This window comes from Acinetobacter schindleri CIP 107287, from assembly GCF_000368625.1.
GTDB classification, from domain to species: domain Bacteria; phylum Pseudomonadota; class Gammaproteobacteria; order Pseudomonadales; family Moraxellaceae; genus Acinetobacter; species Acinetobacter schindleri.
Genome location: NZ_KB849575.1, coordinates 768,902 through 884,244, shown reverse-complemented (window position 1 = coordinate 884,244; position 115,343 = coordinate 768,902). Strand labels below are relative to the sequence as shown.

Here is a 115,343-nt window from a genome sequence, read left to right as displayed (position 1 = left end):
GCTTCATACTTTATCCCGGTTTTTTCTTCTGTGGTTTCAGCATTGATTTTGAGCACACAATTAACCTTCAGCTTCTGGAAAGGTGCATTGATGGTGTGTTTTGGTTCACTGCTTTGCTGGATGGCGACTAAAGCAAAATCATAGACCCGAAAAAACCAACCAATGTAAAGCCTAACTTTTAATCAAATAAAAATGCCATTTTTAAAGCGTCTTTATAGCCTTTGTGAACCGTATAGGTAGAATTCACCTCCTACCGTTTTAGGCACTCCATTTCATAAGTAATACCCAAATCAATGAAGGACTGATTAAAGCTTGTATCCAATGAACGAATAAATTGCAGTTCATCCTTAGCTCCAGCCAGATGCAGATTTTGTTCGGAAAACTGCTTAAGCTGTTTTAGATCTCTAGAATATTCACATGCTTTAGCAATCATAATTGTTGGATGCTCGCGACGATCCACCGACACATTGAGTGCAGCCTGTTTTAACTCTAATGCATCATAATGCTGCTTAACTTGAGATTTAAATTCCGCTGAACTCAATGGCTTTGCCGATACAGTTGCTGACAATCCCATAAGTCCAATCACCAACATTAATTTCTTCATCTCGACCCCAATATTGTAAATATAGTTATTTATCTAAGTTATTGAATATTTATAACATAAAATCTCAAGCAATAAAAAAGCCAGAATAAATCTGGCTTTTTCTTTTCTTCTATTATTTAGCGATGGGTATGGATTGACATCACAATACCCATACCGGCGAGCAAAGAAATCACAGCGGTTCCGCCATAACTCATCAGTGGTAATGGATCGCCTGTCACTGGAAGGATACCACTCACCATGCCTGAGTTCAGGAATACGAAAAAGAAAAAGGTTAGACCTGTAGCACCCGCATATAGACGGCCAAAGTTATGAAAGCTGTTCATTCCGATCATCAAGCAACGAATAATAATAGCGGTAAACAGACTAAATAATAAAAATACACCGATAAAACCAAATTCTTCGGCATAAGTCGACATAATAAAGTCAGTATGATGCTCTGGCAGATAACCCAGATGTGACTGTGTCCCTTGCGAATAACCTTTGCCAGTCATTCCTCCAGAACCAATGGCGATTTTAGACTGGATAATATTCCAGCCTGCACCGAGTGCATCTGATTCAGGATCAAATAGCGTCAGGACACGTTTTTTCTGATATTCCTGTAACAGGAACATCCACATTAATGGTGCGACCACAGCTAATGCTGCCATTGCACCGCCAATCAAGCGCCAGGACATACCACTCAGAAATAAAACAAAGATCCCCGGAATCACCAGCCCGATATTCAAGTCAGGCTGCAATGCCACAAGCACAAATGGAATACCCAACAAAATTAAGGCACCGATGATATGCATAAACTTGGGTGGAAATGGCTTACGCGCGAAGTACCAGGCCATCATCAGTGGCATGGCAAATTTCATCACTTCACTCGGCTGCATACTTCCCACGCCCGGCAAAGTAATCCAGCGTGTTGCTCCAAGTCGTCTTTCACCAATCACAAAGACCAGCAATAGCATAAAAATCCCGAAGGCATAAAAATACGGGCTTGCGGCTTGATACACTTTTGGCGGAACCTGCGCACAGATAAACATCACCACAAAACCGACACCAAAACTGATCGCCTGACGGATCACCATGCCTGAGTTTTCAGAGGTCGCACTATAAACTACCATCAACCCCAAGGCAGCATTCAGTAAAAGGAAGCATAGCAACCACGGGTCCAGATGTAGCTTGGTCCATCTTGAGGAATCGTGTTTTATACTCAATCCATCACGTGCGGATTGTCGTAAAAAACGATACTGCTGTGAAGGTATCATTGTGACAAAAGGTTCAAAACTAACAATGGCGAAATTATAAGTGAAAGCAGCGGAGAATTGATCGCCAGTGCTCTATTTATTATGTATTTCTTCAAATAAATTTAGGCTTGTGCTGCCAGAATCAGACGAGCCAGTTCCAGGTCATCCGGATAGGTAATTTTGAGATTATCAGATCGCCCCTGAACTACACGTACGGTTTCACCTACATGCTCAAGTGCACTAGCTTCATCGGTAATATTGGCACCATCTTGTAATGCCTGTTCAATGGCATGTTTTAACCGGCCTAGTTTGGCCATTTGTGGTGTTTGAGCCTGCCAGAGAGTCGAACGGTCTACTGTAGTTTCGATATCCTGACCTTGTACGACGCGCTTTAAGGTATCGCGGACTGGAATTGCCAAAATAGCAGCTTGATCAGTTTCAGTCGCCGTATTGACCAGATCAATCAATGCATTTTGACTGACACATGGACGTGCCGCATCATGTACCAATACCCAATCTTCTTCTGAAGTGATTTCAGTTAGGTAAGCTAAGGCATTGAGGACAGAATTGACCCGCTCTGTACCGCCGGCACAAAAATGGGCTTTATCCTGATTGGAAAATGGCAAGGTTATAGCAACATTATCCTGACTACCGATCGCCAGCACATAACCGGTCAGTGGAAGTTGATTCAGACGTGCAACCGTATGTTCAAGAACAGTACGCTTCTGAATCATTTGATATTGCTTTAGTTCTGTTTTAGAGAATCTGCTACCCGAACCTGCAGCTGGAATGATAGCCCATAATTTATGGTGTGCTTGAATTTTCAGCTGACTCATTGGTACGCAGGTCTACTTTAGAATTTTGATCGAGATAAATCGGTTTATATTGAGTACTGATGGTACTCATCTGCACAAAAGTTTCATGCGGCTTAATTAAGCCCAGATCCAGACGTGCATGTTCTTCAATGGCTTGATCACCATTTTTCAGATCATAAACTTCAGCTGCCAGCACACGGTTGCGCTCTTTCAGCTCTTCATTCAGTTCTACTTGTTGTTGTATTTTCTGTGTCAGTGCCTGATGGTCTTGATAACCACCCTCACCAAACCAGTATAAATATTGAAACCCTGCGATCACAAGGATCGCAAGGCCCAACAGTACTTTACTCATCAAAGAGTCGAATACATTTAACATCAACGATAATCGCTTAGTTCAAACCTTTGAATTCAGCTTTACCGCGATATGCAGCATTAGTCAATTCTTCGATACGAAGTAATTGATTATATTTCGCTACACGGTCAGAACGGCAAAGTGAACCAGTCTTGATTTGACCTGCTGCTGTACCTACTGCAAGATCCGCAATAGTTGAATCTTCAGTTTCACCTGAACGGTGAGAAATTACAGTAGAGTAACCGTTTGCTTTTGCAAGGTAGATTGCATCTAAAGTTTCAGTCAAAGTACCGATCTGGTTGTACTTGATTAGAATAGAGTTACCTACTTTCTCATTGATACCACGTTGCAGAATCTTAGGATTCGTAACGAACAGGTCATCACCAACCAGCTGGATCTTGTCACCCAGAATCGAAGTCAGGTAAGACCAGCCTTCCCAGTCAGATTCATCCAGACCATCTTCAATCGAGATAATCGGGTACTGATTTACCAGACCTGCAAGGTAGTCAGAGAACTGGTTGCTTGTGAATGCTTTATTACCTTCACCTGCAAGAATGTACTGACCATCTTTGTAGAATTCTGAAGACGCACAGTCAAGCGCAAGCATGATGTCAGAACCCGCTTTGTAGCCAGTTTTTTCAATTGCTTCAAGAATAACAGTGATCGCTTCTTCGTTTGAACGTAAGTTCGGAGCAAAACCACCTTCATCACCAACAGCAGTATTTAAACCCTGTTTTTTAAGTACTGATTTAAGTGAATGAAAGATTTCAGCGCCAGCGCGAAGTGCTTCAGAGAATGAAGTGAAACCTACAGGCTCAATCATGAACTCTTGAATGTCAACGTTGTTGTCCGCATGTGAACCACCATTCAGGATGTTCATCATTGGAACAGGCATTGTCAGAATGCTGTTGTTACGAAGGTCTGCGATGTATTGGAAAAGTGGGATTTTCTTTTCTTCAGCCGCAGCACGTGCAGCAGCAAGCGAAACTGCCAGAGTTGCGTTTGCACCTAGTTTTTCTTTGTTTTCAGTACCATCTAAAGCGATCATCGTGTTATCGATGTCTTTTTGTTCAAATACTGATTTACCAACCAAAGCTTCACGGATCAAAGTGTTTACGTTGTTAACCGCAGTTTTAACACCTTTACCCAGGTAACGTGCCTTGTCGCCATCACGAAGTTCTAAAGCTTCACGAGAACCAGTTGAAGCACCAGATGGTGCACATGCACGGCCAACTACGCCAGATGCTAAGATAACGTCTGCTTCGATGGTTGGATTACCACGAGAGTCCAAAATTTCACGTGCACGAATGTCAACGATTTGACTCATGAACTATTCCTCAGTTGATTAATAAAAATGATGCGTCAAAAAAGACGCATCAATGTGTATTGAATTAATGTGTATCTAGCTTTGCGAAACCTTTGACCAAGGTATCTAATTCTTTCAGCTGCGCCAGGAAAGGCTCAAGCTGTGACAGGCGCAATGCGCAAGGACCATCACACTTGGCTTTTTCCGGATCCGGATGTGCTTCCAGGAACAGGCCTGCAAGACCTGTTGCCATACCCGCGCGCGCCAGTGTCGTGATCTGGGCACGACGACCACCAGCAGAGTCAGCACGACCGCCTGGCGTTTGAAGCGCATGGGTAACGTCAAAGAACACCGGTACATTCATTTCCTTCATGATGTCGAAGCCCAGCATGTCTACAACCAGATTGTTATAGCCAAATGCCGAACCACGTTCACAAAGAATCAGTTTGTCATTTCCTGCTTCCAGACACTTGTGCAGAATGTGGCGCATTTCATGTGGAGCAAGGAACTGGGCTTTCTTGATGTTGATAATAGCATCAGTTTTTGCCATTGCTTCAACCAGGTCAGTCTGACGACTTAAGAAAGCTGGCAACTGAATAATGTCGGCAACCTCTGCCACAGGAGCCGCTTGATACGGCTCATGTACATCGGTAATGATCGGCACATTAAAGTGTTTTTTAATGTCCACTAACCACTCAATTCCTTTTTCGAGCCCAGGCCCACGGAAAGAGTTCAAACTTGAACGGTTGGCTTTATCAAAACTTGCCTTGAATACGTATGGGATTCCCAAACGTTTACAGATATCTACATAAGTTTCTGCAATTTCAAAAGCCAGGTCTTTGGACTCGAGTACGTTCATCCCGCCGAATAGTACAAATGGCAAATGATTTGCCATTTGTATATCGCCTAAACGTACAATCTCTTGTGGTTTTAACTGCGACATTTAAACTTCCTAGTTGTGTCCTGACACCAATTATTGTGCTTTTTGATGCTGTTTTTTTGCAGCGTCGATGAAGCCAGCAAATAATGGATGACCATCACGTGGTGAACTTGTAAATTCCGGGTGGAATTGTACCGCAATAAACCAAGGATGTTCAGGAATTTCAACAGTTTCTACTAAATGTTGTACTGGTGAATAACCAGAAATCTTCATGCCTTTCTCTTCCAGCACTGGGATATAACGGTTGTTCATTTCGTAACGGTGACGGTGACGCTCGATGATTTCATCAGAACCGTACACAGCAGCAGTCTTGGTCCCTGGTACCAGTTCAGACTTCTGTGCACCTAGACGCATGGTACCGCCAAGGTCAGAATCTACAGAACGCTGTTGCACTTCACCACGCTCATCTAACCATTCAGTGATCAGACCAATCAATGGAGATTTGGTTGAACGGTTGAATTCAGTCGAGGTTGCATCAGCAATACCAGCCACGTTACGTGCATATTCAATTACCGCAAGCTGCATACCCAAGCAGATACCCAGGAATGGTACGCCATTTTCACGGGCGTATTTGATTGCCTGCATCTTGCCTTCAGTACCACGTTCACCGAAACCACCTGGAACCAAGATCGAGTCAGCATCTTTCAGTACTTCGCTTACATCCTGACTTTCAAGCTCTTCAGCATTCACATAGTCGATCTGAACTTTAACGCGATTTTGAATCCCTGCATGTAAAAGTGCCTCATTCACAGATTTATATGCATCTGGAAGTTCAACGTATTTACCGACCATTGCAACACGCACTGTGTATTCAGGATTCAGTAAAGCTTCTACAACGTTATCCCAATCTGTTAAGTCAGCTTCAGGAAGGTCGTTATAACCAAAACGTTCACAGATTAAATCGTCAACATTTTGTTCGTAGAATGTACGTGGGATCTGATAAATCGTACGCGCATCTTTACATACGACAACTGCACGTGCTTCAACGTTAGTGAACAGTGCAATTTTACGCGTAGTATCTGCATCAACATCGTGTTCAGTACGACAGATCAGAATGTCTGGCTGAATACCAATCGACAGAAGTTCTTTAACAGAGTGCTGTGTTGGTTTGGTTTTTAATTCTGCTGCAGACTTAATGTATGGGAGTAACGTTAAGTGCATAAGCATCGTGCGCTTGTGACCAAGTTCAACCATTAACTGACGTACAGATTCCATGAATGGGAGAGATTCAATGTCACCTACTGTACCGCCGATCTCAACGATCGCAACGTCATAACCTTCACCAGCGCGAAGTACACGTTCTTTAATATTATCAGTAATGTGTGGAATAACTTGCACAGTACCACCCAGGTAGTCACCACGGCGTTCTTTATTCAGAACATCCTGATAAACACGACCTGATGTGAAGTTATTCAGTTTGGTCATTTTCGCACGACGTAAGAAACGTTCGTAGTAACCCAAGTCTAAGTCTGTTTCAGCACCGTCTTCTGTAACAAAAACTTCACCATGTTGGAATGGGCTCATGGTCCCTGGATCGACATTAATGTATGGATCCATTTTTACCATGGTCACTTTTAAACCACGGGCTTCTAAAAGTGCAGCAACAGAAGCAGCTGAAATACCTTTACCTAGTGATGATACAACACCACCAGTAACGAAAATAAAATGGGTCATTGGGTTTCTCGTACAATCGAGCCTAAATAGGCCTGCAATGTTGCGCAATTTTACTTTACCTTGCACCTAGAAAGCAAAGTCAATCCGCATCAATTCAAAGAACAATAAACAATTGACTATTCTAGCAGCATTTCCGATAAAAAATTAGAGTAAGTTCAGATCATTTCTATCTGCTAATTTACTGCTATAATATTGTAATCCCCTCTACATTTACCTATGAAGTAATGATGAATAAGAAACTTTTAATCTGTGGCGCGCTTGCAACCGGACTTTTACTTACTGCATGTGTAAAGAAAGAAGCTCCAAAGGAAGAGGAACAGACTGAAGTTGCTGCAGCATCGGAAGCAACCCCAGTAGAACAGCCGAATTTCGAAACACTGGAACCTGCAGAACAAGATCAGCCTTTAATTGAAGAAATTCCTGAAACAGTTGAAGTGATTCGTGAAGAAACGCCGAATACCACAACTGAAATTCGTCGTGAAACTCGACCTGCTCTAAGTACTCCTGCTACAGCACCGGCAGCATCACAACCTGCTCAAGCACCAAACATCCAGGATTCTGAGACTGAGTACAAGCCTAAAACCAATTCAGGTGCAGAACAGTCAGAGGATGATGCTGTGGCAGACGCCATTGCAGCCGCTACACCAGCACTTGAAAACTGATTATTGTTTTCAATTAAAAAACCCAGCTTATGCTGGGTTTTTTAATGCTACGTATTCAGGTTCTGCTTCTTCTATTGCTGCCGCCGCCATAGAAAGCTGCTTCAGATACTGTGCCATAAGAAGAGTAGCCCATGATTCAGTTCTGGTTAAGCCCTGATAAAAACCGCAATGACTGCCCCTTTTCGTAGTAACTACAATAATATTCGGCATAGCACGGATACGGTCTTTATATGGATGTAGATTATTAATATGACAGACTGGGTCGTCTTCTGCATTCAGAATCATCAATGGGATTTTGACATTTTCAAAGACATAAATTGGATTCGTGGCTTTGGTATAGGTTTCATAGTCTTCATAGCCAGCCAGCTGAAAATACAGCTTCTCAAAATCGGCCAGATTTTGAACGGAAAGAATCTGCTCCCAGGAAGGTATATTTTTCCAGGTGTCCTGATAAGGATGAATAAATTTTTTCAGTAATTTTTTAGTCATAACCTTACTATAAAATGGATGCACATAAGCAAAACCACTTTCAGTGTTATAGCCCGGACACAGTGCAAAGGCTGCTTTGAGTGGAGTTTGCTCACCCTCTTCTCCCAGATAGCGTACCAACAAACCTGTGCCAGCGGAAGAACCTACACCATATAGTTCAGATTGCGGGAATTTATCCTGAATATAAAGTAACTGTTCACGTAAATCCTGAGTGGAGCCAAACAGGTTCATTTTCGGAACAGGCATCGGCAAATTGGCATGACCACGGCGTAAACATAATGCCACTCGCCAACCCGTGTGCAGATGCAGATCTCTGACCAGCTCACCCATTGATTCTGGTGAACCGGTAATGGTATGCAGTAAAACAATCGTTGGCGTATCTACTGGCAGGTCGAGTCCATACCAGGCAATACCAGTGATTCCGCCATCCGACATGTTCAGCTGCTCAATTGCATCATATTTTAGTTTGATAGTTTTCTTTTTGATCAAGTCAAAATACAGAATATGGGCATGCGCATTGCATAGCCACGGTGTAGGACGGTATTTTTGCTTTAATTGTGGTAAATGATCAATCAGGTTCTGAAATACGCCATTTGGGTTGTAATATAAAGTAGGCGTGTCCGCACCAATCACACGGTCCAAATATTCACCTGAAAGCTGAACTACTTTTTTTATCAACATTTTCATTTGTCTTTCCATCCAGTTGTCCTTCAGTGACTTACAAATTTCATGCCGGGTTATATGATGGCTCCTAAATCAGACTAGTTTTGGAAGGCCATCATCCGCTGTCCCATTTGTGCAGCAAGCGCTTCAAGACCTGACTTCGGCCGAATCATCACTTCGAAGTCGATAATTTTTCCTTCATCATTGAACTGAATCATATCGATACCCTTTAATTTCTTATCCCCCACATTGGCAGAAAACTCAAGTACAACATGGTTACCGTCTTCTGAATAGAAAGTACGGTGATACGTAAAGTTCTCGAAGACCTGAATCACATTAGTCAAAATAAAAAAGACTACAGGCTTACCTGAGTATGGATTAAATGCCACTGGTGAACGAAATACCACTTCATCTGCGAGTAATTCATTCAGAATATTCATGTCACGGCTTTCCAACATTTCGTGCCAACGCGTGATTGCAGTTTGGGTTATTTGTAGTGTCATTATTATTTCCTTTTTGTTGTAAAGTCCCCCTTTGCAAAAAGGGGGACTTAGGGTGATTCTGTTGTTTCAGAATAGAATCCTCTCCCTAACCCTCTCCTTTAACAAAGGAGAGGGAATGTTGCGAATCAACTTTCTTTCATGACAATTTCGTATGAAAGCAAAAACTGTCATCTTTTAAATTTTATCAATTAAATTACCGCAGCCAATTCAGCACCTTGACGAATCGCGCGCTTGGCATCCAGTTCACCGGCTTCTTTAGCTCCCCCGATCAGATGCACGCTCTTGCCTGACTGTTTCAGTTCATCAAACATGGCAGTATAAGATTCCTGACCTGCACAGATGATGACATTATCTACTTCAAGCAACGTTGGCTGACCGTTGACTGTAATATGCAAGCCCTGATCATCCACTTTTTCATAGCTGACACCAGGGATCATTTTTACGTGACGGTGTTTCAGGCCTGTACGATGAATCCATCCGGTTGTTTTGCCCAGATCTGCGCCCACGGATTTTGCTTTACGCTGCATCAAGTAAATTTCACGACTTGGCTGTTCTACACTTGGCTGTTTTAAACCACCAACATTGTCATAATCGGTATCGATTCCCCATTCATCATAGAATTTCTGCGGATTGACGCTGCCACTTTCACCTTCATGGCTTAAATATTCCGCTGTATCAAAACCAATACCGCCTGCACCAATAATGGCAACATGCTGGCCCACAGGCTTACGCTCTTTTAGTACATCCAGATAAGACAGGACTTTTGGATGATCAATGCCTGGAATATCCAGCTGACGTGGATTCACCCCAGTCGCTACGACGATGTCATCAAATTCTGAAGACAGCAGCTGCTCAAAAGTCGCTGTATGATTCAGTTTGAGCTGAATACGGGGTTGCAATTCGATCTGGCGTTTAAAGTAACGAATGGTTTCGTAGAATTCTTCTTTGCCTGGAACAGTTTTGGCAATATTAAACTGACCGCCAATCTGATTAGATGCCTCGAAGACAGTAACACGATGACCACGACCTGCAGCATAAATCGCAAAACTTAAACCAGCTGGACCCGCACCAATTACTGCAATATTTTTTGGTGTAGACACTTCTTTAAAAATCAGTTCAGTTTCATAGCAGGCGCGCGGATTAACCAGACAGGTCGCAATTTTCATCGAGAAAATATGATCCAGACAAGCCTGATTACAGCCAATACAGGTATTGATTTCATCACTACGGCCCTGCTCCGCCTTTACCACAAACTCTGCATCCGCCAGCATCGGCCGCGCCATGGAAACCATATCCGCATGACCGGCAGCCAGGACATATTCTGCCATTTCTGGGGTATTGATACGGTTTGAGGTAATTAAAGGAACCTTGACTGAACCTTTTAGCTTTTCAGTTACCCAGGTAAAAGCTGCACGTGGCACTTTGGTCGCAATGGTTGGAATACGCGCTTCATGCCAGCCAATCCCTGTATTGATAATCGTTGCACCTGCTTTTTCGATTTCCTGTGCCAGCTGAATCACTTCTTCTAGCGTTGAACCACCTTCAACCAGATCCAGCATCGACAGACGATAGATGATAATAAAGTTCTCACCTACGCTTTCACGGGTCCGGCGCACAATTTCAATCGGGAAACGGATACGGTTTTCATAACTGCCACCCCACTCGTCATCACGGTGGTTGGTACGTGCGGCAATAAATTCATTGATCAGATAGCCTTCTGATCCCATGATTTCTACACCATCATAACCGGCATATTGGGCTAAGCGTGCACAGTTAGCAAAATCATCAATAGTCTGCTGGACTTCACTCGAAGTTAAGGCATGCGGTTTGACCGGATTGATTGGTGCCTGAATCGCAGACGGCGCGACATTTTCAGCCTGATAGGAATAACGTCCGGTATGCAAAATCTGCATGGCGATCTTGCCGCCAGCATCATGCACTGCTTGAGTAATTACCTTGTGCTTCTCAGCTTCTTCTATCGTATCGAGCTTGGAGCCACCTTGGAAAGTCACACCGTGATCATTTGGCGAAATGCCACCAGTCACAATCAGGGCAACCCCCCCTTTGGCACGTTCAGCATAGAATGCCGCCATACGATCATAACCACCTGGGGCTTCCTCCAACCCGACGTGCATAGAACCCATCAAAACCCGGTTTTTTAATGTGGTAAAGCCCAGATCTAATGGGGCAAGTAAATGCGGATACTTTGACATTTCGACTCCTTAGCGTGCCTGTCAGCTGGCTATTTTTATATCGGCTGATGTGAAATTCCCCTCAGTCATCAGCTTTTATGCAACTTGTTGCATTAATTTATAGTTCAGAATTGATTTTTATGCAACATGTTGCATAATAATCTCGAGTCATTTTTCTTGAGACGTTTATGTCTTTATCGCATGTTCTATTGACCAGTTTACTGGAAAAACCAAGTACCGGTATTGAGTTAGGACGCCGTTTTGACCGTTCGATGGGCTTTTTCTGGAATGCCACCCATCAGCAGATCTATCGTGAACTGAATGCCATGTTACAAAAAGGCTGGATCTCTACCATAGAAGATGAAGATAGCGGTTCACGTAAAAAGACTTATCAGGTAGAACGTCCAGGACGTGAAGAACTGGCCAACTGGATGCTGGAACAAAGTCCACCGGCTCAACTGCGTGAAGAACTAATGGTACGCTTACGTGCTGAAGCCCAAATGGGCAGCAATACTATTTTGCCAGAATTGGAAAGGCATCTAGAGTTGCACCGGGAAAAACTGAATATTTACCGACAGATTTTTGCCAAAGATTTTGCAACAGCTGACGAAAATAACCGCACACTGTATATTCATAAAATGATTCTGCAACTGGGTATCGATCTGGAAGTAGGCTGGATTAGCTGGTTAGAAATCATGATTCCAAAATTAAAACAATTTAATAATGCAGCTGCTGGCTAGCATATAAAAATAAGGACTCAGTCGATGTCATATTACAAAATGCCCGATGGCGAAATGCTTTTTGTACGCGAATATGGACAGGGTCAGCCGGTACTGGTGTTGTCCGGCCTGGGGATGTTGAGCTGGCAATGGGCGGCTTTCCTCTATCCGCATCGGCATCAGTTCAGATTTATTATTCCGGAGTGGCGCGGTTTTGGTGCTTCCAGTGATTGCAAGATTCCAGATATGGATGCGATTTCCAGTCACTGGCTGGATGTGCAGTCGGTAATCCAGCAATTACATCTTGATAAGGTGATGGTGATTGCATATTCCATGGGTGCTACTACGGCCATGCATGGTATGCACTATGCTGATTTCGCCGAGCATATCACTGCTTATCTGCATATTGACCAGACCCCAAAAATCCCGGTAGATGACAGTTGGGGCTATGGCCTGTTTGGTGAACATCATCCGGTATTTATTTCTATTCTGACCCAGATTTCAGAATTACTGGCACCACATCAGAATGTAAAATACATTAAAGATTTGGACAGTAACACTCGCCATCAGATTGCCAAACTTTGGCTGCAGTTTATTGGCTTGCAAAATAACAATAAATACAGCCTGAAAGCCTTTGAATGGATTATGAATCAGCCACGCCTGCAAAGTCTGCTATTACCATCAAACCGGGTCGACTATATGGCCTGGTATATCAATAATTATCTTTACCATCGAGAGGATTACCGTGCGGCGATTCAAAAACTAAAATGCCCGGTGACTTTCCTTAGCGGCTCACAATCCAAACTTTATCCAGTTGAAGGTCAAACCCTGATTACCCAAAGCATTCCACATGCCAAACAGGTACGTTTTGAAAAATCCGGGCATACTCCACTTTTGACTGAACCGGTAAAATTTAGCAAGGAAATCGCGGCATTCTTAAAAGCCAGTGCTAAGCACAGCAATCACGCAGCTTAGAGGAAAAAAGAAACAAAATGAAAAAACTGGTGGTCTTTTCTGGTGCAGGTATGAGTGCTGAAAGCGGAATCAATACCTTCCGCGACAGTGATGGTCTTTGGGAACAGCATCGCGTAGAAGATGTGGCAACACCAGAAGCATGGCGACGTGATCCCGAACTGGTACAGCGCTTCTATAATGAACGGCGCAAAAAGATTCTGGCTGCACAACCCAATGCTGCGCATCAAATGATTGCTGAATTGGAAGTTGCTTATGACATACATGTGATTACCCAGAATATTGATGATCTGCATGAACGTGCTGGAAGTTCAAAAGTTATTCACCTGCATGGCAATATCCGGCTGGCAAAAACGTCTGGACCAAAAGCGCAATACACCACCGAGTTTTATCCAATTGATGGAGCTGAACTGGATCTCAATAAACACCTTTGTAAGGATGGCTATCCACTGCGTCCGCATGTCGTGTGGTTTGGTGAAGCTGTACCTGCTTATGCAGAAGCACAGGACTGTGCGCAGGATACTGATATTTTCATTGTGATTGGTACCAGCTTGCAGGTTTATCCGGTTGCTGGCTTGATTCATGAGATTTCATCGAATTGCAGCGCTTACTATATTGATCCTAAAGCCAATCAGCAGCACTTACCTCCTCAGTTTGAGAAAATTGCCATGACTGCTACCCAAGGCATGCAATATCTGAAAGATAAACTGCTCAATGAAGCTAGATAGTCAATAAAAAGACAAAGTCAGCATTGACACATTGCAACAATAATTCTTTAATCACCTTATTGTTGCGTATATGGAATGAACTCATGCTGACAGATCTGGATGACTTTTATTGTTTTGCCCAAGTGGTGGAACATGGTGGCTTTAGTGCAGCAGAACGCGCCACTGACATTCCCAAATCCAAACTCAGTCGCCGGGTTTATAATCTGGAAGAACGTCTCGGTGTTCGGCTAATTCAACGTAGCTCACGTCATTTTGCTGTGACTGATATCGGTATGAACATTTACCGTCATGCCCAGGTTATGCTCAGTGCCGCCCAAGCCGCCCATGATCTGGTCGATCATCTCAGTACTGAACCACGCGGCATTATTAAACTCAGCCTGCCAGTTTCTATTGCACAAAACGAAATCGCACGGATTCTCCCTGCATTTCTGAAACAATATCCTGAAATCAAAATTCAGATGATGGTCACGAACCGTCGTGTGGATATCATCAATGAAGGTTTTGATATTGCCCTACGCGTCCGTTCCAGTCTGGATGATGATCCAAATCTGGTAATCCGTCAGTTTGACCAGATCGAACAGCATCTATTTGCCAGTCAGGGCTATCTGAATGAATTTGGTCATCTGAAAAATCCGGAAGAATTGTCCGAGCATAAAATCCTGAGCATGGCGGATGAACATACTGAACAGTTTTTGATATTACACAATAATATGCAACAACAGAAAAAGATCCGCGTTATGCCGACAGTGCTTGGTTCCGATCTAAGTATGCTGGCACAACTGGCTGCTTCAGGCTGTGGTATCACCCTATTACCTGATAACGTCGTGCAGCAATATGTGGAACGTGGTGAACTGGTACGTGTACTTCCGGAATGGAAAGCAGCACATGGTATTTTCCATATGGTTTATCCGTCACGTCGTGGCTTGTTACCTGCTGTTCGGGTCTTTATCGATTATCTGGTTGAGCACCTGCATCATGATTAGATTAATGAGCATCTAAGTAAAATAAAATAATAAGTAAAAAAAGCTCATCTACGGAGGATGAGCTAGTCAGAGTCACTACAGCATTAAGGGGTAACAATATTTACTCTGTAAATCAAAAAATATATCGCTTAGATCATTATCTTGGCTCTTAATCAGTTAATTATACGAGCAAGAATAAATAAAAGAGATTGATACAGCTTATCTATCTAACTCATATAAATATAGAGAATGAATCTCATTTGCACCACTGCAAGGCGTAATATTTTGTATTGTTTTGAAAACGTATGTGTATGCTCATTTACAATTAAAAAAACACTGATTTTTTAAAAATCAGTGTTTTCACAATCAGAGATTTATCTTTTATTTAAATTGCAGGATAAGAGCCCGTGCCTTCTGGCCATGGAGATAACAATTCAAAGCCAGTGTCAGTCACATAAACCATATGCTCCCACTGCGCAGATAACGATTTATCTGCAGTCACCACTGTCCAGCCATCTTTAAGTTCTTTAACACGCGCTTTACCCAGATTCACCATTGGCTCAATAGTGAATACCATGCCTTTTTTTAGTACCAGACCCTGACCCGGTTGACCATAGTGCAGAATGTTTGGCTGTTCATGGTACACCTTACCTATGCCATGACCACAGTATTCACGTACGATACTATAACCTTCACGATGTGCCACAGACTGGATGGCATAACCAATATCACCCAACGTTGCACCCGGTTTAACCGCATGAATACCGGCGACCATTGCTTCATAAGTGGTTTCAACCAGTTTTTTTGCTTCAGCCGAAGGCGTACCAACATAGTACATTCTACTAGTATCACCAAAATAGCCATCTTTAATAATCGCAACATCGATATTGATGATATCGCCATCTTTTAATACGGTAGTTGCTGATGGAATGCCATGACACACCACTTCATTAGGTGAAATGCAGGTAGTCTTGGTATAACCGTAATACCCCACATTCGCCGGAATAACATGGAGTTTATTCACAATAAAATCATTACAGATGTCATCCAGGTATTCTGTCGTGACACCTGGCTTCACATGCTCTCCGATCATTGCTAAAACCTCAGCAGCCAGACGGCCCGATATACGAAGTTTTTCGATATCCTGTTCAGTTTTAAGACTTATCGTCGAAGCTCTCATGTGTTCATCCTCTTGGTCAATCCTTGAATTATAGACCCTTTTTTCGAAAGATGCGGTGAATTCCTTCAATAACAGTGATCGGAAAATGTATATTTAAAACATGTATTGCTTATAGATTAAACAAATAAAACTATTCAGGATTTTTTAAAAATATTGATAATTTATGATGATTTTTATGAATTATAAATTTATTTGATTGAATTCATAAATTTATTTTCACCAAAGTTCTACCTATCAGTTAAACAGAAAATTACTCAAGGAAATTCATCGAGGCTCAAGCCAAAAGGTGCTCCAAAAATCAGCATATTTCCTTTAAAATCGCTTTCTTTTGTGCGTTTATTCTCCCTCTATGACAAGTCTCCGTACTCGGGATATTGTTGCCTTAGGTTTTATGACCTTTGCACTGTTCATCGGTGCCGGCAACATTATCTTTCCACCGATTGTGGCTCAACAAGCCGGTGAGCATGTATGGTTAGCTGCTCTAGGTTTCCTGGTTACTGCAGTTGGCCTGCCTGTTATCACCATCGTGGCACTGTCTCGTGTTGAAGGTTCAATCCAGATCTTAAGTTCACCTTTAGGTAAAGCCGCAAGTCTTTTACTGACCGTGGTTTGTTATCTCACTGTTGGACCTTTATTCGCAACACCACGTACTGCAACCGTTTCCTATGAAATTGGTTTCTCCTCTTATTTTGGTAATGAGCCAAGTAATCTGCTGATCTATAGTGTGATCTATTTTGCTGTAGTGACACTGGTTTCGCTGTACCCAAATAAAATTCTGGATACTGTGGGTTACTTCCTGTCTCCATTGAAAATTATTGCCTTGGTCATTTTAGGTGTAGCTGCAGTTCTTATTCCTGCCAGTAATCCACCTGCTGCGATTGGTAATTATGTTTCTAGCCCGGTCACTGAAGGCATCGTCAATGGTTATCTGACCATGGATACTTTGGGTGCCTTGGTCTTTGGTATCGTGATTGTGCGTGCAATTACTTCTCGTGGGGTCACTGACCGTAAGCTGATTACCAAATATGCGGTAAATGCTGCCATTATTTCCGGGATCGGCCTAACCTTGGTTTACCTCAGCCTGTTTAAATTGGGTCTGGGTAGTCATGAAGTTGCCCCAAATGCTGCCAATGGTGCGATTATTCTACATGCTTATGTACAACATGCCTTTGGTGATATGGGTGCCTATTTCCTTGCAATTATGATCTTTGTTGCCTGCATGGTAACTGCGATCGGGCTGACCTGTGCATGTGCTGAATATTTCTCATCGATTACTCGTTTACCATACAAAGCCTTTGTATTTGTTCTGGTTGGCTTCTCGCTGGTGATTTCAAACCTCGGTTTGACCAAACTGATTGCCGTTTCTGTGCCTGTACTGAGCGCGATTTATCCGCCTGCAATTGCATTGATCCTGCTGAGCTTCTGTGGACATTTCTTTAAAAAGCCTGCTCAAGTTGTTGCACCAACCACACTGGCTGCATTTATTTTCGGTATATTTGATGGTCTTAAAGTTGCCGGTTTTGATTTACCTGCTGCACTTCAGAATTTGCCGCTTTCTGAGCAAAACATGGCATGGCTTATCCCAGCCCTGATTGTTCTCGTGATTTCAGCTGTAATTGACCGTATCAGAAACTAATCTTTCTGCGCAGTGTCAATAAATCGTCTTTTTACCCAGAATACGATTTAAGCATGATCAATAATTGTCAGGTTTTACCCAAACGGACATTTATTGGTTCAATTCACTGCATGATTATCACTAAGCAAGCGTTCAGTTAAAAGTAGATAAAATTTAGCTGATACACAATTTAACCATTCGTTTAGCTAAACTACCCTAATCATTTCCAAAATTATTCAATTTCATTTACTTATATCAATATTCTAACAAATTTTATAATTCTTCAGCATCCCGCATACACGTGCTTACATTCTCTGTCGAGTAAACTACATATTGTGGCGTAAAATTTGCATTTTTCCGCTTGTGCCATTTAAGTTTTATCACCCAGCACTGCCTTAAACCCTAATTTAAGCATTTAAATGGTTCAGGTAAATTGCTGTACTTTGATAATTTTTATAGCTCTACGACTAAAGTTGCTGTATTTCACCAGAACAGTCATCCGGAGCTATTGAAAAGTTCTGGTATTCGAAGTACAACTGTATGTTCAATTCTGATCAATCCACTCAGTTTTGGACATCAATAACACTAAAAATAGGAGGGATGGAGATGTTATCAGTACATTTCAAAAAGCAAGTCTTCATTGACGCTCTTAAAGCCAATTCTAACCTTGTGGTGTTTCTAAGCACTACCTTTGCGCTAATGTTGACTTTAATCGTTCACTGCGTAATTCAAGGCAATTTAAAGCCAGAGTATTTAGCGTATGCGCTGATCGTCTCGGCTGCATTTTACCTATGGGTGGTCATTGACCAGAAATATCGCTAATTAACCTTGATGTTGAACCACATGGATGACTTGGCCACTCATCCATGTGGTAGAAGAAAAAGAAAAGTCCAATTCAAGTATTTCTCCTTCCAATCAGAATAAAAATAATCTAAAACAGCCCCTGTGTTGCGCCCCAAAGTAAGATTCCTGTTCCACCTAGTTCTGCCACAATTAACCCGATCATCGCCAAAGTCATTAATATGCCCGGTAACTGAACCTTGCCCAATTGATGCGGTTTTTTGAATTGGTTGGTGGTGTCTTTCAGCACGCCATGCAGAATATAAGCCCCAATTGAGAAGCTGAAAAAAGCAAGATTCAATACTACACAGATCAGATTTATAGTTTCTGAAAATTGAGAATAATAAGCCAATACCGCAAGAATTAGTGTGGCTGGTGCATACAACAAGCTGCTACGATGGGCAATATCGACATAATAATGTGCCCGTGACTGGGCTGAATTGCGGATCTGCAGATATTTCCACACTCCTGTCAACATCCCTACCCATAAGAAAATTCCACTAAATAAAATTGCCAGTTTAACTGCCAGACTAAGCTCGATTAGCTGCATATCCTAATTCCATTATGTTCATTATTTTGACTTTTTAGTCATGTTTTAAAACCGCTCCTGCCCGGAACTGGTGTAGATTAATTCTTGATAATGATCCCAAAAATATAGTGTAGTGCATGTCCGAATTTAAAACATTGACCATTAAGTGCAAGGATGGCTATCCATTGACAGCACGTTTTTATGCCGCTAATGCAGCTAGCCGAAAAGCTTTACCTATACTAATCTGCCCGGCGACCGGAATTACAGCACAGTTCTATCACAGTTTTAATGTGTGGCTTCAGGCACAAGGATATGATGTATTGTGTTTTGACTTTCGCGGTATTGGTCAGTCCCTGAATGGTCCTTTAAAAAAATCTAAAGCCAGCATCGTGCAATGGGGACAGTTAGATATTCCCGCTGCGATTGATGCTTTGAGAGATAGAACCAAAGCTGAACAAGTCATTTTGGTCGGTCATAGTGCTGGTGGGCAGTTACTCGGGATCGTACCGAACTATGACAAAGTAGCCAAAGTCATAGCTGTATCTGGCTCAACCGGTCATGTGAAAGGCTTAAAAGGTCGAACCAAATTACTCGCTCCTGTGATGTTTGATGTAATTTTTCCACTGTCACGTTTTACACTGGGTTATGGACCGACCAGCAAGATTGGTATGGGGGAAAACCTGCCTAAAGATGTAGCTAAACAGTGGGCACAGTTCTGTAGCAAGCCGGGTTATGTCCTCAATGCGATTGGCAAGACAGTTGCAAAAACAGCAAATCATCATGAACAGATCACCTGCCCGATTACGGTGCTGTGGAGTTCGGATGATGAAATTGCGACCGAAGCCAATGTCAAAGATTTGATCCGTTTATATCCAAACGCCCAAACCAGTCATAAAGAACTTAAACCTTCCTCTTTTGGACATAAAGCGATTGGTCATATGTTGATGTTTAAACGTAGCCATCAGAATTTATGGCCTGTGATTGAGCGGGAAATGGCTTCAATCTGATGCTTTTTCAACTTGTTGATTTATCCCATCAGGCCTGTAACCCGACCTGATGGTTTTTATTTATGCCCTGTTGCTTACGTTGGTGTTTTTGCGCATACATGCGTAAATCGGCACACTCTAATAATGTCTCAATTTCCACACCGTCTTCAGGATAAACTGACAGCCCGATACTTAAACCAATCTGTAAGCTCATTTCTTCAAAATTAAAAACTGCATCACAGGCTTGAGAAATATCTTGCATCGTTAATAGAGCCTGATTTCGGTCAGTATTCATGTCTAAAATAAGTGCAAACTCATCCCCACCCAGCCGAGCTATGACAACCTCATCGTCTAGTGTTGCTTTTAGTCGTGTTGCAATTTCTTTTAATGCTGCATCTCCTACTCGATGCCCATACTGATCATTAATCGATTTCAGTCTATCCATATCCAGCATACAAACGTTTAGTGATTGCTGTTGCCGTTCCGCCAGGCTCATGCGTTGCCGTAGACAATCTAAAAATAATGCCCGATTGGCAAGTCCGGTTAGGCTGTCTTGAGTTGCCATTTTATATAATACTTGTGCATCAAATTTGGTGGCATGATACATCGCTGCGGCAAATGTTTCGGACATCAAGCTTAATAACTTTAAATCACGAAGTTTAAATGCTGCAACTTGATCAGAATAGATTTTAAGTACACCGACCACTTCATGGGCATGAATTAAAGGCACGACTGCCATAGAGCGTAGGCCAACTCGATGACAGGCTTGACGATCTACCCGTGGATCATTTTCACAATCTTCACAATATAAAATACGGTTTTCTGCGATACATAAGCCGGACAAGCTATTCTCTCTTGCAAGGCGTAAACCCAATAAATGTGCTGCCCCGCCCGACACTGCGCGATAGACCATATCTTCGCCTTCATCCAATTCCACCACAGCACCTTGAGCACCAGTAATCTGTTGAATTTTATCTGCAATTAGTGTCATGACTGCATTCAGATCATGGCCTAGTTTTATAATTTCTGTTTGGGTATGAATGACGGATAAAAGCTGTTCTTGGGTTGGCATCAATGCGCTTTAAGATTGAAAAATAGCCGCTATTCTAAGAACTCGGTCAGGCTTTGTATAGCAAACTTTTGATGTTATTGTTTAATTTAAAAGCAATTCTTTTCATTTAAATTTTAGAAATATAATCTCTCTCAACCTTTTGATTGAAATTGGTACGGCTCAGTATCCGAACCTTTGCTGGCAGAGAATGTAGAAAGCATTTTCAATATTAAGCTAAAGTATTTAAATTGAATTTTATAGTTTGAACAAACTTAAATTAAAATGATGTTCTTACATTGAATAATTTTAAACAGTTGATGTTTCATTATCTTTTACTGGAGATTTATGTTTTAATGCTTACAGTATGAGATGAGCCTCTTACAGTATGTGCCTCAGATGTGCATACGACTAGCCCCTAACCATGGGGCTTTTTCATGTCTATATGATTTTAAAGTCGTATTAAAATTTATCCGAAAAATGCAATGATGCTCTGAATCACCACAGCATTCACAATATCAATAAAAAATGCACCACACAGCGGTACGATCAAAAATGCTTTATGTGATGGACCATAACTATTGGTGACCGCCTGAATATTGGCAATCGCAGTTGGTGTTGCTCCCATACCAAAACCACAATGCCCCGCTACCAAAACGGCTGCATCGTAATTTTTTCCCATGATTCTAAAGGTCACAATTGCGGTAAATAAAATCAGTACCGCTGTCTGCGCAAACAAAATGGTAATGAGCGGGCCTGCCAAATCGGCCAGTAACCAGAGTTGCAGTGACAGTAAAGCCATAGATAAATACAGGGATAATGACGCATTTCCGAATACATCAATAGCACGGTCGAAGATATCGACTTTCAGTACATGCTCCAGGAAGTTACGTACAATCACCCCTGTCCCTAAGGCCCAGACAAAGGTCGGCAGTTCGAACCATCGTCCTTGACTAATCTCTGTCATTTCATTCGCAACAAAAATACATAGTGCAAACATCCCCAAAGTCGACACTGCATTACTGGCTGTAATCAACCGGGTTTTCTTTGGATATTCGAAGGGTGCGGTGTTGATGCTAGTATCGAGTTGTTGCTCATTGGTCTCTTGCGCTACTGTCTCTGCCAATTGATTGCGTTTAATCAAGAATTTGGCAACCGGACCGCCCACAAGTCCACCAATAATCAAACCAAAAGTAGCGCTTGCCATTCCGAGGACAATTGCCCCCTGTATTCCATATTGAGTTTCAAGCACTTCACCCCAAGCACCGGCAGTACCATGTCCACCCGTTAAGGTAACAGAACCGACAATCAGACCAATCAATGGATCAAGCCCAAGTGCTGTGGCTAAACTCATGCCAACCGCATTTTGTACAACTACAAATAGAATGACACAGACCAGAAAGATCAGCAGTGATTTCCCACCTTCTTTGAGCTTTGTAAAGTCTGCACTTAAACCAACAGAGGTAAAGAACATCAGCATCAGAATGGTTTGAATTTCTGAGTCAAATGTGGCACTGATATTAAAAAATTTATAGAGAATAAAAGCTGTAATCGCTGCGATTAGACCGCCGATTACAGGCTCAGGTAAGTTATAGTTTCTAAAGAAGCTAATTTTACTAACCAGATACCGCCCAATAAAAAGAAAAAATACTGCAATCACCAAGGTGCCAAAGGCATCGATTTCATAATTCATAACATTCCCTATTAGCTTTATTTTCATACAGTTTTAGGAAAACAGTATGAAAAATCAATTTTAGAAATGTTATGCAAGTTATTGTTTCTAGTAATTGTTTAATTTATGTCCTAAATAGATTCAATAAATACGATGGAATATCATAAACCCAATTGTGTGCTTGCTGGTCTGTGGTGGTTTCACAGACATAGTAATCATGATCCCAAGCGTCTTGATGGAAGATTTCCTTTTTATGGTAAGTCACCTATTTACCATTTTCGATACACACGAAACTATCGCCTTGGTCTTTAACTTGAGTTCCATTTAAGAAACCGCCAATACAAAGGAATCGGGATTGTGAGGTCATTGCATTTTTAAATTACTGAATCATATTTCAATTAAACATGGTATAAGTCAAATATTAAATTAGAATTAGCCAGTGAATTAATATGACTTATATAAATTTAATAAATGAAACTGCATAATTTTTCCATACTTTTTTGTACATAAGTTACACGGCCAATTCAGCCTTTTAAAAATAAAAATTGTCAAATTAACTAATCAATTTAGTTCACACACTTTCATATTATTAATTACATGGGGTAATGGTAAGAGTTCATCAACATTCCATTCAAGTGTAGGTATTTTATATCCTTTATATTCTTTGCATATAAAATTAAATTGGCGAGTTTTAACACTTGTAGTTGTTTTTTGTACTGATTTAGGTTTTTTAGCTAAGATTCCATAAACTTCCACCTTATAAGGTAGATGAGTAAAATTCAAGTTATGCTGCAATATTAAATAATCGAGAAAATTTTTGCCTGATCGAATTTGATGAGCAGCCCCAGAGGAATTAAATGACTTCATTTCTAAAATAAAAACTTTCAGAATACTATTATCTTGATCTGGATAAATAATAGTTAAATCATTTTTTGAGCATATATTTGCAGTTGAAGTTTTAAAGATATCAAAGGGATTTAAATTTTGCCCTGTATCAATGCATTTTGAATCTAATGAATATGTAAAATTGGTAATATTTCCTTGAATTTTTAATTCATGGGATTTTAAAATTCCACCCTCATTATTCTCCTCAATAAGGATAAAATTCCTATTAAGGTTTTTAACATATTTGGGATTTATAATTTGTTGAAAATTATTAATTAGATCTTTAACGTTCAATGTAATTACCTATTATTCACTATCTAATTGAAATTGAATTAAAGAGTAAGCCTCATTCATTGAATTAATTACATTGTCGAAAGTATCAACTTGTACCCCATACATTGATTCCATTGGTAACATAGTTGCATTTCCATTCTCAAAGCAATATGCAACTAATTGATCACAACTTAATTTATCTCTACTCAAATATCCATATTTAGACATAGTCTCTTTTTTATTAGAAAAATCATTATTTAACATTATTAATGAATTCAACTCTCTAATAAAATAATCACTATGAGTACTAATTGCAACTTTAATACCTTTATTAACTAAGAATGCTATAAATCGAGCCATATGCCTTTGAGCATCAGGGTGTAAGTTTATTTCAGGCTCATCGATCATTAATAAATCATTATAAGCCGCCATATTATTTAGATATACCCATAATGCTAAATTTGCTTTAATAGCAGAAGAAGCTAAATGCAAAGATATTTCATTACCTTTATTATCTTGAAAGTAAATATGCCCTTTTTCCTTTCTAAAAGTAACAGGGATAAATTCATTTAAATATGGCAATGAACTAGACAAAAAAGTACTTTTAACCTTATGATCAAATTCCTGATCAAAAAGAAAATCAATATATGCCTCTATGGGGCGAGAATAATAAGTTCTATTTAGAATAGAATCCAAATCCTTCTCATCCAATCCTCCATGACTATGCAAATATTTATTTATATTTTTCTTCTGAGTATTTAAATCATTAAAGAATAAATTTAAACCAGCACGCTCAGTTGGCATTAAAAATGATTTTTTAGCTAATGGACTAAGAATTGTTTTAGCAATAATAGTACTAAGATAATCTTTAAATAAAAATATTGGAAACTCTCTTGATATAAAGTTGTTCTTCACCATTATAATTTTAGTTTTTTGACTATAAATAACTTCAAATATACCATTTCTATCTAGATCAATGCAGTCTAAACTAAAAGTATTAAAAAAATTATTTTTAAAATCTTCAAAGGGATAAGTTATTGATATTTTAGAATCTTTAAAAAATCGAGACTCAACATTAAAAGTCTTCGCTACTAATTCCGGTATAGAACTATTAATTTTTGAAATCAAATCATTCCAATTTTCATTAAGAAAATTTTCTAAATTAAATTCAATAATACCCACTTGCCGAAGTGTTATTGCATGTGTCTCAACACATTTAAACCCTATTCTGTCAGCTAAAGAAGCTAATGCCCATAAGGTATACATAGCATAAGTTTTACCGCTATTATTTTTTCCCGTTATTATAGTTAAAGGTTTTGGTTCTAGTACTATATGTTTAATTGCACCTAAATTACGAATTTCGATTTTCATATCTGAATCAAATGTATAGAGAACTATTTTAGTTTAGCATTCAATTATATAAAAACAACATATAAGTAACCTAGAAAAAAAATAAAGGCCGATTTCTCGACCCTTATTTTTAAACTACCGTTTGATCAATTAAGCCAATTGAGCAGCAGCAATTTTCTTAGTATCGATGTCTTTAGCAGCATCTGTATACTCGCTCATCTTGTCGAAGTTCAAGTATTGGTAGATGTCAGCTGACATGCTGTCGATTTGAGCAGCGTACTGCTGGTATTCTTCTGGAGAAGGTAATTTACCCAATACAGCAGCAACAGATGCAAGCTCAGCAGATGCTAGATAAACGTTCGCACCTTGACCTAGACGGTTCGGGAAGTTACGAGTAGAAGTCGATACACAAGTTGTGTTCGGTGCTACACGTGCCTGGTTACCCATACATAGTGAACAGCCTGGCATTTCTGTACGAGCGCCAGCTTTACCATAAGTATTGTAGAAACCTTCTTCCATCAACTGGTGTTCATCCATACGAGTTGGAGGAGCCAACCATAGACGAGTAGATAAAGAACCGCCAGGAACTTTGTCTAGAAGTTTACCAGCTGCACGGAAGTGACCAATGTTAGTCATACAAGAGCCGATGAATACTTCATCAATTTTCACGCCTTGAACGTCAGAAAGAAGTTTTGCATCATCTGGGTCATTCGGGCAGCAAAGAACTGGTTCAGTAATCGTAGAAAGGTCGATTTCGTACACTTTAGTGTATTCAGCATCAGCATCAGCTTTAAGAAGTGATGGATTTTCCAACCATTTTTCCATGTTCTCAACACGGCGCGCCATAGTACGAGCATCGCCATAGCCTTGTGAAATCATCCACTTCAGCATAGTGATGTTAGAACGCAGGTATTCAGCAACTTTCTCTTCAGAAAGCGTGATCGCACAACCAGCCGCAGAACGTTCAGCAGAAGCATCAGAAAGTTCGAATGCCTGCTCAACAGTCAGATCAGTTTCCATTTCTGTCAGGTCGATCTCAAGGATACGGCCAGAGAAGATGTTTTTCTTACCTTTCTTCTCTACAGTCAGGTCACCTTCTTGGATCGCTACGTAAGGAATCGCATGTACTAGGTCACGTAGAGTGATACCAGGTTGCATTTTACCTTTGAACTTCACAAGAACAGACTCTGGCATGTCAAGTGGCATAACACCAGTTGCTGCAGCAAACGCTACCAGACCAGAACCCGCCGGGAATGAAATACCAATTGGGAAACGAGTATGCGAGTCACCACCAGTACCTACTGTATCTGGAAGAAGCATACGGTTTAACCAAGAGTGGATAATACCGTCACCTGGACGTAGAGAAACACCACCACGGTTCATGATGAAATCAGGAAGCGTGTGTTGCATTTGAACGTCAACTGGTTTTGGATACGCAGCTGTGTGACAGAAAGATTGCATTACCAAGTCAGCAGAGAAGCCGAGGCAAGCCAAATCTTTAAGTTCGTCACGAGTCATCGGACCAGTTGTATCTTGAGAACCAACAGTTGTCATACGTGGTTCACAGTATGTACCTGGAACAACACCTTGACCTTCTGGAAGACCACAAGCACGACCAACCATCTTCTGAGCAAGCGTAAAGCCTTTGCCAGTTGCAGCAGGTTGTACTGGTGTACGGAACAATGTAGAAGCAGGAAGACCTAATTCTTCACGTGCTTTAGTAGTCAAACCACGACCAATGATCAGGTTGATACGGCCGCCAGCGCGAACTTCGTCTAGAAGTACTGGAGTTTTAAGATCAGCTTCAGCGATTTGAGCACCGTCTTTGAACGCAGTTACTTTAGCAGCAGCTTTGTCGATCTTAAGCGTGATTTCATCGCCCATGTTCATGTTTGCTACATCGATTTCAACTGGTAATGCACCAGCATCTTCCATCGTGTTGAAGAAAATCGGAGCAATTTTAGAACCTAAGCAGTAACCGCCTTCTTTCTTGTTCGGAATGTGCGGAATTTCGTCACCGAAGAACCAAAGTACAGAGTTAGTAGCAGACTTACGAGAAGAACCTGTGCCAACAACGTCACCTACGTAAGCAACCTGGTTGCCTTTCGCGATCAATTCTTTGATCTGGTTTAATGGCCCAACTTCACCAGGAACTTCTGGGTTGATGCCATCACGTACGTTTTTCAACATTGCATTTGCGTGCAATGGAATGTCTGGACGGCTCCAAGCGTCTTGTGCTGGAGACAGGTCATCAGTATTCGTTTCGCCAGTTACTTTGAAAACTGTCAGTTTGATTTCTTCAGGAACGTCTTTACGGTTTGTGAACCATTCAGCGTCAGCCCAAGATTGAAGAACTGCTTTCGCATTTGCATTGCCTGCACGTGCTTTGTCGGCAACGTCATGGAACGCATCAAATACAAGAAGAGTTTTCTTCAACGCTTCTGCAGCAAGTTCACCTAGTGCAGCGTCGTCTAAAAGTTCTACTAAAGGAGCAACGTTATAACCACCAAGCATAGTGCCCAGTAAGTAAACCGCACGTTCTTTAGAAACTAGTGGAGAAGTCGCTTCGCCTTTTGCCAATGCAGCTAAGAACGCAGCTTTTACGTATGCAGCTTGGTCAACACCTGCAGGAACACGGTTTTCAAGCAAGTCAACTAGGTATGCTTCTTCACCCGCTGGTGGATTTTTTAATAATTCAACTAATGCAGCAGTTTGAGCATCGTCAAGTGGCTTCGGTGGGACTCCGAGTGCGGCACGTTCTTCAACGTGTTGGCGGTAAGCTTCTAGCACGGTTTATTCCTCTTTTTTAAAAAATTATCTGTGAATTCCTACTTTATAGAGCTTCACAAATAATATGGACTCTCAAATTTTACTAAAATTCCAGTTAAAAGTTAATGCAAGTAAAGTGTTTCTTTGTGATGCTCATTATTTTGTAAATAAATGATGTGCATAATGATTATTTGATAGTCAAAAATCTGTTTTCTTGCATAAATTAAGCTCTAATTGAGCACTTTTAGCTGAATTTCACTTATAAAAAAGGCAACACGAATGTTGCCTGAGTTATAAGAAAAAAGATACTCCACCTTAGTGTACTGTGCTTGTGCTCAAATATTGGTTAAATGCATCACGACAGCCTTCAAATTTGAGTACACACTGGTCTTCGTAGGTGCCGTTATGATTGTTACTGGCAAAGGAAATATCGACCAGATAGAGTTTTTTATTTTGATCAAGAATACGTTTTAAACTGACTTTATCACCAACGCTCAGCACGTAGTTTCCACCACCAATGATCGCCATGCCCTGTTCATCTTCGAGCAACAGGTCTGCATGATGTAAGTATCCCACAACGTTCATAATGCTGCTCCTTTTTAATTATTTTGGAGATATTTTCATTATTCGATATTTAGATAAGTATTGCTATATTTTAGATTTAGAATTTGTCACAAATTGTACAAGCCGCTTAGGCTATTTTTATAAGAAATTAGTATTAGATAAATAACTTCTTCACGCTTGCATAAAATAATTTGAATATGGCAAAGCTATAAAAAAACCGTTCCTTAGAACGGTTTATAATCTGGCAATTCGTCATGCGGTGTTGCAATACATTTTTCAGTATATTCAGCACGGATTTTTTCACGCGATTCTTTCACATCTTTGGTGATTTCATCCAATGGCATTTTATAAACGTCATCAATAATGGTCATGACGAATGCTTTGGTAGTTTCATCTTCAACCTTGCTGGCATGTTCAACAGCTTTTTCTTTCTCAATGCCATTTTGACGGTCCAGCATGATACTGCGTGCAGCATTGCCCACACTACGACAATAACCTTGCCACTGCTCTTCAGGGGTGAGTGGTTTCTTTTCGGCACAGCCAGCCAAAGCCACCAAAACAGATAAAGCAAATAACTTTTTCATGAACTTCTCCTTACGCAGGGCAATATAAAAGATCACAGCGCATTTGTCATTTAATTTGCCAAGTCCGGCTGCAACAAAAAAGCCCTCTACAGGGCTTTGTTGTCAAAATGATTTAGCCGCAGCTGGACTGAACAATTTTTCCAGTTTTTGGATCTACGGTGACCGTAACACGGTCTTCACGGAAATCCATAGTTACTGCTTGTCCCGGTTGTATCATACGCACAATTTTAGCTTTGGTTTTGGCTTTGATTTGCGCTTCACTCAGACCAGACTGACCGATCAGATTATGTGCTGCTTCAGACAGGCAGATGTCCTGATTGCTACGATACAATGCCCACTCCTCCACCACTTTACCATCTGGCAGATGGCAATAGGCCACCTGACCATCCACTTCATTATGGATATCAAGCTTCCCACCTTGATCCACACAATAAGCACTGGCAGGATTCGGCATGCCAATACGCGGTGTTTCTTCTGGTTGCTGTGCTGCACATCCTGTTAATACGGCGATCAACATGCCCAGATACATGATTCTTTTCATTGGCGATCTTCTTCTAAAGGACCATTCCGACTTAATTTAACATAGTCATACTCAAGAAAGTTTATCTAAATGTATGTAAATCAATGCTGAAGCTACTATCAGCGATAAATTATGATGCTTTTATATTGCCCTGCTGCAATTAAGCCACAAGAATACTTAGTAATCTGGTTTGAGTGATATGCAGGTTTAAGCTAAAATTTGCTTGAATTTTAAACTTTTCTGCGGCTATGCAAGATCCCCAATTCTCGCTCAAGGAATATCTCTCTACCGTGCAGGAGGTGATTAAACTCACCTTCGATACACCGGTATGGGTCAAGGCAGAGATACGCAACCTGAATATCAAGGCAGGTCATTACTATCTGGAACTGGCAGAAAAAGATCCTGACAATGATCAGGTGATTGCCAGTTGCCGTGCCACCATCTGGAAATTTGCTGCACAGAAAATTGTGACCCCGTTTGAACGGGAAACTGGGATTGAGTTAAGTCGTGATTTAAATGTTCTGATTAAGGTCAAAGCCAGTTTTGATCCGCAATATGGCTTTTCCCTGAATATCGTTGAAATAGATTCCAGTTATACCCTCGGTGATATCGCCCGACGTTATCAGGAAATCGTACAACGACTCACGGCAGAAGGTTTGATTGAACGCAACCGGCAATTACCAACACCATTCGACCTAAACCGGATTCTGGTGATTGCTCCTGAAAATGCTGCTGGTTTAGGTGACTTTAAAAAGGATGCAGATGCACTAGCGGATGCACAGGTATGCGAGTTTGTTTATCACTCGGCGACTTTTCAGGGAAATACTGCACCACAAAGTATTCGCCAAAGCCTGGCACAAGGGCTGAAACAGTGGGCAGAAGATTACACAACGGCGCCTGATTTAATCGTGATTATCCGCGGTGGTGGTGCAGTCAATGATCTGGCCTACCTGAATGATTATGAACTGGCTGCCCTACTGTGTAAGCGTAGTGTGCCAATCTGGGTTGGTATTGGTCATGAAAAAGACAGGACCATTCTGGATGAAATTGCACATCGTTCCTATGATACCCCGAGTAAAGTCATCGCTGGGATTCGCAATCACATTGTGGAGCGTGTGCAGGATGTCATTACCAATCTGCAAATTATTCAGCGTAGTTCCCGGCAGCAGATTCAGGCCTATCAAAACCAGAATGATCAATTGATGACATTGATTCAAAGTATTGCCAATGCCAAAGTCTCGGATGCTTTCAAAGAAGTTACCCAATTGAAATCCAATATCGGCAATTTGGCTCGTCAGCAAACCCGAATTGCACAACAACAGATTGAAGCCTTGTTACGTGAAACGCTGATCCAGAATCCGAAAACAGTACTTTCCAAAGGCTATGCCATCGTCCGTCAACAAGGTCATGCTGTGCGTTCTGTCCATGAACTTGAAAGTGAGGTGCAGGTCGAAATGCAGGATGGAACTTTTGCAGCCAATATCACACAGGTAAATCCACATGAATAATGACAATACTTTAAGCTTTAAAGAAGGCTATGAAATTCTGAAACGAAATGCGGAATTATTGGATGCCCAGCAGGAACCGGATATTGATAATCTGATGAAGATTGTTGAGGAATCCATGGCAGCCTATAAAGCCTGTAAAACACGTGTCGATGCAGTACAGCAAGCATTAGATGACACTTTTAAGGAATAAAATTTAAGTTTTATCTCCTATTATGTTTATTTTTTAGAGCAAGTAATAAGGTTTAAAATATAACTTAGGCTATTTTTCGAATATAAAAAGCCTTCATGAAGAAGGCTTTTTTAGATGAGAACAGTCTATTTTTGCTCTCTTAGCGGATTTTCAGGCTCTGCATTGGGTTTTTTCTCAGGCTTAACATTCTTATAAGAAGCCTGATTGCCCTTGTCATCGTTGGATTCTTTATGTGGCGTAACATCTTTATCTGATTGCTCTGATAGATTGGTCATATGTGTTCCTTTACTCAATATGCTTAACCCATAGATATGACAGATTGGAACCCAACATCAAGGCTAGAAATGTTATACATCTTTATCATTTTAAAAAGACAAGAGTTGCTTCAACTCCACAATTAAAAAAAGCCCTCACTTGAAGGGCTTTTTTTCTTTTAGAAACGCCAATTATAGAACAAGTCGATGGCTCGTTCGAGAGACTGACTCGCTTCCAGATATAGACGCTGATTCATCTGATAACGCAAAGTCAGTTTATTCACTGGGGTAAAGACACCTACACCATAGCGAATATACAGGTCTGGCGTAATATAACCAGTGACTGATACCTGGGTATCATCGCCTGTACCCTGTGCATCCAATGCCAGGCCGCTCAAACCGAAAGTACGACCAATCTGATTGGTCAATGCCCGTGTACCACCTAGACCCAAACTGATCCCCGCAGCGGCAATGGTATTGTTAACATCAGACCTGAAACTTTCAGACTGGCTTAATGCTGAACTACCTTCATTGATCCGGCCAGTGATCAAGGCATTTAATGCTTCCTGTTCAGACAAGCCGGCATCGTTATACACCTGAATCGCAGGACTTGAGGCTGTACCGGTAACACGTACACCTACGACACTACCCTGAACAGATTTGTTGGCATCAACATCCAGGGTCGGATTAGACAATGGACCGTTAAAACGGGCAATGGCACGGTTCAGATCCAGACTTTGACCATACGCTTCGATTTTTACCCGCTGGGACACACCAATCGCACCATTGGCACGCATCGCTGTTTCCAGACCACGTTGAGACAGGTTGACCCGTCCAATCAATGGAATACGGCTATCAAAGCCCTGGAAGATCACCTGGTTACCCAGTGACACCGCAACATCAGCACGAATATCCCATGGACGTGCTGATTTTAGAATTGCCAGCTGATCCTGACCTTCCTGTACAATACGGACATCTGAAGAAATATTAACAACTGGTTTAGACGCTTCCGGCATAGAAATCAAAGCACGTGGAACTTCTATTGAACCATTCAGACTGAGTTTCTTGTTAAATGGATAAAGGTCCAAAGCCAAATCTGGCGTGACGACAGCTGTAATCAGTGGTGCCTGGCGTATCAGCAGATTTTCACCTTTGAGACGTAACTGAACACGTGGATCGTTTTTCCAGTCCACCAAACCAGTCAAGCGGCCTACACCACGACCACTGTTAAATGCACCATTAATTGTCGCAGAATCCTGACGTACAGATGAATACAGTTGCACATTGGTCAGATTCACTGGCAGGGAAATCATACTGATCGCCCCATCTTTTACGCGAATCTCACCGTTTAATAATGGCTGGGTTAGTGTACCGCCGATCTTACCCGCATAAGATAAGGTGCCTTCCAGCGTACGCACATCCTGAATAAATGGCTTGAATACTTTTAGCTGTACTTCGTTAAAAGCGACTTCACCACGCATCGGTTTACTGTCACGATATGGATCAATAATGACATTGGCATATCCCGTTCCGATATCCGGTGTTTTCACATCCAGACGAATTTGCAAGCCATCTGCAACACTTTTCGCGACCAATCCGACTTCATCATATTTCAGGGTCTGCCCTAGATATTGCGGATCTTCAGCAGCTAGCCCCACCACACCATTTCGGGTGACAAGTCGCGCATCAATCTTCGGTTTCGCACCTTGCGCCCATGTTGCACGCGCGTAGCCATTGACCTTACCGGTAATTGCCAGCCCTTCAGGCATGAACGCACTAAAATCATTAAGATCCAGGTTCTGGGTCTGGAATGAGACACTACCACGTGTCTTGTTGACACGTATTGGCCGGTCAAAGCACAACTGACTTTGCTGGCTCATCCAGCAATGCGCACCGACAAACAGATCTGACTGTGCTGTGTTATAGATTACAGAAGCATTCTGACGCTGTACCAGACGCGTACGCAGAGAATCGAAATCACCATTTTGGATCTGCCCCAGCCAATTGTTTTGTGCATTAAAACCACCGGCCAACTGTACATAAAACTTGGTCAGTTTGTTTTCTGCCTGAACTTTTAAGATATGCGCTGCACGTGTCCCAGCTAGAGATATTTCACCGCGGGTAATCTGACGATTACCACTACGCAGGTTATCCATGGTTGCGGTGAGCAGGGTTGGTGTGCTTTGTGAAGTCGGCAACTGGCCTTGTACCCGGATTTTCTGCACGCTAAACAGATTATTAAAGGCAAAATCATCGACTGCAAGGTTGGTTGAAGCACGCAAACGTGGCTGCGCCTGCATATTGATATAACCATATGCACGACCACGCAGTCCTGGATATAACTCATAGAGCGCTGGCGCATTCACCTTGAGTTGAAGATTCTGTGCATTACCGGTTGCCTGAATCTGGTTACTGGCATAAGACAGGAACAGATTATTGGCTTCAAACTGCTGTGGTACAAATCCGCTCTGTTTGTTATCAATAATCATCGACAGATTACCTCTACCACGTACCGGCTTGTTATTCAGTATTCCGGCAAGATTAAGACGTTCAATCTGAATACGTTTCAACGCATCTGACCATACGCCACGGGTTTTCACATTTCCCGATAGCTCACCTTTGACACTGGACGCAAAATATTGTGGCTTAAAGCGAACCAGTGAAGCATTGATATCCCAGCCAAAACCATTCGCCAGATTCACCAGACCACTGGCATTGATCTTGCCCGCAATACCATCATGCCTGAATTCATTGATTTTCAATAATTCAGGTGTACCGGATACCTTGAATTTGAGTAGACCTTTACTTGCAGCGAACTGGCTGGCATTTAAATTGCCATCATAATTTACTGCATAGCCCTTGAAGCCACCGCCCCGTTTTTCATCATGGAATAACAATGCTGCCGTACTGCTACCGGTCAGTCGCACTGTCTCATTTTGACCAGCAAGGCGTCCTGTCAGATCGATCGCTTTTAAGTTGATAATCTGCTGATTTGGCTTGGCATAACCACTCGCTGTAACGCGACCATTGAGGCGATCGACTGGTGATGCCGCTGCCAGTGCTTGCGTATTCAGATCCTTGGCATTTAGCACAGCGCTCCATTTTAACTGGCGTTTTTTATCCGGCAGCTCTACTACGGCGTTACCGGTGAGGCCACCACTTTGCGCAGCATAATTGAAGCTCGGCACTTTGAGAATGTTATTCTTCAGATTCAGTTTCGCCTGATACATACCTGTTGGCAGCATACCTTGCTCATGGGCAGCCACCTGCGTTGCCACAAAGATGTCCTGCTGACCTTCGGTTAGCGCCAGATTTACATCTCCGGATTCGCTCTTTAACCAGCCTACATAAGGCACTGCACGGTCGATATTCTTCCATGCCACATTCATCAGCATCGGCTGGGCTTTTTTATTTTTCGCTTCGTTCTGATCCAGCTTGATGTTCCAAGTTTCATAACGATCGAAATCAACCAGCGCTGTCAGGTGTAAACCTTTTTCCAATGTGCCTTTAGAAGCGATATTTCCATCCAGACTTGGTGGCAGAAAGTCCTGCACGACCTGTGGAATCACTTTATCTTTAGGATTAAGACGATTCACACGGCCAGACACATCCCAGGTCACTTGATCATGCCAGCCGACCATACCTGCCAGACTGACTGAACCTTTCATTAATTGTCCATTAAAATCAGTAATATTCAGCTGATTGACCAGATCGGTATGCATCATGGCATTGTACTGGCCTTCCGGAATATCCTTGCCGCTCAGGTCTGTATTGAGATTAATATTCAGTTTTTTGATATCACCATTAAATTCCGCCATACCATCTTTGGAGAATAGTTTCTGATCTTCTAATATTGGCCAGTGATACTGCTCAAATTTAAGTTTACCGAACATCGGCACATGTGAATTCATCGGATGAATCACGGCCCAGCCAGTCAGCAAGTCTGGCGTATAGGTAGCAACACCGGCTTCAATAGTCTCTAAGGTACCTCGGGCTGCTATACGAATATCACGAATATTCAGGCTATTGTTTAATGATGGAATATTCAGTACGCCGGTCGCATTCAGTGGATATTTACCATGGAAGTCCATATCACCCGTGGCATCATAAACATACAGATAGCCCATATTCATACGCGAATTTTCGAAGGTCAGCTTAGTTCCCGACCAGAGTCCCTCATTAATCACCACATCATAAAAATCAACTGAGGAACTATGTGTTTTAATCAGCAGGTGATCCAGATCCAGATGATCGACCCGCAACACAAATGGCAAACGAATATCATTATAAGAAAACGGCTTATCACTTGGCGGATTCTTGCTAATGACCTGCAGATTGCGCATATCTGCATTATTTAAATGAATTTCCCGTTTGAGAATTGCTCGCCAGCCTAGAATGACATCGGCACGGTCAATTTTGACATCAACCGATTTGAGCGTCACCAGCACATTGCGCACAATAATCCCGCGCCACAGATTACCGCCTTCATATTCATAATGAATAATCTGCTGACGTTGCAGTACCTGATCCAGTAAAAACTTGCTGCCACGATCCGTCGAGAACATGATCGCCAGTGCCGCGAGTAAAAATAGAATAGAAAACAGCACCGACAGTAAGATGCTTCTTAAAATACGGCGCTTTTTAGGTAAAGGCGTATTTTCCGGCTCTGCTTCTTGTGGTTGCTGGTTCTCGACCATGTTCTTCCCAAATATCTAAAATTTTTAATCAGTTTGTTTTATAGCTGTGAGCCAATAAAGAAATGCACGCGGATTGGATGGTTATCATCCGAAATGCCTGAGGCCACATCAATACGAATCGGACCAATTGGCGATGCCCAACGCACGCCAAGACCTACCCCATATTCAGTCGGATTACTAAAGTCCTTGTCATAGGCATTTCCAGCATCTGCAAATACTGCCCCACGCCAGCCTTCCCTGAATTGATAATTATATTCCAAGGAACCAATGGCCAGGGCCTGTCCACCTACTTTAAAGCCATCGATTTCTGGTGACAGACTCTTATAATCAAAACCACGAATACTTTGGTCACCGCCAGTGAAATATCTTAAGTTATACGGTACTTTGGTAAAATCTTCAGTAAAAATATAGCCTGCATCGGCACGACCGACAAACTGATGATCAGCATTTTCACCCAGTGAATAGATAAAGCGCCAGCCAGCATTGGCAATGACCATATCTGCATCGGATAACAGTGCCTCACTTCCCAGTTCAATCTTGTAGGTCTGTCTAAAGCCTTTGGTTGGGTTTACCCGACGGTCACTGGTGGTACGAGCGATTTCATAACCGAATAATAAAGACTCTTGGGTTTCTGCAGTACTGACCAGGAAAGCATCTGGAATATCATCGGCATTCACAGTACCGTCCTGAGTCAATTGATCCAGACGATAACGCACGCCATAAGTATGCTGCCAGCTTCCTCGTGGATTTTTAATATAACGATCGGCACCAATTACGGCAGATTCGATCAAGAGTCCATCGCCTTGTGCAACATCATCACGTTCTTCACGCTCATAACCACCGACAATACTGATGTAATCATTGAGCGGGTGTTTATACGGAATATTATAGCGGCCATCAATAGACTGACGGATTCCTGAAAGCTCGAGGTTGGCATCAAAAGAATGTCCACGTTTGTTAACGATGGCACGGCGGTACTGACCCCGTAGACGTGTCCCAGTATCGGTTCCATAACCTAGACCGACTTCAGCGCTGTTTTTCTTGTCAGCATTCAAAGTCACAATCACCGGAATCTCTTTCTCTTCACGTGCTTGGGCTTTTAAACGTTCCTGCTCATTGGCCTTGGTTTCCTGCGCAGTACGCATGGCGCGTACATCCAGGTTTTCTTCCTCACGGCTACCAGCAAACTGGCTTTCATCAACCACGTTTTGGGTAACTTCCTTGGAAGAAGCCTCGGCTTTTTTCTCCTGGGCCAAAACCCCTTCAGAGATTTTTTGCTGATCGACCAGCAACTGCAGATCAGGCGCCAGTTCAAGTTCCGCTTCGACTGGGTCCGGTTTCACCGCATCAACCAGGGTATAGTTAAAATATCGTGAGTTGGTCAGATTATTGGCTAGTGTGTTTACCCGCCAGAAACGGTAATCGGCACCATCTTCCCAAGGCACCAGACTTTGCAAGATATCTGGATCTAGCGGGAATTCCTCATCCGGATCACTCATCCGGAAGGTCACCGGTCCAAGTTTATAAGGATCGCCAGTTTCATAACGCAGATTTACTTCTGCCGTATTCTGTGGCTGTGCGACCTTGACATCATGCAGCCGCCAGTGCGCATCGAAGTAGCCGTTATTACTCGCTGCTTCGACAATTCGCTCCTTGGTTTTTTCATATTCACCATGATTAAACACATCACCCACTTCCTGATCTGGCAATACACTAATGACCTGGAACTGTGGTTGCTCAGCACCAGCACCGGTAAATTCCAGGTTCTGGCTTTGAATGATGACTGGCTCATTCGGAGTTACATGCACCCTGACGCGTGATTCAGAAATTTTTTCAAAACGGAATTCGGTATTATAGAAGCCAACTGCCTGAGCAGCCTGGTTAGACAGACTACGTAATTGTGGCAATGCAGATGGAAAATCGCTAAAGGATTCCTGAGTGAAACTCGACAGTTTATTTTCAATATTCTCTGCCAGGTTTTCATAGGCCTGTATACGTGCAGCCGAACTTAATCCATTGCTCGTTTGAGTACTGCTTTCACCATTACGTATAACCACGTCTGCATCAATCCGCGGCACACTAGCTGTCATGATCTGGCGTGGCGGACGGATTTTATAAAAAAGTCGTTTAAAAATATTCGGTTTCTTGTCATCTGCCGGCGTAAGTTGCTGTGGAGAAATTTCCGGCAAGGTATTGCCTATTTCATTTGCCTGCACAATGATCTGGCTGTCAGACTGAATACTTTGCATCAGCTGATCAACATTGACTGGCGCCTGATTGATTTCCACCAGTTCCTGCTGGCTGATATCGGCAACCACGGTTTCTGTCTGCTGGGTCTGGCGATAGCTTTGTGCTTCCTGCTTGGCTTGCTCAGCCACTCGGTAAATTTCATCCGCCATCGCCTGATCAATCGGTTGAACCGGTAATTCTTCTAAATCTTCAAACTCAATCGGCTTAAATACATCCAGCTGTGCGCCTTGCTGTTCCTGCTGTTGCAGCATTTCCAGGCTGTCTATTTCATTTTCTGGCTGCAAAGCCTGTTCAATTTTCCCGGCAGCTTCGTCTTCGGAATTAGCTACACCCTGTTGCACCGCCTGCTTAGACAGTTCATCAATCATTTCCGCCTGTGAAACTGCCACGGGTGTTTCCGTTTCTGGAGTTTGTGCCATGCCATGTTGGGCCAACATCATCAAGAAAATACTCATGCACAGGCAACTGCCTGTAGGTGCAGATATGAGTGGACTCATGCTCTGACTCAGTACCGTTTCTTTAAATTTTATTTTTGCAGGCATAGCAAACTCTAAACAAATACATTCTTTAATTGATTATTTGACCGAAAAATATAAGCTAAGAAACTTGAATCTATAGGATTTTGCCATTTCCGTGGTCAAAGGTATCTTACATGATTTTTCAAGATGTTCACGCATCACTGACATTTCTTAATAAATCTTAATGTAGCACGTCCAATATGAACAATAACGAACATTTGTTAGGCTCTCGTCGCTTTTTACCCATGTTTTTGACGCAATTCTTCGGGGCGTTAAATGATAATGTATTTAAACAGGCATTATTACTGGTCATTACGTATGGATGGATTCAGCAAAGTGCGGGCATTAGCACCTTAAATAATCTTGCTGCATTACTCTTTATTTTGCCTTATTTTATTTTTTCTGCGACTGCCGGACAAATTGCCGATAAATATGAACGTTCCCAATTGATTCGTTATTTAAAGATCTTGGAAATCGTGGTGATGATTCTCGGTACTATCGGTTTCCTGATGGGTAATCTATGGATTCTACTGTTTGCGCTGTTCTTAATGGGGACGCAATCGACTTTCTTTGGTCCGATTAAATATGCAATTTTGCCAGAAGTGCTGAAGAAAGAGGAATTGATGTCAGGTAATGCACTCTTTCAGTCTGGAACTTCCCTGGCGATCCTATTCGGTATGATTCTGGGGGGTGCGGTGATTGCAGCATCGGCTGGCAATTTACTCTGGATCAGCTTAACCGTAGTGGTTATTGCCATCCTCGGTTATTTATCAAGCCGCTTTATTTTAAAGCAAAGCATTCCTGCACCTGATATTCAAATTGACTGGAACTTTTTCCGTACCAGTTTTCAAACCCTGAAATATGCCAAAAGCCTGCCTTTGATCTTTCTGATTCTGCTTGGCAACTCCTGGTACTGGTTCTATGGCGCGACCTATTTAACCCAGATTCCACAACTGACCCTGCAGAACCTGCATGCTTCTGAAAATGTTGCAAGTTTACTGCTGACTTTCTTCTCGATCGGGATTGGCTTGGGATCTTATCTGTGCCGTAGATTAGGTGGGACTGAAGTCAACATTCGTATGGTGCCAATTGGTGCAGTTGGACTGACCGTCTTTGCTATTTATCTGGCTGTCAGCATGGCCTTTATACCTGAGCGTACTGGCGAACTGCTGGGTCTGGCAGATGTATTCCGTCAGGGCTGGAGCTATTACCATGTCATGTTTGCCGTGACCTTATTGGGTATCAGTGGTGGTTTTTATATTGTTCCACTGTACGCCATGATGCAGGCACATTCTCCCCGCTCACATCGTGCACGGGTGGTTGCAGCAAATAACATTCTGAATGCAGTTTTCATGGTATCTTCTGCTATATTTTCGATTATTATTTTAAGTGTCTTAAAGTTTGATCTTAAAATACTTTTCTGTATTACAGCGGTCTTAAGCGGCATATTTACCTTATGGTTATTACTGCGCCTTAAACCGATGATCAACTCTGCACAAGCATCATTGGAGGATTAATGCATGCGTCAATTTACAGGTGTCGATAAGCTCATTCATTCTTTTGACCAGGCATTACGTAGTCTTGTCCCAGGTACGACTTCTGCACAGCGCACTAATCCTGCTGAAAATACTGATAGCCAACTGGCGGTTTCTGATGCTCGTCATGTTGCGGGTCTGATGCGGGTGAATCACAGTGGTGAAGTCTGTGCACAGGCGCTTTATCATGGTCAGGCGATGACCGCCAAACTGCCAAATGTCCGTCGTGAAATGGAACAGGCAGCAATTGAGGAACAGGATCATCTGGCTTGGTGTGAAGATCGTTTAAAAGAATTAGAGAGTCATACCAGCTTGCTGAATCCGGTTTGGTACGGTCTTTCTTTTGGTATGGGTGCCATTGCCGGAATTGCTGGCGACAAATACAGCCTTGGCTTTGTTGCTGAAACAGAACGTCAGGTCAGCCTGCATTTGCAACACCATATCAGCCAGTTACCACCGCATGATGAGCGTTCACGCCGTATTCTGGAACAGATGAATGAAGATGAATTGCATCACCGTGATACAGCATTAGCAGCGGGTGGTGTAGATCTGCCTTTACCGGTCAAAATTGCCATGACCGGCATTTCTAAATTAATGACCAAGACCAGTTATTATATTTAACCATTTAGCTAGAAAAGCCCACATTGACGTGGGCTTTTCTATGAGTATTCAATCCACAAAATACTACAAAGGTTTCAGGCTCCTATACTTAATACTTCTTACTCATCTCGGAAAGCAGATCGAGTTGTATTTCCTGTATCTGGGCCAGTCTTTCCCACTGATGCTGAAGAAGATGATCCAGTTTTTCATGTAAATGCTGGATTTCAAGTTCAGCTTTGAGGTTGATTTGATAATCATTTTGGGAACGCAATCTGTCTTTGGCTTCTTGCCGATTTTGGCTCATCATAATGACCGGCGCCTGAATCGCTGCAATACAGGAAAGTATCAGATTTAAAAGAATAAAGGGATAAGGATCAACCGGTTTGGTTACGATAACCATCGTATTTATTCCGATCCAGAGGGTAATAAAAATAGTAAAACAGATCAGAAATGACCAGTTTCCACCAAAAGAAGCAATTTTATCAGCCAATCTTTCACCAAAAGTCCACTTTTGCTCCAGGGAGGCTTCTACATCTTTGGTAATCAGCTCATGATGGCGCATGCTCTTGATCACTTCATATTCAAGATTAGTGACTTCACCCTTTTCAGACTTTAACAATGCATGAACATACTGTATGCGATATTTGGTCAAGTCTGTCTGGCAAATATAATGGTCAGGTGACCAGTCTGGAATATCTTTAGCAATCTCTTCGGTAATGACTTTTCTCACCGTTCCCATCGGGGTAAGATTTTTTAAGGAATAATATTTTCCACATACCAAGCATGGATAAGTTGCATTTTTTTCTTTCATGATTATTCTCTTTATCGTGACGCCAGCTCAACAATAAATTTGCTCTAAATTATTATTTGTATTGGTAATTTTAGTAACAAATATAAAAAGTTAAGCTCTGTTATTCGTTTATAGGTCATATAGATAAGCGAGTTTCTAGCTCACCTCTTCATAGACCGTCACATTTTCTTAAAGAAGAGGGTTGATAATAGATGTTATAATTTTACTATCTTTAAATATCCTGTTTTTTCCGGGAGTGCTAATAAAATAGATAAGGTTGCTGGTCATTCCCATCCTTTTATGGCTAATTTAAAAGCTTAAATAAAAATATTCATTAAGGTCATGTTATGGAAACAGTTATAATTCTTGTCATATTAGCGATCATTACTGTACTACTGATTATTTTTTATAACAAGAAAAAATAATCGGCGCGCTTTTCTTTAACCAGTTTTAGTCAATTCTTGTTATTTAATATAAAAAATGCGTTGATTAGCCAAGCTTAAATTATAAACCTGCCCGTCTAGGTCTCATGTCATACTAATTGAATTTGATCCGTTCCGGTTTAATTTTCAGTTCATACATATAGCCAATATCACCATCGCACTTCTCTTCGGACAGTTGTTAACCCAGCATATATATCTGACAATTTTCTAATTTATGAAACCATTTATCTTTTGCTTTATAAGGGACTAATCTGATTGCAACTCCGTTTTAGACCGACAAAACATGTGCTACACATCAGCACAACTGCTAAAGGTTTAACCCTAGAAAAAACTTCGTTTAATATACCAGCATATGCTTCCACTCCTCTTTCTAAACCCTATTTTGCACAAGGTTTAGCATCAGGATTTATAGCACTGCGTTAAGTTTAACCTGTGGGTAATGTAGTTGATGGTCATATTCGAATGCCGGATGTGACCAGATCTCATGCATTGGAATTTTGACATCTAAAGCCAACGGTAACTTTTTTGGATTAAACTGCATTTGACTTAAATCACTGCCCCAGGCAATCAGATCGATATCCAAGCTGATCTGATGTGAGGGACGCACTCGTCCTGAATCCACTTCCATCTGTTTAAGCTGCTGAAGCATTTCTTCAACTGTCATTTCAACCTGTAATAGACATGCTGAATTCCAGTAATTCTCACCAATCCCGTCACGACACGGAATAATATAGATGGGAGAGAATTGAACTTCTCCCCAAGTAGAAATGCATTGTTGTGCAGCTTGAAAATGTTGCTGAGGATGACAATTACTCGCCAGTGCTAAGGCGAATATCGTTTCGGTGGCGTTCAAGACGTATCCCTACAGAATTGGCTTGCGCGATAATGGCAGGCTTACGAATAGTAATCTTAATCGATTCAATTGCTGTAAAGGTAGTAAAAAGTGCGTTTAGCACTAACTTTGCTGCATGTTCAATCAATTCTGGCTGTGCCTGCTGAATTACCTGTGCGGAAATTTCACAGATCTCGGCGTAATTTAGTGTATCTGCCAAGGCATCAGAATTGGATGCCTGTTCCAAATCTGTCTGAATAGCCAAGTCCAGCATTAAAGGCTGAATAATCTGACGTTCCCAGTCAAAACAGCCAATTACTGTTTCAACCTTCAAACCTTCAATGATAATTGCGTCCATATTTCTGCTCAGGAGTTTTAAAATCACTTCAATAATCTCCCTAAGTCCCTCTTTATGAAAGAGGGAATTCTACATCTCGAAGTATTTTTATGAGCGTGTAGCTCCTCCCTTTTTCAAAGGGAGGTTGGGAGGAATTCATCTTTTAGAATTAATGCTTCAACAATAAATTCGGGTCAATTGTCTGAATCATCTGTAAGCGCTGATCCGCATAGATATCGGTATATGGCGCAAGGATACGCATGAAACGGTCGAAATACAGCATTTGCTTGAACAGCAAGGCGAAGTCACGCGGGAAGCGAATGCCATGACGTTCACCAACGGCGACCATATCCATCATGACATCATTAAGGTCACTTGGATTGGAACTTAGCAATTCTTGTGGATCTGCCATAATTACACCACTAAATAAACGCTCAAGATCTGCGGCCAATACTTTCGTGTCAATGGCAACTGCAGTCATGCCCATTTTCAGCATGTTTTCTGCCATCAGATCATAATTGGTATTTTGCAGTGCATCCATAAAGGCCATACATGCTGTCCAGACTTCCGGATTCAGCTGACCGACAATACCAAAATCGATAAAACCAACACGGCCATCTTCGAGTAGCATCAGATTACCGGCATGCAAGTCTGCATGGAAACTTTCACACATCATCAGGCTGCCAAACCAAGTATTCATTGCAGTAATCAGCACCTGAGAAGGATCTTTAGCCACTTTCTTCACTACATCAAAATCGGTCAATGACACGCCATACAAACGCTGCATGGTCAGTACACGACGCGTGGAATACTGATGATAGACTTTTGGTGCTGTCGCTGCATGATTATTGGTGACATTCAGATAATTAACGAAGTCATCCAGATTTTTAGCTTCTTCAATAAAGTCAACTTCACGCACCATACGTGTTTTAATTTCTTCAACGATATCTGCCAAAGATGCAAATTTCACTTTTGGCACGGCTTTTTCAAGCAGCTTGGTTGCCCAATGTAGTACGTTCAGATCCGTATAAAGAATGGTTTCTACACCTGGCTTTTGTACCTTAATCACCACATCTTCGCCAGAAACCAGTTTGGCAGCATGTACTTGTGCAATAGATGCTGAAGCCAATGGCGTTTCCTCGATCGAGGCAAAGATTTCATCCAGATTACGGCCTTCAAACTCAGATGCCAGCACCTGCTGTACATAGCTAAATGGCAGGCTTGGGGTTTGATCTAGACAACCCTGAAATTCCTCGACAAATTCACGAGGAAATAAAGAGGGTGTAGAGGCAATAAACTGCCCTAATTTAATATATGTTGAACCTAAGGATTCAAAGGTTTCACGCATCAGTTTAGCATTACTTGGTTTTTCAGTCGCATACTTGATGCCTGCACGTGCAGCAATGACGGCGGTTTCACCGACACGTGCCACAGAACGCAAACCATCCAGGAAGATATTATTTTTCATAATGTCAGCGTAATTTCAAATTTTCTCGAGTGTAACAAATATTCAGGCTGATCTGTTCTATCTTGCCTGACAAATTAGACAATTCGTATCTTTCTCAAATTTGAGAATACGTTGCTGCATACTCTGACCATCCCATAACAGCAGTTTTTGTCGCAATGGCATTTTTCCAAGCCCCAGATAAAGCAAAGCATGATGTGCTTGCAGACTTGCCATGACATTCGGTGTTGTCGCCAGCACACCAGAATCCGCACAGCGCATGGCTGTATCAGTTTGATCTTCTTGCGGGAACAGGCAGTTATAGCAGGCAGAATCACCTTCCACCATAAACAGTTGGCCTTGTAGACCAATCGCAGAGGCGCTGATCAATGCTACATCAAACTGTCGGCAGGTTTGATTCACCAGATAACGGGTTTCAAATTGATCACATCCATCCAAAACCAAATCTTGGTGCTGAATCAGGACTTGTGCATTATCGATAGATATTGCCTGATTATAATATTCAATTTGCACATACGGATTAATCTGTTGCAAACGTTTCGCTAGCGTTTCTGCTTTATAAAAGCCAACATCTTGTGGGGTAAATGCGAGTTGACGCTGCAGATTACTGATCTCAATCGTGTCCGGATCAATCAGGGTAATTTTTCCCACACCTGCACGGGCAAGCAACTCCGCGAGTGCGCAGCCAATTCCCCCACAGCCAATAATACAAATATCGGAAAATTTTAGTTTTTCCTGTGCTTCGATGTCCCAGCCTTCTAACAGGATTTGACGTGCATACAAATGCATTTCCGCATCGGTGAGTTCGAATTCAGTGTTTAAAGCGTCTACCACTATACCGTCCGTGTTCTTTAAAAGATGAATCTATAATTTCAATCCATCTTGTTGATTTAAAATAATGAATAACATTTAATAAAGCATTCAACAAAAATAACTTAGATAAAATGAAATTTAATTTTTCATTAGATGCTGCCTTGATCATTACTGCTTTAACTGCACTACTTTATCTTGTAGCTCAGGTATTTCTTGCAGGTTATATCAGTATATTTGGCGCCGACATTACTGTACTAAATCTTACCGTTCAAGATAAATTGTATTATGGCTTTTTAAAGAGCCTTGTTCATACACTGTATTTTACTTTGGCTTTATTTGTACTTTTTATTGCTGTACCTTCCATCTTTAATAATTTTGGAGGCAATATATGGTTCCATAAAAAATTATAAAATTTAAGGGTCGCTATTCATACGGATACAAAGCATAGACCAGTGATCCATAACAGCTCTTTTAAATTAGAAAATGAAAGACAATTTAATCGTAAGCTTTTTGCCTCCTACTTTATTCTGGTCTTATTGTTAGGCTCAGTAAAATATTTATCTTATATCGAAACTGAAGCAAAGCAACGTGCTCAAAATGATTTAATGAATTACTCAGAAAAATTAAGAAAAGTTCAACTTAAATCTCAAGAAAATCAGGAAGCCTATAAAATTCTCTGTGGTCAAAATCTTTGTGCCGTTCTTATGGTCAATGGAAAACAAAAATCCCTGCACTATATTGACCCCAAAGATATTGCATTCTTCCTAAATTAGGTTTTATATAGGATCGACAGAATTCTTAATCCGGATCTCCTTTTCTGTTTATTTGCTTCAAAAATTCGGTTGATGCTTTCTTAAAGAATGAGTACTTAAACTAGCTAAAAGTCTCTTTTTGAAAAATATAAAATCAGGTATTTATTTTGAAACACTCAAAAACGTCCATTATTTGTAATTACAATGCAATATCAAAATTAACTAATTAATTTAAATTACAATGAGGTTGCAGAATTTATCATTATTTTTAGACCTTGCTTGCTCCAAATCTCTTATTAGCTTCTATCTAAAAAATTTATCGGATAATTTTTACTGTGCTGTAACTAAAACCTGTTTAATGGTAATTCGTGTAGTGCTCTTCTCAATTTAAGTATGTAAATGTACGAGTTCAGTGAGAGTTACAGCATCCTGCTATAAATATGATTAAGCTGCTTAACGTTATCCAAATTTAACCTTTAACAAGAATATGGAGCAGCATATGACAGAACAATATTCAGAACACAATGACCGTGAAAAATTATGGGAACTCATCAAAGATGTACGTTTCACTATGATCAGCCATCAAGCTGAAACTCAAGAAATTCACTCCCAGCCAATGACTATGCTTAATTCAGAAAAAATGCATGAAAGTCAGAATCTGTATTTCATCATGAAAGACACCAATGATATTGTCCAAGCAATTAATGCAGGTCGTCAGCATCTTGGTTTATCCTTTGCCAAACCATCAGATGATATCTATGTCTCTATCAGTGCTCATGGCGAAATCAGTACCGACCGTATCCTGATTGAAGAATTATGGAACCCTTGGGCAGAAAACTGGTTCGAAGGCAAGGATGATCCGAGTGTACGTGTGCTTATTGCCAAAGCAGTCAGCGCAGAGTACTGGAATGTGAAGGACAATAAAGTTACTCATCTATTGAAAGTCTTAAAAGGCAATATTACTGGCAAGCCTGAAGAGCCAGATACTGATCATGCAAAAGTACAATTATAAAAATTAAAGCAAATTTATTTATTATTTAGCCTCTTATCTAAGAGGCTAAATTTTTACATGTTGAGAATATTTTTTCAGTTTATTAGAAGCTCACATTTCGAAAAAAGTTGAATTCCTTTTAATCCATTACACTTATTTTAGGATCAGCATTAAACGGTAACTTAAGGAATTAATATAGCTTAGACTATTTTGCTGCCATCCGGATTGCTCCATCTAAACGAATGACTTCACCATTCAGATAGTTATTTTCAAGAATATGCCCGACTAATTTTGCATACTCAGATGGCTTAGCTAAACGTGGAGGAAACGGTACCATCTGCCCAAGAGAATCCTGTACATTCTGCGGTAAACCTTTCAGCATCGGTGTTTCCATAATTCCCGGAGCAATCGTCATGACACGAATCGAATTTTTAGCGAGTTCACGTGCCAGTGGTAAAGTCATGGCAACTACTGCCCCTTTAGATGCGGAATAAGCAGCCTGTCCAATCTGTCCATCGAATGCAGCTACAGAGGCGGTATTGATGATCACACCACGTTCCTCTTCGCCCTGTTTTAATTCATATTTCGAAATTAGCTCAGCAGCATAGCGCAGCATATTAAAGGTGCCCGTGACATTGATATTCAGCACACGCTGGAACATCGCCAAGTCATGAAATCCATCACGACCAAGTACTTTAGCAGACGGCGCAATACCGGCGCAGTTTACCAATCCATTGAGTTGCCCATGCGTCTGTTCTAATATCTTAAAAAATTCACTGGCAGCTGTTTCATCAGTCACATCTAATTGCTGGAATTGCGCCTGTTCCCCAAGTTCTTGTGCGAGACTCTGCCCAAGTTCAAGATTCATATCGACCAGTACGACTTGAGCGCCCTGCTCCACCAGATAGCGTGATGTTTCGGCACCGAGTCCTGAAGCTCCACCCGTCACTACAAAGACTTTATTTTGAATATTCATAGCTCATCCATGTCATTTTGAATTTTTCTTAGACTAATCTTTGCCCAAATAGGAAGCAAATCAAACTATGACCGCAGCAGTTTAATTATCAATTAAATATATTCTATTAGACTTAAAAACAATTAATATCAGCTTTTTCTATTTAAGTTTTTAATTTTGCAGAACATCTGGTTTTCAAGCTATATCATCAAATAAAATGAGACTCTACGGTCATCCCAATACCTTTGTATTTATCGTTAATTTAGATTATTTTTCACACAATTTGATGCATCTATTTAGTTGCTCATTCCTCTCCCTACTTAAGGTACTCTTATGTTAAACATGACTGATGTTCTTGGCCAAAACCTGGTTCAAAACTTCTCTAATGCTTTATTTCATTCTGCGGACCTTCTTTCTGAACAGCTCAATCAAGGGATTTTGAACGCATCTGATTCAGCTTTGAAAGATGCAGTGGTGACTTTCCTCAATCGTATTGATGTTCTTGACGCAGCGGCGGCACTTGAAATCTCTGCTGAACGTATTGAAAGCCTGAAACAAGGGATTGCACTGAAAGATGAGCAGTTCATTGCAGACACATTGAAAGTGGTAACCCTATGTCTGGCAATGGAAACCAATACACTGGATCAGGTTGAAGTTTCTGACTGTCTACAAGATTATCCAATGTAAAAATATAAATAAAAAAGCGACCTTGAGGGTCGCTTTTTTATAGAGGTTTATCCTGTGCAGAATCAATGCAATGAGATTTAAAAATATTTGCTTATCAAATCCAGCCATAATCTTGTAGAAATTTCAGCTAAGTCTAGAAAAATCACCTTCATTACAATTAAATTAATTATAAACAATAACTTATTAAAATTCACACCTTTATATTTTATTTGTTGATTTGATTATCTGTTTTTCTTTTTTGTCTGTTTATTCATTTACCGCTATTTATGTCGAAAATTTCCTAAATAAATTAGAGCTCCTCATGAAAAAAACTTTAGCAACAACAAAATTAGGCTTAATTACTATTTCTATCTCTCTAGTGAGCGGGTTGACAGTCGCGGCAATTCCAAGCGAATTAAAACTGGATTATGCTTATTATGCGCCTACCAGCTTGGTGGTTAAGGAGCAAAAACTACTGGAAAAAGCACTGCCTAAAACCAAAATTAAATGGGTATTTAGCCAAGGCAGTAATCGCTCGCTTGAATATCTGAACAGTGGTAGTACAGATTTTGCTTCAACCGCAGGTTTAGCGGCAGTACTTAGTCGTGCCAATGGCAGCCCAATTAAAACGGTTTATGTTCAAAGCCAGCCTGAATGGACCGCGCTGGTCATTAACAAAGATTCCAATATCAAATCTCTCAAGGATTTAAAAGGCAAGAAAATTGCTGCCACCAAAGGCACCGATCCATTCCTGTTTACGCTACAGGCTTTAGATACCGTCGGCTTAGGTAAACGTGATGTTGAGCTGGTACACCTGCAACACCCAGATGGAAAAATAGCTTTAGAGCGTAAACAGGTCGATGCTTGGGCGGGTCTTGATCCGTTGATGGCTTCTGCGCAGGTGCAGTCGGGTGCGAAATTGCTGTATCGCAATGTCGGCTTTAACTCATATAGTGTACTCAGTATTAAAGAAAACTTCGCCCAGCAAAGTCCTGAAGCCGTTGATGCAGTCATTAAAGTCTATGAACAGGCGCGTAAATGGGCCAAAGCCAATCCGGATAAGCTGGCTGAACTGTTAGCTCGTGAAGCCAAACTGCCAATTGAAGTGGCGAAATTACAGCTAAGCCGTACCAATCTGGATCAAAACATTCCAACAGCAAAACATATTGCTGCATTACAAAAAGCAGGTTCTATTCTGACTGAAGAAGATTTGGTACGTAAAGGCACCAATGTCAATCAGGTCGTAACTCAGCTCTTTGATAGCAAATATGCGCAAAAGGTTGTTAAGAAGTAATGTCTGCACCAAACACTATCTCCGAACAACTTGTGAAGGCAGATCAACCTAAATCTGTTGCCCTTCCCCGTGGTATTCGTCTGCTGAAAGGGACCACCATTCCGGTGATCCTGATCTTGTTATGTGAAATTCTGGTTCGCAATGGTGTAATTGAGCCTTATTTACTGCCTGCACCCAGCAGTTTATGGCAGTCGCTGACCGAACTGGCTGAAGGTGATCTATGGCAGCATCTCTGGGCAAGTAGCTGGCGTGTCTTTTTAGGCTTTGGCATTGGGAGTGGCTTGGGCTTAGTTTTTGCGATCTTAGTCGGGTTAAATCGTCATGCCGAAGACTTCCTGGAACCAACATTTTCTGCAATCAAATCTATTCCGAGTTTGGCCTGGATTCCACTTTTGTTACTATGGTTAGGCATTGATGAAGGCTCCAAGATTACCTTGATTGCAATTGGTGCCTTCTTCCCTACTTATACCAATACCGTTGCTGCCATTCAGGGCGTGGATCGCAAGCTGATTGAAGTGGCCAGAGTCTACCGGCTGAAATATTGGCAACAGATTCATCAGATTGTGTTACCTGCGGCATCACCGGGAATTCTCACAGGTTTAAGAAACAGCTTAAGCTTGTCCTGGATGTTTATGATTGCAGCAGAACTGATTGCAGCGACTCAAGGAATTGGCTATTTACTCAGTGATGGCCGGGAGACCTCTCGACCGGATATTGTAATTATTGCCATTATTCTACTGGCAGTGTTGGGTAAGATTACTGACAGTATTATGAAGTTGTTTGAACATCGTCTGCTGCGCTGGCGCGATGTCATCAAAAAATCCTGAAACTAAAAAAGCGACCTTGAGGGTCGCTTTTTTATTAAAAATAAGATTTGGGAAATCAATGTGGCCACTGAGCCAAGGTCACTCGGTCATTACCGCCATAATCTTTAACAGTACGCACCTGTTTATAACCAGCCTGGGTAAATAGATGACGGACTGCATCCCCCTGATCATAACCATGTTCAAGCACTACCCAACCATTCACAGTCAGGTGTTTTTTGCCTTGAGCGATGATCTGCTCTAAATCAGCCAAACCGTTATTGTCTGCTACTAAAGCACGTTTTGGTTCAGTCGCCAGATCATGCATATGCTCATCGGCTGCATCAATATACGGTGGATTGGAAACAATCACATCAAAGAACTGACGCCCCAATGGTTTGAACCATGAACCCAATACGAACTGTACCTGCAACAAGTCATGCTGTTCAGCATTAAACTTGGCCACCTCTAAAGTCGGTTCATAAATATCCGTTGCAGTCACAGACCACGCTGGACGTTCCGAAGCCAAGGATAAGGCAATCGCGCCAGTACCTGTCCCCAGATCGACCACACGGGCATCTTCAGGCAAGTCCAGCTTAAGTACAGTTTCAACCAGTACTTCTGTATCGGGACGTGGCACCAACGTGTCTTTGGTGACTTTCAGATCCAGTGTCCAGAACGGTTGTGAACCAGTCACATAAGCCAATGGCTCACCCGCAGCAATGCGCGCCAGACCATCAACATAAGCCTGTTCCTGTTCAGGCGTCAGTTCCTGATCCTTTTTCATAACCAGATCAAAAGAATCAATCTTGGTAATGTGTTCCAGCAACCAGGCATTTTCCTGACGTTCATAGCTCTCTGGTTCACCACGCAAAGCCAGTGCTTGTAAAATATTCATTATCCACCATTCTGCTGTGCGAGCATGGCAAGCTGATCGGCCTGATATTCACGGTGCAGGCTATCTAACAGTTCTGTCAAATCACCTTCCATCACGGCATCCAGTTTATATAAAGTCAGGTTAATACGATGATCAGTCATACGACCCTGTGGATAGTTATAAGTCCGGATACGTTCTGAACGGTCACCCGAACCCACCAGGTCACGGCGCATTTCCGACGTTGCCGCATCTGCAGCTGCACGTTTGGCATTTTCCAGACGTGACACCAGAAGCGCCATCGCTTTAGCCTTGTTCTTATGCTGTGAACGCTCATCCTGACATTCCACCACAGTCCCCGTTGGAATATGGGTAATACGTACCGCAGAATCGGTTTTGTTAATGTGCTGACCACCGGCACCTGATGCACGATAGGTATCAATACGCAAATCCGATGGGTTAATGTCAACTGAAGTATCCACATCAACCTCAGGAAGAATCGCGACTGTACATGCTGAAGTATGTACACGGCCTTGGGATTCTGTTGCTGGGACACGTTGTACACGGTGTGCGCCACTTTCGAATTTCAGACGACCATAGACACCTTCACCATTGACCAGGCAGATCACTTCTTTATAACCGCCGTGTTCACCTTCATTTTCGGACAGGATTTCGATACGCCAGCCCTGACTCTCTGCATATTTACTATACATACGGAACAAGTCACCCGAGAAGATCGCTGCTTCGTCACCACCGGTTCCTGCACGGATTTCCAAATAAGCCGAGTTCGCATCATTCGGATCTTTCGGAATCATCAAAATGTTCAGATCTGCTTCCAGCTGTTCGATCAGGGCTTTATTTTCCTTGATCTCTTCCTGAGCCATTTCTTTAAAGTCAGGATCGCTCAGCATGGCTTGAGCAGTCTCGATATCTTCTTCAGCCTGTTTATATTTGGTCCATACTTCAGTAATTTCGGTCAGATCATTGTGCTCGCGGGAAAGCTGGCGAAAGCGTTTATTATCTGAAATGACTTCCGCATCTGCTAATAAGGCAGTGAGTTCTTCGTGACGGTCGGAGAGCTGGTCTAATCGTAAACGTAACGATTCTTTCATTTTTTAAAGTATCTCAAACTAAGGCTATAGCTAAATAAAGGTCTTAGCACAGCGAAATCAAAAATTGTGCCTAGTTTAACGATTCTCAGGCATAAAGAACATCTTTATTCAGTACAAGCTTTCTGCGGCTAAAGCATCCAGATAATTAACTTCCATACGATTAAAATCAACCTAACGCCTCTTTTTTAATCAATTTAATCCGCATTCTTTACTTATTTTACAAACTCGCAAATAAAGCATCTAAATATGGAGATCTTTCTTCACAATGTAATGACGATTTTTTGTTACATTTTCCGCCATCGATACACAATATAATCCGATCACGGATATGGAGTTCCAGCATGAAACTGAGCGCAGTTTTATTAAGTACCGCTTTAGCCGCAGGGTCAATGATGACCGTTAATGCTCATGCCGACAGCACTGCTCGTGTTGCTGCTGCAAGTGCATTAGGTAGTGTGGCTGGTACAGCTTTGGGTAAAAACATGGGGGGCAACACAGGTGCAACAATTGGTGCAGCTCTTGGCGGTGCTGGTGGTGCAGCTGTAGCAAGTAACAAGAAAAACCGTACTGAGTCTGCCATTGGTGGTGCTTTAGGTGGCGGTGCTGGTTATACCGTAGGTAAAAGCATGGGTGGCTCCAACGGTGGTTACATTGGTTCTGCGTTAGGGGCAGCAGGTGGTGCAGCTTTAGGTAATAAAATTGCCAAAGACAAAACAGCAGACCGTCGAGCTGAAAAACGTGCGAAACATTGGAAAAAACGTTACCGTTAATTCAGCTCTTATAGTGTCTCAATCGCATCTTACATTCGACATAAAAAGCACCTTCGGGTGCTTTTTTAATTACTTCTAAATGAGTCCAACTACTTGTAATACGTGAAAAATATTGTTTAGTAATTATGAATAAATTAAGGAGAGAAAAAACACATTTCGTCTACATACTCTCCATGCTGTTTCGCTCTTGCTAGATTAAATTTAACTCATAGACAAATACAGCCATATATATAAAAGGTGTACTCATGAACTACAAATCTCTAATGATCGCGGTTGTTGCTACCTCAGCTATGGGCATGGGTATGACAGCAGCGAATGCGGGTAATACAACGAATACTGCTCTTGCTTCTGCACTTGGTGGCGTAGTTGGTGCTGCAGTAGGTAATAGAGTTGGTGGTACAACTGGCGCAACAATCGGTTCTGCAATCGGTGGTGGTGCAGGTGCAGCCATTTCAGCGAATAAACGTGACCGTAACGGTGCCATTATCGGTGGCGCACTGGGTGGCGGTGCAGGTTATGCCGTAGGTAAAAATATGGGTGGTAACAATGGTGGCCTGATTGGTGCAGCATTGGGTTCTGCGGGTGGTTCTGCACTTGGCAAGAAAGTAAGTGAAGACCGTCGTTATGATGACCGCTATGACCGCCGTTATAATTCCTCACGTAATTACCGTTATAACGACTACCGCTATAACAACCGTGGCCGTCGTTAATCGTTCAATACAAAGCTTAATCTCTTTTACAACCTTCCCTCTTTTAAGCATCTTCGGATGCTTATTTTTTTTGCCTATACATTTCGTTTACACTTATATCGTTTTTTTTCGATATACAAATCCGGTTGAACATCGTATGCTTTTAGTCATGTCAAATAAAGAGTAATATTATGCGTACGCTTAACGATACTCAGTTCTCCATTCTTGAACTGGTTCCTGTTCGTGACGATAAAACCATTCAATTCTCCCTGCAACATGCTCTGGAACTGGCACAAACCGCAGAAAAGCTGGGTTACCGCCGCATGTGGTTAGCCGAGCATCATAATATGGATGGTATTGCCAGTTCAGCAACCGCTGTCCTGCTTGGCTATTTACTGGCAAATACCAAAACCTTAACTTTAGGCTCAGGTGGCATCATGTTGCCGAATCATGCACCTTTAGTCGTAGCTGAGCAGTTTGGTACTTTAGCGACTTTATATCCTGAGCGCGTTGAACTTGGTCTGGGACGTGCACCCGGCACCGATCAGATGACCATGCGTGCTTTGCGTCGCGGTCGTCAGGAAACTGAAGACCAGTTCCCTCAAGATGTACTAGAAATTTTGCAATACTTTAAAGATCCGATTCCGGGCCAACGCATTGTAGCTACTCCGGGTCAAAGTACTTACGTTCCGGTTTGGCTGCTTGGTTCCAGCCTGTTTAGTGCCCAGTTAGCAGCGAAACTTGGCCTGCCGTATTCCTTTGCTTCGCATTTTGCCCCACGTATGCTGGGCCAGGCTATTCAGTTATATCGTGAAAACTTTGAACCGTCTGAATACCTGGATCGTCCTTATGTTTCTATGGGCGTACCGACCTGTGTCGCAGATACCGATGAAGAAGCTCAATATCTGGCAACCAGCGCTTATCAACGTGTACTTTCCCTGATTCGTGGTCAAAGCCTGAAACTGAAAGCACCTATTGATTCAATGGAAGGACTCTGGTCACCACCTGAAAAAATGTCCGTTGATAATTTCTTTGCCATGGCACAGGTCGGTTCCAAGGAAACAGTCAAGGCAGGACTGGAAGCACTTTTAGCCAAATATGATGTAGATGAGTTTATTTTTACTTGTGACATCTATGACACTGACAAACGTCTATATAACTTCGATTTGTTAATGCAGGCTAAGCAGGGCTTATAAAATTTCCCTTTCATAAATGTCTTTTAATAAACCGCTGCCAGTCAGCGGTTTGTTTTTTTATGAGGTAATCCATTGATTTATTAAATTCAATCTGCATTCAAATAAAAAACCAACAATTATACGTTCAGGATAAAAACATCAATCACTATATTAACAAACCGACTGCAGCCTTTGTTGCAGCAAGTTGGACACTTTAATTATTGGCGCTATTACTTACGGTATTAAACTGTATGAACACAACCTTTAAAAAGCTCAAGAAAAATTACATCAATATAATTCCGAAAATCCATAACTGAAGTGGATTTTAAAATGTCGAATTATTGATGACTCGAGATTCCATGAAAGTGACTTTACGCCCCTGCCGATATTGTCTATATCTATCACAACAGAATAAAAATTAAATAATTACAGGATATCCATATGGGCGTTAAGCAGGATACAGGTGCCGGTATTTTTCAAAACAACCCTGAACACTTTAAAAGTTTTAATGGGACTAAAGTCGATTCTGCCGCCCTTAAAGATATGGATTTTCAGGATTTAAATGTGGCAGTAATTGGGCTTGACCAGTTTAGTGTGAGTCATCTTGACCGCATTTGCCAGCAAGCAGCATCTGTTAAAGTCTTTCAGATTGAACCGCAATTTGTGATGCCGAGTACCAGCCGCACGCTTCAACGCGTATTGAATCATCCGCTAATCAGCAAAAATAAAAATCTCATTAGTAACCGGATTAAAGGGTTATTGTCTTTACGCTTTTTAGAACAGCAGGTCAAAAATCCCTGGTTAAGACGCCAGCTCATGCCTAATCTGGCAGCCTCTAATCGTCATTACTTTAAGTCAGATAGCTTCTATATCGCCCTGCAACGTGAAAACTGCCAGCTTATTACCTGGCCAATTTTGAAAATTTCTGATCATGCAATTCATTGCATACATGGTGAAAATTATCCGGTTGATGTCATTATTCAGACCTTTAAATAAAAATCTATTTATTTTTTTTTGATATATATTTCATAAAAAATACTATAAAAGAATAAAGCTTTAAATTTTATTGATTATTTTTTATACAAATTTAGCATCTAAATACGTTTATTTTTTTCTATGAGGTATTTCGTAGCGAAATAGTAATGATTAATATTTGCTATCTTATCATCGTTAATTTCTATCATTAATTATTTTAATATATAAATTTTTGATAACCAATGGAGCCAAATACCAGCTTTGACTCCATTAACTAGGCCCTTATCCAATACGACGTTTTAAACCGGTCATTTGCAATACACGCGTCGAGATTTCTTCAATCGACATCTCGGACACATTCAGATATTTAATGCCTTCAGAAATGTAAATTCCTTCAATCGCACGCAGTTCCATCTGGCACTGACTAAAGCTGGCATAACGGCTATTTGCCTTACGTTCAGTACGGATTGCCACAAGGCGATCGGCATCAATCATCAAGCCGAAAAGCTTGTTTTTATGCGGGCGCAGCACAGCTGGCAGACGGTTATCATCCAGATCTTCTTCAGTCAGTGGGTAGTTTGCAACACGAATTCCAAACTGCAGAGAAAGATAAATCGAAGTCGGTGTTTTACCAGAACGTGATACTCCAATCAGGATCAGATCAGCCTTGTCATAATGGCGAGTACGCGCGCCATCATCATTATCCAGGGCAAAATGTACAGCATCAATACGCGCTTTATAGGATGCTGAGTCAGTTACCGCATGAGTTTGTCCTACCAGCGTCGTTGGATCTGTACCTAGCTCCTCGGAAAGTTTACTAATAAGCCCTTCAAATACATCAAGATTTACTGCATTTGCCGTATTAATAATATCACGCACATACGGGTCCACCAAGGTATCAAAAACCAGTGGTTTCTGCCCTTCCTCATGGGCACGTGCATTGATCTCAGCTACGACATTGGTCGCAGCTTCTTCGGAGCTTATATAGGGAATGATATGTATATCAAAATCGACATGAGGGAACTGTGCCAAAAGTGAGTGTCCCAGCGTCTCTGCAGTGATCGCAGTACCATCAGAAATGAAGAAAACACTACGCTTTATCTGTTTACCTTCCGACATTAAAATTCTCCTCAAACATTTGTCTTCGTACTATATAATCTTTATAGTAAACCGATCTTACATGACTGTCGCTTAGTAAAATCATCCACCTAGGTGATTTGCTATACTCTCATGCCAAGATAATGATTAATACTGCAAAAGTGGAGTAACAACTTTGGAAGCGCGCGTAATTGGTCTGGAAAAATTAGGGAAACACGATGTTGAGCTTGTTGGTGGGAAAAACTCATCTTTGGGCGAAATGATCAGCCACCTAGCAAACGCTGGCGTATCTGTACCAGGTGGTTTTGCAACAACTGCTGGTGCATATCGTGAATTTCTCGAGCAAAGCGGCCTAAACGCTAAAATCAATGCAGAGCTTGCCAGCCTAAACGTTGATGACGTAAACGCTCTTGCTGAAACTGGCGCTAAAATTCGCCAATGGATTGTAGAAACTCCGCTTACTGCAGCATTAGAACAAGAAGTTCGTGCAGCATTTGACGCACTTTCTAACGGCAACCCTGACATCGCGGTTGCCGTTCGTTCATCTGCAACTGCAGAAGACTTACCAGACGCGTCTTTTGCTGGTCAGCAAGAAACTTTCTTGAACATCCGTGGCATCGACAATGTATTGATCGCGATCAAAGAAGTTTTCGCATCTTTATACAATGATCGCGCAATCTCTTACCGTGTACACCAAAACTTTGCCCATGACGTGGTTGCCCTTTCTGCTGGCGTACAACGTATGGTTCGCTCTGAAACTGGCGCAGCTGGTGTAATGTTCACACTGGATACTGAATCAGGCTTCCGTGATGCAGTATTCATCACCGCTTCTTACGGTCTGGGTGAAATGGTTGTACAGGGCGCAGTTAACCCTGACGAATTCTATATCTCTAAACCACTTCTAAATGCTGGTAAGCACGCAATCCTTCGTCGTAATCTTGGTTCTAAACACCAGAAAATGATTTATGGTGAAGAAGGCGCTGCTGGTAAATCAGTAGTTGTGGTAGATGTTGAAAAAGCTGAACGTCAACAGTTCGCTTTAAATGACCAGGAACTTCAAGAACTAGCTAAACAAGCACTGATCATTGAAAAACACTATGGTGCGCCAATGGACATCGAGTGGGCAAAAGACGGTGATGACGGCAAACTGTACATCGTTCAGGCACGCCCTGAAACTGTAAAAAGCCGTGAAAACGTTGGTACGATGGAACGTTACCTGTTGAAACAGAAAGGTACGGTAGTATGTGAAGGCCGTTCAATTGGTCAACGTATCGGTTCTGGTAAAGTCCGCATCGTAACGTCTATTAAAGAAATGGACAAAGTACAAGACGGTGATGTACTTGTATCTGACATGACTGACCCGGACTGGGAACCAGTGATGAAACGTGCTGCTGCAATTGTAACCAATCGTGGTGGTCGTACCTGTCACGCTGCAATCATTGCACGTGAACTGGGTGTTCCAGCAATCGTTGGTTGTGGTAATGCAACTGAAGTACTGGTAGACGGTCAGGAAGTGACTGTATCTTGTGCTGAAGGTGATACTGGTTTTATCTACGAAGGCGCGCTTGATTTTGAAGTTCAAACGAACTCAATCGAATCTATGCCTGAACTTCCATTCAAAGTCATGATGAACGTAGGTAACCCAGATCGTGCATTTGACTTCGCACAAATTCCAAACGAAGGTATTGGTCTTGCTCGTCTTGAGTTCATCATTAACCGCATGATCGGTGTACATCCTAAAGCATTGCTGAACATTGACAGTCTGCCTCGTGAAACACGTGCTGCTGTGATGGCGCGTACTGCGGGTTATGCATCTCCAATCGAGTTCTATGTAGAAAAACTGGTTGAAGGTATTTCTACCCTTGCTGCTGCATTCGCTGACAAACCAGTGATCGTACGTATGTCTGACTTCAAGTCAAACGAATATGCGAACCTGATCGGTGGCAAGTTGTATGAACCAGAAGAAGAAAACCCGATGCTGGGCTTCCGTGGTGCAAGCCGCTACGTTTCTGACAACTTCCGTGACTGCTTCGAACTTGAATGCCGTGCACTGAAAAAAGTTCGTGACGAAATGGGTTTGACCAACGTACAAATTATGATTCCTTTCGTACGTACTGTAAACGAAGCGAAACGTGTCATTGAGCTACTGGCATTAAATGGCCTGAAACGTGGTGAAAATGGTCTAAAAGTTATCATGATGTGTGAATTGCCAACTAACGCGCTGTTAGCTGATCAATTCCTTGAACACTTCGATGGCTTCTCTATCGGTTCTAACGACTTGACTCAGTTAACACTAGGTCTAGACCGTGATTCTGGTATCGTATCTCACCTGTTCGATGAACGTGACGCTGCTGTAAAAGTCCTTCTTTCTATGGCGATCCAAGCTTGCCGTAAAGCAGGTAAATATGTAGGTATCTGTGGTCAAGGTCCTTCAGATCACCCAGATCTTGCAAAATGGTTAATGGAACAAGGTATTGAATCTGTATCTCTAAACCCGGACTCAGTATTGGATACCTGGTTCTTCCTTGCTGATCAAGAAGCTAAATAAGCTGAAATTCAGTAAATAAAAAAGACCCTCAAATGAGGGTCTTTTTTATTTCAGTAATAAATTTTACATGAATTTAAGATATTAGATTTAACCAATCATCCCTTTGATATTTATCAGCAAAAAATCTTTCGTCATTACATTAAAATTACATTTTTTAAACCATCAATCTTGAATACTTTATTTTATATAGATGGCTAAAAATTTGGATTTTTTTAGTTTCCTAAATCAAATTCGTTTTATTTTGTGTTGTTTTGGTTGTACTTCACCTAAAAATGTCCGACATATGCGCATGTTTAGCTTAAGATTTTGTTTGTGTTATGGCTATAATTCAATAAAATCGAAGCTAAACCTTTTCAACGTACATTTTGAGATTCAGTCTTTATGCAGATTTACCTGGCACGAAACAATCAACAAGCTGGACCATATACGCTTGAACAGCTAAATCAGATGCTTGCAAGCCAGCAAGTATTATTGACTGATTTGGCCTGGCACCAAGGCATGACCGAATGGAAAGCTTTGGGTGAGCTCACGCAGGGTAAATTCGTTTATGAACCTGAAGGTTATATTCCACCTGCACCAGTTGCCGAGCCAGCAGCACCATTTGAGCAGCCTGCAGCACAAACCAATACTTATGCACGTCCTGCACCAAAAGCGAATACATTTGAACTGGCGAGTATTCCTGCGCGTATTTTTGCCAAGTTCGTCGATCTGCTGCTCTGGATTCCAGCAACTTTCATTTTGACTGCCTTCTTCACAGCTGAAGAAAAACTGCGTTTTACTCAGCTAAATGAGCAGATCATGACGCAAGCTATGGGTGGCAGTGCGGATCAGAATCGCGTGCTGGAATTGCAGTCTCAAATGCTGGATATGTTCTCTACTCAGGCTTGGACAGCAGCAGGTTTATATCTGCTGATCATGCTGGTTATCCAAGGTTACCTGATTGCAAAATCTGGTCAAAGCATTGGTAAAAAACTGACTAAAATTAAGATTGTAGACGCGGAAACTGGTACTCAAACTTCACTCATGCGTGCCTTTACTTTGCGCAGTATCGTGTTCATTTTGCCTACAATTTATTTTATTCCATTGTTCTCGCTTGTGGACTGGATTTTCGGTTTGGGCAAAAACCGTCAGACTTTGCACGATAAACTGGCGAAAACCAAGGTGATCAAGCAATAAAATTAAGTTCTCTTTAAAGGGATGCTCTGCATCCCTTTTTTCGCTCATAACTTTGAAATTAAAATAAAATTACTATAAATATTCGACAATCCCGAGCAGTAAAATCGGTTTTTATTACAGTCATTTAAAGCCTCTTTATATATAGCTTAGTTTGTTGTAATCAGGCATAATGCCCTACAACGTAGCGGTGTCTCATGATTAGGAAGATTTTTTGTTAACAAATGAATCTTTTTAATCATGCGACACTTTAATCGCTATCCCATATTAATTTAGGGAATGGGACTCTTCACCGAGGTTGTAAAATGAGACAAACGATTTTAGCTGTATTGTCTTTATCTGCGATGTCCGCACTTTTAACAGGGTGTGGTGGTGATTTAGTACTTCTGAACTCTAAAGGTCCAGTTGCAGCAGGCCAAAGTAGCCTGATGATGACTGCGATTTACTTAATGCTTCTGGTGGTTATTCCATCAGCAATCATGGCATTATGGTTCGGTTGGAAATATCGCGCATCGAATAAAGACGCAGACTATAAACCTACTTGGGCACACTCTACTGCAATTGAAATTGTAGTTTGGGGTATCCCAGTTATTATTATTGCTATTCTTGCCTGGTTAACTTGGTGGGGTTCCCACAAGTACGACCCATACCGTCCGCTTGAATCTGACAAAGCTCCATTAACCGTTCAAGTTATTGCTGAACAGTTCAAATGGATCTTTATCTATCCTGAGCAAGGTATTGCCACTGTTAACGAAATGCGCTTCCCAGAAAAAACTCCGGTTAGCCTTCGTATTACGTCTAACTTCACGATGAACTCTTTCTTCATCCCGGCGTTAAGTGGTCAGATCTATGCAATGGCGGGCATGCAAACTCACCTGAACCTGTTGGCAGACGAAACTAGCCCACCTGAAGGCTACCGCGGTTTCTCTTCTAACTATTCTGGTTATGGCTTCTCACAAATGCGCTTCCGCGCTCACTCTGTGACTGACGCTCAGTTTGCTGAATGGGTTTCTGCTGTTCAAGCAGGTAATGGTACTTCAGTAAATCCAGAAGCTGTTCAGAAATCTGTATTAGACCAGGCTGAATTCGCATCTCTGCGTGACGGCAACCGTGGTAAACACCAGATTGAAGCGCTGATCGCAAAAGCAAATACTCCTGAAGAGAAGGCTGCTGCTGAAGCTATGAAGCCTTACCCAACTAAGCCACATCCAGTGACTTATTACTCTTCTGTAGAGCAAGGTTTGTTTGAATCTGTGATTAATCACTACATGAGCAACTACCATGGTGCTGACCACTCAGCTCCTGCTGCAGAGCACGGTGTTGCGCACGAAGAAGCTACTGCTTCTGAAGCACATGTAGCTGATGCACATGCGACTGCTTCTCAAGGGGAATAAGACATGAACTTATTAGGTAAGTTAGGTCCAGATGCAATTCCTTACGATCCAATCGTATTGGTTACTGTTGCAATGATGATCTTAGGCGGTATCGCAGTTGTTGCTGGTATCACCTACTTCAAAAAATGGGGCTACCTGTGGAACGAATGGTTCACATCTGTAGACCATAAAAAAATCGGTATCATGTATATCTTCGTGTCGATTATCATGCTTGTGCGTGGTTTCGCCGATGCGATCATGATGCGTCTTCAGCAGTTCCTTGCAAAAGGTGGTGGTGAAGGTTACTTGCACCCAGAGCACTATGACCAGATCTTTACCGCGCACGGCGTGATCATGATCTTCTTCGTAGCAATGGGTCTTGTAGTTGGCTTAATGAACGTAGCTGTACCGCTTCAAATCGGTGCACGTGACGTTGCCTTCCCATTATTGAACTCTCTAAGCTTCTGGCTATTTGCTGGTGCTGCGGGTCTGATGATGGTGTCTCTGGCTCTTGGTGAGTTCGCTGCAACTGGTTGGATGGCATACCCTCCACTATCAGGCATTGAATATTCTCCAGGTGTTGGTGTTGACTACTATATCTGGGCACTTCAGGTTTCAGGTCTAGGTACGCTTCTTACTGGTGTTAACTTCTTTGTTACCATCATCAAAATGCGTGCGCCTGGCATGAAGATGATGGATATGCCGATTTTCACTTGGACTTCGCTTGTAACAGTTGTATTAATCGTTGCAACCTTCCCAGTGTTAACTGCAACACTTGCAATGCTGTCTCTTGACCGTTACTTCGGTTTCCACTTCTTCACAAATGACATGGGTGGTAGCCCAATGTTGTACGTGAACTTGATTTGGACTTGGGGTCACCCAGAAGTTTATATCTTGGTATTACCAGCTTTTGGTATTTACTCAGAAGTAACTTCAGTGTTCTCACGCAAAGCATTGTTCGGCTACAAATCTATGGTGTACGCAACTGTAGCAATTGGTGTTCTTTCACTGGTTGTTTGGGTTCACCACTTCTTTACCATGGGTGCTGGTGCCAACGTTAACGCGTTCTTCGGTATCATGACCATGATTATTGCGATCCCGACTGGTGTAAAAATCTTCTCTTGGTTGTTCACCATGTACAAGGGCCGCATCACTTACACCACTCCAATGCTATGGACACTTGGCTTCCTTGTGACTTTCGGTATCGGTGGTTTAACAGGTGTATTGATGGCAGTTCCACCAGCGGACTTCCTGGTACATAACTCTTTATTCCTGATCGCTCACTTCCATAACGTAATTATTGGCGGTGTAGTATTCGCAATGTTCGCAGGTATCATTTACTACTGGCCAAAAATGTTTGGTTGGAAGCTAAATGAAACTTGGGGTAAAGCAGCGTTCTGGTTCTGGTTCTTCGGTTTCTACTTTGCATTCATGCCACTTTATATCCTTGGTTTCATGGGTATGACTCGTCGTCTGAATACATTTGACAACCCAGAATGGGACCCATATGTAAATATCGCGATGTTCGGTGCGATTCTTATTGCACTAGGTATTGCCTGCTTCATTATGCAGATCGTTGTTGGTTTCTTGCAACGCGAACAAAATATGGACTATACAGGCGATATCTGGGATGGTCGTACACTTGAGTGGGCTACTTCGTCTCCATCTCCATTCTATAACTTTGCTTACCTTCCAAAGATCAATGGTATTGATACTTTCTGGACTGACAAAGAGAATGGCGTTGCATACGCAAAACCAACCAAGTACGAAGACATCCATATGCCGACTAACCGTGCTGCTGGTTTCGTTATCGCCATGTTCATCACTGTTATGGGCTTCGCGTTAATCTGGCACATCTGGTGGTTAGTAGTTGTTACTTTCGTTGCATCTATCATCAGCTTCATCGTTTCTTCTTTCACCAAGAAAGTGGATTACTATGTCCCAGCTGCTGAAGTTGAGCGTATCGAAAGTGAACGCTATGCGATCCTTGAAAAACACTTGAAGAAGGACTAAGACCATGGCTGAAGTACTTCATCACGACAACCACGGACACGATGAGCATCATCATCACGATGATACTGACATCACTGTCTTTGGTTTCTGGACTTACTTGATGAGTGACCTTGTCCTTTTCGGTACACTCTTCATTGCATTCGCTGTTTTGAGTAGCCACATTCCTGTGGGCACTCCAAGTGCGAAAGATCTGTTTGGCGATTCTTTAGGTTTCGTTCTTACTGAAACCTTCGCCCTTCTGATCTCTTCTGTAACTTTTGGTTTTGCCGTTCTAGCTGCCTACAAGAAAAACGTTGGTCAGGTTCTTACCTGGTTAGCGATCACTTGGTTATTTGGTGCTGCCTTCATCGGCATGGAACTTTATGAGTTCAATCACTTAGTTCATGCGGGTCATGGCCCTAGCACTTCTGCGTTCCTGTCTTCGTTCTTTACGCTGGTAGGTACGCACGGTATCCACGTGACTTCAGGTTTGGTATGGATGATTGTGTTAATGATTCAAATCAAGAAATATGGTTTGACTTTACCTAACACTCGTCGTCTTGCGTGCCTAAGCTTATTCTGGCACTTCCTTGACATCGTATGGATCTGTGTATTCAGCGTAGTTTACTTGATGGGAGTTCTGTAATGAGTCATGATCATAACGCTGCTGGCGAATCACACGGTAACGTGAAGCAATACACTATCGGCTTCATCCTGTCTGTTATCCTTACTGTAATTCCATTCGGTATGGTTATGGCGGGCGGTTTTGGCCGTGGTATCTTGATTACTGTCATCGCGATCACTGCGGTTGCTCAGATTCTTGTACAGCTGATTTACTTCCTGCACATGAACTCTTCTTCAGAGCAACGCTGGAACGTAATTGCATTTGTGTATACCATCTTAACCATTGCTATTCTTTTAGTAGGTTCTGTATGGATCATGAACTACCTTCACTACAACATGATGATCTAAACTGGTTGTCATGCTGAAAAAGTATTTATTCCTGACTAAGCCAGGAATTCTCTTTGGTAACTTTGTTACCACTTTGGGCGGCTACTTTGTAGCCGCTCAAGGTTCTGTAGATTTCCTTCTCCTGCTCCTTACTCTTTTTGGTACTACATTCGTTGTAGCATCAGGATGTGTGGTCAATAATGTAATTGACCAGGACATCGACCAGAAAATGCAGCGCACACAAAATCGTGCTCTTGTTAAAAAAACCATTTCTGAAGCTGTCGCACTTGCCTTTGCTTTTGTATTAGGCCTGGTCGGTTTTAGTGTTCTCTGGTTTTGGGTAAATGCATACGCTTTCCTATTCGCAGTTATTGGTTTTGTCGTATACGTTGGTTTTTACAGCTTATGGACAAAACGAACAACTATTCACCAGACTCTGGTAGGCAGTATTTCCGGCGCAGCTCCGCCTGTGATTGGTTATACCGCAGTTGCAAATCAGTTTGACTTAGGTGCCCTGCTGATCTTCGTTGGGTATGCCTTCTGGCAAATGCCTCACTCGTGGGGAATTGCAGTTTACCGTTTTCAAGATTACAAAAATGCAGGTATTCCTATTCTACCTGTAGCACGTTCAATTCACCGCACCAAGGTCGAATCACTGATTTATGTGATTCTGTTTGGGGTTGTCATGAATGGCCTATTTTTCTTTGGCTATGCCAACTGGCTCTATATGGCGGTGTTGAACATCTTAACCTTGTACTGGATTTATTTAAGTATTCAGGGCTTTAAGGCTAAAGATGATGAGGCGTGGGCCAAGCAGTATTTTATGTATTCTGTGAAGCTGATTACTGTGATCAGTATTCTGTTCTGCTTTACATCGACTGCTCCCCAAATGCCATACATCATTTTTTAAAAGATAGAGTTTTACTCTATCTTTTTTTTATTTAAGCCTGTTATTTCCCTCGACTCTCTTTTAAATACTTCTACTCTTGCCTTTTAAAATCCTGTCTTTCTGAAACCAACTGCAAAAATACACTTCAATCTTTCTAAAGTGCATTTAACGCATAAAATAAGAATTCTACTTGAGTAAAAAGATACTCATTATGGCGAGATTAGAATTATCTCATTACCAACCATCATTAAATCACCAATTAATTAACCTCAGTCAACTTTCCCTTCTCTTTTCTGTGCTACTCATTCTAGCCCGTACAAAACCGCTGTTTAATTATGCAATTCTTGCCAATCTGGTTGTATTTCTCCCCAAAACCCACTAAACTTCACGCTTCGCAAATATTGCGACACAACCTTGGTTGTGACTCCTTGCTTCAATTGACTTAAAAATTGGGGCTGTTTAAACCGTAAGGAGCTGACAATGCGTCACTACGAAATCGTACTATTGGTACATCCAGACCAAAGCGATCAAGTTGTGGGTATGGTAGAACGTTACCTAACTCACATCAAAGAAGCTGAAGGTCAAATCCACCGTCTTGAAGACTGGGGCCGTCGTCAATTGGCTTACCCAATCAACAAGATCCACAAAGCTCACTACATTCTTATGAATGTTGAGTGTGGTCAAACTACTCTTGATGAGCTTGAAGAATTATTCCGTTATAACGACGCAATCATTCGTAGCCTTATCATCCGTCGTGAAAACGCTATCACTGAAGAGTCACTATTGGCGAAGAGTGCTGAAGAAAAACGTGCGCGTAAAGCTCAACGTGAAGAAGCACAACACGCTCAAGACTCTGCTGAAGCATAAGGAGAACCTAACATGGCACGTTTTTACCGTCGTCGCAAGTTCTGCCGCTTTACAGCTGAGAACGTTACGTACATCGACTACAAAGATATCGACACTTTAAAACAGTACATCACTGAAAACGGCAAGATTGTTCCTAGCCGTATTACAGGTACTAAAGCTCGTTACCAACGTCAATTAGCGCTTGCTATCAAACAAGCTCGCTACTTGTCTTTGATCCCTTACACTGACAATCATAAGTGAGGTTGAGCTGTGGATATTATCTTATTACAACGCATTAAAAACCTTGGTAAACTTGGTGATAAAGTTTCAGTTAAAGCTGGTTACGGCCGTAACTTCTTGATCCCACAAGGTATGGCAGTTGCTGCTACTGAGTCAAACACTGCAGCTTTTGAAGCTCGTCGTGCTGAACTTGAGAAAGCTGAAGCTGATATTTTAGCTGCTGCTCAAGCACGTGCTGACCAATTGAACGAAGTAAATATCGTAATCACTGCGAAAGCTGGTGATGAAGGTAAACTGTTCGGTTCTATCGGTACTCGTGACATCGCTGACGCGTTGACAAATGCTGGTCTTACAGTTGACCGTGCAGAAGTACGTCTTCCAAATGGCGCACTTCGCAACACTGGTGAATTCAACATCGCAATCCAATTGCACCATGATGTTGTTGCAGAAGTTCTAGTTACTATCGTAGCTGAGTAATTTCTCACCAAGAAAAAGAGCATGCTTTGGCATGCTCTTTTTTTATCTAAAATAATTCGAAGATATAGCATATCTCACTTTCATTTTATTATTCGCGTAATTTTAAAAATACACTTCGCATTTTTTAACGGAACGCGTATTATTTCACTTCGTAGTTGATAGTTGCTATCCATCTCCGAGAATATTTAAACCATTGTATTAAAATTCAGGGCTTTATATGTCACAGGCGAATGCCAGCACTAAGCACAACAGCGCTAAACCAGAAATTGTTGCTGATACTCAGCTCAAGGAGTTTCGCACGCCTCCACACAATTTAGCGATTGAACAAGCTGTACTTGCTGCCTTAATGACGGTTGCCGAATCTTTTGAACAAGTCGGTGACGTGCTTATTGAGAACGATTTTTATGCAACCCGTCATAAATATATCTTCCGTGCGATTGATCAGCTGTCTAAGGACAACTCTCCTTACGATGCCGTATTGGTGCATGACTGGCTAATTAAACAGAATCTGCTAGATGCCATCGGTGGTGAAGAATACCTGATGCAGCTCATGGCTGACTCGCCATCAAGTTTCTACAACTTGGAAACTTACGCCAACAAGATCAAGGAATTCTCGACCTTACGTAGCATGATTAAAGTCAGTTCTGAAATCCTGCAAAATGCCTATGACACCAAAGGTCGTAGCGTCAGTGAAATTCTGGATCTGGCAGAAACCAATATTTTTTCGATTGCCGAGCAACATAATAATAATGCCAAGGCACAAGGGCCGAAGGCAATCAATACCGTCGTTGCAGATGTCTTTGATAAATTGAATGAACTTTCACAAATGGAAGGTTCGATTACTGGTCTCACCACCGGCTTCGTCGAACTCGACAATAAAACCTCCGGCATGCAATCCGGTGACCTGATTATTGTTGCAGCCCGTCCATCGATGGGTAAAACCACCTTTGCCATGAATCTGGTCGAAAGTGTACTGTTTAACAATAACCTGCCTGCTCTGGTTTACTCGATGGAGATGCCAGCCGACTCGATTGCCATGCGTTTGATTTCATCGTTTGGTCGTGTGCATCAGGGTCATTTACGTGCCGGTAAAATGGACAGTGATGAATGGTCTAAAGTCACCAGCACCATTGTGCATTTGCAAGAAAAGAACCTGTATATCGATGACTCCTCTGCTCTGCCACCAACGGAAGTTCGTGCGCGTGCGCGTCGTATTGCCAAAATGCATGGCGGTAAGCTCGGCTGTATTATGGTCGATTACTTGCAGCTCATGAAAGTGCCTGGCATGGGTGATAACCGTGTCGGCGAGATTTCGGAAATTTCCCGAAGCTTAAAAGCGCTCGCTAAAGAAATGCAGTGCCCTGTCATTGCCTTATCGCAGTTGAACCGTTCTCTGGAAAACCGTCCAAACAAACGTCCAGTTATGTCTGACTTGCGTGAATCTGGTGCGATCGAGCAGGATGCCGATTTGATCATGTTTATTTACCGTGATGAAGTCTATAACAAGGAATCTAAAGAAGCCGGGACTGCTGAAATTATTATCGGTAAACAGCGTAACGGTCCAATTGGTACTGTGCGTCTGGCTTTTGAAGGTCAATACACGCGCTTTAGTAACCTCTCTCCTGAGTTCTATGCGCAGTATGATGATGAAGAATAAATATTCTGCTTAAACCTGATTAAAAAAAAAGAGACTCAAATGGTCTCTTTTTTATTGCTTAAGCATACCTTGGAGGAAATTATATAAATGAGCATGTCCATTTGTGGCAGATAGGACTACAATATTTACAATTTTGAAATGACTGATTTTGTTTTATCAAAACAGTTATTTCTCTCCCTCTTTTGTGTATTTCACACAACATCATTTTGTCATCCCGAAGGAGTATCTAGGGTGCGCCAAGCAACAGTTTATATTGACAGTACAGCACTGCAATATAATTTAAACCGTGTCAAACAACTTGCCCCAACCGCTAAAATCGTCAGCATGGTTAAAGCCAATGCTTACGGACATGGAGTTAAAGACTGCTTAGCAGCCTTAAAAGATAGCGATGCCTTCGGTGTCGCCTGCCTTCAGGAAGCACTGGAAATTCGTGAACTCGGCTATCAGCAACCGATTACGCTGATTGAAGGTATTTTCTCTGCTGATGAAATGCAGATCGTGATCAATCAGAATATTGAAGTTGTGGTACATCATCAGGCACAGCTTGACTGGCTACTGGCTCATAAAGATGCTTATATCACTAAAGGCCTTAAAGTCTGGGTGAAACTGAACAGCGGTATGAATCGTCTGGGCTTTAAAATTGATGTGATTAAACAAGTGATCAATCAACTCAAAGCTGAAGGTTTTACTTGTGTACTTGCGATGCATTTTGCCAATGCAGACGCTGATCACCCATTGAATGAAGAGCAAGTCCAGCAGTTCCTTGAAGTGAAAAATGACTGTGCCCCACTCATGGGTTCGTGCTGCAACTCGGCTGCGATTTATAAATATCCTGAACTGCATTTTGACTTTGTCCGTCCAGGTATTATGCTCTACGGCGCGACTCCATTTGCAGATAAAACGATTCATGATCTGGATTTAAAACCAGTGATGACTTTCACAGCTGAAGTCATTGCGCTGAATCATATTAAAGCGGGTGAACACGTCGGTTATGGTTCGACTTTCACCGCAGATCAGGACATGACATTGGCCATTGTTTCAATTGGCTATGGTGATGGTTATCCACGCGCCTTCCCGAAACAGAATTATGTCGCAATTAATGGACAACAGACTCGCGTGATTGGTCGTGTCGCAATGGATATGATCGCAATAGATGCAACTGATCTCAATCTGCAGCTTGGCACTGAAGTAGAGCTGTGGGGTAAAACCCGCCTGGTCGATGATGTCGCTGAAGCAAATGGCACTATCGGCTATGAATTGCTGTGTCGTATGTCTGCACGTCCAGTCCGAAAACTGGTTTAAAATACCGTGCATTAAAAAGCCCAATATTAATTGGGCTTTTTAATTTAATTTTCTGTAGTTTCTTCTTGGTCTTGAGTTTGTAGCTGAGTTAACAGCGCATCTACATGAGCTTGTTCAAAACTATGTGGTGTAAAGTCATTAAAACCCATATTCGTACAAAAGTCCCGGATTTCATCGCGTCGTGAAATATACTTCATCGACCAGCCGGCAAAATTAATCTGCTCAAGCGGACGCATTTCAAAACGTTTGATATTCTCATGCCGTGGATCTTTACTTAGCTTTTCAAATAATACATTCAGATGTTCCAATTTACCTTCAAGACATTGAAAAAAATAGCCATCTGCAAAATATAACGCCCCAGTAATATCATGACGATAATTAAAATCTCGTGCCTCGGCCAGAATATCCGTTAAGTCATCGAGCAAATTCGACTTATCAGAGGTACTCTGACTGGCATAACAAAAATGATGCATGCTAACCTCTGTAATTTAAATTTTCTTAAATTTACCATGCCACTGTAACGTGATATCAAACAGATAGATAGTTTTATTGAAAATAATCTAAAGTTGGCTTAGGTAATTCCTGCAAACCTTTCTTCAAAGTATCCGACCACTGCTTACTGATTGTGGTGAAATATTCATCATCTTCCTGAATGCGTTTACCTGCCGGAATTTCAAATGTGTCTTTATGATAAACCAGCACATCCAATGGCATCCCTACGGAAACATTGGAACGTAAAGTCGAAGCGAAGGAAATCAGTGAACATCGCAGTGCTTCATCTAGCGGCATATCATAGCTGAGTGCTCGATCCAGAATCGGCTTGCCATATTTACTTTCCCCGATCTGGAAATACGGCGTATCACTGGTTGCACAGATAAAGTTGCCTTGCGGATAAATATGATAGAGCTGCATATCTTGTCCAGCAATCTGGCCTCCCACCAGTAAGCTGCAATAATAGTTGCTTTGCTCCATGGTATCTGTAGTTACACTTTCAATCACATGCTTCAAGGTGCGGCCGACCAGTTCCGCGACTTCAAACATGGTATGCAAACTGAGAATATTAGGTTCCTGATTCAGTTCCAGCTGATTTTTAATATGCCCGATCACCGCTTGTGTCGTAGCCAGATTTCCTGATGCCTGAATAACAATGACGCGCTCACCCGGAATACCAAAAGTATATAATTTGCGAAACACCGATATATGATCCACACCCGCATTTGTCCGAGTGTCACTAATGAACACCATCCCCTGCTCCAAACGAAGCGCACAACAATAAGTCATTTTTTGTCCTTGCTAACAACTTAGAACCTGGACGATGGAATGCATGGATTCCACTCCGCCCTTTTCTCTTACCCCACGTACCGGCGCGACGTCCCAATAGTCGCGCCCAATGGCAACATAAATATGTGCACTAGGTACAAATAACTGATTACTTACATCAAAGCAATACCAAGCCTGGTCAATAAATACCTCTGCCCAGGCATGACTGGCCAGATGAGAAGTATTTTGAGCATACAGATAACCCGAAACATAACGTGCCGGTAAGCCCAGATATTTGCACATGGCAATGAAAATATGAGCATGATCCTGACAGACACCCTGTTTCGCCTCAAAAGCATCAATGGCGGATCCATGTACCGAGCTACTATTTGTTATATACGGTACATGCTCCAATACCGCCTGAGCCAATGCGATCAGATTTAGACGCGTTGGAACTGGCACATACTGTTTTACAAAATCCTTCATCTCCTCATTACACTGAGTAGTTGAAGTTGGCTGCAAGAACAGGTTTGGATTGATCTGGTCATTCATTCCCTGATCATTATTCAAGGGATTTAAATCGACTATACCTTGCGCCATAATGGTTAAGTACTGATAAGGTGTGCGCTGAGTACTGGTAATCCACAAATTATGAAAGGCATCCCGGCTCAGCTCCCGACTGCCCGGCACGCTGACATCCCAGGAATGTACCTGCTGATGTACATTACTGGAAGGCATCATCTTAATGTACTGAATACTACTGGTGACAGTCTCGGTATAGCTATAATGTGTTTGGTGATTCACCATCAACTTCATACATTAATCTCAAACATATGATGAATATAATCACTGAATTGGTAAAAATTGATCAGGTCAGTATGGTCACGTAGCTGGTTCCAGTATTCATTCAGATCTGACCAGCCCATCTCAACCAAGGATTCAATCACATAATCAATTTTTGCAATTGTAGTGGTGGTGTCTTCACCTAGACGTAGCTCCTGATCAAGCTTTTCCAGACATTGACCCAGACTAAAAAACAGAAACACATCCGGAGCTTCACCTTCCAGAATATCCTGACAATCTGTAACGACATCACAGATATAACCGGCATTCTGATCAGCAGTACGAATCAGGCGGTTCAGTTCTGCATAAGCTTTGGCAGACAGTACACCACGTAGTTCCTGAATATTGTCACGCGCCACTTTAAACTGTTGATGGAATGAATAAGGTTGAGCCGGATCCAGCACCAGTTCATTTAGCGAACTGGCATCAAAGGCTGGGAGGCAGAATGCATGCGCATACGCAACTGCCGCATCATCTTCTAAAAATGGAAAATGGGCACATAAAAACTGTGTTCTTGATAAGTAGCGACCCAACCAAAAAATATGTTGCGCATTGGAATTAAGTAAAAGCATGACAAATTCCTTCTTTGCTATTTTTATGAATGGAGATTATCGACAATCCAGGTGTCCTTAATGCCACCGCCTTGGGAGGAATTCACGACCAGCGAACCTGCTTGCATTGCTACACGTGTCAGTCCACCCGGTACGATTTCAGTACGATAGGGTGAGCTAAGTACAAATGGACGCAAATCAATATGACGTTCTGTAATGCCATAATTGGTTAAAGTTGGGCTGACAGACAGATCCAGCGTTGGTTGGGCAATATATAAATGTGGCGCAGCCATGATTTTCTCTCTAAAGGTTTCAATCTGCTGTCTAGACGCCTGTGGACCGATCAGCATGCCATAGCCACCTGAACCTTGGGCTTCTTTCACAACCAGCTCATCAAGATGCGCCAATACATAACCAAGATCTTCAGCTTCACGGCATTGGTAAGTGGGAACATTCTTCAGAATGGGTTGTTCGCCAAGGTAGAAATTGATCATCTTATCCACATAAGGATAGATCGACTTGTCATCTGCTACGCCGGTTCCCGGTGCATTCGCAATAACAACGTTGTGCTGCAAATAGGCAGACATCAGGCCTGGTACGCCAAGGGTACTATCAGGTTTAAAACAAAGCGGATCGATATAGGCATCATCGACACGTCTATAAATAACATCTACCTGCTGACGACCACGTATAGTTTTTACATAAACTTTCGCGTTCTCTACATAAAGGTCACGTGATGTCACTAATGGCACATCCATTTCCCTTGCCAGGAAAGCATGTTCATAGTAAGCACTATTGAAACGGCCCGGAGTCAGGACCACGATAAAGGGATTATCGACAGCTGAGTTTTCTGCCAGAATTTCTTTGAGTAAATGTGGGTATTGCTCTATACCAGCAATAGGTGTCTGTTCAAACAGGCCTGGCATCAACTTTTCACTGATCTTACGGCTTTCCAGCATATAAGACACACCTGAAGGGGTCCTGAGGTTATCTTCAAGTACATAGAACTCACCCTTTGAGTCACGGATAATATCAATACCACTAATCTGACTATAAATGCTGCCTTTCAGACTATGCTGATACATGTGTGGCTGATAAGCCTCATGGGTCAGCACTTGCAGCTCAGGCACAATCCCAGCTTTGAGGATGTCCTGCTGATGATAGATGTCATGCAAAAACAGGTTCAGGGCTTTAACACGCTGTTCACAACCGAGTGCCACCATATTCCATTGCTTGCGTGCAATCACGCGTGGAATAATGTCAAAAGGGATGGTACGTTCGGTGCCTTCTTCATCTCCATAAACCGTGAAGGTAATTCCTTCATAAAGAAAATGTTCTTTTGCCAATTTATTCAGGGTGTTAAGCTCATCTAAAGTATGCTTTGACAGCCACTCTTCGATTTTTTGCCCAGCCAGACCATTCATATTCTGGTCATCACGCATTTCATTAAAGAATTTAGATGCCATCTGCTGCAGCACTTGTAGAGGTTTGCCTGTGTGAGTTGCTACCGTGTCCTTCGATTCTGTAAAATTAGTGTTAATCGCCGTTGTTGTAAAATTTTCTATAGTCGTTGTGATATTTGTATCCTGGGTTTCTTTTAGCATACAAACCTCGTCGTATTGTAATCAAATTGTATATTTAACAAAGCAATATCCATGCCATGCGGTATTTTTGTACTTACCATTAATCCCTTTATTTCCGAGCGACTCAATGGCATTTTTGCACCAATGTGTATCTATTCTGCTATCCTCGATTACTTAAAATACTTGCGAAAAAAATAGAGATTTTTTATTGTGTTAATGATTTTTTCTCAATTTGCAGATCCTAATTTCAGCTTATGACCGCACAAGAAAAAGAAACTTCGAATAGCCTTTATCGCCAATGGCAGATTTTATCGCGCCTGACGACCGGGAAATGGATGGGCACTCGCGAATTGCAGGAAATCCTGGAACGTGAAGGTGTGGAAATCAGTTTGCGCACTATTCAGCGTGACCTGAATCAGATTGCGCAGCGTTTTCCCATTGAAAGCAGCAAGACTATTCCACAGGGCTGGCGTTGGCGTTCCGATGCACCGATTCAAAGTCTGCCGCACATGACCAGTTCACAAGCAGTGACGTTTATGATGGTTGAGGAACACCTCAAACATCTGTTACCACCCAGTCTGATTGAGGAAATGAATCCCTGGTTTGATCTGGCACGTCGCAGCCTGTCAACCCAGAATAATGTACGACAATGGATTAACCGGGTCCGTATCGTTCCTGCGACTCAGCCGCTGATTCCGCCTGTCGTAGACCGTCAGGCACAACAGGCGATTTATGAAGGGCTGTTACAGGATAAGCAGCTGGAATGTATCTATCAGGGTCGCGGGCAAAATAGTGAAGAAAAAAACTATATTCTCAACCCGCTGGCATTGGTACAAAAAGGTTCGATCATTTATCTGGTATGTACCCGTCATGACAAATCTGATATTCAGACCTTTGCCCTACACCGGTTTAAATCTGCGAATGTTTTAAATACGCGTGCCCTGCATCCGGTGAACTTTGATATTGATGAATATATTGAATCCGGTGCTTTGGGCTTCCGGGTCAACTTTGACCAGCCTACTGAAAATGTCATGCTGAAGCTGCACATGCCTGAAGCAGATGCACACTATTTTGAAGAAAGCCAGCTCAGCCGCGATCAACAGATTGAAAAGCTTGATCATGGTATGGCTCTCATTAGTGCAACAGTGCCTTTTACTTCACAGCTGGTATGGTGGCTACGCAGCTTTGGTAACAAAATTCAAAAAATTGAACCTGAGCACGTTTCCCGAGCCGTATATCAACAAGACGAAGCATAAAACAAACATAAAAAAAGCCCCATTCCCGGGACTCATAATTTTTTATATTGTTTTTGTCATTGTTCTGGTTGATCGGCTGCTGATCCTGCATATACCTGTCTTGTTCCCCAGATATATGCAGTAAGGAAGTTTCATAGTTAAGGTCATTACATACATGAGCACGCAAGCTCTGCAGTATTGAACCGGATTGATTTCTTCGTCATACCATCTCCTCCGCTATTGGATAAAATTACTTTAAACCAGCTTTTCCTGCATGTGAAATAAAAAGAAGCGATGCCTTTTGCAGATTTTTTTCATAGGATTTTTCCTGCTAAACATATTATTTTGGTTAATTTTTAATCCAAACAATCTTTCCAAGTTAAACCTATAAAATCCAATAACAATTTTGTTCTTGTATAAAACCGCGAAGCCTTGAAAATCTGAAGGTCTGATAAGAACAACAGGGAATCAAGATTTTATGGCAAATCCAGCTCAACTTGTCCGGCATAAACTGCTAAATACCTTTTTTTCACGGTATTCTATCTGGTTCCTTTGTATTTTTATTGCGTTGGTATTCACCGGCTTTCATATCGGCTATTCACCCCGCTATATTTACTATTTCATGCCTCAAACGCTGGTCAATACGCTGTGGATTATTAGCGCTGTCCTGAGTGTGGTGGGGCTCTATGATGTACTACAACACCGGCATTCTATTCTCAGGAACTATCCGATTATGGGTCATTTCCGCTTCCTGTTTGAAGAGTTCCGTCCTGAAATTCGCCAGTACTTTATTGAAGCCGATCAGGATGCCCTGCCTTTTTCCCGTATGCAGCGCAGTCTGGTTTATCAACGTGCCAAAAATGAAAATTCTGACAAGCCTTTTGGTTCGATTATCGATGTCTATAACCATGACTATAAGTTTGTCACGCATTCGATTATTCCTTGCCCACCCGCAGATCCGGCGACTTTCAGGATTACGATTGGCAATGAACAATGCAAGCAGCCTTATAATGCTTCAATCATGAATATCTCCGCCATGAGTTTTGGCAGTATGAGTGCCAATGCTATCCGTGCGCTTAATCTGGGTGCAAAAATGGGCAATTTCTACCATGATACAGGTGAAGGCAGCATTAGCCCCTATCATCTGGAAAATGGCGGAGACCTGGTTTGGGAAATTGGTAGTGCTTACTTTGGTTGTCGTACACTGGACGGCCAGTTTGATCCGGTCAAATTTGCGGAGAAAGCCAAAATTCCACAAGTGAAAATGATTGAAATCAAGTTGTCTCAAGGTGCGAAACCAGGACATGGTGGGATTCTTCCAAAAGCCAAGATTTCTGAGGAAATTGCGGAGATTCGCGGAGTTAGCCGCGAACATGACTGTGTTTCGCCAGCCAGTCATCCTGCATTTGGCACACCAATTGAAATGATGGAATTCATTCAGCAATTACGTGAGCTGTCTGGTGGCAAACCGGTTGGCTTTAAGCTATGTCTGGGGCAGCCCTGGCAATTTATGAGTATCGTCAAAGCAATGCTGCATACTAAAATCCTGCCGGACTTTATTGTGGTCGATGGTTCAGAAGGCGGTACAGGTGCAGCACCGATTGAGATGATTGACAATATTGGCGTTCCCCTGCGTGAAGGCTTATTGTTCGTTCATAACACATTAGTAGGCGCAGGATTACGCAAACAGATCAAAATTGGTGCAAGCGGCAAGATTATTAGTGCATTCGATATCGCCAGTACGATCGCCATTGGTGCAGACTGGGTCAATTCAGCACGTGGTTTTATGTTTGCTATTGGCTGTATTCAAGCGCAAAGCTGTCATACCAACCAGTGTCCGGTTGGTGTTACTACTCAGGATAAAAGCCGCCAAAAGGCGCTACATGTGCCAAGCAAGGCGGAACGAGTCTATAATTATCATAAAAGCACCCTTAAAGCACTCTCCGAAATGATTGCTTCCGCTGGTGTTTGTCATCCATCTGGTATTAAACCTCATCAACTGGCTCAACGCATCAACAGCCATGAAATTAAAAACTATGCACAATTACACTTCTGGATGAAAGAAAATGAGCTGCTTCACTGTGAAAATCGTGATGAAGAAAACTTTTATTACCGCATGTGGAATATCGCAACTGCAGAAAAATTTTAAATATATCTAAATGAAAAAGGCGATTCTTTAGAATCGCCTTATCTACTATTCATCATCTGAACTTAATAATAAGTTCGACCACCCTGTGCATGCAGAAAGGCTGGAATCAGACCGGTCAGTGCCGCACGAATATCAGCTCGCTCATTAATCAACTGATGCGAACCTTCCTCTAACATCAACAAGGTTTGCAGGCGGAATTTACGCCGAATAAATTCGATGTTATAACGCCAATCCACCGTCTGATCCTGCGCCCCCTGCGCCAGCCATACCGGAATACGGCAAGCTGGCCGGTCTTCCATCTGCTGCATCCAACGTGACATCGCCAGAATCCAGTCCATGCCCATCATACGGGGTTGTAATGGATCTTTTAAACGCACAAAGCGCAGGAATTCAGGGTTATGGTTATTACGTCTGAAATGGCGTGGTACTTCACGCTTAATCCGGCGAATAATCCCGAGACCTACAGAGTTATGCCACCATGCTGTTTTAGCTGGACGAATCAGTGGTGAAAGTAACAGTACGCGATCTACAAAGGGATTTTCACGACGTTCTGCAAACTCCAGCAAGTGGTGCATCCAGATTGCACCACCAGTACTTTGTCCGATACCTAACCAGGGTTTTGGCAACTGCGTTGCATGACGTACATAACAGTGCACTGCATGCAATACTTGCTGGTAATGGTCAAAGTTCTGAATATTGGCCGATGAACCATTACTCAAGCCGTGCCCTGGCAAATCAAAGGTGAGTACACTAAACCCTTCTTCCAGTAGCTCTTTGACAATTGGCTGATAGATCCCGCTATGTTCCAGATAGCCATGCAATAGAAACACCGTTCCCTGAATTTTATCAAAACGGCTTTCGGTCAGATCCGGCTCAAAGACTTGCACATGCAATTTAAACAATGGCATTTGCACATAACCTTGCCAGTGTTTCGCATTGAGCAGGTCAAAACCATACAGTTTCCGGTAAGCCTGTAATTCCAGCGTAGACTGCATGTCCCGATTCAGATTTAATGGTTGCAACAGCTGTGGCGTAATATCCCGGTTGGGGACTGGTAATTCCAGCTGTTTGAGAATTGTCGGGTTTAAAAATGGGATATCTGACATTAAGGTACCTCCCGACAGTCACTTGATCCAAACCACACATCCCGAAGTGTTGCTAAGAGTTCATAGTTAGCCCGTCGGCTATGATCATAGTTTTTAACACTTGGACGCCATGTAGTAAGTGAATTTGGCATTGGCGCTTCCACCGGAATGGTCTGAATACCGTTAAGTGCGAACAGACGGCGTGTACGTGGCATATGATAGCGATCCGTGATCAGGATCACCGTAGGGGCTCCACCCTTCTTCTGTAACAGCAATGAGCTGAAACGGGAATTCTCACAGGTATTCATACTGCGGTCTTCAAGCAGTTTGGCATCCACATCATAGGCTTGTAACCAGCGTTGCATATACGGTGCTTCTACTCCACTCAAAACAATCGGCAGATCATACTGTTTTTCGACTTCCAGGGTTTTTTCCAGGCGCAGACGAGTATAGTCATTGACGATAATATCTTTACCATTTTCATGCAGGGTCAAACCGCCGCCCAAGACCACAATAGCATAAGGTTTGGACATCTCATCCTGCACTGGCTGAGTTTGGTCATGATTTAAAGTTGCGAGGTCTTCGGCAAATTCCACATTGGTCATTTGCGCAATATTTTGCTGATGCTGTTCAACATCATAGCTTTTCAAGAATTCTATAAACTGTCCCATCTGGGCAGCATTTTCATCACTGCTCAAGCTTAACAATTCAGTCAGATCATCTGGTTCTACTACATCAGCTGCTTCTATTTCAGTCACCAGCAATGGTACCTGAACTTTCTGCTGTTCAGATTTTTCTGCCTCAGCTTCACGTTCATCTTCAAGTAACTGCTGTAAAGCTTTATAGCGTGCCTGAATCAGTGCCAGGTTCTGTGACTGATTTTTGGAAATATCTTCTTCCATCACCTTGAGATAGGCCTGGCGTGCAATCCATAACTCAGAACCTGGCTCCAGTGTTTCATTGACACTTAAGGAGGCCTGTTTCTGGCTTGCAGCCGCGATCTGATTGACCTCGACCGGAACAAAATAGTTCAGTCCTTTGACCACCAGATGTGAATAAAACGGCGAATAAAGAAAGACTACGAACAGTGCGCACAGCACAAATAGTACTGAGACTACTTGAACTATTCGAACCATCCAGTGTGCTTTATCCATCTATTTATCCTTTAATCCTGATGTGAGCGGATCATGCCATTTTCAGCAAATAAAACTGGCTCCGGTTCAAGCAGAACACCAAATTTTTCCTGAACGTCCGCCTGTACGGCCTGGTAGGTTGCACGCACGTCCTTGAGCGAGGCATTGGCATAATTCACCAGCACCAGCGCCTGCTTATGGAACATACCGACTGAACCCAGCTGTTTACCTTTCCATCCGCTTTGGTCAATCAACCAGCCGGCTGCCATTTTAACTTGATTATTTGGCTGCGGATAATGAGGTAAATTCGGGAATTGTTGAGCAATTTGGTCAAAAAATTGTAAATCAACTACTGGATTTTTAAAGAAACTACCGACATTTGGATATTCTTTAGGATCAGGCAATTTGCTCTGACGAATCTGAATCACCTGGCGCTCCAGATTTTCTGGCGTCTGTTCCTCACCCACTGCTGTTTTCAGGTCACCATAATTGAGTTTAAGCTCCGGCTGTTTCAACAGACGGAAGATGACATGGGTAATGATGTAACGGCCCGGATGATCTTTAAAGATACTATGACGGTAGGCGAAGTCACAATCTGCTGCTTTGATTGAGCTAAAACTGTGATTTTCACGATCATAGACTTCAACGCTTTCAATGAATTCCCCGACCTCTACCCCATAGGCACCAATATTCTGTACTGGCGAAGCACCAACAAGACCTGGAATTAAAGCCAGATTTTGCAGGCCATAAAAGCCTTGTTGTGTGGTCCATACTACAAAATCATGCCAACTCTGGCCTGCTCCGACACGAAGGCGTTGCACCTGATCATCCGCATCCAGCAGTTCAATGCCCTGAATGTCCATATGCAATACCAGTGCATAAATCTGTTCCGGTAAAAGCATATTGCTACCACCAGACAGAATCAGAACATTCAGCTGTTGCTGTTTGGCAAAATCCAGAGCCTGAATCAGATCATCATTTGATTGAATTTTGCAGTAATGTGATGCAATTGCATCCAGACTGAGAGTATTAAAAGGTTTAAGTTGAACCTGTGTTTGGATTTGCATGACTTAAACCTTAAGCTCTTTTTGTTGCATTTTAAAGACATCGATCCACGCAAGACTGCTGGATTCACACTGATTAAGTACACGTTCAAAACCCTCAGCACCGCCATAATAAGGATCGGGTACTGCCTGTTTTGGATAGTCAGAATCATATTCACTCATCAAGGCGACTTCAGCACGTAATTGGCCAAGTTGTTGTTGAGCACGTTTCTGGAGTGCAAGAATATCCCTGAGATTGTCTTCATCCATCGCGAGCATCAGATCAAAATCAAGGAAATCCTGTAGAGTCAGCTGACGGGCACGCAATGCAGACAGATCATAACCCCGCTTTAAGGCATGTTCCTGACTGCGCAGATCAGGCGCTTTACCCGGGTGATAATTACTGGTTCCCGCCGAATCAATCATGATATTGAGATTATGTACATCGCAATAATGTCTGAGGACCACCTCTGCCGTGGGAGAACGACAAATATTTCCCAGACAAACACATAACACCTTAAATGGCGTTCTGGATGACATAAACAACCTCAGCACTACTTTATTTTCAGGATTCTTATGTTAAGTTATTTGTATAGTGAATCCTATATCACAACGCCACAATAATATGAATTTGGATAAAAATTAAGGAAGCAGCCATGCAAAGATTTCAATTTCAGACTGTTCCCAACATCATTGCCGGACTTGGCACGATTCGTGAGCTGCACCAAATTCTACAGAAAGGCAAATATGTCCGCGTGCTACTGGTGACCGATCAAGGCATGATTGCGCAGAATCTGCATGAGGAAGTTTTATACATTATCAATGAAGCAGGTCTGGATTATGCCATCTATGCCGATGTGCAGGCAGATCCACCAGAACATATCATAGCGGATGCCATTTCTTTCGCCCGTCAGGAACAGATCGATGTGGTGATTGGTTTTGGTGGTGGCAGTTCACTGGATGTGGCCAAGATTATTGCGGTCTTGAGCCATCCACAGCAGACCCAATGCCTGAATGAACTCTATGGTATCGATCAAGTTGAAGGCCCACGTCTACCACTGATCCTAATCCCGACTACGGCAGGAACCGGTTCGGAAGTCACCCCCATTTCGATTGTGACCACAGGTGAAACCACCAAAACCGGAATTGTTTCGCCTTTGCTGTTTGCTGATATTGCAATTCTGGATGCCAGCTTTACCCGTGGTTTACCTAAACATATTACGGCAGCGACTGGCATTGATGCGATGGTGCATGCCATAGAAGCGTATACATCGAAAATCAAGAAAAATCCCTATTCGGATATGCTGGCCAAACAGGCATTAAAGCTCCTGAACAACAATCTGACTCGTGTTCTGGATGATGGAGATGACCTGGAAGCACGCCAGAATATGCTGGTCGGTTCCATGCTGGCTGGCCAGGCTTTTGCCAACGCACCTGTTGGTGCGGTACATGCACTGGCTTATCCACTTGGCGGGCATTTTCATCTGTCCCATGGACATAGCAATGCGATTGTGCTGACAGAAGTACTGAAGTTTAATGCCCCTGCTGCCAAACAGAAATATGCCGAACTAATGACCTGGCTCGATCCCCACAGTAAAGGCTGTCATGATGGCTTAACTGATCTGTTTATTGATCATTTTAATAATCATCTGCAACGCAGTGGTTTACCTTTAAAACTTGCTCAGCTGGATATTCCTGAGCATCTGTTAATGATACTGGCTGAAGATGCCATGAAACAGACTCGACTACTGCAAAACAACCCGCGTGATATGACTGTAGAGGATGCTTTACAAATCTATCAGGCGATTTATGCCTAATGTTTACCAATTAAACGCTTAAATTAATCTCAATTTTTATAAGAAATGATTCATGAGCAAAGCACCTGTCAAAACCCGTGAGCAATATACTTTTTTCCTCAGCATCCAGACCCGCTGGGCGGACAATGATCTATACGGCCATGTCAATAATGTCACCTATTACAGCTATTTTGATACCGCAGCCAATGCCCTGCTGATCCAACATGCCGGTTTTGATCCACGAACGTCTCCGAATATCGGTTTGGTGGTGAATTCCTGCTGTCAGTTTAATCAGGAACTGTCTTATCCTGAAGTGATTGAGGTCGGTGTCAGTATCGCCAAACTAGGAGGTTCTTCCCTGACTTATGACCTGGCTATTTTTAAGCAAGGCAACGACCAGGCTGCTGCCCAAGGCAGTTTTGTACATGTTTTTGTCGATCGTCATACACGAAAAAGCACCCCGATTTCAAATGAAATACGGGATGCCCTATGTCCATTTATGCACAGTAGCTGTGAAATCTAGAACTTATTTCAGCTGAATGTTTTTCAATTCTGCATCGAAGTTTTGTACCAGATCTTTCACAGCAGGCTCTGCATGTAGCAACTCCTCAGCACGTTTAAATGCACGCACTTTACGTTCACGCTGCATGGTATAAGGTGTCAGTTCATTGACATCTTCAAACTTCACCTTGAATTGCGTACCTGTCCATTGCTGTTTTAAAGCTTCTTCTAAGGTATGTTGCAACTGACCGAGTAACTGCTGGTAACGCTCCGGAATATGAAAAACTGATTCTCCATCAATCTGCCCAGTCATAATGCCGTACTGTGCCAGCTCCTGTACCGCTGGTGAAAGCTGGCTATTGCGGAACCAGAATTCCCATTTTTCTACAGTCCATTCACCTTGCATGTCCTGTACCGGAATTTGCAGGATATCCTGTGGCATTAGATTACGATCTGTTGAAATATCTGCATTTGCTATCTGGACATGTCCAACTTCTGTCGGTGCAATAGGCGCTACTTGGGATTCAACTGCAATATTTTCAACAGTTTCTGGCTCAGGTGCTGCTGCAGACAAACTGAATTCAGGCTCATTCTGTTCTACAGGCGCAGCAGCACGATTTTCAGGAAGATATTCTTCTAACAGGAAATCATCACTACAGGCTTCTGTGCTTGCTATAGCTGGTTCCGCCGGCACATCATCAAAACCAAACAGTCCATCATCCACACTTGGATCAAACATAATCTGATCCGTACTTGGTTGCTTAACTGTCGTAGGTTCTGCTGCCTGTGCTTCGACAGGCGCAGTATGTAAATCTGGTTCATCTTCCACATCGAGAAAATCATCAGAAGATGATTCAGACTGCGCAGTGGCTGAGCTATATTCTGGCTCATCCTCATAACCATCATCTAATGGAAAATCCTCGACCACCGGTGATGCAACTGGAGCACTTTCCTGTTGGGGTACAATACTTGGCTGTGCAGATACAGGTGTCACTTGCTGTACTGGTACAGTATTGGCTGGAATCTCATTTGGCTGTAATGGACGAAAAGCCAGCAAGCGCAGCACCGTCATTTCAAAGCCCTGCTCCTGCGTTACTGCCATTTGCAGATCAGCACGACCCTTACAGGCAATTTGATAATACAGCTGCAGATCTTGTGCCGAAATCAGTCCTGAGAGCTGCATGATTTTCTGGTTAATTTCAGCACTATATTTCAGACTTAAATCTGGCAAATATTGTAAAAGTGCCAGTTCATGCAAGGTCGAAATCAGCTGATCTAGTACTAGAGATACATCTAGTGCCTGCTGCCGGAACTGGAGTAAAAGTTCACTGACACGGGCCTTCTGATTCTGGTGAACCGCCAAAATCAGGTCATAGATAATGGTACGGTCAATCAGACCCAGCATCTCTTTTACATCCTGATGCTGAATCGCACCCTGGCCATAAGCAATGGCCTGATCGGTCAGCGACAGTGCATCACGCAATGAACCTTGTGCAGATTCAGCAATTTGCCAGATTGCATCTTGGTCAGCCTGAATACTTTCTTTTTGTAAAATATGCCCCAGGTGATCAGTAATTTCATCGACTGCTAATGGACGTAAAGTAAACTGTAAACAGCGCGAAATAACCGTAATCGGGAGTTTTTGCGGATCTGTGGTTGCAAACAGGAACTTCACATGTTCAGGTGGTTCTTCCAGCGTCTTTAACAAGGCATTGAAAGAATGGGTGGAGAGCATGTGCACTTCATCGATCAGATAGACCTTAAAGCGCCCTTGAGTCGGTGCATAGGGAACGTTATCTAACAGTTCACGTGTATCTTCAACTTTTGTACGGGAAGCTGCATCGATCTCGATCAGGTCAATAAAACGGCCTTCATTCACGGCAGTACAGGTTGGACAGACCTCACATGGCGTTGAAGTCACACCTGTTTCACAGTTCAGGCATTTTGCAAGAATACGTGCAATCGTCGTTTTACCCACACCGCGCGTGCCCGTAAACAAATAGGCATGATGCAGACGGCCACGTTCGAGCGCACTGGTTAAGGCACGAGAAACATGGTTTTGACCCACCAATTCATTGAAATTACGAGGACGATATTTTCGTGCAAGTACCTGATACATGTATGCTCCTTTTTACAGGTCTAAGCATACTGTTTTTTTGATAAATAGTGAAATAAATGCAGGAATTGAATAAATAAAAATCCCTTTTCTATCCAGATAAAAAAAGGGATATAAAACAGAAGCTTTTATCAAGAATTTAGGCTTTCAGCTAAAATAAAATCACTTTGCATCTGATAGCGTTTGCCTGTTTGATCTTCACGAATTTCGAGTAAACCCCTTTCCAGATCAACAAACAGTAAATTTCGTTTAGCGACGTTGAGCAATTCAATCTTCTGTCGACTGTCATCCTGAAAACGGATTTTACCGCTAATCGTTTCAATCTCATTATGACCGCTCAGACTCTCACGTGCCAGCACAAAGGTTTCATCTTCATTTAGTCGAAGTTTTACAGCCATTCCCGGACAATCTTCACAACTGGACAAACATCCCATACACGGTGTTGTGCCCTGATATTCACCCGCCCAGGCCATTTGCATCGCCTAAGCTTCAATTGCAGTTTGGGCTTTATCCTGTTTGGTATCCTGACAACCCCATAGTGCCGCCGTTGCCACGATTGGAATCAAAATAACTTTCTTCATGACTTTAGATTCAGCATGTTGATTATGCGGCAACATACCATAGTGAATACCGTGAGGTAAATTGTATTAATTTGTCGGGAATCTCAAAACCAGCCCTTACGTCCGGTCTGGATCTGATCAGCGCAACGTAAGGCTTCCTGAGTTAAGCCCCACAGACGGTAATCTCCAGTAATGGAAGCAGTAGGAAAATTATGGGTATAAGCAAAACTCAGTTTACGTTCCGGATCACACCAGGCTCCAGAACCATTAAAACCGACATGACCAAAACCTTTCGTTGATTTTCCTAAGGTCAGGATGCGGTGATAGCCCAGACGCCAATGCATCGGAAACGGCATAATCCGGTCACGATGAGTATATTGCACCGTACTTAAACGTGTAAAAGTCTGTTGGGAAATAAGGTCTTGTCCCTGCCATTGGCCTTGTTGTGCCAGCATGGCATAGACTTTTGCCAGACTCTGAGCAGTAAATACCCCAGTTGCTGCTGGAATAATGGCTTTAAGCCCTTCGTCACTAAAGAAGTTGAGATGCTTCATACCTTTAGGAATCATGGCATCCTGAAAATCCTGCGGATTTTGACCACTCAGCTCTAAGGCGCGTTCCATCAGATTAGGCTTCCTTGGTTGATGAGTTTGATCTGCGCGTGACCGAGTCTGTTCTTTTTTCCGGTGAATCGGACGAGCAACACGTAGCAATTCATGCTCAGGCACACCAAAGTAAGCACCATCTAGCTGTAATGGTTGCACCAGATATTGCTCCATCAACTCAGCAAGTGTTTTGCCAGTCGCTTTTTCCAATGCTCCACCGACCTGCCAGCCAAAAGTGAGCGGCTGATAAGCTGCATCCGTTCCTAAAGCAAAACGTGGTCTGGCTGCGGCAACGCGTTGCAGTATATGCGACCAGTCCACCATTTCCCGGGCATCCTCGATGATATTGCGAATATCATACAAACCACTTTGATGGCTGAGTATATGTGCCAGCGTGATCTGGTCTTTGTCTTGCTGGGCAAACTCTGGCCAGTATTCTGCTACAGGTGTGTCATAGCTGATCAGTCCATGACTGACCAGGATATGTGCCAAGGTCGCTAAGACACCTTTGCCAGTGGAATAACACACTGACAGCGTATCCGGTTGCCACAGTTCCTGTTCAGATTTTTTGCCGGTATAAATATCCAGGACTTTTTCACCCTGATGATAAACCACCAGTGCAGCCCCCCCCTGTTCGGCACGTGCATCCTGAAAACGACTAAACTGCACGGCCAGATCCTGAAAGCGAGGATCAACATAACCTAGATAGTTTTCGGTACTGGCAGATAGATATTGTTTAATCGGTTTCATGCGTCCTTCCTTGATACATGTTTCAAATGAGATCTAATATTTGTACAGGCTGAAATAAAAAAAGCCTAAATCAAGTTTAGGCTTTTTAGATCATTATAAAGCTTTGATGCTACCTGAAACATGCGGTTTCTGGCTTTTCGCATTACGGATCAGGAATTCAGTATCATTGTCTGATTTCGCAGTCGTGAACTGCACTTTAGATGGCAAGTACATCGGTAGCTTAAACCACACGTCCGCTTCATAGGCATCTGGCAGGGTCAGGCTGGCTAAAGCTCTCGCCTTACTCCACATGCCATGGGCAATCGCCTGTTTAAAACCGAAAGCTTTAGCTGTTAGTGCATGAATGTGAATCAGGTTAAAGTCACCTGAAGACAGAGCATAGCGACGACCAGTATTTTCAGAGATATCCCATTCCGCATTCACTTCATAATTCGGTGTTTTGCTTTCTATGGTTTTTGCAGATGCTTTTGCATCAGTTTTTTGACGTGACAAGTAAGTGGTTAATGCTTCAACCACGACATCATTACCAACTTTCACTGTAGTAATGAAATTAAACTGTACGCCTTTATCATGTGGCTGCAACTCACCAAACTTGCAAGATAAAGTCAGCTGTTCATTCACACCCACTTTACGGTATTGCTTGACCTGATTGCGGATATGCACCAACCCTAGAATTGGAAATGGGAAAGCTTCCGAGGTCATCATATGCATTTGCAGACTTTGTGAAAGTACTGCCAGATAGATCGCCGGGATATAACCATTGTTCTTAAAACCACAGACGGCGTTGTAAGCTTTTAAATGCTTTTGATCGACCTTGAATGAATCTACCACGTATTCAACTTGCGGCAGGACCTTTTCACCCTTTGGCTTTTTTGAAATGAGGCCCTGAATGATTTTTGGATAAGCAAGATACGGCTTTGGAAGTTGATTAAAATGGCGAGTATGCATACTGAACCTTTGGAATATTTTTATTTCAATTTGGATTGAAAGCCCCTTCTCCCTCTGGGAGAAGGGTGGGATAAGGGTAATACCTCATCCTGCCTTCTATTCAATTTATTTAACCTTTCCCTACCTCTCTCCTACGAGGAGAGGAAATTCTTGATCTACTCTACGGGTTAACGTACAGAGAGAAAAGAACTTTTCAGAAAGAATTAAGCCCCTAACAGGCTCTGACCACAGACACGAACCACGTTGCCATTCAAGCCTGTAGATGCAGTTGAAGCGAACATTGCAATCGTTTCAGCGACATCGACTGGTAAACCACCTTGACTCATTGAATTCATACGGCGGCCAGCTTCACGAATTGCGAAAGGAATTGCAGCAGTCATTTGAGTTTCAATAAAACCAGGAGCAACGGCGTTAATGGTAATACCATTGCTTAAAGTTGGGGCTGTATATTTCACAATACCGACTACACCCGCTTTAGAAGCTGCATAGTTAGTTTGACCCAGATTACCTGCAATACCAGAGATTGAAGATACACAGATGATACGGCCGTTAGCGTTCAGACCGTCATTATTCAACAGGTAATCATTAACGCGTTCAATCGCTGACAGGTTGATGTTAATTACCAGATCCCAAAGCTCAGGCTTCATGTTTGCCAAAGTCTTGTCACGGGTAATACCGGCATTATGCACGATGATATCTAAACCGCCCTGCGCAGCTGCCGCCACTTTGATTTTTTCACCAGCATCAGCTGCAGTAATATCAATTGCCAAGGTAGAACCACCAATCTCACCTGCTACACGATCAAGATCTGCTTGCTGTTGCGGAACGTCCAGACAGATCACATGTGCACCATCACGTGCCAGTACATGAGCAATCGCTTCACCAATACCACGGCTAGCACCTGTGACTACAGCTGTCTTGCCTGCCAAAGGTTTAGTCCAGTCCACATCGTGAGTTGCTGCGCGAGATACGCGAATCACCTGACCAGACACATAGGCAGAACGTGGAGAAATCGCAAAGCGCAGTGCAGACTCGAGATTTGCCTCAGCTCCATTGTCCACATAGATCAGGTTCGCCGCGATGCCTTTCTTGAATTCTTTACCCACTGATTTTACAAAACCTTCAAGCGCACGTTGTGCAATCGCCTGCTTCACTGACGTTGCAGATTCAGGAGTTGTTCCTACAATCACTACACGACCAGATGCCTGGATTTGACGCGCGATTGGATTAAAGAAATCATATAACGCTTTTAAATCGTCCGAATTCTGAATACCAGACGCATCAAAAATCGCTACTTTGAATTTTGATTCTTTGTCGCCCTGGTTAAATGCACCCAGGTTCAGACCCGCTTGTGCAGCTGCCTGTTGCAGTTCAGCATTATTTCCCGCATAGCTATTGGCATGAATATTTGCCAAAACCTGTGCAATTGAACCAGTCAAAGTACTGCCAGGTGCAGCACCTACTAAAACGGCGCCTTTGACTACAGGAGTTGCAGAGTCATAGCGCTCAAGGAAGGTTGGGGATGGAAGGCCCAGGTTTTTAATGACAAATTTACCAATAGGAGATTTTGCGAACGCTTGGTACTGATCAGTCATGATTATTATCTCTCATACAAATTAATTTTTGATCGATCTAAAGTTATGCTTTAACTTCAATATGATGTCAGATACTTATAATTCAATAGATCCATCAGATTCCGGTCAATAATACTTGAGATAATAAACAGATGACTTGACCTAAGCGCACTCTGTAATGTCATTCTAGTCAATTCAGCCTATAGCCTTCTATGCTAATGTAGCGACCAAGAAGATGATCAATTTGCCTGGTAAAGCCTTATGAGCAAAACAACTCAAGAAAATCCAGCGGTCGAGAATCCTGTAGCCGAAAGCGTGTCAAAACCATCAACAGCACGCAAGCGCACAAGCAAAACGACGAGCGCAACGTCTGCAGAAAAAAGTCCGACGAAAACCATGCGCCCCCGTGCTGCGTCTAATCGTGCGGAAAATACGACTTCAAGCAATAAAACCTTAACACCAAAAACACAGATTTCTGTTCAACAGGACCAAGACATGAGCCAAAATACAGTTCGCCGCGTTGCTATTATCGGTGGTAACCGCATTCCATTTGCACGTTCTAACGGTGCTTACTTTACGGCATCCAATACTGATATGTTCACCGCAGCCCTGAATGGCCTGATTGAACGTTTTAATTTACAAGGTCAACGCCTGGGTGAAGTCGTAGCTGGTGCAGTATTGAAACACAGCCGTGACTTTAACATGACGCGTGAGTGCGTACTGAACACTGCCCTTGCACCTGAAACTCCGGCTTATGACATTCAGCAGGCATGTGGTACTGGTCTGCAAGCTGCATTCCTGGTTGCCAATAAAATTGCATTAGGTCAAATCGAAGTCGGTGTAGCTGGTGGTGTAGATACTACTTCTGACGCGCCAATCGCATTTGGTGATGGTTTACGTAAAGCTTTACTTGAACTGAACATTGCTAAAACAGCAAAAGATCGTTTGAAAGCTTTAACCAAAATCAATGTGAAAGACCTGATGGATGCACCGAAAAATGGTGAGCCACGTACTGGCCTGTCTATGGGCGACCATCAGGCAATCACAACACTGGAATGGGGCATTTCTCGTGAAGCACAGGATGAACTGGCTGCATCTTCACACCAGAAAATGGCAGCAGCATACGAAGAAGGTTTCTTTGATGACCTGATCACACCATTCCTAGGTCTTGAGCGTGACAATAACCTGCGTCCAGATTCTTCAGTTGAAAAATTGGCAAAATTGAAACCCGCTTTCGGTAAAGGCGATGCACGCACCATGACGGCGGGTAACTCTACTCCGCTGACGGATGGTGCATCTTGCGTACTGTTAGCATCTGAAGAATGGGCAAAAGCCAATGGTCATGAAGTACTGGCTTACTTAACTTTCCAGGAAACTGCGGCAGTTGATTTCGTTGAGAAAAAAGAAGGCCTGTTGATGGCACCTGCTTATGCCGTTCCACGTATGCTGGAGCGTGCTGGTCTTAAACTTCAAGATTTCGATTACTATGAAATCCATGAAGCATTTGCATCGCAAGTACTTTCAACTTTGAAAGCATGGGAAGATCCGAAATTCTGTAAAGAGCGTTTAGGCTTGGATGCACCATTGGGTTCAATCGACCGTGCCAAACTGAATGTAAAAGGCTCTTCACTGGCAGCGGGTCACCCATTTGCTGCAACAGGTGGCCGTATCATCGCGACTGCTGCGAAACTATTAAACCAGAAAGGTTCAGGTCGTGTACTGGTGTCGATCTGTGCGGCTGGCGGTCAAGGTGTGACTGCGATTATTGAAAAATAATCTTTACATCTGATTTAAAAAAGCACCTCAAGTGAGGTGCTTTTTTATTGTTCATGCAATATCCTAACGCACATCAACTTTTCGCATATTCAGTGCGAATTCCCATTTTGATCTCAATCTGGTCATAGCACCACTGGAAAATAAAGGTATAGACCAGAATACATAGCGTTAAACTCAAATCTGTCAAAATTGCCTGCCACAAGCTCATCTCTAAGGCATATGCCACCATCGGAATGGTCGCCAGCATCAAGCCACCTTCAAAACCGATAGCATGCGCAATACGCACTTTAATGGTTCTTTTCAGCTGATGTTTCGCCTCGATCTTTTCAAAATAATGGTTAAACAGCATATTCCAGACTACGGATGTGACTGCCATGGCAACACCTAAAGTTCCGGTCACTTCCATTGGCAACTGAAAGATATAACTCAGGGCAATGGCAATGATGACCAACAGAATGATCTCATAGCTCAGCGCATGCACTATCCTTCTGCTTGAAATTAACATCTCTGCTTACTCAAATAGCTTAATAATAGTGCCTAGTTTATTTCCAATTATTTGATTATTCGAGTTAGAATCTTTCAAAAATATTGACAGATAAAAGCATGAATATTAATCAGGAACAATTAATGCTGTTTAAAGCAGTGATAGAGACTGGCTCCTTCTCGGCAGCCGCACGCAAGCTTGGCAAAGTGCCCTCCGCGGTGAGTATGGCCATTGCCAATATGGAAATTGATCTGGATTTACAGCTTTTTAAACGGATTGGCCGTGAGCCACAGCCTACAACAGCAGCTCAAGTGCTGTATGAAAAGACTGAACAACTGTTGGTAGAAATGAATCAGTGGAAGCAACATGCTCAAGCATTAAGCTCAGGGCTAGAATCCGAACTGAATATTGTCATCGTATCTGAGCTCCTACACACGCGCTGGACTGATTATGTAGTCTTACTGGAACAGCAGTTTCCGGATTTACAAATCAATGTATTTTCTGCCCCGCAAGAAGATGCTCACCGACTGCTATTTGAAGGTGCTGCCCAACTCGCACTAATGTTTGAACGAGAGCAACTGGAGACCCGGGAGCAGTTTGTAGAACTGAAAAAAGAAACGCTGGTTGCCGTTGCCGCGAAATCCCATGCTTTAAGTCAGCTTGATCAGGTCAGCTATGAGCAGATTCTGAATAGTCGCCAGATTGTAGTTGCCAGCCGTGATCATCAGATCAAGCCAGAACTGTTATTTTCCAGAAACTATTGGCGTACCGATAACCATCACTCTGCCTATCGACTGATTAAACAGAGTCTAGGCTGGGGGATTTTACCGATGGAAATGCTGCATGAACATCCACATATTCAGGAACAACTGCATATTCTGGATCTGTATGATTTCACCCCAAAGTTTGATTATTTTGTCGATCTGGTCTGGAGTCGTGAAACAAAACTCGGTCAGGCTGCACATTTTTTGATTAATCACATCAGAAATCAACGCAAAAATACAGATTAGTTACTGAAAATAGTCGGTGAACACTTGGGAAATAAGCACTTTGTGATATAACAGAATGCATAAGCAATAACCTAAGAACTAGATCCAAATGACACAAAGTGCGTTAAACCAACTAAAACAATTCACCACCATTGTTGCGGACAGCAGCGATTTAGCTGCGATTGAAAAATTCCGTCCACTCGATGCAACCACCAATCCTTCACTGATTACTACTGCAGCCAATCAGGCTGAAAACAAAGCTCTGATTGAAGACGCCTATGCGCAGGCTAAAACCGAAGGTTATGTGGGTAATGAACTGATTGAACGTACTATTGACATTCTTACGGTTAAATTTGGTGTGGAAATTCTTAAACTGATTGAAGGCCGTGTTTCCACTGAAGTAGACGCCTCCCTGTCTTATGATACTGAAGCGACGATTGCCAAAGCCAAAGAATTACTGGCACTGTACGCACAGTACGGCGTTTCTTCAGATCGTATCCTGATCAAAATCGCATCGACCTGGGAAGGTATTCAGGCCGCACGTGCGCTGGAAGCCGAAGGCATTCATACCAACCTGACCCTGCTCTTTGGTCAGCATCAGGCACATGCCTGTGCAGATGCTAAAGTTACCCTGATTTCGCCATTCGTTGGCCGTATTCTGGACTGGTACAAAAAGGCTGAAGGTGTAGATCAGTATCCGATTGAAAAAGATCCAGGTGTGTTATCGGTAAAAAGTATTTATAACTTCTACAAATCACACGGTATACAGACTGAAGTGATGGGTGCCAGCTTCCGTAGTATTGATCAGGTGCTGGGGCTGACTGGATGCGACCTGTTAACTGTTGCACCAAACCTGCTCGATCAACTGGAACAGGATAACCGTGTTGTTGAGCCGCAGTTGTCTTCGGACCATGTGCCAAAGCAAGGGACTTTAACTCCAATTAGCCAGGAAGACTTTAAACAGCAACTAGAACAAGATCCAATGGCTTCCCAGTTACTGGAAGCGGGTATTCAGGGCTTTATTAAAGCACGTGAACAGCTATCTACCCTGTTAAGCCAAAGTTTTACAACAGATTTAGAAATTAAGGCTTAAATCTTAATTCAGCTATAAGCCGATGCAGGTATAATGCCGCATCGGCTTTTTTGTATGTGGATTTTGCGTGTTTGGTATCACTGATTTAACGACCTTTATCATTGGAACAGCGTTAATTGTGATGTTACCCGGACCGAATTCCCTCTACGTCATGTCGGTAGCTTCTCGCTACGGGATTAAAACCGGATATCAGGCCGCATTCGGTGTCTATGCTGGAGATATGGTTTTAATTTTCCTGACCGCACTCGGTGCAGCATCTTTACTGCATGCTTTTCCGGTCCTGTTTACTATTCTGAAAATTATTGGTGCGGTGTATCTGAGCTATCTGGGTATTAAATTGTTGATTGCGGCTTACCATACCTGGAATACCGTACATAGCAATGCACAGATCCAGCAAGCCGAGCAGAATCTGGAGCAATTACATCCCTTCCGTACCGCGATGACCATCAGCATTCTGAATCCCAAAGCGATTCTGTTTTATCTGTCTTTCTTTGTGCAGTTTGTTGATCCATCCTATTCATACCCTGCACTGACTTTTACGATTCTGGCAATTATTTTGCAGATCATCAGTATGTCTTATCTCAGTATTCTGATTTTTTCAGGTGCTACTCTGGCTCAATTTTTTGGGCATCGTTACCGTCTGACTTCACTTTGTGTAGCCAGTGTGGCAATCCTGTTTTGTGGCTTTGGGCTAAAACTGGCGACTTCAACTTTATGAAATGCATGACGTCCCAATAACTTATAACCCTACGTGATTTAGGTTGTTTTTGCCTTTAACAGCATTACTGAAGCGCGTATGATAAGTGCACTTTTCACTCATACTGATTATCTCTGCAACGGATATGCAAAAACTCCTTCAAGACTTCTCCCTACCCGCAGCATTTGCCGGTTTTATTACTTTTTTAGTTGGGATCAGTGTTTCCTCTGTGCTGGTAATTCAGGCTGCACAGCTCTTAGGCGCAAACACAGCTGAAATTACTTCCTGGTTCTGGGCCCTAGGGATCGGGATTGGTCTTTGTGGGCTTATTCTTTCCTGGAAGTTTAAATATCCAGTAGCAACTTCCTGGTCAACCGCAGGTCTGGCCTTAATTCTGGCAACCGGCACAGGCTATAGCCTGCCTGAAGCTTTGGGTGCTTTTCTGGTCTGCGGCCTTGTCACTGCCGTATTGGGTTTTTTAGGTATTTTTGAGAAAGTCCTGCATGTTATTCCACAAAGTCTAACCAGCGCAATGCTGGCAGGAGTCTTACTTAAATTCGGGATTGGTCTGTTTGCCAGCTTGCAACATGAGCTGGGCTTTATCCTGTCCCTACTCGCTGCCTATATCATTGCCAAGCGGCTATCGCCCCGTTATAGCATTGTGGTTACCGTAATTGCTGGTGTCGCCCTATGTCCCATATTTCTGGACTTTAATCCACCGAGCCTGCATTGGTCACTGGCTCATCCAGTCTGGGTGAGCCCTGAATTTTCCTGGACTGCGATTCTTGGTCTGGCCTTGCCACTCTTTGTTATTAATATGGCATCGCAATATTTACCCGGCTTGGCAATGATTAAAAGTTATGGTTATACGCCACATGTTAATCAGCTGCTTGGCTGGACCGGCACTGCTCAGACCTTACTGGCTCCTTTTGGCTGTTTTGCCGTCAATATTGCAGCGATTAGCGCTGCGATCAGCCTGGATGATCAGGCTCACCCGGATAGCAAGAAACGTTATATTGCTGGTATGAGCTGTGGTTTCTTCTATATCCTCATGGGCTTATTTGCAGCCACACTGACCAGTATTCTTTTAGCCTTCCCCGCCGTGTTTATTACTGCACTGGCAGGTATTGCCCTGTTGGGCACCATTGGACATAACATTACACTTGCTTTCAGCCACATGGATGAACGCGAAGCGGCATTATTAACCTTCCTGTTTAGTGCTTCAGGAGTGCAATTCCTTGGCATCGGCTCAGCATTCTGGGGACTATTGTTTGGCCTGGTGGTACACCTGTTCTTTAAATGGCGTAAAACTTATTAAGATCTTTATCTCAATTAGGGGTGGCTAACACATCAGTAGGTGATTGCAGAAATTGAAGTGTCTGTTCAAAGGTCTGCTGGCTTTCTTTTTTACCCATATAAAACTGATATTCATGAATCAGCCAGGCTTTTGATTCTGGATAAAAGATTGCCTTTACCGGCACCTGATTCGCTTTCAGAACCTGCACAAATGGATAGGACTGCGTTTCTGTGAGAAAGTCCTTGTTTCCGCCACTGATCAGCACAGGTGGATAATTTGGAGTGATGTGCTGAATAGGTGAGATCTTTTTCAGGAACTCCACATCATGCCGGCGATCACCTGTATAGGCCTGCACCATATTATGAACTCCCCATTCAATCAGTTTGATTTTTTCTGGTGCCGTATCCACAAACGCGTTCAGGTCATAAATGCCACAGTGTAAAATTAGCCCTTTAAGCTGTGCAGGCTGGATTGATGGCACAAAGTCAGAGTTGCGGGCAAAAACCGGATTGGTTAACAAGGCCGCATAATGACTGGCGAGATTGGCACCGGCAGAATCGCCAGCCAGATAAAGCTGATCTGGATCAATCTTGTATTGAGAAGCATGCGTCTGGAGATAAGCCAATGCCATATTAATTTGCTGTAGCTGGCTTGGATAAGTTGACCGAGGAGCAAGCTGATATTGCACAGACACCACGTTATAACCTTTTGATGCCAGCAGTTTAAAATAACCTCGTGCATGTTCCCGAGATCCGGAAATCCAGCCACCGCCATGAATCCAGATCACTGTTGGGCGTTGTTCTAGTTGAGTCATATTTTGTGGCTGATATAAGTCCAAACCCAACCGCCGATCAGAATCATAGAGAATATTTTGCTGCACAATGACATCATCCGGTGCATAACGATCCATGATTTTCTGCTGTACAGCTGTCGTCATATTAAAAGCAGTGGCAATAATTTTACTGTTCTGTGCCGTACTCTGACAGCCATATAACCCACATAAAAGTATTAATCCTAATAATCCTTTTCCAGCTTTGACTATATGTGTATTCACCATATCTTGAATATTTCCACTAATAATTTTCCAAGTTTCAACGCTCTATATATTTTAACCCAATCAGCTTAATAGGGATTGAGCAAACTTGCTTAAAATCCGGGTATTCCAGTCTGTTTTATCTGCCAATCAGTCTACAGTTTTTTGTAAATATATCACTGTAATTTAATGAATTTTCAGATTTTTTTATATTTTGCAATTGAACCCCCTTCGTCACTGTGCTATCAATAGTTTAAAGCAAGACAAAAACGAAACCGGAGTATAAATAAGATGGCCTATCAACATATTTTAGTCCCTGTGGACGGTTCAGAAATTTCCTTTTCAGCAGTACGTCATGCTGCAAAAATTGCGAAAGCTTTTGGTAGCAGACTGACACTCGTCAGTCTGATTGCAGAAAATCCTTTTACTGAGGCAGATTTCTACTATAGCTCTGCCATTATGAAAGAATATTTTGTTGAAGCCCATGCCAATGCCAAAAAAGCATTGAAACAAGCAAGCATCATTGCCCAAGAGGAAGGCGTGGAAGCCGAAACACATATTGTGACTGGTTTGGTGAATGCCGAGCATGTCGCAAATACTGCAGAAGAAACTGGTGCAGATTTGATTGTGATGGGTTCACATGGTCGTAAAGGCTTCCAGAAGATCATTCTGGGTAGCTTTGCACAAGATGTTCTGGGTGTGTCGGAAACTCCAGTGCTGATCATTAAAAAATAATCTGGTTCTGCGCATCCCTTGATGCGTATGACAGTAAATCATGCTTTAAAGCACTGCTATTATTCATCACGCCAGCTACAGCTGTATCCTGTTTCCAAGCGTGCATCATTATCAGGAATTCTTATGAAGCATTATCAACATATCCTGGTCGCAATTGATGAATCGCCTATCTCTTATGCGGCTGCAGAACATGCGCTCGATATTGCAAAAGTTTTTGGCAGCAAAGTGACCTTAATCAGCGTCATTGCGGTTGATCCTTTTTCTGGAGTAGATTTTTACAAGGTTGCCCCAGCTGTCACCGATTATTTTATGCAGGCCGAGCAAAACGCACTGGATAGGCTCAATGACCTAAAACATACCTTTACGCGTGAAGGTATAGATCTGGATATTCGGATTCTACACGGCATGTCACCCTCGGAAGGCATTCTGCAGACCAGTCATGAATTACCTGTAGATTTGATTGTGATGGGTTCACATGGACGTAAAGGATTACAAAAACTGATTTTAGGCAGCGTGGCACAAAATGTACTCGGCTTGGCTGAAACTCCAATATTAATCGTTAAAGAATAAATGCCCTTCCTTGCTCATCAAAAAGCCTGTCTTAATGACAGGCTTTTTGATTTTCTAGAAACTAGCGAATTTTCTGGTTCAATTGGTTGAGGAACATTTCCGCTTCCAACTGGGAGCTGAACACTTTGATATATTCACCAGATTTCTGTACCGAATTTGGAGTGTATTCCAGATGGAGTTCGAATACTCCACGCGTACTGTCCTTGATGACTCGCACAGCAATAATGTGTTGAGTATTTAAATAAAATCCATCCTCAATTTTAAATAACATTTCAATTCGCCCAATTATCAGATCATCTTGATCTTTACATTGTGAGCGCCTGAAATTGGCGTCACACATACTTCGATATGTGTTGCTATAGTAAAGCAAAATTTAATACATACTTTCTTTAATAACATATTGAATAAATATTACTGATGCTCTAAATAAAAAAGCCGGATATTAAACCCGGCTTTTTCAACAAGGTTTAATTAAACACTGAGCATACTGTTCAAGGTTTCACAAACATTTTTAGATTTTACCAGGGGTTTCAGAGCTTCAAGTTGAGCTTTCACTTCACTACGTTGTGGTTCAGCCAGAGTATACCAACGAGAGAGAACTTGAAGCAGACGTGAACCGACAATCGGGTTTTTCTCATCCAGATATTTCGCCAAAGTAATATAGTGCTGTACACCAAAACCCCAGGTATTGACCGGATTTGCATTCAAACCACCACTTACAGCACGAATACGGTTCGGCACAGCCAGATCATAATCAGGATGCTGTGTCAGATAAGCAATCGTTTCAGCAGTTGCTTGAGGATGCGCCGCCTGAACCATAAACCATTGATCTAAAGATAAATCTTCATCTTCAAAGCGGCTATAGAAGTCTGCTAGAACTTCTTGGGCTTGTGGTGCATCATTCCAGACCAAGACTTTAAGCGCTCCCAGACGTTCAGACATGTTCCCGGTATGATACTGCTCATAAGCCAGATCAAAAGCAGAGTCATCCCCTTGACGTGCGATCATGGTGAGCATGATATTTCTTAATGCACGGGTACCCATTGCCTGAGAGAAATCAGATTGCAGATCTGGATCAAGTGACAGGTAAATTTCTTTGGCAGTATCAGCAAAAGCACGTGCCAATTTATTCAGCAAGGCATTACGTTTTTCCTGAATCTTGCTTGGACGATAGTCCACATCAATCCGGCTGCCAAGATAACCCTCAGTTGGCACATCAAACAGACGAGATGCCAATAACGGATCCTGTTCAATCACCCCCGGCAAGGTATTCAACATCGCCTGCACATAAATGTCCGCAGGCTGATCATTCAGGAGAATACGCTCAAGTAAAGTCTGGGTCGCCTGCCAGCGATTAAAACCATTGGTTTCATACTGCAGCAAGAAGGCCAGCTCTTTATCAGAATAGTTAAATTCCAGATTGACTGGTGCCGAGAAGTTACGCAGTAATGACACCACTGGTTTCGCTTTTACCCCAGTAAATTCGATACGTGCCTGCTCCTGATCAAACAGGTACACCCCATCTTTGACACCATTTTCAAACAGCGCTGCTGAATTCAAGGTCAGCTGTTCACCACTCTCTGCATCAAACAGGGCCAATGCCACCGGAATCGGGACTGCTTGCAGATTTGGATATTTCGGGTGTGCTTTCAGGCTTTGTTTAAAGTTCAGGCAATAGGTCTGTGCTTCTGCATCATATTCACCATGCACTTCCAGCTTTGGGGTACCTGGCTGGTTATACCAGATCAGGAAGCTGGACAGATCCACACTAGAACCTGCGCTTAATGCTGCAACCCAGTCTTCCACTGTCACTGCCTCACCATCATGTCGGCGGAAATATTCATCTGTACCCATACGGAATTTGGCTTTGCCGAGCAAGGTCGCCATCATACGGTTAATTTCCGCGCCTTTTTCATACACTGTTGCAGTATAGAAGTTATTAATTTCTACAAAATGGTCTGGACGCGGTGGATGCGACAATGGACCTGAATCTTCAGGGAACTGATGCGCCTTAAGCACTGCAACATCGTCAATACGCTGCACTGATGCAGACTGCAGATCTTCAGAGAAAGACTGGTCACGGAAGACAGTCAAACCTTCTTTTAAACATAACTGGAACCAGTCACGGCAGGTAATACGGTTACCGGTCCAGTTATGAAAATATTCATGTGCAATTACTGACTGTACCCGCATGATTGCAGCATCAGTGGTAAATTCTTCATCTGCCAGTACACATGAAGTATTAAAGATATTCAGACCTTTGTTTTCCATTGCGCCCATATTAAACGCGCTGGTGGCAACAATCATGTAATTATCAAGATCATAAGGACGGCCATAGTGTTCTTCATCCCAACGCATAGAGTGCTTTAAGGCTTCCATGGCAATTTTACACTTTGGAATGTCTTTCTCTTCAGCATAGATTTCAAGTGCTACATCACGGCCTTCAGAAGTGGTATAGCGATCTTTCATCACAGCCAGATCACCGATCACGCAGGCAAACAGATAGCTTGGTTTTTTGGTTGGATCTTGCCAGACCGCATAGTGACGGCCTTCCCCCGCTTCACCCGTTTCAATCAGGTTACCATTGGCAAGAAGTACCGGGAATTTCTTGTCTGCTTCAACACGTGTAGTAAAAACAGACAGGACATCCGGACGGTCCGGATAGAAGGTAATTTTACGGAAGCCTTCTGGTTCATTCTGAGTCACAAACAGATCCGAACTGGCTTGATACAGGCCTTCTAATTGGGTATTGGATTCAGGATGAATACGAACAACGGTTTTAATCGTAGCCTGATCCGGTGCATTGCCAATCACTAACTGTTCAGTATCAAGTTTATACTGACTTTCAGAAAGTGGCTCACCATTAACATGAATTGATTGCAGTTCTAGATCACGACCGAGTAAAACCAGCTCGCCTTCAGTCTGACGCTGCATTACCAGTGTAGCGCTGACCAGCGTATGATCTGCATAAACCTGAATATTGAGCTCAACCGAGTCAACGATATAAGAAGGTTTTTGATAATCTTTTAAATAAATGGTTTGATCTGCTTCGATCGCTGGATTAGCCGCAATATTCATATTAATGTCCTGATCTTTTTACACAGCTTATGTAAAGCAAAAAATGTTAATCATATTGATCATACGACAACTTATTCTGCCTGTCTGTGCATTTCATTGTGTTTTTATATATGGGACTAAACTGGAGTTATTTCAATTCAGGTATTTAAATTACTGAAAGTAATTGACTTATATTTAAACAATAAACAAAAATATACCGTCTTAAGATATTACTAAAATAAATATGAAAAAAATTCTAATGCTTGCTAGCTTTTCTGTTTTCCATATCGCTTCTGTTCAGGCTGCAAATTATTCAGGGAAAATGCCCTATCAATGTCTGGCTTCTACACAAACCAATACAATTCTAATGATCAGTGTCGCCAACTCTGAACCTGACCAGATTCAGGATGTGATGTATTTTCCACATTTAAAGCAGATTGATTTATCGTATGATTCTGCTATGGGTGTGGGGAATCCGCCTCTGCTCATACACTATTCCTACTTTGAAATGATCAAAGAAAAACAGACAGGTGAATATACTTTTGCTGTAAATAAAGACAATAAAATTCTTTTTGCCGTGTATACCACCCCGCAACTGAGCATGCCAATCTCGTTTGGAATACAGCTAAATCTGGCAAGAAAGGAAGCACTGAATCGCAAGTTAGCCAATCAGTTGCGTGCATGTATTTAGGCCTATGTACATTTTCATGCACAAGGCTGTATTGAAAAGCACACTAATATGGAATTAAGTATCTCCAAGCCAGAAACCATTCATTTCAATAATGGTTTTAAATATTTTTAATATTAAATAAATCAGTATCCTACATTCAATTTATTCTGCATTTTAAAAGTTCAGTACATAAAAAACAGTTTTGTGCATACTTCTTGCTTTTATTTAAACGTGCAGATTACACAACTATATCTACAATAAAAAATGAGGTGAACTATGTATCTTAAAGAACATATCGTACGTGTTGAAAACATCAAGACCCTGAAAGCACTTGATCAAGCCAATATTGACCATAAAGTAATTGCACTGTTTATGAGCTGTGAGGGCATCAAGATGCAAGCCTATGAAGTGGGTGCTATTCTGAACAGCTATAATGCACTTGGTTCCAAAAAGGTTCAGCCTAAAAAAGTCCAAGCTTTAATTAATGCGAAACATCTGGGTGAAGAGGACGAAACCCTGCCTTGCCCAGTCTAAAGACCATTTTCAACAATAAATAGAGGGCCACTTAAGTGGTCCTCTTGCATGTTTGATTATCAGCTCATGATGAAAACTTTAGCCTGAACCACACTTGCTCAAGCTGCACTGTGTATAATGATTTTCCTTCTTCATTTTACGATTGCTAGTTGATATGACGCTTAATGTTTTGCAGAAACAGCTTGATGAAAGTACCGCATGTCCCTTGTGTCAGGCAGCAATGTACTGGGTCGAGGCAGAACAATTTGATCAGGAACTGAATTATCACGAATGCAGTCACTGTCATCATCAGCTTTATCCTGACCAAAAACATAATTGCTTCTGTGAAAAATGTCTGGCCAATCGTAGACGTCAAATGAAGGAAACACGTCTGCAGGAAAATCGCCAGCATCAAAGTAAAAAAGATGTACATCAATATGAATTAGGTCAGCTCAGCTTTTTAAACAAGTTATTTCTGTTAGCGATTCTGGATGATCATGTACATGAGCACAGTCAGCACGCTGAATATATAGACTGGGATCAGATCAAATATCACAACATCAGTCCAAATTATCTGATGCAAAATGCTTTGGTTAAACGCCTCAGCAAGGAAAATATTCTAAGTCTGAAAGACTTTAATGCCGATCAGCAGCACTATTATATTAATGTGCGTCTGGATGGTTATTCAGAGCCGAGCCTGTTCAGCATTACCCAGCAATTACGCCATTGGTTCTTTGAGAATTTAAGCAAAGGTGTGCCTTTTAAAAGTGCAGATGAAGTTAAAGAAACCCTATACTTTCTGCTGTATCAGGAAGTGATTCAATTTGCCCAGTTTTATTGTCGTAGCTGGGGCATTCAGATTGCGGGTAATAAAAGTTTTCAGACTTTCTGCTACCGTATGCTGGATGTATTGGCAGTCGGACAGATTTATTATTTGGTACAAACGGCGCTGGAATACTTATACAAACAGAAAGCCTTGCAAGCCCGCAATGAAAATTTCATCAATACTAATTTGCTGAAAAAAACCCTGCAGCAGTACCGTGAACGTGCCATCAACGAAAAATGGGAAACCTCTACCCTGCCGCGCCCACCACAATTGCCTTTAAGCAAAATGAGTGCAATTCTGTTCTTTCATTTTCTTGGCTATGATGAAAATATTTTCTTCCAGCCAATCTGGCGTTCATGGCAGCAGATTGAGCCTCGTTTAAAATTCTATTCCAATAAACGCTGTATGCATTGTGGTTCCGAGGAACTGACCGTGGATTATGATGCCACGGACTATGTCAGTCTCTGCTGCCGCAACTGCAAACATCAAGACCATTATTTTACCCGCTGATGGATTCAGCGCAGACGCACTGTGAATATCAATATGAATACCAATCTTTCCCAACTGCACCATGACATTCTAGAAGGTGTTTGTGATGCCTGGACAGCATTACAACAACAGCAACCCTTAGTGCATATCATGACCAATGCTGTTGCCAGTAATTATGTAGCGAATGTTCTACTGGCTGCGAATGCTGCACCTGCCATGATTGACAATCCTTTTGAAGCTGAAAATTTTGCCCGAATTGCAGCGGCCGTCAGTTTGAATCTGGGAACACCAACATCTGAACAAGTTCAGGCCATGCTGATTGCTGCACAGACTGCGAATGCGACTAAAAAACCCTGGGTGCTGGATCCTGTTGGTTATGGTTCAATTCTGCACTGGCGCTCAGAAGTGACTGACCAATTAATGACATTTCAGCCAACTATTGTACGTGGCAATGCCTCCGAGATCGGTACTCTGGCAGGCAAACAGGTTACAGGCAAAGGTGTAGGTACGACATTAGACAGCTCAGAAGTCTATCAACAAGCTAAATCATTGCTGGCACAATGCCAGTGCATCGCCATTTCCGGAGAATCAGATTACATCATCTCCCAGGATTATCCTGTGATTAAGGTGATGGGCGGATCAGAATTACAGCCACGTGTGACTGCAACAGGTTGTGCCTTGGGTGCATTGATTGCAGCTTATAGTGCTGTGGCTAACCCGGTAATTGCGGCAACTGCTGCACATCTGCATTTCGCGATTGCCGGTAAAAGGGCTGCTGAAATTACCTCTACACTGGGCAGCTTTAATGTTGCCTTTATCGATCAGATTCATCTGTTGAATCCTGAAATTATTCAACAATATGCTGATTTTGAGCTGCTTTAATTTATTATCATTAAGGAAAGCTATGTCTAGTGCACAGATTTCCCGAAAGCCAGATTCATAATTGTTTCAGAAATTGTTTTGAAATCTAAGCGGCAAACACACATCAATCCTTTCCCATCAAAATAGTCTGGCACGTGCTGCATAAAGAACTGGTAATGAACATCACTGCGTTTGCGCAGTCGAATCAACTGATCTGGCGTGACTTTAGGCATCAGTGCCGGTGCAACATAAATACCCTGCCCACGTTTATCTACCTGAGACTTGTATCTGTGCATCAGCTCAAGTACGGATTGATGAGCAGTCGGCATGGTGTAACCTTTTCTTGGATAAAAATAACGACTACGTGAGGCAAACAAGGTATAGACCTTCGGCTGCATCAAGGTGGTGACAAACCAAAGTGGAATGGCCGGATAACGTAAACGATAGCGCAAAGCCACACGAATGGCAGTCTTTAAAGTCAGATTACTACGACGATACTGTTCCAGTACGCCGGCACGTGAAGTCACCACAAAAACAGGCTTGTCCTGCAGCTGCAATTTGAGAATTGGCATAATATTCTGGCCAATCAGCCGCTCTCCGACGAAATACTGTATGACTGGTACAGAAACTGCTTCTGGATCATGTACATATTGATATAGCTGTTCAACAGGCGCAAAGGGAAAAATGAGTTGATCAAATTCCAGCATCTGCTGAAAAAAATCATGTTTCTGCTGGGCTGGCAAAGTTGCAAAATCAATGATGGTTTCTCTGATTTTCATGTATGTCATCCATTGAAGCGGCAGGCAGATCAGTTAATTCATGATACTTTTCTACTGATTCCGAGCTAAAAGCGTGTGATTAGTAAATCTTCTGATTTGGCAGATTAGCATAGGATTTTTAAGTTCTTATACACAATATCAGACTTATCAGTTACCAAATAGTTCACTATAAATTTAAGTTATTGAATTTAATAGTTATTATATATAAATTATGAGACCTGTATCAAGCTTTTATTTAATTATGTATTTTTAACCTTAATTTTTTGAAGAAAATAAGCAATTTTTATAGTTTTTAGCTGACTGACTAATTTCCAAGCTTAAAATTATTCTACTGTCTGTATCACAGTATTTAGGCATAAAAAAGCCAGCAAGTAACTACTTGCTGGCTTTTCCTGGATAAACCAGTTTAAGTCAGAACATCAAACTTAACCTTGGTAATGGATATTCACCGACTTAATACGATTGTTTTCCATTTCAGTCACTTGGAAAGTAACCTGTTGATGCTCCAGTGTTGTACCAACTTCTACATGACCATTGGTTTTATCCAGAATCAGACCTGCAACACTGATATAACCAGCATCTTCTTCAATCAGATCCAGCATACCTAGCTCTAGTTCCAGCTGATACAGATCCAGCATGCCTGAAGCAATCCAATGCGTATCATCCACACGAACTAAATCCAGCTGTTCGTCTGCATCCGGGAATTCCCCTGCAATCGCTTCAAATACATCTAGTGGTGAAATCAGACCCTGTACATGACCAAACTCATCACTCACCAGAACCAAAGAACCTTTAGAAGTCCGCAAGGTATTAATTGCATCAATAACCTTCATATTTTCAAAGATAAAGATAGGACGATGACGCTTAATCAATGCTTTTAACGCTTCTGGTTCTTCCAGTACATCCAGCAATTCTTTGGCACGAACAACGCTGATCACCTTATCCAGACTGCCACGACAGACTGGAAACAGACTATGCGGTACTGACAAGATTTTTTCACGAATCTGCTCTGGGCTATCATCAAGATTTACCCAGGAAATATGGCCCCGCGGTGTCATAATAGATGCTACAGAACGTTCCGCTAAAGTGAGCACGCCACCAATCATATACCGCTCTTCATCTGCAAAGGTTTCTTGTGCTTCAGCATTCATATCTGGACTGCTGGTTTCTACTCGGCCACCCATCAATTTTAAAATTGAGTCGGCAGTACGATGACGTAATGGAATTTTTGCTTCATGTTTTGCAACATTGCGCTGACCAAACTGGTTAAACGCCTCAATAGCAATAGCAACACCAATACCTGAATAGATATAGCCTTTTGGAATATGGAAGCCAAAACCTTCTGCAATCAAGCTGATACCAATTAAGAGTAAGAAACTTAAACACAAAATCACGACGGTTGGATGACGATTGACAAAGGCAGTTAAAGGCTTAGATGCAAGCAACATCACCATCATTGCGACAACCATTGCCACCATCATCACATAGATGTTGTCGACCATACCAATTGCAGTAATCACCGAATCGAGCGAGAAGACTGCATCTAGAATCACAATTTGAGCAACAACGGCAGTAAAACCCGCATAGACGACATTCGTTGTGACTTTGACTTCAGGCTTGCCTTCCATCTTCTCATGCAGCTCTCCCACAGCCTTATAGACCAGGAACAAGCCACCACCCAAGAGAATCAGATCTCGACCAGAGAATGTTTTATCAAATATGGTAATTAAAGGTTCGGTTAAGGTAACCAACCAAGAGATTGCAAATAACAATCCTAAACGCATAAACAACGCCAGAGATAAACCAATCACACGGGCTTTATCGCGTTGTTCAGGAGGTAATTTTTCAGCCAGAATGGCAATAAAGACTAGGTTATCAATACCTAAAACGATTTCAAGAATAATAAGTGTAATTAAACCCACCCAGATTCCGGGATCTAATAAAAACTCCATTAGAGAATTACCCCGTTCGAGTAAGCTAGAAATAAAGATGGAAGATCAACGCACGGCGAGGGATCCATAATTTTAACCTTTTTGACTTAAGACTCTCTTATTATGCACAAAGCTTTTAATTTGTAATGGTCTTTTTATATTAATTCGGTAAATACTTGTTTATATAGAAGTCTATGCAAACTGGTCAGTAATTAATAGCCAGGATTGTTCTTCAGTGCTTCACTTAATCCCTGTCGTCGTATTAATTTAGCTGATATACGAAAAAAATGTTGCTTTCCAAGTCACTCATCAGTTTTCGTAAACAATCACCCTCTCATCATCAATATCAGTACCAGCTTTTCTCAGATATATCCCTAAATAAAGATAACGCTTAGAGATATTTTCATAAATAGTTTTAGTAACAAATTTCTGAATATCGGAATGAAGAATGACTTAATAAAGACGGCACTATCTTCAAATCACTGATCTTCCCCACGCCTTCCTTATTTTATTTTAAAAATTAAAGTGACATTCATCGGGTTAAATACACCTTCAAGTTTAACTCTTATTACTAAATCTTTCTTTCATATAATTTTATTTCTAATTGGATCAAAATTCATAACAAATTTCCCGATGTATGGCAGAAGTGAATAGGTAACAGATGAGTTAAAAATAGGTAAACTTAGGTCTTTCTCGACCAGTCGATAATTTGTGTCAATTATTAGCATTATTAAAAACATTGATTCACATTTTGTCGCATTTTTTAAAAATAATGGTTGAAACTTATATAAACATTTTCATAGAATGTAACTGCCTTACAAAAATAAATACAAGGAATCTACCATGACTAAAAAGTATGCGAAGTTTTTACCTTCAACTGAAGAATTTACTTTAGAAAATTTTCCCTACTATTGGGTTACTCAAGTCCACGCACAATATGTTTTAAATGTTGACCACGCGCTCAAGAAATATGGCGTTGACAACTCACGTCGCCGTATTTTGCTTGCCTTAAAAGCGAAACCACATGCAAGCGTGTCTGATCTTTCCGAGATGGTGGTTTCTAAAATGTCGACCACCACGAAAATCATCTATCGTCTTAAAGACGAAGGCCTGGTTGATACTTATTCTTGTGAAGACGATGCACGTATTACGCGTGTGGTTCTTACAGAAAAAGGACATGAGATGTTCCATAAGATTAATGACCTGACTAACATTGTTCTGGAACAGTCATTTGAAGGCCTAACACCACTTCAAATCGAAAAAACTATGGAAAGTTTACGTCACATCTTCAAAAACCTTGCGCGCTGATCTAAAAACTATAAAAAACTGATCAGGCACTAGCGTGACTTAAGCAGAAAGATGAATTCATAGGCTAGATTTATCTTTCTGCTTCTCCAGGAATCATTCAAAAAAATTCATTTGGGGACTGAATTTTTTGGGTACCTCCTTGGGTACATGTGAACACTCAAACTCCTCTACGGGAAATCCCTCAACAAAAGACTGTATATTTGGTGATTTCAGATTTAGCCATTCATCCATACGCTGATGTGGAATCACAATGACAGAACGCTTGATATTTCCCGGTTCATGGAAATCCTTCATCATAGGATGATCAATTGCGTCCATGGTAATCATGGTGCTTGAACGTACGATCTCATCCTGCACGCGCGCAATTTCATATAGGGCAGCAATATAAAATGCTTTCCCATCCTTACGTCTTACACCCCAGCGCTGTGGCTTATTATCGAAATATTTAGACTCATAAAACTCTGTTACCGGGATTACGCCAAATTTACATTTCGCTGTTGCCTCGGCAAAACTAGGCTTCTGTAGCAAGGTTTCATTACGGGCATTATAAGTGCGAGTTCCGATGGTTTTATCCTCAGCCCATTTTGGAATCAAACCAAAATTCACCGAGCGCCATTCCAAACCAAATTCTGACTTGAATAACAAAGGCAGCTGATAATTGGGATAGACTTCTTCTGGATATTCAAACGGAATTTCAGGAAGATTAAGGTCATGCAGTTGCTGCAAGGTGAGCGGTTTAAAGTTAGCGCACATAAAATCTTTAAAAACAAAAAATCACCGAAATATTATAATACTTCGGTGATCACAGACCTGTGTGTTTTTGCTAACAGGACTATTGTTTTGGCAAGGTCATCCAATGTGTACGGGTAAATTCCTCAAAGATCCAACGTCCATTAAAACGCCCCAGACCTGAGTTTTTCTCCCCACCAAATGGTGCATTTGGTTGGTCTGCAACCGTAATTCCATTAATGTGCGTCATACCCGCATCTATCTGAGCAGCAAAACGTTCACCGCGTTCAATATTTGAGGTACAGACTGCGCTGGAAAGCCCAAAGCGAGAGTTATTTGCCAAATTCAGTGCATGTTCTTCATCATCTGCTCTTAGGATCGGTAGAATCGGACCAAAACTTTCTTCCTGAGCGATTTCAAAGTAAGGATCGACATGAGTAAAGATATGCGGTGCCACTACATTTCCTTCTATACCGCCTTCATAGACCAACTGTGCATCTAGTTGTTTGGCATATTCGATAATCTTGCGATGCTTTTCAACTTGGCTCTGATTAATAATTGGTCCAATGATGGTTTCTGGCAAATTTGGATCACCAACAGGGATGGTTTTCACGCGCTCTATCAGTTTATCTACATAAGCATCATGCAGGCTCTGATCAACAATGACCCGATTGGTGCTCATGCAGATCTGTCCTTGATGCATAAAGCGTCCCATCACGGTGAGTTCTACTGCCAGATCCAGATCCGCATCATCCAGAATTACTAGTGGTGCATTACCACCCAATTCCAGTGCAAGACGTTTCATACGCGAACTTGACAGTGCTTTACTTCCCACACCCTGCCCAACTTCAGTTGAACCGGTAAATGAAATCATTTTTGGAATAGGATGTTCGACAAAATAATCACCGATTTCTTTACCAGCACCGACTACCACATTAAAGACGCCATGTGGTGTACCCGCTTCTTCAAATAATTTTCCAAGCAGTGTTCCACCCGTGACTGGCGTATCGCTGGCCGGCTTGAGTACCACCGTATTTCCGCAAGCGATTGCGGTAATGACTGAACGCATGGATAAATGAAAAGGGAAATTCCAAGGGCTAATTACTGCAATCACACCAAGCGGTTTACGTATCACAATACTTTTACGTGCAGGATCTCGACTTTCCAGCTCTTCTGGCTGGATTAGATCCGGAAATTTAGCACTTTCCTGAATGATTCCCAGCGATGCATCTACTTCAAGATTTGCCTTAAAGCGCGTACTACCAGATTCCTGGATCAACCAGTCTACAATCTCTTCACGGCGTCGCTGAATGATATTGGCCAGGTTTTGGATCAGCCCTTTAAGCACCTGAACCGAAGTTAAGGCACCTTGCTCAAACGCTGCCAGCGCTGCCTGATAAGCAGTATCTACATCTTCAGTACTTGCTGCCTGCAAGGTAAAAATTTCCTGTTGAGTATAGGGATTAAAATTTTGAATCGTGTGGATCGAGCCGCCTTGCTGCCATTGCCCGCCAATAAATTGTTGATCTAGATTTTGATAGGCTGTCATTTCCATCCCTACAACTTGTGAATTTTTCTCTACTTTATCAGAACAATTTTATAGATCAGAGCTGAGCGACGAATTGTTACGCTTTTATCGACAAATTTATATGTTCTCTATTTTTAATAACTGATTCATTTTAGACAGCCAACAAAAAAGCCTCCGAAGAGGCTTTTTTAGATCAGACAGGATTAGTCACCTGTATAACCTTTCAATTTTAAACGCGCTGCATGAAGTAAAGGCTCTGTATAACCTGCAGGTTGCTCACCACCCTTGAAAATCAGGTCAGAAGCAGCCTGGAATGCAATATTGTTATCAAAGTCAGCTGCCATTGGCGTGTAGAATGGATCATTGGCATTTTGCTCATCCACAATTTTTGCCATACGCTGCATCACTTCTTCAACCTGTTCACGAGTTACGATACCGTGACGCAACCAGTTTGCAACGTGTTGAGAAGAGATACGTAAAGTTGCACGGTCTTCCATCAAACCTACATCGTTGATATCAGGCACTTTTGAACAACCCACACCCAGATCCACCCAACGAACTACATAACCCAGGATACCCTGACAGTTATTTTCCAGTTCTTTCAGTTTCTCTTCTTCTGTCCAGTTGGTGTTGGCCGCCAATGGTGGTGTTAACAAGTCATCAAGAGGCAATGCTTCAGTTGCAAGTAATTCTTGCTGACGGTTTGCCACATTAATTTGATGGTAGTGAATCGCGTGAATCACTGCGCCTGTTGGAGACGGTACCCATGCACAGCTTGCGCCTGCTTCTGGATGCTCAGTCTTGGTTTTGTACATGTCTAATAGCATATCCGGTTTCGGCCACATACCTTTACCAATCTGTGCTTTACCACGTAAACCTGTTTGCAAACCGATCATTACGTTACGGTTTTCATAAGCCGGGAACCATTTTTGACCTTTGATTTCGCCCTTACGAACGAATGGACCAGCTTCCATGAAGGTATGGATTTCGTCACCAGTACGGTCCATGAAACCGGTATTAATGAAGATCGTGCGGTCTTTGGCCTGAGCAATACAGTTTTTCAGGTTAACAGAAGTACGGCGTTCTTCATCCATAATCCCGATTTTCAGGGTTTTTGCAGGTAAGCCAAGCGCTTGTTCAGCACGCTCGAACAGTTCTACTGCAAATGCCACTTCTTCAGGACCATGCATTTTTGGCTTCACGATGTACATCGAACCTTTACGTGAGTTCTTGATCGTGTTTTCACCACGAATGTCAGCAATCGTAAGAAGCGGAGTAACCAATGCATCCATGATGCCTTCATAGATTTCTTCGCCATCTACCAAGATCGCCGGGTTAGTCATCAAGTGACCTACGTTACGAAGTAACATCAATGAACGGCCGTGAACTTTAGTTTCACCACCTTCCAGATTTTTGAAGGTACGGTCAGCATTCAGTTTACGGGTAACTGTCTTACCGTTCTTTTCAATTGACTCTTCAAGCGTACCGCGCATCAAGCCTAACCAGTTACGGTAGCCTTCTACTTTTTCTTCAGCATCAACGGCTGCAACTGAGTCTTCCAAGTCTTGGATTGTGGTTACAGCTGCTTCAAGCACCACATCTTTTACGCCAGCTGCATCAGTTTGACCAATTGCGCTTGCTGCATCAATTTGGATGATTGCATGTAGACCATTGTTTTTAAGTACAACTTCTGTCGGTGCAGCAGCTTCGCCGTTATAACCGACGAATTTAGATGCATCTGCAACAGTTGTTGTAGAGCCATCTTTTAGCGTTACAACAAGCGCATTTCCTTCAACCGCATATTTGGTTGCATCGGCATGTGAACCATTTGCCAATGGGAAAGTTTCGTCTAAGAAGTTTTTCGCAAATGCGATAACTTTTTCGCCACGTTTTGGATTATAGCCTTTATCCTTTTCTGCGCCATCTTCTTCAGAGATTACGTCAAAACCGTAAAGTGCATCGTATAAAGAACCCCAACGTGCGTTTGCCGCATTTAAGCAGTAACGTGCATTACGTACAGGTACCACTAACTGTGGGCCTGCCAATAGTGCAATTTCTTCATCTACGTTTTCAGTCGTAATTTGAAAATCTTCTACTTCTGGTAGCAAGTAGCCAATTTCAGTCAAGAAAGCTTTGTAAGCTTGTAATTCAAATGTGTTATTGCGGTGCCATTCATCGATTTTCGCCTGAATGTCATCACGCTTAGCCAAAAGTGCTTTGTTTTTAGGGCTAAGATCAACAACGACTTGTTCAAAGTTCTTCCAGTATGTTTCGCTGTCCAAACCAGAACCTGGTAATGCTTCATTTTCGATAAAATCGTAAAGTTCTTTAGCAATCGCTAACTTGCCTTTTTGAATACGTGCAGTCATTGTCTTTCCTGATATTGCTACTTTTTATACAAGAGATTCTAGTATAACGATTAAAATTTAGCTGAATAGTACTATCACATTCCTAAATAATGATCATTTTATTTAGCGTCACCCTCATGTCCGCTAATATTGATCGGAATGTTTCGTCATCAATTCACTAAATACCCTAATGACAGTGTATAAAGTTTTCGAAATGTAGAAATTAGACTTAAGTTCAGATTTTCGCGCAAAAATCACGCATTTCCATATACATTGTCATTCTTGAAGCACGATTAAGCCATGAAATGTGCTTATTGTCGATAAACTGCCCAGTAATTTTGCATAAAAAAAGCGCCGAATAACCGACGCTTTTTGAAGCTTTATTCAGCATTGCTGGAGGCAATTTTCTCAATCTGGCGATGCTCCGAATGTAAGT

Annotated in this window: 105 protein-coding genes and 2 pseudogenes (2 of these 107 running past the window's edge); 50 read left to right on the top strand and 57 right to left on the bottom strand. The window is 42.2% G+C overall.

Going from position 1 to position 115,343, the window contains the following annotated elements:
- Positions 1-144, top strand: partial view of an aromatic amino acid DMT transporter YddG gene (yddG, locus tag F955_RS07395; protein WP_004893078.1) — the end only. The gene continues 741 nt to the left of window position 1, outside the view; the window shows 144 of its 885 coding nt (coding positions 742-885); its start codon lies beyond the left edge, outside the window; it ends in the stop codon at positions 142-144.
- Positions 145-250: 106 nt separating this feature from the next.
- Here yddG and F955_RS07390 read toward each other — a convergent pair whose 3' ends face one another.
- The 7 genes from F955_RS07390 to F955_RS07360 all read right to left on the bottom strand — a co-directional run bounded on the left by F955_RS07390 (position 251) and on the right by F955_RS07360 (position 6,923).
- Positions 251-604: a hypothetical protein gene (locus tag F955_RS07390; protein WP_228127674.1), complete on the bottom strand. Its 354-nt coding sequence runs from the start codon at positions 602-604 to the stop codon at positions 251-253.
- 116 nt (positions 605-720) lie between these two features.
- Positions 721-1,857 (bottom strand): rod shape-determining protein RodA, encoded by a 1,137-nt coding sequence (gene rodA / locus F955_RS07385; protein WP_004893075.1) that lies wholly within the window; start codon positions 1,855-1,857, stop codon positions 721-723.
- A gap of 101 nt (positions 1,858-1,958) precedes the next feature.
- The gene (ispD, locus tag F955_RS07380) at positions 1,959-2,672 is read right to left on the bottom strand and encodes a 2-C-methyl-D-erythritol 4-phosphate cytidylyltransferase (protein WP_004893072.1); all 714 of its coding nucleotides are present in this window, start codon (positions 2,670-2,672) and stop codon (positions 1,959-1,961) included.
- Positions 2,641-3,027: a septum formation initiator family protein gene (locus F955_RS07375; protein ID WP_004815804.1), complete on the bottom strand. Its 387-nt coding sequence runs from the start codon at positions 3,025-3,027 to the stop codon at positions 2,641-2,643. The genes ispD and F955_RS07375 overlap by 32 nt, the downstream gene beginning before the upstream one ends.
- A gap of 13 nt (positions 3,028-3,040) precedes the next feature.
- The gene (gene eno / locus F955_RS07370; protein WP_004893069.1) at positions 3,041-4,330 is read right to left on the bottom strand and encodes a phosphopyruvate hydratase; all 1,290 of its coding nucleotides are present in this window, start codon (positions 4,328-4,330) and stop codon (positions 3,041-3,043) included.
- A gap of 64 nt (positions 4,331-4,394) precedes the next feature.
- Positions 4,395-5,252, bottom strand: coding sequence for a 3-deoxy-8-phosphooctulonate synthase (gene kdsA / locus F955_RS07365; protein WP_004893050.1), 858 nt, complete (start codon positions 5,250-5,252; stop codon positions 4,395-4,397).
- A 30-nt stretch (positions 5,253-5,282) separates the two neighbouring features.
- Positions 5,283-6,923 carry a CTP synthase gene (locus F955_RS07360; RefSeq protein ID WP_004893048.1) on the bottom strand — a complete coding sequence of 547 codons (1,641 nt, stop codon included), beginning with the start codon at positions 6,921-6,923 and terminating at the stop codon, positions 5,283-5,285.
- Between the two features lie 227 nt (positions 6,924-7,150).
- Between F955_RS07360 and F955_RS07355 the strand changes: the two genes are divergently transcribed.
- The gene (locus tag F955_RS07355) at positions 7,151-7,585 is read left to right on the top strand and encodes a hypothetical protein (protein ID WP_017401348.1); all 435 of its coding nucleotides are present in this window, start codon (positions 7,151-7,153) and stop codon (positions 7,583-7,585) included.
- 27 nt (positions 7,586-7,612) lie between these two features.
- Here the strand turns inward: F955_RS07355 and F955_RS07350 are convergent, their stop codons facing one another.
- The 3 genes from F955_RS07350 to F955_RS07340 form a co-directional block, all read right to left on the bottom strand.
- Positions 7,613-8,761 carry a YheT family hydrolase gene (locus tag F955_RS07350; RefSeq protein WP_034429647.1) on the bottom strand — a complete coding sequence of 383 codons (1,149 nt, stop codon included), beginning with the start codon at positions 8,759-8,761 and terminating at the stop codon, positions 7,613-7,615.
- A gap of 74 nt (positions 8,762-8,835) precedes the next feature.
- Positions 8,836-9,240, bottom strand: coding sequence for a nuclear transport factor 2 family protein (locus tag F955_RS07345; RefSeq protein ID WP_004893039.1), 405 nt, complete (start codon positions 9,238-9,240; stop codon positions 8,836-8,838).
- Positions 9,241-9,428: 188 nt separating this feature from the next.
- Positions 9,429-11,453, bottom strand: coding sequence for an NADPH-dependent 2,4-dienoyl-CoA reductase (locus F955_RS07340; protein WP_004893037.1), 2,025 nt, complete (start codon positions 11,451-11,453; stop codon positions 9,429-9,431).
- A gap of 167 nt (positions 11,454-11,620) precedes the next feature.
- On the opposite strand from F955_RS07340, the gene F955_RS07335 reads away from it, so the two are divergent.
- The 4 genes from F955_RS07335 to F955_RS07320 all read left to right on the top strand — a co-directional run bounded on the left by F955_RS07335 (position 11,621) and on the right by F955_RS07320 (position 14,834).
- Positions 11,621-12,172, top strand: coding sequence for a PadR family transcriptional regulator (locus F955_RS07335; protein WP_004893032.1), 552 nt, complete (start codon positions 11,621-11,623; stop codon positions 12,170-12,172).
- 24 nt (positions 12,173-12,196) lie between these two features.
- Positions 12,197-13,126 carry an alpha/beta fold hydrolase gene (locus tag F955_RS07330; protein WP_004893031.1) on the top strand — a complete coding sequence of 310 codons (930 nt, stop codon included), beginning with the start codon at positions 12,197-12,199 and terminating at the stop codon, positions 13,124-13,126.
- Positions 13,127-13,143: 17 nt separating this feature from the next.
- Positions 13,144-13,851 carry an SIR2 family NAD-dependent protein deacylase gene (locus tag F955_RS07325; protein WP_004893026.1) on the top strand — a complete coding sequence of 236 codons (708 nt, stop codon included), beginning with the start codon at positions 13,144-13,146 and terminating at the stop codon, positions 13,849-13,851.
- An 83-nt stretch (positions 13,852-13,934) separates the two neighbouring features.
- Entirely contained in the window at positions 13,935-14,834 is a 900-nt protein-coding gene (locus tag F955_RS07320) for a LysR substrate-binding domain-containing protein (protein ID WP_004893023.1), read from the top strand.
- A gap of 364 nt (positions 14,835-15,198) precedes the next feature.
- Here F955_RS07320 and map read toward each other — a convergent pair whose 3' ends face one another.
- Positions 15,199-15,993 carry a type I methionyl aminopeptidase gene (gene map / locus F955_RS07315; RefSeq protein WP_004893021.1) on the bottom strand — a complete coding sequence of 265 codons (795 nt, stop codon included), beginning with the start codon at positions 15,991-15,993 and terminating at the stop codon, positions 15,199-15,201.
- Between the two features lie 349 nt (positions 15,994-16,342).
- On the opposite strand from map, the gene brnQ reads away from it, so the two are divergent.
- Complete coding sequence (brnQ, locus tag F955_RS07310) at positions 16,343-17,629, top strand: branched-chain amino acid transport system II carrier protein (protein ID WP_004893019.1); 1,287 nt, start codon at positions 16,343-16,345, stop codon at positions 17,627-17,629.
- Between the two features lie 585 nt (positions 17,630-18,214).
- Positions 18,215-18,430, top strand: coding sequence for a hypothetical protein (locus F955_RS07305; RefSeq protein WP_004893017.1), 216 nt, complete (start codon positions 18,215-18,217; stop codon positions 18,428-18,430).
- A gap of 109 nt (positions 18,431-18,539) precedes the next feature.
- On the opposite strand, the gene F955_RS07300 is transcribed toward F955_RS07305, so the two are convergent.
- Entirely contained in the window at positions 18,540-18,998 is a 459-nt protein-coding gene (locus tag F955_RS07300) for a hypothetical protein (RefSeq protein ID WP_004893015.1), read from the bottom strand.
- 116 nt (positions 18,999-19,114) lie between these two features.
- Here F955_RS07300 and F955_RS07295 point away from each other — a divergent pair, with 116 nt between their 5' ends.
- Positions 19,115-19,984 (top strand): alpha/beta hydrolase family protein, encoded by an 870-nt coding sequence (locus tag F955_RS07295; protein WP_004893013.1) that lies wholly within the window; start codon positions 19,115-19,117, stop codon positions 19,982-19,984.
- Positions 19,985-20,012: 28 nt separating this feature from the next.
- Here F955_RS07295 and F955_RS07290 read toward each other — a convergent pair whose 3' ends face one another.
- The 9 genes and pseudogenes from F955_RS07290 to F955_RS07255 all read right to left on the bottom strand — a co-directional run bounded on the left by F955_RS07290 (position 20,013) and on the right by F955_RS07255 (position 29,649).
- Positions 20,013-21,035 (bottom strand): sensor domain-containing diguanylate cyclase, encoded by a 1,023-nt coding sequence (locus F955_RS07290; RefSeq protein ID WP_004893006.1) that lies wholly within the window; start codon positions 21,033-21,035, stop codon positions 20,013-20,015.
- A 445-nt stretch (positions 21,036-21,480) separates the two neighbouring features.
- The gene (gene gltS / locus F955_RS07285; protein WP_004893004.1) at positions 21,481-22,704 is read right to left on the bottom strand and encodes a sodium/glutamate symporter; all 1,224 of its coding nucleotides are present in this window, start codon (positions 22,702-22,704) and stop codon (positions 21,481-21,483) included.
- 103 nt (positions 22,705-22,807) lie between these two features.
- Positions 22,808-23,050, bottom strand: a pseudogene (locus F955_RS16830) (hypothetical protein).
- A gap of 194 nt (positions 23,051-23,244) precedes the next feature.
- Positions 23,245-23,862 carry a hypothetical protein gene (locus F955_RS07280; RefSeq protein WP_004893002.1) on the bottom strand — a complete coding sequence of 206 codons (618 nt, stop codon included), beginning with the start codon at positions 23,860-23,862 and terminating at the stop codon, positions 23,245-23,247.
- A 12-nt stretch (positions 23,863-23,874) separates the two neighbouring features.
- Positions 23,875-25,212 carry an ATP-binding protein gene (locus F955_RS07275; RefSeq protein WP_004892997.1) on the bottom strand — a complete coding sequence of 446 codons (1,338 nt, stop codon included), beginning with the start codon at positions 25,210-25,212 and terminating at the stop codon, positions 23,875-23,877.
- A 129-nt stretch (positions 25,213-25,341) separates the two neighbouring features.
- Positions 25,342-27,981, bottom strand: a complete 2,640-nt coding sequence (locus F955_RS07270; protein WP_004892994.1) for a bifunctional aconitate hydratase 2/2-methylisocitrate dehydratase — start codon at positions 27,979-27,981, stop codon at positions 25,342-25,344.
- Positions 27,982-28,275: 294 nt separating this feature from the next.
- Positions 28,276-28,545, bottom strand: coding sequence for a hypothetical protein (locus F955_RS07265; protein WP_004815762.1), 270 nt, complete (start codon positions 28,543-28,545; stop codon positions 28,276-28,278).
- A 203-nt stretch (positions 28,546-28,748) separates the two neighbouring features.
- Entirely contained in the window at positions 28,749-29,108 is a 360-nt protein-coding gene (locus F955_RS07260) for a hypothetical protein (RefSeq protein WP_004892990.1), read from the bottom strand.
- Positions 29,109-29,220: 112 nt separating this feature from the next.
- Positions 29,221-29,649, bottom strand: a complete 429-nt coding sequence (locus F955_RS07255; protein ID WP_004892989.1) for an I78 family peptidase inhibitor — start codon at positions 29,647-29,649, stop codon at positions 29,221-29,223.
- A 227-nt stretch (positions 29,650-29,876) separates the two neighbouring features.
- Between F955_RS07255 and xseA the strand changes: the two genes are divergently transcribed.
- Both xseA and xseB read left to right on the top strand, forming a co-directional pair.
- The gene (gene xseA / locus F955_RS07250) at positions 29,877-31,136 is read left to right on the top strand and encodes an exodeoxyribonuclease VII large subunit (protein ID WP_004892988.1); all 1,260 of its coding nucleotides are present in this window, start codon (positions 29,877-29,879) and stop codon (positions 31,134-31,136) included.
- The gene (gene xseB / locus F955_RS07245; RefSeq protein WP_004892985.1) at positions 31,129-31,326 is read left to right on the top strand and encodes an exodeoxyribonuclease VII small subunit; all 198 of its coding nucleotides are present in this window, start codon (positions 31,129-31,131) and stop codon (positions 31,324-31,326) included. Before xseA ends, xseB begins: the two co-directional genes overlap by 8 nt.
- Positions 31,327-31,451: 125 nt before the next feature.
- Here the strand turns inward: xseB and F955_RS16710 are convergent, their stop codons facing one another.
- The 3 genes from F955_RS16710 to F955_RS07235 all read right to left on the bottom strand — a co-directional run bounded on the left by F955_RS16710 (position 31,452) and on the right by F955_RS07235 (position 39,069).
- Positions 31,452-31,601, bottom strand: a complete 150-nt coding sequence (locus F955_RS16710) for a hypothetical protein (protein WP_004892982.1) — start codon at positions 31,599-31,601, stop codon at positions 31,452-31,454.
- Between the two features lie 158 nt (positions 31,602-31,759).
- Positions 31,760-36,277 carry a translocation/assembly module TamB domain-containing protein gene (locus tag F955_RS07240; RefSeq protein ID WP_004892977.1) on the bottom strand — a complete coding sequence of 1,506 codons (4,518 nt, stop codon included), beginning with the start codon at positions 36,275-36,277 and terminating at the stop codon, positions 31,760-31,762.
- Positions 36,278-36,315: 38 nt separating this feature from the next.
- Entirely contained in the window at positions 36,316-39,069 is a 2,754-nt protein-coding gene (locus F955_RS07235; RefSeq protein WP_004892972.1) for an autotransporter assembly complex protein TamA, read from the bottom strand.
- Between the two features lie 176 nt (positions 39,070-39,245).
- Between F955_RS07235 and F955_RS07230 the strand changes: the two genes are divergently transcribed.
- Complete coding sequence (locus tag F955_RS07230) at positions 39,246-40,562, top strand: MFS transporter (RefSeq protein ID WP_004892970.1); 1,317 nt, start codon at positions 39,246-39,248, stop codon at positions 40,560-40,562.
- 3 nt (positions 40,563-40,565) lie between these two features.
- Complete coding sequence (coq7, locus tag F955_RS07225; RefSeq protein WP_004815744.1) at positions 40,566-41,201, top strand: 2-polyprenyl-3-methyl-6-methoxy-1,4-benzoquinone monooxygenase; 636 nt, start codon at positions 40,566-40,568, stop codon at positions 41,199-41,201.
- Positions 41,202-41,289: 88 nt separating this feature from the next.
- Here coq7 and F955_RS07220 read toward each other — a convergent pair whose 3' ends face one another.
- From F955_RS07220 to F955_RS07200, 5 genes are all read right to left on the bottom strand, one after another.
- Positions 41,290-41,991, bottom strand: a complete 702-nt coding sequence (locus tag F955_RS07220; RefSeq protein WP_004892968.1) for a DUF1003 domain-containing protein — start codon at positions 41,989-41,991, stop codon at positions 41,290-41,292.
- An 828-nt stretch (positions 41,992-42,819) separates the two neighbouring features.
- On the bottom strand, positions 42,820-43,266 hold the full coding sequence (locus F955_RS07215; RefSeq protein ID WP_004892965.1) for a 2-amino-4-hydroxy-6-hydroxymethyldihydropteridine diphosphokinase: 447 nt from the start codon (positions 43,264-43,266) through the stop codon (positions 42,820-42,822).
- Positions 43,223-43,603, bottom strand: a complete 381-nt coding sequence (gene folB / locus F955_RS07210; protein WP_004892964.1) for a dihydroneopterin aldolase — start codon at positions 43,601-43,603, stop codon at positions 43,223-43,225. The genes F955_RS07215 and folB overlap by 44 nt, the downstream gene beginning before the upstream one ends.
- A gap of 148 nt (positions 43,604-43,751) precedes the next feature.
- Positions 43,752-45,050, bottom strand: a complete 1,299-nt coding sequence (locus tag F955_RS07205; RefSeq protein WP_004892962.1) for an ABC1 kinase family protein — start codon at positions 45,048-45,050, stop codon at positions 43,752-43,754.
- A gap of 57 nt (positions 45,051-45,107) precedes the next feature.
- Positions 45,108-45,836: a HesA/MoeB/ThiF family protein gene (locus tag F955_RS07200; protein ID WP_171058611.1), complete on the bottom strand. Its 729-nt coding sequence runs from the start codon at positions 45,834-45,836 to the stop codon at positions 45,108-45,110.
- Between the two features lie 476 nt (positions 45,837-46,312).
- Here F955_RS07200 and F955_RS07190 point away from each other — a divergent pair, with 476 nt between their 5' ends.
- Both F955_RS07190 and F955_RS07185 read left to right on the top strand, forming a co-directional pair.
- A complete protein-coding gene (locus tag F955_RS07190) occupies positions 46,313-46,633 on the top strand; it encodes a hypothetical protein (protein ID WP_004892952.1) in 321 nt (106 codons plus the stop codon).
- A gap of 478 nt (positions 46,634-47,111) precedes the next feature.
- Entirely contained in the window at positions 47,112-47,624 is a 513-nt protein-coding gene (locus tag F955_RS07185) for a pyridoxamine 5'-phosphate oxidase family protein (RefSeq protein ID WP_004815728.1), read from the top strand.
- A gap of 184 nt (positions 47,625-47,808) precedes the next feature.
- Here the strand turns inward: F955_RS07185 and F955_RS07180 are convergent, their stop codons facing one another.
- Positions 47,809-48,579: a 3-hydroxyacyl-CoA dehydrogenase gene (locus F955_RS07180; protein ID WP_004892951.1), complete on the bottom strand. Its 771-nt coding sequence runs from the start codon at positions 48,577-48,579 to the stop codon at positions 47,809-47,811.
- Between the two features lie 312 nt (positions 48,580-48,891).
- Here F955_RS07180 and F955_RS07175 point away from each other — a divergent pair, with 312 nt between their 5' ends.
- The 3 genes from F955_RS07175 to F955_RS07165 all read left to right on the top strand — a co-directional run bounded on the left by F955_RS07175 (position 48,892) and on the right by F955_RS07165 (position 51,345).
- The gene (locus F955_RS07175) at positions 48,892-49,245 is read left to right on the top strand and encodes a hypothetical protein (protein WP_004815725.1); all 354 of its coding nucleotides are present in this window, start codon (positions 48,892-48,894) and stop codon (positions 49,243-49,245) included.
- Between the two features lie 301 nt (positions 49,246-49,546).
- Positions 49,547-50,518, top strand: a complete 972-nt coding sequence (locus F955_RS07170; protein WP_004892944.1) for an aliphatic sulfonate ABC transporter substrate-binding protein — start codon at positions 49,547-49,549, stop codon at positions 50,516-50,518.
- The gene (locus F955_RS07165) at positions 50,518-51,345 is read left to right on the top strand and encodes an ABC transporter permease (protein ID WP_004892943.1); all 828 of its coding nucleotides are present in this window, start codon (positions 50,518-50,520) and stop codon (positions 51,343-51,345) included. Before F955_RS07170 ends, F955_RS07165 begins: the two co-directional genes overlap by 1 nt.
- 55 nt (positions 51,346-51,400) lie before the next feature.
- Here F955_RS07165 and prmC read toward each other — a convergent pair whose 3' ends face one another.
- On the bottom strand, positions 51,401-52,219 hold the full coding sequence (gene prmC / locus F955_RS07160) for a peptide chain release factor N(5)-glutamine methyltransferase (RefSeq protein WP_004892942.1): 819 nt from the start codon (positions 52,217-52,219) through the stop codon (positions 51,401-51,403).
- The gene (gene prfA / locus F955_RS07155; RefSeq protein WP_004815719.1) at positions 52,219-53,307 is read right to left on the bottom strand and encodes a peptide chain release factor 1; all 1,089 of its coding nucleotides are present in this window, start codon (positions 53,305-53,307) and stop codon (positions 52,219-52,221) included. Before prfA ends, prmC begins: the two co-directional genes overlap by 1 nt.
- A 341-nt stretch (positions 53,308-53,648) precedes the next feature.
- Between prfA and F955_RS07150 the strand changes: the two genes are divergently transcribed.
- The 4 genes from F955_RS07150 (at position 53,649) to F955_RS07135 (ending at position 56,937) form a co-directional block, all read left to right on the top strand.
- Positions 53,649-54,077, top strand: a complete 429-nt coding sequence (locus tag F955_RS07150; RefSeq protein ID WP_004892936.1) for a glycine zipper domain-containing protein — start codon at positions 53,649-53,651, stop codon at positions 54,075-54,077.
- A 245-nt stretch (positions 54,078-54,322) separates the two neighbouring features.
- Positions 54,323-54,787 (top strand): glycine zipper domain-containing protein, encoded by a 465-nt coding sequence (locus tag F955_RS07145; protein ID WP_004815715.1) that lies wholly within the window; start codon positions 54,323-54,325, stop codon positions 54,785-54,787.
- 170 nt (positions 54,788-54,957) lie between these two features.
- Positions 54,958-55,962, top strand: coding sequence for an LLM class flavin-dependent oxidoreductase (locus F955_RS07140; RefSeq protein ID WP_004892932.1), 1,005 nt, complete (start codon positions 54,958-54,960; stop codon positions 55,960-55,962).
- Positions 55,963-56,382: 420 nt separating this feature from the next.
- Complete coding sequence (locus F955_RS07135; protein ID WP_004815711.1) at positions 56,383-56,937, top strand: NAD(P)/FAD-dependent oxidoreductase; 555 nt, start codon at positions 56,383-56,385, stop codon at positions 56,935-56,937.
- A gap of 261 nt (positions 56,938-57,198) precedes the next feature.
- Here F955_RS07135 and ppsR read toward each other — a convergent pair whose 3' ends face one another.
- Entirely contained in the window at positions 57,199-58,035 is an 837-nt protein-coding gene (gene ppsR, locus F955_RS07130) for a posphoenolpyruvate synthetase regulatory kinase/phosphorylase PpsR (RefSeq protein WP_004815709.1), read from the bottom strand.
- Positions 58,036-58,189: 154 nt separating this feature from the next.
- On the opposite strand from ppsR, the gene ppsA reads away from it, so the two are divergent.
- The 12 genes from ppsA (at position 58,190) to alr (ending at position 71,462) form a co-directional block, all read left to right on the top strand.
- A complete protein-coding gene (gene ppsA / locus F955_RS07125; protein ID WP_004892929.1) occupies positions 58,190-60,562 on the top strand; it encodes a phosphoenolpyruvate synthase in 2,373 nt (790 codons plus the stop codon).
- Between the two features lie 381 nt (positions 60,563-60,943).
- Positions 60,944-61,738, top strand: a complete 795-nt coding sequence (locus tag F955_RS07120) for an RDD family protein (RefSeq protein ID WP_004892926.1) — start codon at positions 60,944-60,946, stop codon at positions 61,736-61,738.
- 302 nt (positions 61,739-62,040) lie between these two features.
- The gene (gene cyoA / locus F955_RS07115; protein WP_004892923.1) at positions 62,041-63,129 is read left to right on the top strand and encodes a ubiquinol oxidase subunit II; all 1,089 of its coding nucleotides are present in this window, start codon (positions 62,041-62,043) and stop codon (positions 63,127-63,129) included.
- 3 nt (positions 63,130-63,132) lie between these two features.
- A complete protein-coding gene (gene cyoB / locus F955_RS07110; RefSeq protein WP_004815701.1) occupies positions 63,133-65,121 on the top strand; it encodes a cytochrome o ubiquinol oxidase subunit I in 1,989 nt (662 codons plus the stop codon).
- 4 nt (positions 65,122-65,125) lie between these two features.
- On the top strand, positions 65,126-65,746 hold the full coding sequence (cyoC, locus tag F955_RS07105) for a cytochrome o ubiquinol oxidase subunit III (RefSeq protein ID WP_004892918.1): 621 nt from the start codon (positions 65,126-65,128) through the stop codon (positions 65,744-65,746).
- Positions 65,746-66,072 (top strand): cytochrome o ubiquinol oxidase subunit IV, encoded by a 327-nt coding sequence (locus F955_RS07100; protein ID WP_004815696.1) that lies wholly within the window; start codon positions 65,746-65,748, stop codon positions 66,070-66,072. Before cyoC ends, F955_RS07100 begins: the two co-directional genes overlap by 1 nt.
- Positions 66,073-66,082: 10 nt before the next feature.
- Entirely contained in the window at positions 66,083-66,961 is an 879-nt protein-coding gene (cyoE, locus tag F955_RS07095; RefSeq protein ID WP_004892917.1) for a heme o synthase, read from the top strand.
- A gap of 459 nt (positions 66,962-67,420) precedes the next feature.
- Entirely contained in the window at positions 67,421-67,807 is a 387-nt protein-coding gene (gene rpsF, locus F955_RS07090) for a 30S ribosomal protein S6 (protein ID WP_004278789.1), read from the top strand.
- A 12-nt stretch (positions 67,808-67,819) separates the two neighbouring features.
- Positions 67,820-68,047, top strand: a complete 228-nt coding sequence (gene rpsR, locus F955_RS07085) for a 30S ribosomal protein S18 (protein WP_004278792.1) — start codon at positions 67,820-67,822, stop codon at positions 68,045-68,047.
- Positions 68,048-68,056: 9 nt separating this feature from the next.
- Positions 68,057-68,503: a 50S ribosomal protein L9 gene (gene rplI / locus F955_RS07080; protein WP_004815692.1), complete on the top strand. Its 447-nt coding sequence runs from the start codon at positions 68,057-68,059 to the stop codon at positions 68,501-68,503.
- A 217-nt stretch (positions 68,504-68,720) separates the two neighbouring features.
- Positions 68,721-70,160 carry a replicative DNA helicase gene (dnaB, locus tag F955_RS07075; RefSeq protein WP_004892911.1) on the top strand — a complete coding sequence of 480 codons (1,440 nt, stop codon included), beginning with the start codon at positions 68,721-68,723 and terminating at the stop codon, positions 70,158-70,160.
- A 231-nt stretch (positions 70,161-70,391) separates the two neighbouring features.
- Positions 70,392-71,462, top strand: coding sequence for an alanine racemase (alr, locus tag F955_RS07070; RefSeq protein ID WP_004892907.1), 1,071 nt, complete (start codon positions 70,392-70,394; stop codon positions 71,460-71,462).
- Positions 71,463-71,506: 44 nt separating this feature from the next.
- On the opposite strand, the gene F955_RS07065 is transcribed toward alr, so the two are convergent.
- The 5 genes from F955_RS07065 to F955_RS07045 all read right to left on the bottom strand — a co-directional run bounded on the left by F955_RS07065 (position 71,507) and on the right by F955_RS07045 (position 75,720).
- A complete protein-coding gene (locus tag F955_RS07065) occupies positions 71,507-71,935 on the bottom strand; it encodes a BLUF domain-containing protein (RefSeq protein WP_004892906.1) in 429 nt (142 codons plus the stop codon).
- Positions 71,936-72,008: 73 nt separating this feature from the next.
- Positions 72,009-72,743 (bottom strand): proteasome-type protease, encoded by a 735-nt coding sequence (locus F955_RS07060; protein WP_004892902.1) that lies wholly within the window; start codon positions 72,741-72,743, stop codon positions 72,009-72,011.
- A gap of 12 nt (positions 72,744-72,755) precedes the next feature.
- Positions 72,756-73,538, bottom strand: coding sequence for a transglutaminase family protein (locus tag F955_RS07055; protein ID WP_004892899.1), 783 nt, complete (start codon positions 73,536-73,538; stop codon positions 72,756-72,758).
- The gene (locus F955_RS07050) at positions 73,535-74,137 is read right to left on the bottom strand and encodes an alpha-E domain-containing protein (protein ID WP_004892897.1); all 603 of its coding nucleotides are present in this window, start codon (positions 74,135-74,137) and stop codon (positions 73,535-73,537) included. Before F955_RS07050 ends, F955_RS07055 begins: the two co-directional genes overlap by 4 nt.
- A 23-nt stretch (positions 74,138-74,160) precedes the next feature.
- Positions 74,161-75,720 (bottom strand): circularly permuted type 2 ATP-grasp protein, encoded by a 1,560-nt coding sequence (locus F955_RS07045; RefSeq protein ID WP_004892896.1) that lies wholly within the window; start codon positions 75,718-75,720, stop codon positions 74,161-74,163.
- Between the two features lie 233 nt (positions 75,721-75,953).
- Here F955_RS07045 and F955_RS07040 point away from each other — a divergent pair, with 233 nt between their 5' ends.
- Both F955_RS07040 and F955_RS07035 read left to right on the top strand, forming a co-directional pair.
- A complete protein-coding gene (locus tag F955_RS07040; RefSeq protein ID WP_004892893.1) occupies positions 75,954-76,955 on the top strand; it encodes a helix-turn-helix transcriptional regulator in 1,002 nt (333 codons plus the stop codon).
- Positions 76,956-77,412: 457 nt separating this feature from the next.
- On the top strand, positions 77,413-79,083 hold the full coding sequence (locus F955_RS07035) for an FMN-binding glutamate synthase family protein (protein WP_004892892.1): 1,671 nt from the start codon (positions 77,413-77,415) through the stop codon (positions 79,081-79,083).
- Between the two features lie 62 nt (positions 79,084-79,145).
- Here the strand turns inward: F955_RS07035 and F955_RS07030 are convergent, their stop codons facing one another.
- Genes F955_RS07030 through F955_RS07015 form a run of 4 tightly spaced genes read right to left on the bottom strand, consistent with a single transcriptional unit; the run spans position 79,146 to position 82,884 of the window.
- Entirely contained in the window at positions 79,146-80,189 is a 1,044-nt protein-coding gene (locus tag F955_RS07030) for an alpha/beta hydrolase (RefSeq protein WP_004892891.1), read from the bottom strand.
- Complete coding sequence (locus F955_RS07025) at positions 80,189-81,322, bottom strand: YdcF family protein (RefSeq protein WP_004892890.1); 1,134 nt, start codon at positions 81,320-81,322, stop codon at positions 80,189-80,191. The genes F955_RS07030 and F955_RS07025 overlap by 1 nt, the downstream gene beginning before the upstream one ends.
- An 11-nt stretch (positions 81,323-81,333) precedes the next feature.
- On the bottom strand, positions 81,334-82,368 hold the full coding sequence (murB, locus tag F955_RS07020) for a UDP-N-acetylmuramate dehydrogenase (RefSeq protein WP_004892889.1): 1,035 nt from the start codon (positions 82,366-82,368) through the stop codon (positions 81,334-81,336).
- A 3-nt stretch (positions 82,369-82,371) separates the two neighbouring features.
- Positions 82,372-82,884, bottom strand: a complete 513-nt coding sequence (locus tag F955_RS07015) for a low molecular weight protein-tyrosine-phosphatase (protein WP_004892888.1) — start codon at positions 82,882-82,884, stop codon at positions 82,372-82,374.
- 116 nt (positions 82,885-83,000) lie between these two features.
- Here F955_RS07015 and F955_RS07010 point away from each other — a divergent pair, with 116 nt between their 5' ends.
- Together F955_RS07010 and F955_RS07005 are read left to right on the top strand one after the other, a co-directional pair.
- Positions 83,001-84,161: an iron-containing alcohol dehydrogenase gene (locus F955_RS07010; protein ID WP_004892885.1), complete on the top strand. Its 1,161-nt coding sequence runs from the start codon at positions 83,001-83,003 to the stop codon at positions 84,159-84,161.
- A 52-nt stretch (positions 84,162-84,213) separates the two neighbouring features.
- Positions 84,214-84,663 (top strand): acyl-CoA thioesterase, encoded by a 450-nt coding sequence (locus F955_RS07005; RefSeq protein ID WP_004892884.1) that lies wholly within the window; start codon positions 84,214-84,216, stop codon positions 84,661-84,663.
- A gap of 3 nt (positions 84,664-84,666) precedes the next feature.
- Here F955_RS07005 and dnaX read toward each other — a convergent pair whose 3' ends face one another.
- The 5 genes and pseudogenes from dnaX to F955_RS06980 all read right to left on the bottom strand — a co-directional run bounded on the left by dnaX (position 84,667) and on the right by F955_RS06980 (position 91,215).
- Positions 84,667-86,760 carry a DNA polymerase III subunit gamma/tau gene (dnaX, locus tag F955_RS07000; protein ID WP_004892883.1) on the bottom strand — a complete coding sequence of 698 codons (2,094 nt, stop codon included), beginning with the start codon at positions 86,758-86,760 and terminating at the stop codon, positions 84,667-84,669.
- Positions 86,761-86,888: 128 nt separating this feature from the next.
- A pseudogene (locus F955_RS06995) lies at positions 86,889-87,338 on the bottom strand (copper resistance protein NlpE N-terminal domain-containing protein).
- 83 nt (positions 87,339-87,421) lie between these two features.
- The gene (locus tag F955_RS06990; protein ID WP_004892877.1) at positions 87,422-88,672 is read right to left on the bottom strand and encodes a serine hydrolase domain-containing protein; all 1,251 of its coding nucleotides are present in this window, start codon (positions 88,670-88,672) and stop codon (positions 87,422-87,424) included.
- Between the two features lie 93 nt (positions 88,673-88,765).
- The gene (locus F955_RS06985; protein ID WP_004892874.1) at positions 88,766-89,620 is read right to left on the bottom strand and encodes a MaoC family dehydratase; all 855 of its coding nucleotides are present in this window, start codon (positions 89,618-89,620) and stop codon (positions 88,766-88,768) included.
- 203 nt (positions 89,621-89,823) lie between these two features.
- Positions 89,824-91,215 (bottom strand): 3-oxoacyl-ACP reductase, encoded by a 1,392-nt coding sequence (locus F955_RS06980; protein WP_004892871.1) that lies wholly within the window; start codon positions 91,213-91,215, stop codon positions 89,824-89,826.
- 240 nt (positions 91,216-91,455) lie between these two features.
- Between F955_RS06980 and F955_RS06975 the strand changes: the two genes are divergently transcribed.
- Positions 91,456-92,970, top strand: coding sequence for an acetyl-CoA C-acetyltransferase (locus F955_RS06975; RefSeq protein ID WP_004892868.1), 1,515 nt, complete (start codon positions 91,456-91,458; stop codon positions 92,968-92,970).
- Positions 92,971-93,043: 73 nt separating this feature from the next.
- Here the strand turns inward: F955_RS06975 and aceI are convergent, their stop codons facing one another.
- Positions 93,044-93,475, bottom strand: coding sequence for a chlorhexidine efflux PACE transporter AceI (aceI, locus tag F955_RS06970; RefSeq protein ID WP_004815658.1), 432 nt, complete (start codon positions 93,473-93,475; stop codon positions 93,044-93,046).
- A gap of 98 nt (positions 93,476-93,573) precedes the next feature.
- On the opposite strand from aceI, the gene aceR reads away from it, so the two are divergent.
- From aceR to F955_RS06950, 4 genes are all read left to right on the top strand, one after another.
- Positions 93,574-94,464 carry an HTH-type transcriptional regulator AceR gene (aceR, locus tag F955_RS06965; protein WP_026056699.1) on the top strand — a complete coding sequence of 297 codons (891 nt, stop codon included), beginning with the start codon at positions 93,574-93,576 and terminating at the stop codon, positions 94,462-94,464.
- Between the two features lie 88 nt (positions 94,465-94,552).
- A complete protein-coding gene (gene tal / locus F955_RS06960; RefSeq protein ID WP_004892866.1) occupies positions 94,553-95,536 on the top strand; it encodes a transaldolase in 984 nt (327 codons plus the stop codon).
- Positions 95,537-95,603: 67 nt separating this feature from the next.
- Positions 95,604-96,254, top strand: coding sequence for a leucine efflux protein LeuE (gene leuE / locus F955_RS06955; protein WP_004892865.1), 651 nt, complete (start codon positions 95,604-95,606; stop codon positions 96,252-96,254).
- A 124-nt stretch (positions 96,255-96,378) separates the two neighbouring features.
- On the top strand, positions 96,379-97,551 hold the full coding sequence (locus F955_RS06950) for a benzoate/H(+) symporter BenE family transporter (RefSeq protein WP_004892864.1): 1,173 nt from the start codon (positions 96,379-96,381) through the stop codon (positions 97,549-97,551).
- Positions 97,552-97,561: 10 nt separating this feature from the next.
- Here F955_RS06950 and F955_RS06945 read toward each other — a convergent pair whose 3' ends face one another.
- A complete protein-coding gene (locus F955_RS06945; protein WP_004892863.1) occupies positions 97,562-98,587 on the bottom strand; it encodes an alpha/beta hydrolase in 1,026 nt (341 codons plus the stop codon).
- Between the two features lie 267 nt (positions 98,588-98,854).
- On the opposite strand from F955_RS06945, the gene F955_RS06940 reads away from it, so the two are divergent.
- Positions 98,855-99,298: a universal stress protein gene (locus F955_RS06940; protein WP_004892860.1), complete on the top strand. Its 444-nt coding sequence runs from the start codon at positions 98,855-98,857 to the stop codon at positions 99,296-99,298.
- A 123-nt stretch (positions 99,299-99,421) separates the two neighbouring features.
- Positions 99,422-99,868, top strand: coding sequence for a universal stress protein (locus F955_RS06935; protein ID WP_004815649.1), 447 nt, complete (start codon positions 99,422-99,424; stop codon positions 99,866-99,868).
- A 61-nt stretch (positions 99,869-99,929) separates the two neighbouring features.
- Here F955_RS06935 and F955_RS06930 read toward each other — a convergent pair whose 3' ends face one another.
- Together F955_RS06930 and pepN are read right to left on the bottom strand one after the other, a co-directional pair.
- Positions 99,930-100,139 carry a hypothetical protein gene (locus F955_RS06930; RefSeq protein WP_026056698.1) on the bottom strand — a complete coding sequence of 70 codons (210 nt, stop codon included), beginning with the start codon at positions 100,137-100,139 and terminating at the stop codon, positions 99,930-99,932.
- Between the two features lie 200 nt (positions 100,140-100,339).
- The gene (gene pepN, locus F955_RS06925) at positions 100,340-102,946 is read right to left on the bottom strand and encodes an aminopeptidase N (protein ID WP_004892857.1); all 2,607 of its coding nucleotides are present in this window, start codon (positions 102,944-102,946) and stop codon (positions 100,340-100,342) included.
- Positions 102,947-103,184: 238 nt separating this feature from the next.
- On the opposite strand from pepN, the gene F955_RS06920 reads away from it, so the two are divergent.
- The 4 genes from F955_RS06920 (at position 103,185) to thiM (ending at position 106,305) form a co-directional block, all read left to right on the top strand.
- Positions 103,185-103,616 carry a hypothetical protein gene (locus F955_RS06920; protein ID WP_017401336.1) on the top strand — a complete coding sequence of 144 codons (432 nt, stop codon included), beginning with the start codon at positions 103,185-103,187 and terminating at the stop codon, positions 103,614-103,616.
- Positions 103,617-103,871: 255 nt separating this feature from the next.
- Positions 103,872-104,129: a hypothetical protein gene (locus tag F955_RS06915; protein ID WP_004892854.1), complete on the top strand. Its 258-nt coding sequence runs from the start codon at positions 103,872-103,874 to the stop codon at positions 104,127-104,129.
- Between the two features lie 154 nt (positions 104,130-104,283).
- The gene (locus F955_RS06910) at positions 104,284-105,444 is read left to right on the top strand and encodes a hypothetical protein (protein ID WP_004892852.1); all 1,161 of its coding nucleotides are present in this window, start codon (positions 104,284-104,286) and stop codon (positions 105,442-105,444) included.
- A gap of 33 nt (positions 105,445-105,477) precedes the next feature.
- Entirely contained in the window at positions 105,478-106,305 is an 828-nt protein-coding gene (thiM, locus tag F955_RS06905) for a hydroxyethylthiazole kinase (protein ID WP_004892851.1), read from the top strand.
- Between the two features lie 26 nt (positions 106,306-106,331).
- Here thiM and F955_RS06900 read toward each other — a convergent pair whose 3' ends face one another.
- On the bottom strand, positions 106,332-107,063 hold the full coding sequence (locus F955_RS06900; RefSeq protein WP_004892847.1) for a hypothetical protein: 732 nt from the start codon (positions 107,061-107,063) through the stop codon (positions 106,332-106,334).
- A 425-nt stretch (positions 107,064-107,488) separates the two neighbouring features.
- Complete coding sequence (locus F955_RS06895; protein ID WP_004892844.1) at positions 107,489-109,015, bottom strand: TerC family protein; 1,527 nt, start codon at positions 109,013-109,015, stop codon at positions 107,489-107,491.
- A gap of 822 nt (positions 109,016-109,837) precedes the next feature.
- Here F955_RS06895 and F955_RS06890 point away from each other — a divergent pair.
- Complete coding sequence (locus F955_RS06890; RefSeq protein ID WP_004892843.1) at positions 109,838-110,302, top strand: MarR family winged helix-turn-helix transcriptional regulator; 465 nt, start codon at positions 109,838-109,840, stop codon at positions 110,300-110,302.
- 93 nt (positions 110,303-110,395) lie between these two features.
- Here F955_RS06890 and F955_RS06885 read toward each other — a convergent pair whose 3' ends face one another.
- From F955_RS06885 to zapE, 4 genes are all read right to left on the bottom strand, one after another.
- Positions 110,396-111,055, bottom strand: a complete 660-nt coding sequence (locus F955_RS06885) for an SOS response-associated peptidase family protein (protein ID WP_004892840.1) — start codon at positions 111,053-111,055, stop codon at positions 110,396-110,398.
- Between the two features lie 79 nt (positions 111,056-111,134).
- Entirely contained in the window at positions 111,135-112,580 is a 1,446-nt protein-coding gene (locus F955_RS06880; RefSeq protein ID WP_004892837.1) for an aldehyde dehydrogenase family protein, read from the bottom strand.
- A gap of 182 nt (positions 112,581-112,762) precedes the next feature.
- On the bottom strand, positions 112,763-114,928 hold the full coding sequence (locus F955_RS06875) for a malate synthase G (protein WP_004892835.1): 2,166 nt from the start codon (positions 114,926-114,928) through the stop codon (positions 112,763-112,765).
- 359 nt (positions 114,929-115,287) lie between these two features.
- On the bottom strand, positions 115,288-115,343 hold the 3' end of the coding sequence (zapE, locus tag F955_RS06870; protein WP_004892833.1) for a cell division protein ZapE. 1,096 nt of this gene lie beyond the right edge of the window; the window shows 56 of its 1,152 coding nt (coding positions 1,097-1,152); the start codon falls outside the window, past its right edge; its stop codon occupies positions 115,288-115,290.

What these genes read in the sequence shown, in the direction of transcription:
- F955_RS07390 (WP_228127674.1), bottom strand. Translation starts at nt 604, where the DNA reads ATGAAGAAATTAATGTTGGTGATTGGACTTATGGGATTGTCAGCAACT.
- rodA (WP_004893075.1), bottom strand. Translation starts at nt 1,857, where the DNA reads ATGATACCTTCACAGCAGTATCGTTTTTTACGACAATCCGCACGTGAT.
- ispD (WP_004893072.1), bottom strand. Translation starts at nt 2,672, where the DNA reads ATGAGTCAGCTGAAAATTCAAGCACACCATAAATTATGGGCTATCATT.
- F955_RS07375 (WP_004815804.1), bottom strand. Translation starts at nt 3,027, where the DNA reads ATGTTAAATGTATTCGACTCTTTGATGAGTAAAGTACTGTTGGGCCTT.
- eno (WP_004893069.1), bottom strand. Translation starts at nt 4,330, where the DNA reads ATGAGTCAAATCGTTGACATTCGTGCACGTGAAATTTTGGACTCTCGT.
- kdsA (WP_004893050.1), bottom strand. Translation starts at nt 5,252, where the DNA reads ATGTCGCAGTTAAAACCACAAGAGATTGTACGTTTAGGCGATATACAA.
- F955_RS07360 (WP_004893048.1), bottom strand. Translation starts at nt 6,923, where the DNA reads ATGACCCATTTTATTTTCGTTACTGGTGGTGTTGTATCATCACTAGGT.
- F955_RS07355 (WP_017401348.1), top strand. Translation starts at nt 7,151, where the DNA reads ATGAATAAGAAACTTTTAATCTGTGGCGCGCTTGCAACCGGACTTTTA.
- F955_RS07350 (WP_034429647.1), bottom strand. Translation starts at nt 8,761, where the DNA reads ATGAAAATGTTGATAAAAAAAGTAGTTCAGCTTTCAGGTGAATATTTG.
- F955_RS07345 (WP_004893039.1), bottom strand. Translation starts at nt 9,240, where the DNA reads ATGACACTACAAATAACCCAAACTGCAATCACGCGTTGGCACGAAATG.
- F955_RS07340 (WP_004893037.1), bottom strand. Translation starts at nt 11,453, where the DNA reads ATGTCAAAGTATCCGCATTTACTTGCCCCATTAGATCTGGGCTTTACC.
- F955_RS07335 (WP_004893032.1), top strand. Translation starts at nt 11,621, where the DNA reads ATGTCTTTATCGCATGTTCTATTGACCAGTTTACTGGAAAAACCAAGT.
- F955_RS07330 (WP_004893031.1), top strand. Translation starts at nt 12,197, where the DNA reads ATGTCATATTACAAAATGCCCGATGGCGAAATGCTTTTTGTACGCGAA.
- F955_RS07325 (WP_004893026.1), top strand. Translation starts at nt 13,144, where the DNA reads ATGAAAAAACTGGTGGTCTTTTCTGGTGCAGGTATGAGTGCTGAAAGC.
- F955_RS07320 (WP_004893023.1), top strand. Translation starts at nt 13,935, where the DNA reads ATGCTGACAGATCTGGATGACTTTTATTGTTTTGCCCAAGTGGTGGAA.
- map (WP_004893021.1), bottom strand. Translation starts at nt 15,993, where the DNA reads ATGAGAGCTTCGACGATAAGTCTTAAAACTGAACAGGATATCGAAAAA.
- brnQ (WP_004893019.1), top strand. Translation starts at nt 16,343, where the DNA reads ATGACAAGTCTCCGTACTCGGGATATTGTTGCCTTAGGTTTTATGACC.
- F955_RS07305 (WP_004893017.1), top strand. Translation starts at nt 18,215, where the DNA reads ATGTTATCAGTACATTTCAAAAAGCAAGTCTTCATTGACGCTCTTAAA.
- F955_RS07300 (WP_004893015.1), bottom strand. Translation starts at nt 18,998, where the DNA reads ATGCAGCTAATCGAGCTTAGTCTGGCAGTTAAACTGGCAATTTTATTT.
- F955_RS07295 (WP_004893013.1), top strand. Translation starts at nt 19,115, where the DNA reads ATGTCCGAATTTAAAACATTGACCATTAAGTGCAAGGATGGCTATCCA.
- F955_RS07290 (WP_004893006.1), bottom strand. Translation starts at nt 21,035, where the DNA reads ATGCCAACCCAAGAACAGCTTTTATCCGTCATTCATACCCAAACAGAA.
- gltS (WP_004893004.1), bottom strand. Translation starts at nt 22,704, where the DNA reads ATGAATTATGAAATCGATGCCTTTGGCACCTTGGTGATTGCAGTATTT.
- F955_RS07275 (WP_004892997.1), bottom strand. Translation starts at nt 25,212, where the DNA reads ATGAAAATCGAAATTCGTAATTTAGGTGCAATTAAACATATAGTACTA.
- F955_RS07265 (WP_004815762.1), bottom strand. Translation starts at nt 28,545, where the DNA reads ATGAACGTTGTGGGATACTTACATCATGCAGACCTGTTGCTCGAAGAT.
- F955_RS07260 (WP_004892990.1), bottom strand. Translation starts at nt 29,108, where the DNA reads ATGAAAAAGTTATTTGCTTTATCTGTTTTGGTGGCTTTGGCTGGCTGT.
- F955_RS07255 (WP_004892989.1), bottom strand. Translation starts at nt 29,649, where the DNA reads ATGAAAAGAATCATGTATCTGGGCATGTTGATCGCCGTATTAACAGGA.
- xseA (WP_004892988.1), top strand. Translation starts at nt 29,877, where the DNA reads ATGCAAGATCCCCAATTCTCGCTCAAGGAATATCTCTCTACCGTGCAG.
- xseB (WP_004892985.1), top strand. Translation starts at nt 31,129, where the DNA reads ATGAATAATGACAATACTTTAAGCTTTAAAGAAGGCTATGAAATTCTG.
- F955_RS16710 (WP_004892982.1), bottom strand. Translation starts at nt 31,601, where the DNA reads ATGACCAATCTATCAGAGCAATCAGATAAAGATGTTACGCCACATAAA.
- F955_RS07240 (WP_004892977.1), bottom strand. Translation starts at nt 36,277, where the DNA reads ATGGTCGAGAACCAGCAACCACAAGAAGCAGAGCCGGAAAATACGCCT.
- F955_RS07235 (WP_004892972.1), bottom strand. Translation starts at nt 39,069, where the DNA reads ATGCCTGCAAAAATAAAATTTAAAGAAACGGTACTGAGTCAGAGCATG.
- F955_RS07230 (WP_004892970.1), top strand. Translation starts at nt 39,246, where the DNA reads ATGAACAATAACGAACATTTGTTAGGCTCTCGTCGCTTTTTACCCATG.
- coq7 (WP_004815744.1), top strand. Translation starts at nt 40,566, where the DNA reads ATGCGTCAATTTACAGGTGTCGATAAGCTCATTCATTCTTTTGACCAG.
- F955_RS07220 (WP_004892968.1), bottom strand. Translation starts at nt 41,991, where the DNA reads ATGAAAGAAAAAAATGCAACTTATCCATGCTTGGTATGTGGAAAATAT.
- folB (WP_004892964.1), bottom strand. Translation starts at nt 43,603, where the DNA reads ATGGACGCAATTATCATTGAAGGTTTGAAGGTTGAAACAGTAATTGGC.
- F955_RS07205 (WP_004892962.1), bottom strand. Translation starts at nt 45,050, where the DNA reads ATGAAAAATAATATCTTCCTGGATGGTTTGCGTTCTGTGGCACGTGTC.
- F955_RS07200 (WP_171058611.1), bottom strand. Translation starts at nt 45,836, where the DNA reads ATGCATTTGTATGCACGTCAAATCCTGTTAGAAGGCTGGGACATCGAA.
- F955_RS07185 (WP_004815728.1), top strand. Translation starts at nt 47,112, where the DNA reads ATGACAGAACAATATTCAGAACACAATGACCGTGAAAAATTATGGGAA.
- F955_RS07180 (WP_004892951.1), bottom strand. Translation starts at nt 48,579, where the DNA reads ATGAATATTCAAAATAAAGTCTTTGTAGTGACGGGTGGAGCTTCAGGA.
- F955_RS07175 (WP_004815725.1), top strand. Translation starts at nt 48,892, where the DNA reads ATGTTAAACATGACTGATGTTCTTGGCCAAAACCTGGTTCAAAACTTC.
- F955_RS07170 (WP_004892944.1), top strand. Translation starts at nt 49,547, where the DNA reads ATGAAAAAAACTTTAGCAACAACAAAATTAGGCTTAATTACTATTTCT.
- F955_RS07165 (WP_004892943.1), top strand. Translation starts at nt 50,518, where the DNA reads ATGTCTGCACCAAACACTATCTCCGAACAACTTGTGAAGGCAGATCAA.
- prmC (WP_004892942.1), bottom strand. Translation starts at nt 52,219, where the DNA reads ATGAATATTTTACAAGCACTGGCTTTGCGTGGTGAACCAGAGAGCTAT.
- prfA (WP_004815719.1), bottom strand. Translation starts at nt 53,307, where the DNA reads ATGAAAGAATCGTTACGTTTACGATTAGACCAGCTCTCCGACCGTCAC.
- F955_RS07150 (WP_004892936.1), top strand. Translation starts at nt 53,649, where the DNA reads ATGAAACTGAGCGCAGTTTTATTAAGTACCGCTTTAGCCGCAGGGTCA.
- F955_RS07145 (WP_004815715.1), top strand. Translation starts at nt 54,323, where the DNA reads ATGAACTACAAATCTCTAATGATCGCGGTTGTTGCTACCTCAGCTATG.
- F955_RS07140 (WP_004892932.1), top strand. Translation starts at nt 54,958, where the DNA reads ATGCGTACGCTTAACGATACTCAGTTCTCCATTCTTGAACTGGTTCCT.
- F955_RS07135 (WP_004815711.1), top strand. Translation starts at nt 56,383, where the DNA reads ATGGGCGTTAAGCAGGATACAGGTGCCGGTATTTTTCAAAACAACCCT.
- ppsR (WP_004815709.1), bottom strand. Translation starts at nt 58,035, where the DNA reads ATGTCGGAAGGTAAACAGATAAAGCGTAGTGTTTTCTTCATTTCTGAT.
- F955_RS07120 (WP_004892926.1), top strand. Translation starts at nt 60,944, where the DNA reads ATGCAGATTTACCTGGCACGAAACAATCAACAAGCTGGACCATATACG.
- cyoA (WP_004892923.1), top strand. Translation starts at nt 62,041, where the DNA reads ATGAGACAAACGATTTTAGCTGTATTGTCTTTATCTGCGATGTCCGCA.
- cyoB (WP_004815701.1), top strand. Translation starts at nt 63,133, where the DNA reads ATGAACTTATTAGGTAAGTTAGGTCCAGATGCAATTCCTTACGATCCA.
- cyoC (WP_004892918.1), top strand. Translation starts at nt 65,126, where the DNA reads ATGGCTGAAGTACTTCATCACGACAACCACGGACACGATGAGCATCAT.
- F955_RS07100 (WP_004815696.1), top strand. Translation starts at nt 65,746, where the DNA reads ATGAGTCATGATCATAACGCTGCTGGCGAATCACACGGTAACGTGAAG.
- cyoE (WP_004892917.1), top strand. Translation starts at nt 66,083, where the DNA reads ATGCTGAAAAAGTATTTATTCCTGACTAAGCCAGGAATTCTCTTTGGT.
- rpsF (WP_004278789.1), top strand. Translation starts at nt 67,421, where the DNA reads ATGCGTCACTACGAAATCGTACTATTGGTACATCCAGACCAAAGCGAT.
- rpsR (WP_004278792.1), top strand. Translation starts at nt 67,820, where the DNA reads ATGGCACGTTTTTACCGTCGTCGCAAGTTCTGCCGCTTTACAGCTGAG.
- dnaB (WP_004892911.1), top strand. Translation starts at nt 68,721, where the DNA reads ATGTCACAGGCGAATGCCAGCACTAAGCACAACAGCGCTAAACCAGAA.
- F955_RS07065 (WP_004892906.1), bottom strand. Translation starts at nt 71,935, where the DNA reads ATGCATCATTTTTGTTATGCCAGTCAGAGTACCTCTGATAAGTCGAAT.
- F955_RS07060 (WP_004892902.1), bottom strand. Translation starts at nt 72,743, where the DNA reads ATGACTTATTGTTGTGCGCTTCGTTTGGAGCAGGGGATGGTGTTCATT.
- F955_RS07055 (WP_004892899.1), bottom strand. Translation starts at nt 73,538, where the DNA reads ATGAAGTTGATGGTGAATCACCAAACACATTATAGCTATACCGAGACT.
- F955_RS07050 (WP_004892897.1), bottom strand. Translation starts at nt 74,137, where the DNA reads ATGCTTTTACTTAATTCCAATGCGCAACATATTTTTTGGTTGGGTCGC.
- F955_RS07045 (WP_004892896.1), bottom strand. Translation starts at nt 75,720, where the DNA reads ATGCTAAAAGAAACCCAGGATACAAATATCACAACGACTATAGAAAAT.
- F955_RS07040 (WP_004892893.1), top strand. Translation starts at nt 75,954, where the DNA reads ATGACCGCACAAGAAAAAGAAACTTCGAATAGCCTTTATCGCCAATGG.
- F955_RS07035 (WP_004892892.1), top strand. Translation starts at nt 77,413, where the DNA reads ATGGCAAATCCAGCTCAACTTGTCCGGCATAAACTGCTAAATACCTTT.
- F955_RS07030 (WP_004892891.1), bottom strand. Translation starts at nt 80,189, where the DNA reads ATGTCAGATATCCCATTTTTAAACCCGACAATTCTCAAACAGCTGGAA.
- F955_RS07025 (WP_004892890.1), bottom strand. Translation starts at nt 81,322, where the DNA reads ATGGATAAAGCACACTGGATGGTTCGAATAGTTCAAGTAGTCTCAGTA.
- murB (WP_004892889.1), bottom strand. Translation starts at nt 82,368, where the DNA reads ATGCAAATCCAAACACAGGTTCAACTTAAACCTTTTAATACTCTCAGT.
- F955_RS07015 (WP_004892888.1), bottom strand. Translation starts at nt 82,884, where the DNA reads ATGTCATCCAGAACGCCATTTAAGGTGTTATGTGTTTGTCTGGGAAAT.
- F955_RS07010 (WP_004892885.1), top strand. Translation starts at nt 83,001, where the DNA reads ATGCAAAGATTTCAATTTCAGACTGTTCCCAACATCATTGCCGGACTT.
- F955_RS07005 (WP_004892884.1), top strand. Translation starts at nt 84,214, where the DNA reads ATGAGCAAAGCACCTGTCAAAACCCGTGAGCAATATACTTTTTTCCTC.
- dnaX (WP_004892883.1), bottom strand. Translation starts at nt 86,760, where the DNA reads ATGTATCAGGTACTTGCACGAAAATATCGTCCTCGTAATTTCAATGAA.
- F955_RS06990 (WP_004892877.1), bottom strand. Translation starts at nt 88,672, where the DNA reads ATGAAACCGATTAAACAATATCTATCTGCCAGTACCGAAAACTATCTA.
- F955_RS06985 (WP_004892874.1), bottom strand. Translation starts at nt 89,620, where the DNA reads ATGCATACTCGCCATTTTAATCAACTTCCAAAGCCGTATCTTGCTTAT.
- F955_RS06980 (WP_004892871.1), bottom strand. Translation starts at nt 91,215, where the DNA reads ATGACTGATCAGTACCAAGCGTTCGCAAAATCTCCTATTGGTAAATTT.
- F955_RS06975 (WP_004892868.1), top strand. Translation starts at nt 91,456, where the DNA reads ATGAGCAAAACAACTCAAGAAAATCCAGCGGTCGAGAATCCTGTAGCC.
- aceI (WP_004815658.1), bottom strand. Translation starts at nt 93,475, where the DNA reads ATGTTAATTTCAAGCAGAAGGATAGTGCATGCGCTGAGCTATGAGATC.
- aceR (WP_026056699.1), top strand. Translation starts at nt 93,574, where the DNA reads ATGAATATTAATCAGGAACAATTAATGCTGTTTAAAGCAGTGATAGAG.
- tal (WP_004892866.1), top strand. Translation starts at nt 94,553, where the DNA reads ATGACACAAAGTGCGTTAAACCAACTAAAACAATTCACCACCATTGTT.
- F955_RS06950 (WP_004892864.1), top strand. Translation starts at nt 96,379, where the DNA reads ATGCAAAAACTCCTTCAAGACTTCTCCCTACCCGCAGCATTTGCCGGT.
- F955_RS06945 (WP_004892863.1), bottom strand. Translation starts at nt 98,587, where the DNA reads ATGGTGAATACACATATAGTCAAAGCTGGAAAAGGATTATTAGGATTA.
- F955_RS06940 (WP_004892860.1), top strand. Translation starts at nt 98,855, where the DNA reads ATGGCCTATCAACATATTTTAGTCCCTGTGGACGGTTCAGAAATTTCC.
- F955_RS06935 (WP_004815649.1), top strand. Translation starts at nt 99,422, where the DNA reads ATGAAGCATTATCAACATATCCTGGTCGCAATTGATGAATCGCCTATC.
- F955_RS06930 (WP_026056698.1), bottom strand. Translation starts at nt 100,139, where the DNA reads ATGTTATTTAAAATTGAGGATGGATTTTATTTAAATACTCAACACATT.
- pepN (WP_004892857.1), bottom strand. Translation starts at nt 102,946, where the DNA reads ATGAATATTGCGGCTAATCCAGCGATCGAAGCAGATCAAACCATTTAT.
- F955_RS06920 (WP_017401336.1), top strand. Translation starts at nt 103,185, where the DNA reads ATGCTTGCTAGCTTTTCTGTTTTCCATATCGCTTCTGTTCAGGCTGCA.
- F955_RS06915 (WP_004892854.1), top strand. Translation starts at nt 103,872, where the DNA reads ATGTATCTTAAAGAACATATCGTACGTGTTGAAAACATCAAGACCCTG.
- F955_RS06910 (WP_004892852.1), top strand. Translation starts at nt 104,284, where the DNA reads ATGACGCTTAATGTTTTGCAGAAACAGCTTGATGAAAGTACCGCATGT.
- thiM (WP_004892851.1), top strand. Translation starts at nt 105,478, where the DNA reads ATGAATACCAATCTTTCCCAACTGCACCATGACATTCTAGAAGGTGTT.
- F955_RS06900 (WP_004892847.1), bottom strand. Translation starts at nt 107,063, where the DNA reads ATGAAAATCAGAGAAACCATCATTGATTTTGCAACTTTGCCAGCCCAG.
- F955_RS06895 (WP_004892844.1), bottom strand. Translation starts at nt 109,015, where the DNA reads ATGGAGTTTTTATTAGATCCCGGAATCTGGGTGGGTTTAATTACACTT.
- F955_RS06890 (WP_004892843.1), top strand. Translation starts at nt 109,838, where the DNA reads ATGACTAAAAAGTATGCGAAGTTTTTACCTTCAACTGAAGAATTTACT.
- F955_RS06885 (WP_004892840.1), bottom strand. Translation starts at nt 111,055, where the DNA reads ATGTGCGCTAACTTTAAACCGCTCACCTTGCAGCAACTGCATGACCTT.
- F955_RS06880 (WP_004892837.1), bottom strand. Translation starts at nt 112,580, where the DNA reads ATGACAGCCTATCAAAATCTAGATCAACAATTTATTGGCGGGCAATGG.
- F955_RS06875 (WP_004892835.1), bottom strand. Translation starts at nt 114,928, where the DNA reads ATGACTGCACGTATTCAAAAAGGCAAGTTAGCGATTGCTAAAGAACTT.